This is a genomic window from Brevibacillus sp. MER 51 (genome assembly GCF_023714195.1).
Lineage (GTDB): Bacteria > Bacillota > Bacilli > Brevibacillales > Brevibacillaceae > Brevibacillus.
Genome location: NZ_JAMAUS010000001.1, coordinates 1 through 115343 on the forward strand (window position 1 = coordinate 1; position 115343 = coordinate 115343).

General features: G+C 47.6%; 94 protein-coding genes and 1 pseudogene (1 of these 95 running past the window's edge). 72 read left to right on the forward strand and 23 right to left on the reverse strand.

The genetic code is table 11. The features are described 5' to 3' along the window. Positions 1-170: 170 nt before the first annotated feature. Entirely contained in the window at positions 171-1625 is a 1455-nt protein-coding gene (locus M3630_RS00005) for a SulP family inorganic anion transporter (protein ID WP_251250765.1), read from the reverse strand. A 699-nt stretch (positions 1626-2324) separates the two neighbouring features. Here M3630_RS00005 and M3630_RS31075 point away from each other — a divergent pair. The 6 genes from M3630_RS31075 (at position 2325) to M3630_RS00035 (ending at position 9408) form a co-directional block, all read left to right on the forward strand. Beyond that, complete coding sequence (locus M3630_RS31075) at positions 2325-3656, forward strand: S1 family peptidase (RefSeq protein WP_251250766.1); 1332 nt, start codon at positions 2325-2327, stop codon at positions 3654-3656. Positions 3657-3710: 54 nt separating this feature from the next. After that, the gene (locus tag M3630_RS00015) at positions 3711-4277 is read left to right on the forward strand and encodes a DUF3221 domain-containing protein (RefSeq protein WP_251250767.1); all 567 of its coding nucleotides are present in this window, start codon (positions 3711-3713) and stop codon (positions 4275-4277) included. 494 nt (positions 4278-4771) lie between these two features. Next, positions 4772-6517 carry an ABC transporter ATP-binding protein gene (locus M3630_RS00020; protein WP_251250768.1) on the forward strand — a complete coding sequence of 582 codons (1746 nt, stop codon included), beginning with the start codon at positions 4772-4774 and terminating at the stop codon, positions 6515-6517. A gap of 24 nt (positions 6518-6541) precedes the next feature. Next, entirely contained in the window at positions 6542-7324 is a 783-nt protein-coding gene (locus M3630_RS00025; protein ID WP_251250769.1) for a Fe-S oxidoreductase, read from the forward strand. A gap of 123 nt (positions 7325-7447) precedes the next feature. Continuing rightward, positions 7448-8740, forward strand: a complete 1293-nt coding sequence (locus M3630_RS00030; protein WP_251250770.1) for an EAL domain-containing protein — start codon at positions 7448-7450, stop codon at positions 8738-8740. Further along, the gene (locus M3630_RS00035) at positions 8710-9408 is read left to right on the forward strand and encodes an ATP-binding protein (RefSeq protein ID WP_251250771.1); all 699 of its coding nucleotides are present in this window, start codon (positions 8710-8712) and stop codon (positions 9406-9408) included. Before M3630_RS00030 ends, M3630_RS00035 begins: the two co-directional genes overlap by 31 nt. Positions 9409-9435: 27 nt before the next feature. On the opposite strand, the gene M3630_RS00040 is transcribed toward M3630_RS00035, so the two are convergent. From M3630_RS00040 to M3630_RS00050, 3 genes are read right to left on the reverse strand one after another with little or no spacing between them, the layout of a single operon-like run. Beyond that, positions 9436-9573: a hypothetical protein gene (locus M3630_RS00040; RefSeq protein WP_173609375.1), complete on the reverse strand. Its 138-nt coding sequence runs from the start codon at positions 9571-9573 to the stop codon at positions 9436-9438. A 7-nt stretch (positions 9574-9580) separates the two neighbouring features. Then, complete coding sequence (locus M3630_RS00045; protein WP_251250772.1) at positions 9581-12439, reverse strand: DEAD/DEAH box helicase; 2859 nt, start codon at positions 12437-12439, stop codon at positions 9581-9583. Then, a complete protein-coding gene (locus tag M3630_RS00050) occupies positions 12436-14040 on the reverse strand; it encodes an SWIM zinc finger family protein (protein ID WP_251250773.1) in 1605 nt (534 codons plus the stop codon). Before M3630_RS00050 ends, M3630_RS00045 begins: the two co-directional genes overlap by 4 nt. A gap of 238 nt (positions 14041-14278) precedes the next feature. On the opposite strand from M3630_RS00050, the gene M3630_RS00055 reads away from it, so the two are divergent. The 7 genes from M3630_RS00055 (at position 14279) to M3630_RS00085 (ending at position 20219) form a co-directional block, all read left to right on the forward strand. Beyond that, positions 14279-15133, forward strand: a complete 855-nt coding sequence (locus tag M3630_RS00055; protein WP_251250774.1) for a DMT family transporter — start codon at positions 14279-14281, stop codon at positions 15131-15133. Positions 15134-15234: 101 nt separating this feature from the next. Next, entirely contained in the window at positions 15235-16119 is an 885-nt protein-coding gene (locus M3630_RS00060; RefSeq protein WP_232773224.1) for a YitT family protein, read from the forward strand. 152 nt (positions 16120-16271) lie between these two features. Then, complete coding sequence (locus M3630_RS00065; RefSeq protein WP_251250775.1) at positions 16272-17054, forward strand: IclR family transcriptional regulator; 783 nt, start codon at positions 16272-16274, stop codon at positions 17052-17054. 12 nt (positions 17055-17066) lie between these two features. Beyond that, positions 17067-17714, forward strand: coding sequence for a pyroglutamyl-peptidase I (gene pcp / locus M3630_RS00070; protein ID WP_173609369.1), 648 nt, complete (start codon positions 17067-17069; stop codon positions 17712-17714). Between the two features lie 16 nt (positions 17715-17730). Then, a complete protein-coding gene (gene pxpB, locus M3630_RS00075; RefSeq protein ID WP_251250776.1) occupies positions 17731-18447 on the forward strand; it encodes a 5-oxoprolinase subunit PxpB in 717 nt (238 codons plus the stop codon). Further along, positions 18444-19451: a 5-oxoprolinase subunit C family protein gene (locus M3630_RS00080; RefSeq protein ID WP_251250777.1), complete on the forward strand. Its 1008-nt coding sequence runs from the start codon at positions 18444-18446 to the stop codon at positions 19449-19451. The genes pxpB and M3630_RS00080 overlap by 4 nt, the downstream gene beginning before the upstream one ends. A gap of 3 nt (positions 19452-19454) precedes the next feature. Further along, positions 19455-20219 (forward strand): LamB/YcsF family protein, encoded by a 765-nt coding sequence (locus M3630_RS00085; RefSeq protein WP_251250778.1) that lies wholly within the window; start codon positions 19455-19457, stop codon positions 20217-20219. Positions 20220-20565: 346 nt separating this feature from the next. Here M3630_RS00085 and M3630_RS00090 read toward each other — a convergent pair whose 3' ends face one another. Together M3630_RS00090 and M3630_RS00095 are read right to left on the reverse strand one after the other, a co-directional pair. After that, on the reverse strand, positions 20566-21222 hold the full coding sequence (locus M3630_RS00090; RefSeq protein ID WP_251250779.1) for a TetR/AcrR family transcriptional regulator: 657 nt from the start codon (positions 21220-21222) through the stop codon (positions 20566-20568). A 234-nt stretch (positions 21223-21456) separates the two neighbouring features. Next, positions 21457-21606 carry a hypothetical protein gene (locus tag M3630_RS00095; protein WP_251250780.1) on the reverse strand — a complete coding sequence of 50 codons (150 nt, stop codon included), beginning with the start codon at positions 21604-21606 and terminating at the stop codon, positions 21457-21459. A gap of 113 nt (positions 21607-21719) precedes the next feature. Between M3630_RS00095 and M3630_RS00100 the strand changes: the two genes are divergently transcribed. The 3 genes from M3630_RS00100 (at position 21720) to cdaS (ending at position 23895) form a co-directional block, all read left to right on the forward strand. Then, on the forward strand, positions 21720-22883 hold the full coding sequence (locus tag M3630_RS00100; RefSeq protein ID WP_251250781.1) for an SMP-30/gluconolactonase/LRE family protein: 1164 nt from the start codon (positions 21720-21722) through the stop codon (positions 22881-22883). A 24-nt stretch (positions 22884-22907) separates the two neighbouring features. Further along, positions 22908-23108, forward strand: coding sequence for an SDR family NAD(P)-dependent oxidoreductase (locus tag M3630_RS00105; RefSeq protein ID WP_251250782.1), 201 nt, complete (start codon positions 22908-22910; stop codon positions 23106-23108). A gap of 172 nt (positions 23109-23280) precedes the next feature. Then, positions 23281-23895, forward strand: coding sequence for a sporulation-specific diadenylate cyclase CdaS (gene cdaS, locus M3630_RS00110; RefSeq protein WP_173609362.1), 615 nt, complete (start codon positions 23281-23283; stop codon positions 23893-23895). Between the two features lie 100 nt (positions 23896-23995). On the opposite strand, the gene M3630_RS00115 is transcribed toward cdaS, so the two are convergent. Further along, positions 23996-25222 carry an aminopeptidase gene (locus M3630_RS00115; protein ID WP_251250783.1) on the reverse strand — a complete coding sequence of 409 codons (1227 nt, stop codon included), beginning with the start codon at positions 25220-25222 and terminating at the stop codon, positions 23996-23998. Between the two features lie 247 nt (positions 25223-25469). On the opposite strand from M3630_RS00115, the gene pepF reads away from it, so the two are divergent. Beyond that, the gene (gene pepF / locus M3630_RS00120) at positions 25470-27269 is read left to right on the forward strand and encodes an oligoendopeptidase F (protein ID WP_173609360.1); all 1800 of its coding nucleotides are present in this window, start codon (positions 25470-25472) and stop codon (positions 27267-27269) included. A gap of 81 nt (positions 27270-27350) precedes the next feature. Continuing rightward, complete coding sequence (locus M3630_RS00125) at positions 27351-27680, forward strand: MGMT family protein (RefSeq protein WP_173609359.1); 330 nt, start codon at positions 27351-27353, stop codon at positions 27678-27680. Here the strand turns inward: M3630_RS00125 and M3630_RS00130 are convergent. Continuing rightward, positions 27677-28036 carry a Lin0512 family protein gene (locus tag M3630_RS00130; RefSeq protein WP_048032795.1) on the reverse strand — a complete coding sequence of 120 codons (360 nt, stop codon included), beginning with the start codon at positions 28034-28036 and terminating at the stop codon, positions 27677-27679. The genes M3630_RS00125 and M3630_RS00130 overlap by 4 nt on opposite strands. Before the next feature lie 167 nt (positions 28037-28203). Between M3630_RS00130 and M3630_RS00135 the strand changes: the two genes are divergently transcribed. Next, a complete protein-coding gene (locus M3630_RS00135; protein WP_221867045.1) occupies positions 28204-30168 on the forward strand; it encodes an ATP-dependent DNA helicase in 1965 nt (654 codons plus the stop codon). Positions 30169-30210: 42 nt separating this feature from the next. On the opposite strand, the gene M3630_RS00140 is transcribed toward M3630_RS00135, so the two are convergent. Next, entirely contained in the window at positions 30211-31827 is a 1617-nt protein-coding gene (locus tag M3630_RS00140; protein WP_251250784.1) for a multicopper oxidase family protein, read from the reverse strand. Positions 31828-32435: 608 nt separating this feature from the next. Between M3630_RS00140 and M3630_RS00145 the strand changes: the two are divergent. From M3630_RS00145 to M3630_RS00155, 3 genes and pseudogenes are all read left to right on the forward strand, one after another. After that, positions 32436-32537, forward strand: a pseudogene (locus tag M3630_RS00145) (DUF1697 domain-containing protein); the annotation flags it as partial. Positions 32538-33193: 656 nt separating this feature from the next. Beyond that, on the forward strand, positions 33194-35263 hold the full coding sequence (locus M3630_RS00150) for an acyltransferase family protein (protein WP_251250785.1): 2070 nt from the start codon (positions 33194-33196) through the stop codon (positions 35261-35263). A 173-nt stretch (positions 35264-35436) separates the two neighbouring features. Continuing rightward, positions 35437-36324 carry a DMT family transporter gene (locus tag M3630_RS00155; RefSeq protein ID WP_173609354.1) on the forward strand — a complete coding sequence of 296 codons (888 nt, stop codon included), beginning with the start codon at positions 35437-35439 and terminating at the stop codon, positions 36322-36324. A gap of 70 nt (positions 36325-36394) precedes the next feature. Here the strand turns inward: M3630_RS00155 and M3630_RS00160 are convergent, their stop codons facing one another. From M3630_RS00160 to M3630_RS00170, 3 genes are read right to left on the reverse strand one after another with little or no spacing between them, the layout of a single operon-like run. After that, a complete protein-coding gene (locus M3630_RS00160; protein ID WP_251250786.1) occupies positions 36395-36922 on the reverse strand; it encodes a GNAT family N-acetyltransferase in 528 nt (175 codons plus the stop codon). A 47-nt stretch (positions 36923-36969) separates the two neighbouring features. Then, entirely contained in the window at positions 36970-37908 is a 939-nt protein-coding gene (locus M3630_RS00165) for an alpha/beta hydrolase (protein WP_237900893.1), read from the reverse strand. A gap of 56 nt (positions 37909-37964) precedes the next feature. Continuing rightward, on the reverse strand, positions 37965-39275 hold the full coding sequence (locus M3630_RS00170) for a helix-turn-helix domain-containing protein (protein ID WP_251250787.1): 1311 nt from the start codon (positions 39273-39275) through the stop codon (positions 37965-37967). Between the two features lie 397 nt (positions 39276-39672). On the opposite strand from M3630_RS00170, the gene M3630_RS00175 reads away from it, so the two are divergent. The 20 genes from M3630_RS00175 (at position 39673) to M3630_RS00270 (ending at position 65678) form a co-directional block, all read left to right on the forward strand. Next, positions 39673-40605, forward strand: a complete 933-nt coding sequence (locus M3630_RS00175) for an ABC transporter permease (RefSeq protein WP_251250788.1) — start codon at positions 39673-39675, stop codon at positions 40603-40605. A gap of 3 nt (positions 40606-40608) precedes the next feature. Next, positions 40609-41553: an ABC transporter permease gene (locus M3630_RS00180; RefSeq protein ID WP_173609349.1), complete on the forward strand. Its 945-nt coding sequence runs from the start codon at positions 40609-40611 to the stop codon at positions 41551-41553. A gap of 28 nt (positions 41554-41581) precedes the next feature. Beyond that, positions 41582-42601: an ABC transporter ATP-binding protein gene (locus tag M3630_RS00185; RefSeq protein WP_173609348.1), complete on the forward strand. Its 1020-nt coding sequence runs from the start codon at positions 41582-41584 to the stop codon at positions 42599-42601. Next, positions 42602-43549: an ABC transporter ATP-binding protein gene (locus tag M3630_RS00190; RefSeq protein ID WP_173609347.1), complete on the forward strand. Its 948-nt coding sequence runs from the start codon at positions 42602-42604 to the stop codon at positions 43547-43549. A gap of 36 nt (positions 43550-43585) precedes the next feature. Beyond that, positions 43586-45214 carry a peptide ABC transporter substrate-binding protein gene (locus M3630_RS00195; RefSeq protein ID WP_173609346.1) on the forward strand — a complete coding sequence of 543 codons (1629 nt, stop codon included), beginning with the start codon at positions 43586-43588 and terminating at the stop codon, positions 45212-45214. Positions 45215-45294: 80 nt separating this feature from the next. Then, a complete protein-coding gene (locus tag M3630_RS00200; protein ID WP_251250789.1) occupies positions 45295-47097 on the forward strand; it encodes a S9 family peptidase in 1803 nt (600 codons plus the stop codon). Between the two features lie 5 nt (positions 47098-47102). After that, positions 47103-49118: a S9 family peptidase gene (locus M3630_RS00205; RefSeq protein WP_251250790.1), complete on the forward strand. Its 2016-nt coding sequence runs from the start codon at positions 47103-47105 to the stop codon at positions 49116-49118. A gap of 31 nt (positions 49119-49149) precedes the next feature. Next, entirely contained in the window at positions 49150-50529 is a 1380-nt protein-coding gene (locus M3630_RS00210) for a M20/M25/M40 family metallo-hydrolase (protein ID WP_251250791.1), read from the forward strand. A gap of 175 nt (positions 50530-50704) precedes the next feature. Further along, positions 50705-51676 carry a peptide-methionine (S)-S-oxide reductase MsrA gene (msrA, locus tag M3630_RS00215; RefSeq protein ID WP_237900900.1) on the forward strand — a complete coding sequence of 324 codons (972 nt, stop codon included), beginning with the start codon at positions 50705-50707 and terminating at the stop codon, positions 51674-51676. 96 nt (positions 51677-51772) lie between these two features. Continuing rightward, positions 51773-53350, forward strand: coding sequence for a glutathione ABC transporter substrate-binding protein (locus tag M3630_RS00220; protein ID WP_251250792.1), 1578 nt, complete (start codon positions 51773-51775; stop codon positions 53348-53350). 95 nt (positions 53351-53445) lie between these two features. Beyond that, positions 53446-54348 (forward strand): M15 family metallopeptidase, encoded by a 903-nt coding sequence (locus tag M3630_RS00225; RefSeq protein ID WP_251250793.1) that lies wholly within the window; start codon positions 53446-53448, stop codon positions 54346-54348. A gap of 79 nt (positions 54349-54427) precedes the next feature. Continuing rightward, positions 54428-55075, forward strand: coding sequence for a TetR/AcrR family transcriptional regulator (locus M3630_RS00230; protein ID WP_007726477.1), 648 nt, complete (start codon positions 54428-54430; stop codon positions 55073-55075). 240 nt (positions 55076-55315) lie between these two features. Then, positions 55316-55831 (forward strand): acetyl-CoA carboxylase biotin carboxyl carrier protein, encoded by a 516-nt coding sequence (accB, locus tag M3630_RS00235; RefSeq protein WP_251250794.1) that lies wholly within the window; start codon positions 55316-55318, stop codon positions 55829-55831. 31 nt (positions 55832-55862) lie between these two features. Next, positions 55863-57986, forward strand: coding sequence for a methylmalonyl-CoA mutase family protein (locus tag M3630_RS00240; RefSeq protein ID WP_251250795.1), 2124 nt, complete (start codon positions 55863-55865; stop codon positions 57984-57986). Continuing rightward, positions 57986-60157 carry a methylmalonyl-CoA mutase gene (gene scpA, locus M3630_RS00245; protein ID WP_251250796.1) on the forward strand — a complete coding sequence of 724 codons (2172 nt, stop codon included), beginning with the start codon at positions 57986-57988 and terminating at the stop codon, positions 60155-60157. Before M3630_RS00240 ends, scpA begins: the two co-directional genes overlap by 1 nt. Beyond that, positions 60154-61206, forward strand: a complete 1053-nt coding sequence (meaB, locus tag M3630_RS00250; RefSeq protein WP_251250797.1) for a methylmalonyl Co-A mutase-associated GTPase MeaB — start codon at positions 60154-60156, stop codon at positions 61204-61206. Before scpA ends, meaB begins: the two co-directional genes overlap by 4 nt. 4 nt (positions 61207-61210) lie before the next feature. Continuing rightward, positions 61211-62776, forward strand: coding sequence for an acyl-CoA carboxylase subunit beta (locus tag M3630_RS00255; RefSeq protein ID WP_173609335.1), 1566 nt, complete (start codon positions 61211-61213; stop codon positions 62774-62776). 148 nt (positions 62777-62924) lie between these two features. Beyond that, entirely contained in the window at positions 62925-63377 is a 453-nt protein-coding gene (locus tag M3630_RS00260; protein WP_251250798.1) for an acetyl-CoA carboxylase biotin carboxyl carrier protein, read from the forward strand. 14 nt (positions 63378-63391) lie between these two features. Next, on the forward strand, positions 63392-64738 hold the full coding sequence (accC, locus tag M3630_RS00265; RefSeq protein ID WP_251250799.1) for an acetyl-CoA carboxylase biotin carboxylase subunit: 1347 nt from the start codon (positions 63392-63394) through the stop codon (positions 64736-64738). A gap of 160 nt (positions 64739-64898) precedes the next feature. Further along, on the forward strand, positions 64899-65678 hold the full coding sequence (locus tag M3630_RS00270) for a TrmB family transcriptional regulator (RefSeq protein WP_251250800.1): 780 nt from the start codon (positions 64899-64901) through the stop codon (positions 65676-65678). 240 nt (positions 65679-65918) lie between these two features. Here M3630_RS00270 and M3630_RS00275 read toward each other — a convergent pair whose 3' ends face one another. Further along, entirely contained in the window at positions 65919-66734 is an 816-nt protein-coding gene (locus M3630_RS00275) for an alpha/beta fold hydrolase (protein WP_251250801.1), read from the reverse strand. Positions 66735-66848: 114 nt separating this feature from the next. Between M3630_RS00275 and M3630_RS00280 the strand changes: the two genes are divergently transcribed. From M3630_RS00280 to M3630_RS00295, 4 genes are all read left to right on the forward strand, one after another. Then, the gene (locus tag M3630_RS00280) at positions 66849-67793 is read left to right on the forward strand and encodes a helix-turn-helix transcriptional regulator (protein WP_251250802.1); all 945 of its coding nucleotides are present in this window, start codon (positions 66849-66851) and stop codon (positions 67791-67793) included. A 73-nt stretch (positions 67794-67866) separates the two neighbouring features. Next, positions 67867-68565, forward strand: a complete 699-nt coding sequence (locus M3630_RS00285; RefSeq protein ID WP_251250803.1) for a DUF4274 domain-containing protein — start codon at positions 67867-67869, stop codon at positions 68563-68565. A 17-nt stretch (positions 68566-68582) separates the two neighbouring features. After that, positions 68583-68957: a hypothetical protein gene (locus tag M3630_RS00290; protein ID WP_173609327.1), complete on the forward strand. Its 375-nt coding sequence runs from the start codon at positions 68583-68585 to the stop codon at positions 68955-68957. 22 nt (positions 68958-68979) lie between these two features. Continuing rightward, on the forward strand, positions 68980-70176 hold the full coding sequence (locus M3630_RS00295) for an MFS transporter (protein ID WP_251250804.1): 1197 nt from the start codon (positions 68980-68982) through the stop codon (positions 70174-70176). Between the two features lie 13 nt (positions 70177-70189). On the opposite strand, the gene M3630_RS00300 is transcribed toward M3630_RS00295, so the two are convergent. Beyond that, positions 70190-70789: a TetR/AcrR family transcriptional regulator gene (locus M3630_RS00300; RefSeq protein ID WP_251250805.1), complete on the reverse strand. Its 600-nt coding sequence runs from the start codon at positions 70787-70789 to the stop codon at positions 70190-70192. Between the two features lie 180 nt (positions 70790-70969). Between M3630_RS00300 and cyoE the strand changes: the two genes are divergently transcribed. The 5 genes from cyoE to M3630_RS00325 all read left to right on the forward strand — a co-directional run bounded on the left by cyoE (position 70970) and on the right by M3630_RS00325 (position 77983). Next, positions 70970-71887 carry a heme o synthase gene (cyoE, locus tag M3630_RS00305; protein WP_173609324.1) on the forward strand — a complete coding sequence of 306 codons (918 nt, stop codon included), beginning with the start codon at positions 70970-70972 and terminating at the stop codon, positions 71885-71887. A gap of 180 nt (positions 71888-72067) precedes the next feature. Then, on the forward strand, positions 72068-72319 hold the full coding sequence (locus tag M3630_RS00310; RefSeq protein WP_353057201.1) for a heterocycloanthracin/sonorensin family bacteriocin: 252 nt from the start codon (positions 72068-72070) through the stop codon (positions 72317-72319). Between the two features lie 151 nt (positions 72320-72470). Next, positions 72471-74420, forward strand: a complete 1950-nt coding sequence (locus tag M3630_RS00315) for a putative thiazole-containing bacteriocin maturation protein (protein WP_251250807.1) — start codon at positions 72471-72473, stop codon at positions 74418-74420. Next, complete coding sequence (locus M3630_RS00320) at positions 74410-76350, forward strand: TOMM precursor leader peptide-binding protein (RefSeq protein ID WP_251250808.1); 1941 nt, start codon at positions 74410-74412, stop codon at positions 76348-76350. The genes M3630_RS00315 and M3630_RS00320 overlap by 11 nt, the downstream gene beginning before the upstream one ends. Positions 76351-76372: 22 nt before the next feature. Continuing rightward, positions 76373-77983 (forward strand): SagB family peptide dehydrogenase, encoded by a 1611-nt coding sequence (locus M3630_RS00325; protein ID WP_251250809.1) that lies wholly within the window; start codon positions 76373-76375, stop codon positions 77981-77983. 40 nt (positions 77984-78023) lie between these two features. Here M3630_RS00325 and M3630_RS00330 read toward each other — a convergent pair whose 3' ends face one another. Continuing rightward, entirely contained in the window at positions 78024-79769 is a 1746-nt protein-coding gene (locus M3630_RS00330; protein ID WP_285860065.1) for a cysteine desulfurase-like protein, read from the reverse strand. A 279-nt stretch (positions 79770-80048) separates the two neighbouring features. Here M3630_RS00330 and M3630_RS00340 point away from each other — a divergent pair, with 279 nt between their 5' ends. Beyond that, positions 80049-80558 carry a GNAT family N-acetyltransferase gene (locus tag M3630_RS00340; protein ID WP_251250810.1) on the forward strand — a complete coding sequence of 170 codons (510 nt, stop codon included), beginning with the start codon at positions 80049-80051 and terminating at the stop codon, positions 80556-80558. A gap of 78 nt (positions 80559-80636) precedes the next feature. Here the strand turns inward: M3630_RS00340 and M3630_RS00345 are convergent, their stop codons facing one another. After that, positions 80637-81464 carry a hypothetical protein gene (locus tag M3630_RS00345; protein WP_251250811.1) on the reverse strand — a complete coding sequence of 276 codons (828 nt, stop codon included), beginning with the start codon at positions 81462-81464 and terminating at the stop codon, positions 80637-80639. Positions 81465-81718: 254 nt separating this feature from the next. Here M3630_RS00345 and M3630_RS00350 point away from each other — a divergent pair, with 254 nt between their 5' ends. From M3630_RS00350 to ybaK, 14 genes are all read left to right on the forward strand, one after another. Next, on the forward strand, positions 81719-82330 hold the full coding sequence (locus M3630_RS00350) for a DedA family protein (protein ID WP_173609316.1): 612 nt from the start codon (positions 81719-81721) through the stop codon (positions 82328-82330). A 184-nt stretch (positions 82331-82514) separates the two neighbouring features. Beyond that, positions 82515-83999 (forward strand): amidohydrolase family protein, encoded by a 1485-nt coding sequence (locus M3630_RS00355; protein WP_251250812.1) that lies wholly within the window; start codon positions 82515-82517, stop codon positions 83997-83999. Positions 84000-84168: 169 nt separating this feature from the next. Then, positions 84169-85011 carry an ABC transporter ATP-binding protein gene (locus M3630_RS00360; protein ID WP_173609314.1) on the forward strand — a complete coding sequence of 281 codons (843 nt, stop codon included), beginning with the start codon at positions 84169-84171 and terminating at the stop codon, positions 85009-85011. Then, positions 84944-85699 (forward strand): ABC transporter permease, encoded by a 756-nt coding sequence (locus tag M3630_RS00365; protein WP_173609313.1) that lies wholly within the window; start codon positions 84944-84946, stop codon positions 85697-85699. Before M3630_RS00360 ends, M3630_RS00365 begins: the two co-directional genes overlap by 68 nt. A 28-nt stretch (positions 85700-85727) precedes the next feature. Beyond that, the gene (locus M3630_RS00370; protein ID WP_251250813.1) at positions 85728-86723 is read left to right on the forward strand and encodes an aliphatic sulfonate ABC transporter substrate-binding protein; all 996 of its coding nucleotides are present in this window, start codon (positions 85728-85730) and stop codon (positions 86721-86723) included. Positions 86724-86803: 80 nt separating this feature from the next. Further along, entirely contained in the window at positions 86804-87664 is an 861-nt protein-coding gene (gene kynA / locus M3630_RS00375) for a tryptophan 2,3-dioxygenase (protein ID WP_251250814.1), read from the forward strand. 201 nt (positions 87665-87865) lie between these two features. Continuing rightward, a complete protein-coding gene (locus M3630_RS00380) occupies positions 87866-88966 on the forward strand; it encodes an ATP-binding protein (protein ID WP_251250815.1) in 1101 nt (366 codons plus the stop codon). Then, the gene (locus M3630_RS00385; protein ID WP_251250816.1) at positions 88927-91329 is read left to right on the forward strand and encodes a DUF5682 family protein; all 2403 of its coding nucleotides are present in this window, start codon (positions 88927-88929) and stop codon (positions 91327-91329) included. The genes M3630_RS00380 and M3630_RS00385 overlap by 40 nt, the downstream gene beginning before the upstream one ends. After that, the gene (locus M3630_RS00390; protein WP_173609308.1) at positions 91314-92453 is read left to right on the forward strand and encodes a VWA domain-containing protein; all 1140 of its coding nucleotides are present in this window, start codon (positions 91314-91316) and stop codon (positions 92451-92453) included. Before M3630_RS00385 ends, M3630_RS00390 begins: the two co-directional genes overlap by 16 nt. 25 nt (positions 92454-92478) lie before the next feature. Next, positions 92479-95946, forward strand: coding sequence for a DUF4132 domain-containing protein (locus M3630_RS00395; protein ID WP_251250817.1), 3468 nt, complete (start codon positions 92479-92481; stop codon positions 95944-95946). A gap of 2 nt (positions 95947-95948) precedes the next feature. Further along, positions 95949-97607 carry a hypothetical protein gene (locus M3630_RS00400; protein ID WP_251250818.1) on the forward strand — a complete coding sequence of 553 codons (1659 nt, stop codon included), beginning with the start codon at positions 95949-95951 and terminating at the stop codon, positions 97605-97607. A 25-nt stretch (positions 97608-97632) separates the two neighbouring features. Further along, positions 97633-97923 (forward strand): hypothetical protein, encoded by a 291-nt coding sequence (locus tag M3630_RS00405; protein ID WP_173609305.1) that lies wholly within the window; start codon positions 97633-97635, stop codon positions 97921-97923. A gap of 176 nt (positions 97924-98099) precedes the next feature. Further along, positions 98100-99677: a glutathione ABC transporter substrate-binding protein gene (locus M3630_RS00410; RefSeq protein ID WP_221867018.1), complete on the forward strand. Its 1578-nt coding sequence runs from the start codon at positions 98100-98102 to the stop codon at positions 99675-99677. 115 nt (positions 99678-99792) lie between these two features. Then, entirely contained in the window at positions 99793-100272 is a 480-nt protein-coding gene (gene ybaK / locus M3630_RS00415) for a Cys-tRNA(Pro) deacylase (protein WP_232772816.1), read from the forward strand. 40 nt (positions 100273-100312) lie between these two features. On the opposite strand, the gene M3630_RS00420 is transcribed toward ybaK, so the two are convergent. Then, a complete protein-coding gene (locus tag M3630_RS00420; protein ID WP_251250819.1) occupies positions 100313-101137 on the reverse strand; it encodes a hypothetical protein in 825 nt (274 codons plus the stop codon). A gap of 252 nt (positions 101138-101389) precedes the next feature. Here M3630_RS00420 and M3630_RS00425 point away from each other — a divergent pair, with 252 nt between their 5' ends. Both M3630_RS00425 and M3630_RS00430 read left to right on the forward strand, forming a co-directional pair. Next, on the forward strand, positions 101390-102400 hold the full coding sequence (locus tag M3630_RS00425; protein WP_251250820.1) for a helix-turn-helix transcriptional regulator: 1011 nt from the start codon (positions 101390-101392) through the stop codon (positions 102398-102400). Between the two features lie 204 nt (positions 102401-102604). Then, entirely contained in the window at positions 102605-103396 is a 792-nt protein-coding gene (locus tag M3630_RS00430; protein ID WP_251250821.1) for an SDR family NAD(P)-dependent oxidoreductase, read from the forward strand. 54 nt (positions 103397-103450) lie between these two features. Here the strand turns inward: M3630_RS00430 and M3630_RS00435 are convergent, their stop codons facing one another. Together M3630_RS00435 and gltC are read right to left on the reverse strand one after the other, a co-directional pair. Beyond that, positions 103451-103885 carry a VOC family protein gene (locus M3630_RS00435; protein WP_251251308.1) on the reverse strand — a complete coding sequence of 145 codons (435 nt, stop codon included), beginning with the start codon at positions 103883-103885 and terminating at the stop codon, positions 103451-103453. Positions 103886-103960: 75 nt separating this feature from the next. Beyond that, the gene (gltC, locus tag M3630_RS00440) at positions 103961-104863 is read right to left on the reverse strand and encodes a glutamate biosynthesis transcriptional regulator GltC (protein WP_106779805.1); all 903 of its coding nucleotides are present in this window, start codon (positions 104861-104863) and stop codon (positions 103961-103963) included. Positions 104864-104987: 124 nt separating this feature from the next. On the opposite strand from gltC, the gene gltB reads away from it, so the two are divergent. Further along, positions 104988-109601 carry a glutamate synthase large subunit gene (gltB, locus tag M3630_RS00445; protein WP_251250822.1) on the forward strand — a complete coding sequence of 1538 codons (4614 nt, stop codon included), beginning with the start codon at positions 104988-104990 and terminating at the stop codon, positions 109599-109601. Positions 109602-109722: 121 nt separating this feature from the next. Then, complete coding sequence (locus M3630_RS00450) at positions 109723-110199, forward strand: YfbM family protein (protein WP_251250823.1); 477 nt, start codon at positions 109723-109725, stop codon at positions 110197-110199. Between the two features lie 60 nt (positions 110200-110259). On the opposite strand, the gene M3630_RS00455 is transcribed toward M3630_RS00450, so the two are convergent. Continuing rightward, positions 110260-110538 carry a glycine zipper domain-containing protein gene (locus tag M3630_RS00455; protein WP_483298453.1) on the reverse strand — a complete coding sequence of 93 codons (279 nt, stop codon included), beginning with the start codon at positions 110536-110538 and terminating at the stop codon, positions 110260-110262. Between the two features lie 115 nt (positions 110539-110653). Here M3630_RS00455 and M3630_RS00460 point away from each other — a divergent pair, with 115 nt between their 5' ends. Further along, a complete protein-coding gene (locus M3630_RS00460) occupies positions 110654-111076 on the forward strand; it encodes a VOC family protein (RefSeq protein ID WP_221867013.1) in 423 nt (140 codons plus the stop codon). Between the two features lie 75 nt (positions 111077-111151). On the opposite strand, the gene M3630_RS00465 is transcribed toward M3630_RS00460, so the two are convergent. The 3 genes from M3630_RS00465 to M3630_RS00475 all read right to left on the reverse strand — a co-directional run bounded on the left by M3630_RS00465 (position 111152) and on the right by M3630_RS00475 (position 115109). Further along, complete coding sequence (locus tag M3630_RS00465) at positions 111152-112480, reverse strand: GntP family permease (protein WP_251250825.1); 1329 nt, start codon at positions 112478-112480, stop codon at positions 111152-111154. A gap of 25 nt (positions 112481-112505) precedes the next feature. Next, entirely contained in the window at positions 112506-114047 is a 1542-nt protein-coding gene (gene gntK / locus M3630_RS00470; RefSeq protein WP_251250826.1) for a gluconokinase, read from the reverse strand. Between the two features lie 195 nt (positions 114048-114242). After that, a complete protein-coding gene (locus tag M3630_RS00475) occupies positions 114243-115109 on the reverse strand; it encodes a MurR/RpiR family transcriptional regulator (RefSeq protein ID WP_088907452.1) in 867 nt (288 codons plus the stop codon). 172 nt (positions 115110-115281) lie between these two features. Between M3630_RS00475 and gnd the strand changes: the two genes are divergently transcribed. Continuing rightward, positions 115282-115343, forward strand: partial view of a phosphogluconate dehydrogenase (NAD(+)-dependent, decarboxylating) gene (gene gnd, locus M3630_RS00480; protein ID WP_251250827.1) — the start only. It continues 835 nt past the right edge of the window; only the first 62 of its 897 coding nucleotides appear in the window; it begins with the start codon at positions 115282-115284; its stop codon lies beyond the right edge, outside the window.

Genomic DNA, 115343 nt, shown 5'->3' on the forward strand with positions numbered 1-115343 from the left:
TTACCACTTGCCATTTTACTTCTTCTGGGTAATGCACTCTTGTGCCCATTAAAGAAGCACCTCCTTAGAATCATATTTGGAATACGATTCAGGAGGTGCTTTTTCCTTGTCTCAATTTACTGGGTCACTTCACTTGTATCCGTTAGGGGATTTCCATTTAAAACGGCAGGTTAATGTCCGGCAGGAGTACGAATACCCACACGATCAATCAACCGCTTGCTTTCATCATTAAGTCCGGTGATAAAGACGAATTTGTCCAACTGTCTGTATTTCTCTACGACTTTCGAGATAGCCGTAACAGCTGACAAATCCCAGACATGGGAACGAGAAAAGTCAATAATAATCTGCTGGGGATCATCCTGAAAGGAAAATTGGTCGACGAAGTGTGTCATGGTACCAAAGAACAGATGACCCGAGACGGCGTACACTTTTTCGCCCGTATCGCTCTCGTAGGAGGTGGCATGCAAGCGGGCCATCCTCCAGCCAAAAATGACGGCACTTAGGATCACACCAGAAATGACACCTTTTGCCAGATCGTGTGTAGCGACGACGATGATCACCGTAGTAATCATGACAACAGCATCCCCAACAGGAATTTTCCGCAAGTCCCGTATGGACTGCCAATTAAACGTCCCAATCGATACCATGACCATGACACCGACGAGGGCAGCCATCGGGATTTGTTTGACGACGTCTCCAAGGACCAGGATCAGGAACAACAGAAAAATCCCTGCAACCAAAGTGGACAGACGGCCACGCCCACCTGATTTTACATTGATAACGGACTGTCCGATCATGGCACAACCAGCCATTCCGCCAAAGAATCCGGTGATGATGTTGGCGATCCCTTGGCCTTTCACTTCCGTATTTTTGTTACTGCGCGTATCTGTCATCTCATCAAGTATGGAAGCAGTCATCAATGATTCAAGAATCCCGACCAATGCAAGCGGAAAGGAGTAGGGGAGTACGATCATGAATGTTTCCCAGTTCAACGGGACACTAGGAATGTGGAAGATTGGCAATTGACGTGTGATGTCACCCATGTCGCCAACGGTCCGTACATCAAGACCTGCCCAGATGGACATGACAGTCATGACGATGATCGCTACGAGAGCAGAAGGGACTGCTTTAGTGAGACGCGGCAACAAATAAATGATCGCGAGCGTTCCAGCCAGCATGACGTACATTACCCACGACGCCCCAATGAAATGGGGAAGCTGAGCCATAAAGATGAGAATAGCCAACGCATTGACAAAACCAATCACAACGGTATGAGGGACAAAGGTCATCAGCCTGCCGATTTTACAGGCGCCCAGTATCACTTGCAAAATACCGGTCAGAACAGTCGCCGCAAATAAATACTCGATGCCATGCTCCTTGACCAGAGTAATCATTAATAACGCCATAGCACCTGTAGCTGCGGAAATCATGCCCGGTCTTCCTCCGACAAACGCAATGATGACTGCGATGCAAAAGGAAGCATACAATCCAACCATTGGATCGACACCGGCAATAATAGAAAAAGCGATGGCTTCCGGGATCAGGGCAAGTGCAACCGTAATACCTGCCAGCACGTCCGCACGTACGTTAGAAAACCATTCCATTTTTAGTTGTTGAAGGTTCAAATATGTTCCTCATTTCTGTATCGTATAGTGACTTTCCCCTTTCAGAAAAGTCGGGGCCGTTTTTCACAGTTTTTCATTATAGTAAAAAGGCGTCATCTTCGCCATTCTTTTTTAAAAGGAAACGGTAAAAAGGCAAAAAGATATACGACTTTCCGACCAAAAGTGCAGGGGGGACCTGAGACACGAGAAACGGATTAGTTGAATCCGATCAATTCTGTCCAGGAGGTCAATGCTATCGTTTAATCAGGGGAGTGGCTATGGATTGGATGCAGCAAGTGGATTCATGCGTTATATGGAAGAAGAATTAGTAATGAAGACTCCTTAACCATTCCAACTTTACTGTAAAAAACATTCAACGCAGTGGAATGGTTAAGCATGGATATGATTCATCAAATATACGGAGAGGACAGTCTGTCTTAATGACGGGCTGTTTTGTTTTAGAGGCGAACGAAAATAGATCAATAGAAATGGTCAATGTGCCTATCTCTCGGTAGTCAAAGATGGGGCGACGAAACAAATATTACACATATGCTAATAAAACAGGCTTATGTGCCAGAAGGTTATGGGGCGCTTCCAATAAAAGAGACAGAAATCGTTATACCATTTGAATAAAAGCTCCATTCAAAAAAATATAACCAGTTTGACATGCATCCAAATACTGCATAATATGTAAAATGATATTAGAAAGGAGAGAAAGACGTGAACAGAATTAGAACTATTATCACTGCAACTGCTTTAGGTACTTCTTTGTTGTTAACAAACATAAGTCCAATCAATGCAAATGAAAATGAAACTGCAGTAGAAATTAATGACAGCAACAGATTCCGAAAGGAAATGGGTCTTGATGAATTATCAAAAAAGGACTTAGAGAATGACGAATATAAACTCTCTAAGTTCGGAGCTTATTTAACTATGGAAGAAGAACAAGACCTTGATGAAAGAATAAATCAGCAAAAAGAAAGTATTCCATCAATAAAGGCATTTATTGAAAAAAATCTGAAAGAGGAGTTTGCTGGGATATATATTGATCAAGAATCAGGCGGAGTAGTTAATATTGGATTTAAAGCCAATGCTAAAACTACAGTAGAAAAACATCTCGATGAATTGCGAGAGTTATACGAAGAAGACAAGTTAAACATTTACTTTACGGAATACTCAGAGGATGAGCTAAACAAGATAGCTGATAATGTCTTTCAAAATAGATCAAACCTTATGGAAAAAGGGTTAGATATAGTTTCGGTTAATGTTGACTTGCCAACTCAAAAAATTAACATTGGAGTAAAAGAAAAATCATCAGCAAAAAGGGCAGCTCAGCTTCTTTTGGCAGAAGTAGATGAGGAGAATGTATTAGCTGAAATGGGCTTGAATGTTGGTATTTTCAATATAAAGGAAGAAGAAGCTCGCAAAGCTCAGGCTCAGCCAAGCGACAAATTTAGACCAATTCAAGCTGGTTTAAGAATAAAAAATACTACAGAAGACCGAAATTGCACTTCTGCGTTTTCAGTGCAAAAGGATAACGATTTTTATGTTTTAACTGCTGGACACTGCACAGAAAATGTTGGGGATAGATTTGAGCAAGGAGGAGCAAGGATTGGTAAAACCGCAGATTTTAATTTCGGTGGGAGTGTAGATGCAGCACTCATCGAACTAACAAACGGTTCTGACGATGCTACTTACTATGTTTTTGGAAATTATAAATCAGAATACAATACGATTACAGAGGTTCAAAGAACAAGGGATGAAACCATTGGAGATACAGTTTGCATTTCAGGAAGTCAAATGAAAAGAGTGAAGTGTGGAACGTTGAAATCAACTAATTGGAGGGGGAGTATAGAAAGCCCAAATGGAGACAAGCAATACTTTACTAATATGAGACAAGCTAGTTATTCAGAAGTACCAGGGGATAGCGGAGGGCCTATATTTTACGGTGGAACAGCAATAGGAGTTCATAGCGCAGATACTGGAGTTTACACACATATTAGCGAAATAGAGGATTATTTTAACATTGATTCAATTTTTACTGGTAACTAGTTGAAATAAAGTTCCCCATGAGGGAAGGTTTTTTCATGGGGAATAAGAAAGGAAATGAGCACATTGAAAAAGGCTATGATACTAATTATTGCCGCATTACTTATAACTGGATGTGCAACAAATCACAAGAATGTTGAAAAGCAAGCATTAACAGGATACGTAACTGAAAAAGATTTTGAAAAAAAAGGTCTCTTAGTTATAGAAAATGATGAAACCAAGACGAGCGATGAGAATTTCTATGCAGCAGAGTGGTATTTCCCAAAAGAAGAAGCCGTATTCCTCGATAGCAAGGGGAATAGTATCTCGTTTGATGAAATCGAAGTTGGTCACACAGTTTCTACATGGTCAACGACACCATCAGCACAGTCTTATCCCAGTGGCGCAGAACTCAGTAAACTTGTAATTAATGAAGAAAGCAAAAATCCTATTAATCAAATGGATGAAAAAAGTGCGATTCAGCACGCAATCAATTACTTAAAGAGCACACATAATGATGGAATCATTATTAAAAGTGCAAGTGGACAGAAAGATCATTGGCTGATAAAGGCAACCGACTATGATCATAAAACAGATACTATTCTACAAATCAATGCTCAAACAGGAGAAGTAAAAGAGCTTTAAAATTTGTACCTTCTGCACCAAAAAAGGAGGTGATAAGTTTCTCATAAAAGTGTAGAGGTTAAATAAGCATGCACGATGCACTTTTTCAATACAAACAACCAAGCTGTACATACTTTAATAAGCACACCAAATGTACCTAGTATAAGCAACTGTAAAGAAAGGGTTCAAAACATCATGAATTGTATAAAAGATGTTGATCTATTGCACCCAATCTTAGCATCAAAGTAGGAGGGCTTGGAACAGCTTCGCGCCGTCTCCCAAAGGGGCGGATGGGGTGCCCGCTTATCAAGATTTACGCTGAGTAATATTCAGGTTCGAGCCTCTGATTCCTTGATGGATAAGGAGATTCGAACCGTTTTTTTTGCCAATGTGCTCCGCGAAGAAAAAAATTCCAATAAAACATCGATATAAAAGTCAAATCCATATATAATGAAAATGATTTTCAAAATCAAACAATTGATTGATGTTGTTCTTGAGAGAGGAGTGCTGCTTCAATGCTTCGCAGATTTTTTTCTTACTATCGGCCTTATCGTGGATTATTCATCCTCGACTTCACGTGTGCAGTTTTTGTTGCTTTGTTGGAGTTGGGATTTCCGCTTGCAGTGAACATGGTTGTCGATCAATTACTTCCAAGCAAGGATTGGAACATGATCGTATGGGCGTGCATTGGCCTTTTGGCTTTGTATGGTCTCAACGCTGGGATGAACTATGTCGTCACGTACTGGGGACATATGCTTGGGATTAACATCGAGACGGATATGCGTAAGAAGCTGTACGACCATATTCAAAAGCTCTCTTTCCGCTTTTTCGATAATACCAAGACGGGGCATCTGCTATCTCGCCTAACGAATGACTTGATGGAGATCGGGGAGGTCGCTCACCACGGTCCGGAAGATTTGTTTATCGCCGTGATGACGCTGATTGGTGCTTTTCTTTTGATGTTCAATATTAATGAAGAAATGGCGCTGCTTACGTTTTTGGTGATTCCGCTCTTGATATTCTTCGTTGTTCACTTCAACCGCAAGATGACGGGCGCGTTCCATCGTCTGTACGGCGACATGGCGGATTTCAACGCACGTGTTGAGGATAACGTAGGCGGAATGCGTGTGGTACAGGCTTTTGCCAATGAGAAATTTGAAAACAAAAGATTTGCAGAGAACAACCAGCGTTTCCGTATCACCAAGCTGTTGTCCTACAAAATCATGGCCCAAAATATTTCCGTCAGTTACGTGCTGATGCGCTTAGTCAATTTGTTCGTCTTGATTTGCGGCAGCTGGTTTGTTATTCAAGGTGAATTGACCTACGGTGAATTTGTCGCTTTCTTGCTATTAACGAATGTATTTTTCCGTCCGTTGGAGAAAATTAATGCGATTATCGAGAGCTATCCAAAAGGGATTGCCGGTTTTAAGCGCTACATCGAAATCATGGACACTGCACCGGATATTGCGGATGCTCCGGATGCTATCCATGTAGAGTCGTTGAAGGGCGATATCTCGTACAAGAATGTTTCGTTTAGCTACGACCAAGAGTCTTCTGTTTTGCAAAACATTGATTTGAACATCCGGGCGGGCGAGACCATTGCATTTGTAGGCCCTTCTGGAGCAGGAAAAACCACGCTGTGCAGCCTCTTGCCGAGATTTTATGAGATCGACGGAGGCAGCATCACCATCGATGGAATGGACATCCGCGAAATCACGTTAGCGTCATTGCGCAGCCAAATCGGGATCGTTCAGCAAGATGTGTTCCTCTTTTCAGGGACGATTCGCGAAAATATCGTGTACGGAAAACTAAATGCTTCAGAGGAGGAGATCTGGGAGGCAGCGCGTCTGGCTAAACTAGAAGAGTTTATCCGTTCTCAGCCTGCTGGTCTGGAGACGATCATTGGTGAACGCGGAGTCAAATTGTCCGGTGGTCAAAAACAAAGACTGGCGATTGCTCGCATGTTCTTGAAAAACCCGCCGATCCTGATTTTGGATGAAGCTACCTCTGCACTCGATACCGAAACGGAGGCGGCGATCCAGCAGTCCTTGCAGGAACTGTCCAAAGGACGTACGACATTGGTGATCGCGCACAGATTGGCTACCATTAAAAATGCAGATCGCATTATCGTTGTAACGGAACAAGGCATTACGGAGCAAGGAAGTCATGATCAGCTCTTGGCTCGTGAAGGCATCTATAGCAGACTGTATAAGGCGCAGTTCGGCACATACCTTGATCAGTCAAACAGCGTTTTTTCTTGATAAGGAATAGAGAGGGAGATCGTGATGCTAGAATGGGATGACGATTTTATTGCACAACGGTTTGATATTGCTTCAAAACCGAGACCCAATGCCTTATTTTCGATGAAGGCAAGAGATTTGGTAGACCTGAATCATATGAATGAGCTTGTACAAATCTATGCTCCGCTTATCAAGGCACATGAGCTGACTGCTGCTGGTACTTACATCAGCAGTTGGCTCACGAGCCCTTCACTCGGTCTTTTGTACATGATCTCTGTCTGGAACCGTGCACTTACGATGACGCTGGATAATATGACGATTGAATTGTTTTACGAGGATGACTATCCGCAATTCGTCTTTGTGATCCCGGCATATGAGATCGTAGAAGCGCCTAACAGCGAAGCAGATCGCGCAATCTGGCTCGAGGAATGCTATCGTGCGTATTTCCGAGACTTCCTGCATCCGTTGCTTACGACTCTTGCAAAGGTAACAGGAAACCCCGAAGCGATGCTTTGGGGACAGTTCCCAACCAAGTTCAATTACTATACAGATGTTTTTGTGGCGTTGGTAGAACAGGATAGCATCAAGCAACAAGTAAAGGCTGATTACGATGTTCTCTGTAATCAGCTGGAAGGCGAGAGCTTTGGATTGCAAAAAAATCCGTTTCGCGTGAAAGTGCGCTGGATCGAGGATATGCGTGACCCCAAAGCGAAAGTGCGGATCAAGAATCAATGCTGTTTGTACTATAAGACGGGGGAGCAAAAGTATTGCTATACCTGTCCGCGGATAAAAGAAGAAGAGCGCGCTCTGATGAGAATTCATACGTAGCGGCCCCTCCCTTTGCGGAGGGTTTTTTCTATACATCGTCGACGTATGGACATGGGCTAGCCTCTTCCTATAAAGTAGAGTCAAGGATAAAGTTAGAAAAATCAGAATGATTTCCAGGAAGGCGTGGTTCGTATACAGAAAATGAACCAAAAGGAACTGGATCGCTACGTTCGTGATTTTCAGCAAGCAGTTGTCGATCAGCAACTGAGCTTGTATTATCAACCACTCTACGACCTGAGAACAGGCAAAATAATCGGAGCAGAAGCTCTGGTAAGATGGAACCATCATCAAAAAGGGCTGCTGCCCCCGGAATGGATATTGTTGTTAGCAGAAAAGAGCGGGTTGATTCTATTGGTAGAGGAATGGGTAATCAGAACGGCTTGCCAGCAGAACAAAGCTTGGCAGGACGCTGGACTACCACCGCTTGTGACATGTGTGAATCTATCATCCTCTACCTTGGAATCGAACCAGGTGGGTAGCAGGATTCAAGCGATCTTAGATGAAACAAACCTGCAGCCTCACTATTTGGAGCTGGAATTTACCGAGGATTCGACCAGAGATGGGGAGCGTACCATTGAGATTTTAGCAGAACTAAAAAGAATCGGTGTGAAAATTAGCCTGGATGATTTTGGGAAGGGCTATAGCAGCATTCAACATCTATCCCGCTTTGCCATGAACAAACTAAAAATCGATCAATCCTGTGTGAGGGAATGTATGAGCGATGTCACACAGGCAACCGTTATTAAAACTGTCATGGCGATGGCACGAAGTCTAGGCGTGCAAGTAACGGCAGAAGGTGTAGAGACGCAAGAGCAACTGGATTTTCTTTGGCAGCTTGGTTGTGATTCTGCTCAAGGATTTTTGTTTAGTGAGCCCATGCCTGCCGAAGACCTGGCTCGTGTGTTGAAGCGTGAGGAAAGGTTTAGGAACAGTGCTTTTCTATTACTCAATGGTGGGCAGCACCGAGCTCTTGATCCATACGAAGTGGACCATAGTGAGCGAGGAGACGTTCTTCGCAAGCAACAACCTGTGACCGAATCACCCTATCGATTGATCGCAGAAAACTTGTCGGATATTATCGTGATCATCAACAGTCAGGGGATGATCACGTATATTTCGCCAGCCGTTCAATCTGTCATGGCAATTGCTCCTGATGAAGTCGTGAATCGACACCTGCTAGCTGTACTACCGCTGGAAACGGGCAGGCTTGTTATGCAAACGATTCGTCAGATCTCGATGGAGAAGCAGCCTCGTCTCATTACATTTAGTTGCCCGGACCGGAATGGCAAAAAGATCACGCTGGAGGCAAAAGGCACCCCGGTTATTCGTGAAGGTCATGAGACGAACTTTAAGTCATCTTTATTATTCGAAATCACACGAAGCACGTGCAAACAGAAGAGTTTTTACAAAAGATAGACAAGCTATCTGTCATTGGGCAAATGGCTGCCGGGGTTGCGCACGAAATACGAAACCCGGTAACTTCCATCAAAGGCTTCGTCCAATTGCTCCGTCGAGACCAATGGAAACGGGAATACTTTGATATTATGCAGGCTGAATTTCACCAATTAGAGAGTGTCCTGCGAGAATACGTCTTTTTATCAAGAGAGTGCACAGAACCGTACGAATCACAAAATCTAACGGATTTGCTGCGGCAGGTTACACGATTCATGCAAGCAAAGCTAGAGCGTCATCATCTGATGCTGGATGTCAAGGAAGTGGAAGGGACCACGATTTGGTGCGATCAGAATCAAATTCAACAGCTTTTCATGAATCTTCTGTCGAACTCCGTTGAGTCGATGCAGGATGGTGGGACGATTCGCATCGTGGCAAGGCATAAAAAAAGTGAGCAAGTGATGATTAAAATTATTGATCAAGGCTGCGGTATGGCGGAAGAACGGTTGAAACGATTAGGGGAGCCTTTTTATAGCACAAAAGAAAAGGGGACCGGGCTAGGACTTATGATTTGTTATAAAATCATGCAAGCACACGACGGGTACATCCATTTTTCAAGTACCCCGAATAAAGGAACGACAGTGGAGATTTCCTTCCCACTAGGAAAATCAAACCCAAGGCTCGATCCATAACGTGATCAGGCCTTGGGTTTTTCTCACTTAGTCTTTCTTTGTTTGGTTATCGGAAAATTGTTGTTGAACGGCTTCCAAAAAACGCAGCCATGCCTCGGGCAGCTTAGGCTCTTCTGTAGGGCGGCGCATAGTGGAATTGCTATCGTTTTGATTCGCTCGCTCCATTCTCCATCTATCCTTTCGTGTCTAGCCAATCATGCCGCAGGGTGAACAAATCCCGCAGTTCTTCCGTGGATAGCTCCGTGATCCAGCTTTCGCCCGTCCCGACAATTTGCTGGCTCAACGATAGCTTTCTCTCCATCATCTCATCAATACGTTCCTCAATTGTCCCGAGCGAGATGAATTTGTAGACGTGAACATTGCGCTGTTGTCCTATGCGATGAGCACGGTCAGTGGCCTGATTTTCTACCGCAGGATTCCACCAGCGATCTACGTGAATGACATGGTTGGCTTCCGTCAAGTTCAAGCCAGTTCCACCCGCACGCAAGGAAAGAATGAAGATGGCCCCGCGTTCCTCGTCCGGAAGTGTCGAGTCTTGAAAACGAGCGATCATCTCATCGCGTTTTTCTTTCTTTGTGGCTCCATTTAGGAAGTAGACAGGGCCATAGCCTTCTCGCGTCAGCACTCGTTGAAGCAAATTGCCCATTTCGATGTATTGGGTAAAAATCAGACAACGCTCTTTCTTTTGGCGAATATCCTCTACCAATTCCAACAGTCTTTCCAATTTGTGCGAGCGACTGGCTTCATCTGTTGTTGCGATTTCATTCAAAATGAGGGCAGGATGGTCACACAATTGTTTGAGACGTGTCAGTGTCGTCAGAATCAGACCGCGCCGTTCCATAGGTGAAGCTTTTTCCATACGATCAAACATATCTTGAATCGCGGTCTCATAAAGTGCGCCTTGCTCGGTAGTCAGCGGTACATATTCCTTGCTCTCATTCTTGTCTGGCAAGTCGAGCTGAATGTTCGGATCGGTTTTCACCCGACGGAGCAGGAAAGGCTGAATGAGTCGTTGCACTTGATTGATGAGCTGCTGGTCTTGGTCTCGTTCGATGGGATGGACAAAACGCTGGGTAAATTCCCCGAGACTTCCCAGGTAGCCAGGATTCAAGAAGTCGAAAATGGACCAGAGCTCACTCAGGCGATTTTCGATCGGAGTGCCTGTGAGAGCGATCCGGTGCCATGCTTTCAAATCGCGCACAGCGGATGCTTGCTTTGTATAGGCGTTTTTAATATTTTGCGCCTCGTCGAGACATATCGTATCCCATGTAACCATTCCTAGCTCCTGCTCATCCAAATGGGACAGAGCGTAGGAGGTAATGACCAGATCCGCTCCCTTGATCGCTGGCAAAAACGCCTCCTTCTTTTGACGATCATTGCCATAGTGAATCATTACGTGAAGAGAAGGGGCGAAACGCTTCAGCTCTTTTTGCCAGTTTCCTATGACGGAGGTCGGGCAAATTAAGAGAGAAGGAGTACTGGCTGGGCCATGTTGTTTGACATGAAGCAAATACGTAATAAATTGAACCGTTTTCCCCAATCCCATGTCATCGGCCAGACAAGCTCCCAGCCCAAAGCGGCGTAAAAAGAACAGCCACGAACTGCCCTCTAGCTGATAATTGCGCAACGTCCCGTGAAAAGTAGATGGCTGCTCCATAATCGGGATGCGCTTCGTTTCTTGCAATTGATTCAACAGCTCTCGCAAATGCTGGTTTAGCTGAACTTCAACCGTTAGGGAAGTATCGAAATCGTACTCATCCTCGGGTAGCTCCTCAACATCTACAGTGGGGGCGAGGTGCATTCTCATGACATCGCGAAGGGACATGCCGTTTTTCGCTTGGTTTTTCTTGAGCGCTTCTTGCAGCTGCAAGAATAGATCGGGAGTCAATTGCACCCAATGCCCGCGAATTTTCAACAGGCGCTGCTTTTGTTTAATGAGTTCCTCAAATTCCTCTTCGCTGAGCTCTACAGGTCCCAAGGCGAGCTTCCATTCAAAATCCATGAGCTGGGAGACACCCAGGAACGACTGTCTGCTAGCCCCGACAGAGGTTGTAATCTTGGCTTTTAGCTTCGGTTTTACCCGACGCACTTGTTCCCACCATGCTGGCAAAAAGACGTGAATGCCAGCTTGCACCAACTGCAAACTGCTCGACGTCAAAAAGATCCATGCTTGCTCGTTCGTCAGTCGGGTGAGAAAACGGCTTTGATTTTCCCGGGTGTCTTTTTGCCACGGGAGAATTTCTTTGCATTTGGCCAGGTCTGTGACAAAACGATTCCAATGTTCACGCCAGTCAGCAGGGATGCGAGCGGTGGCTACTCCCTCAGCCGTCAACTGGTGTGGCTCAATGAGGAATAACTGATCGGGCTCTTCACGATTTTGCAAATACACTTGGAGTTGCCAGTCATTGGGGTGCTCCTCGGCCTCAACGATTTGCAAGCATGTGCGAAACGGTGTCGTATCTGGCAGCCAGCCTATCGATTGCAACCATTCCTGTTCCTGCAGGTGTGGAGAAAGCTCGGCGCCCATGACGTACAGAGCCGGATATTGCGTCAATAGCTGCTCCCACATTCGTCCAATCTCGCCAGTACCTTGCAAGGATTCCTCCACGATGAACGAAAGCCACCTGTGTCCGTACTCTGGAAAATCGACGGGAGTGTGCAGGGCTCTCCAGCCGATTTGACCTTTTTTCCAAGAAGAAAAATCAGGGGCAATGGCGCCTTGTGCGAGTGTATCGCGGATCATTCCCGCAACATGCGTAAATTGTTCAAATGGCGTGCTGACTGAATAGGTCCGATGCAAAAGCCACTGAGGGAAGACAAAAAAGGAGAGGGCCTTGGCAGGGCTGAGCAATACGCCATGCTCGTTTTTATCCAGGAAGGTTCCGTAATAGGATGCCTCATCCCACGCAAAAAGTGTTCCTGCCAATTCTTCTGGATCGACCACTGTTCCTTGCGTGTCTTTGCCAGTAATCAAGAATTGTCCGTCTGCCAAAAGCTCTCCGTCTAGAACCAATGTAGTGACGGTCTTCATAAGTTGAAATTTCCTCTCCTTAGCTCTTCTTGAAAAGCACGTAACCGATTATGTTTGGCAGATAATTGTTCCACGTATCGTTCCCAGCGCGCATCTTGGTTTGCTCTGTTGTAAATCGTCCTTACCTTTTTCATGAGCTTGATGGCTTCTTTGTAGGCCGTTCGGTTCCGTTCCGCAATCAGTCTGTTCACCTCACGCAAATAAAAAGGGAAGAGCAGTGTCGGCTCGGCTTCCTCGATTTCTTTTACCTGCATGATCGAGATATCTGCCATGGGGACTTGAAACGACATTTGCAAATCAATCCATTGCTGAAACTGTCGTTCTTCATATAAATAAGCGGCATATTCGTGATAGCTGCTCGGCAAGAACTGCTTCAGCTTGGCGCCACACTCGGCTGATCGGCCCACTTGGTCCATTGCTTCCTGCCAAATGGCGATAACGAGTCGGTATTGTTGTGTCTCGGCTTGACCGATTAAGGTCGTCAACGAGGCAGTCCAATCGAGAAATCGCTGCCATTCTCCATTGCGAGCGAATGATTTCATATAGGACAAGTAGAAGGAGAGGTTCAAGCGGCTCATTCTTTTCCAGATTTGTAGAGCAGCTTCGTCCTCCTTTTCCATCACATGAAAGTGGGCACGGAGCAGCAGACCTTTTTCCTTTTCGGCGGCAGAACTGTTTTCATCGTTGATCAGCTGATCCAATACATGGATCTCCTCTTGCATCCACTCTGGCTTTTTCAATAGCATCCACCATAACATTTGATAGGCGAATACCCAGTAGAGGGAAGTAGCTTCGTTTTCTTTCAATTCCTTTGTCAGTTGAAGAGTATCTTCGATGGCATCCTGATGGTCAACCAAAAGAGCAGGGATGTCTGCAAAGTACAATGTCCCTTCTAATTGATCCAATAACCGCTCGGCGGTCTGAACCAAATCGAGAAACCAGTATGATTGGCGGTACGTTTTGACGTATTGTGTAAGCTTCATGAGATGAAACAGATTGGCATGAATGACAAAGAGTTGCGCCCGATCCTTCGGCCATGAGGCAGCAACACTCAGCACATTTTGATAGCTCGATAATAACTCAGAGGAAGCCCGATACGATTCCATAGCCGCAAACAAGTTGCGTGTCCAGCTCTCAAAAAATGCCCACCATTCTTTGACGGAGCTGTTCGCGTTAAGCGGAGAGGAAACAGACGCTGTATCCTGTTGAGCAGGAGCGGTATGGCTGTATTTATAAGTAGGAATCAGCAGATGAGGAGAAAAAGTAGCTCGTCTTGGTTGTTGGGAGCGGGTCAAAAATGTACGAGGATTCTCGAACACACTGTACATCTGAAAAAATGTAGCAGCAATATGCTTGCAAATGCGCGAATAAGGGCAGGTGCAAGTACTGTTTTGAACCGTTTCCATATCGAGGCGAACATGATACACCTCGGAGCCTTGAACATCACTCGTCAAATATTGGCCTTGTTCTACGCGTGTATTGAAGACGACGCCATCTGAAAAGTACGTATAGCCCCGTTCAATGATGTGTCCTTCGACGGCAATTAGGATTTGCTCGCCTAGCTGTATCGCTTGTTCCCGAGTCAACTCTCTTTGCAACATGTAGTAAGATCCTCCGAACGAAGTGTCATCCCTCCATTATAACCCAAAATACGGAGAATGGAAAAAGATGCGTGTGTTTGAGAGCATCAATAAATGGTTTTGGGCGATAAGCAGAAACAATACTTAATTTTTGCAAAGACTGGGTGTATACTGTACACGTCGAATGAAAAACAATTAAACGCAATGTGTTTTATTGTCTTTAGTTGTATTTGTACAACAACAGAGAGAAGGGGCATACATGCTATCGATTTCGATTCTGCTCGTACTATCGTCTGGCCTTGCGCACGCAGTCTGGAACCTTTTCACGAAAAAAAGTGAGAACAAAATGGCTTTTCTATGGTTGATTACATTGCCAACAACCGTGATCCTCTTGCCTGTTCTCATTTGGGAATTGATACACGTACAACTGACATGGACTTTGGGTCTTTTTCTGTTTCTGTCCTTTTTCTTTCAAGGATGCTATACCTTATTGATTTCAAAGGCGTATACATACGGGGATATCTCACAGGTTTACCCCATCATGAGGGGGACGGGGACGCTTCTCATTCCGTTTTTTAGCGCGATTTTCTTTCAAGAGTATTTATCTGTACCGGGATGGCTGGGGGTCATTTGCATCGTGATCGGAGTCTTTGCCATCAGCGGGATGATTGGCACAGATCGTCAGGTACAACCAGTGAATCCGCTGGCCCTGCGATACGCTGTTGCTGTTGGACTATGCATTACAGGGTATACGTTGACCGACAAGAAAATCGTCCAACAATTATCTCCCTTCGCTTTATTGGAAATAACGAACTTTGCCTGCCTGATTGTCGCTGGGGTCTTCGTTTGGAAGAAGGGACTCATTCGCCGTGAGTGGCAAAAAAACTGGCGAACGATTGTGCTGGGTGCTGTCCTGTCTCCAGGTTCGTATCTGCTGTTTTTGTTTGCCATGACATTGGCACCACTGGCAGCTATTGCGCCTATTCGTGAGGTAAGTACAGTTTTTGGTACGCTGCTTGGGGTCTTCTTGTTAAAGGAGCGACAACGCGTATGGCGTTTATCCATGTCTTTGATGATCACGATAGGCATTATTTCCATTGCCCTTTGGGGGTAAAGGATGATAAAGAGTCGGGCTGGGAGGAATTCTGGCTGGCTATTTTTTTTGCTACCAGGGAAAGATGAAGGGGTAAGAAAAAACGGCTAAGGATGATCAAAATGGATGCAAAAACGGTTGCACCGATCACTCATAAACGAACGAAAAAAAGAAGGATCGCACTGAGAGCTCTTGGAATCATCATTGGAGCTCTGTTGGTGGCAGTCGGACTGGAAATTTTTCTGGTTCCCAACAACATCATTGACGGTGGTGTAACCGGTGTTTCCATTATGGCATCAAAGCTGACAGGAGGATCACTCGGAATATTTTTATTCCTTTTTAACCTGCCCTTTTTACTTATTGGCTACAAGCAAATTGGCAAGACATTCGCCATCTCTACGCTGTTCGGTGTCGTCGTGATGTCCCTGGGGACGAGCTACCTTCATCATGTTCCCGGCTTGACGGACGATTTGCTTCTCTCTGCTGTTTTTGGGGGGATCATTATCGGAATCGGTGTGGGACTTGTCATTCGCGCGGGCGGTTCCTTGGATGGAACGGAAATTGTTGCGATCCTGATGACGAGGAAAAGTCCGTTTTCAGTCGGCGAAATGGTCATGTTTTTTAACATTTTTATTCTAGGCAGTGCCGGCTTCATATTTGGATGGGATCGGGCCATGTACTCGTTAATTGCTTATTACATCGCTTATAAAATGATCGATATTACGATGGTCGGACTCGAACAATCCAGATCAGTATGGATCATCAGTGATTATCCAGTCGAAATTGGCGATGCGTTAACAGCGAGACTGGGGAGGGGAATTACCTATTTGAATGGAGAAGGTGGCTACTCCGGGGACGTCAAAAAAGTCATTTTCTGTGTCATCACCCGATTGGAAGAAGCGAAGCTGAAATCCATCGTGGAGGAAATCGATTCCTCTGCATTTTTGGCAATCGGTCATATTCACGATGTTTCTGGTGGACGGTTTAAGAAAAAGAATATTCATTAGCCAACGAGTATGGCCCCCTTTTCCAGTTAAGTGAACGGCGAGAAGGGGGTTAAAAATGTATTGACCGTAATGACAGAATTATTCTACGATTATCTTATACCAAAATACAAAATATCATTCCGTATTTTGGGACGATAAAGTGGTGATGAAAAATGGAAAAAACAGCAAACCGCAGTGTGTTGAAAACGCTGGAGTTTTTAGAGTATTTCATCGATAACAGCGAATTGAGTCTGGCGGAACTCGTGGAATTGTCTCAAATGCCGAAAAGCACGGTATTTCGGATCATCCAGACCCTTGAAATGCGCGGTTTCGTCGCCAAAACAACGAGCCATCAACCGCCCAAGTACCAATTGGGCTTGAAGCTACTCGAATTTGGAAACATCGTGGCACAGCGATTGGAGATCAGAAAACTCGCGCTTCCGTACATGCTGCAATTACGTGATAGCGTCGAGGAAGCAGTCAATTTGATTATTCGGGATCAAGATGAAGGAGTTTACATTGAAAAAGTGGATACACGTGGGTACGTGCGGGTTTATACCCAGGTAGGGCGAAGGGCGCCTCTGTATGCCGGAGCGTGCCCGCGTATTTTGTTATCGTTCATGCCAAATGAGGAAATTACCGCTTTCTTGAAGCGGGTTGAATGGAAAAAGATCGCTCCAGGTACCAATACGGATGAACACCTGTTGTGGAAATGGATACAAGATGCGCGTGAGAGGGGTTATACCGTGAGCTACGGTGAACTAGAGCCTGATTCAGCGGCCTTGGCAGTCCCCATTCGTGATTATACGGGACAAGTTATTGCTGGATTGAGCTTAGCTGGCGCTTCTTCGCGTTTTACGGAGGAGCGATTGGGATATTTGGTCCAGGAGACGAAAGCGGCGGCGAAAAGCATCATGGGTCAACTGGGATATACGGAATCGATCACAGATAAATAGGAGGAGTACGACATGAAGACGGTTTTGGTAACGGGATTTGATCCTTTTGGGGGGGAGTCCGTCAATCCAGCATGGGAGTCGGTAAAAGAGCTAGGAAAGATCGAGTCTGCACATTATCAAGTGGAAATACGTCAAATCCCTACTGTCTTTGATAAGTCGATCGAGCAGCTTTATGCAGCGATTGAGGAAACGAAGCCGGACATCGTGCTTTGCATTGGACAAGCAGGCGGACGTGTCGATATTGCTGTCGAGCGCGTTGCGATTAATGTGAACGATGCTCGTATTCCAGACAATGAAGGAAATCAGCCCATCGATACGCCGATTCGGGAAAATGGACCTGTTGCGTACTGGTCTACGTTGCCTATCAAGGCCATCGTCCATGAATTACGAAAACAAGGGGTACCCGCATCCGTTTCACAAACAGCCGGAACGTACGTGTGCAATCATCTTTTTTATGGTTTGATGCATTATCTAGCCGAATATCACGCATCAACGCGAGGGGGATTCATTCATATTCCTTATCTGCCTGAGCAGGCTGCAAGGCTGGCCGAACAGCCAAGCATGGCGCTGGAAACGATTGTGAAAGGGTTGCAAATCGCAATCGAGGCAACGATTTCGCATGAGCAGGATATGGTTGTGGGTGGCGGACAAATCAGCTGATCAAGAGGGGAAACGAATGAAGAACTACGAATTCTCTCCACTTGGCGATTCAGGTGTGATTGTCAAGCTTGGGGAAGTGATTGATCAAAGGACGCATGAGATTGTCGTGATGTTCACGGATTTTCTTCTGGAGAATCCTTTTCCGGGAATGCTGGAGATTGTCCCCGGTTTTACCACCATCACGGTTTATTATGATCCAATTATTCTCGCACAGCAGTTTCCACATGACCTGATGCCTTATGAGAGCGTCCTCGCTATCCTTGACAGAATGTTCCAGGGGCTCACTGTCACAGGCAAGGCTGAGCCTAGGCTTGTTGAGATTCCGGTTTGCTATGGCGGAAGCTTTGGGCCGGATTTGGACAACGTTGCTCAGCAGAACAGTCTCACGCGAGAGGAAGTCATTGCGATCCATTCATCTGCCGAATATTTGGTTTACATGATCGGATTTGCCCCCGGTTTTCCGTATCTTGGGGGAATGGACGAGCGTTTGGCGACCCCACGCCACTCTTCACCTCGTCTCTCGATTCCAAAAGGCAGTGTAGGGATTGGCGGTGCGCAAACAGGTATTTACTCAATCGAGACGCCGGGAGGATGGCAAATAATCGGCAGAACACCACTCAGTTTATTCCAACCAACCGAGAGTCAGCCGAGTCTTTTGCGTGCCGGAGACAAAGTACGTTTTCGTCCGATCTCCGAACAGGAGTATGAGGCTGGGAAGAAGGTGTTTCGATGAGCATAGAGGTTGTATCGCCAGGGCTTTGTACAACCGTGCAGGACTGGGGCAGGTACGGCTATCAGCGGCACGGTGTCAATGTAGGTGGTGCGATGGATGCACTTGCCGTACAGATGGCCAATATGCTGGTAGGCAATCATCGAGATGAGGCAGTTCTGGAGTTAACGATGAAGGGACCGACACTCTTGTTCCAAAAGGACATGCTGATTGCGATCTGTGGTGGCGATCTCAGTCCAACTATCAACAAAAAAACAGTCAAGTCCAATCGAGCAGTCTGGGTAAGAAGCGGAAGCATTTTGCAGTTCAGCCATGCGAAAAAAGGCTGTCGTGCTTATCTCGCTGTTGCTGGTGGTTGGGATGTGCCAATCGTAATGGGGAGCCGCAGCACGAATCTGCGAGCGGGATTTGGGGGATTGGCAGGCAGAATGCTGCAAGCAGGTGATAGACTCGAGCACAACCCGCAAAGCTCATTCAGTTTGTATCTAGCAAAGCAATTGGAACAAAAAGCAGGAGACGAAGCTTTTTCCGATACGGATTGGTTTATTCCTGCCAGTCATTTTGCACAATGTCAGGAAAGTATCGTTCGGGTCATTCGTGGGGATCAGTTCGACGATTTCACAGCAGAGAGCCGTCAGCGCTTTTTCGATCAGGCTTTTCAGGTATCTCCTCAATCAGATCGGATGGGGTATCGTGTGACGGGATCGACTCTTGCCCTTACGTCTCCACTAGAGTTGATATCTGCTGCTGTCACGATGGGAACGATTCAGGTTCCTCCAGACGGTCAGCCGATCATTCTCATGGCAGACAGACAAACAATCGGCGGATATCCCAAGATCGGGTATGTGGCGACTGTGGATTTGCCGATCATCGCTCAGTTGCGACCGGGAGAAACGATGCGTTTTCAAGAAATTTCTCTACAGGATGCGCAGCGGGCATTGTACGAACGAGAGCGGACCATGAATGAGATCCAATTGGGAATCAAACTGACTGTAGGGTGGAGGTAATACATGAAGAGCGTAGATTTAAACTGTGATATGGGAGAAAGCTTTGGCGCTTACCGGATTGGGAATGACGAAGCGATTCTTCGCTATGTCAGCTCGGCAAATGTCGCTTGTGGTTTCCATGCAGGAGACCCTGGAACGATGAGAAAAACAGTGCAAATGGCTTTGGAGGCAGGTGTGGCAATTGGTGCCCATCCCGGATTCGCTGATTTGGTCGGCTTCGGTCGCCGCAACATGGAGATTTCCCCCGAAGAGGCGTATGATCTAGTCGTGTACCAAATCGGAGCCCTGCAAGGCTTTGTGCGGGCTGAAGGGGGCGTCATGCATCATGTGAAGCCACATGGTGCCTTGTACAATATGGCAGCCACAAGACCCGCTCTGGCCGAGTCTATTGCGTTGGCCATCTACAAAGTAAATCCGGAACTGGTGTTGTATGGCTTGGCGGGAAGCGAATTGACGCGTGCTGGCGAAAAAATCGGACTAGCTACAGCGCACGAAGTGTTTGCCGACCGCACGTATCAGCAGGATGGCACGCTGACACCGCGCAATCAGCCGAATGCGATGATTACGGACCAACAGCAATCCCTCCAGCAAGTCATTCGTATGGTGAGGGACGGGCTCGTCCTAACCCAGCAGGGCGTGGACATCCCGATTCAGGCCGATACCATTTGTATTCATGGCGACGGTGCCCACGCGTTGGAATTCGCGCAGAGTATTCGAGAAGCTTTGTCAGGAGCTGGCATTACAATTTCAGCATGTTTTGCTCGATAGATATCTATCGGGCTCTTTCTGCTTCCGTACGGTACTTTGCTTACAATTCGCTTCATTGTGAGATGACACACATAACAGCAAACCTTTTGGCTGTAGGAAGAGCAAATGAAGCTGTTCGCAAAGTTACGGAACAATGGAAAAGGCGTATTGGATTTGTCACTCATGATCTGATCGAGCTGTGAGAAATCAAATGTTCCATGAAAATAAAGTTGTAGACTGTAAAATAAAGTGTCGTACCGCAAATAGTGGTAAAGTGAAGGGTTGAAGTAGAGATTAGCATTGAAGGTATCCATGCAGTGTGAAAAAAGACAAGCTCTTCCCCTAACCGGGAAGAGCTTGCCGTCTTTTAAGCTTTATTAGGCAATAACGAGCTGACAATTAAAGACAACGTTTGCCTGTATACCGTATGCGCAGATTGTGCATCTCCTAAGTGTCCTCCCATGTAAAGATGAATGACGCCATGGAGCGAAGCCCAGAATACGCGGATAACTAATTCAGTGTCATACTGACAAGGGATGAGACCTTGGTGTTGCGCATTACTGATCACCGTCAATAATTGCCGCATGGCGGTTACCGTACCATTTAGGCTTTCCTCGTCCGGTTTGAAATCCGCGAATGCGCCTCCGAACATCAGTTTATAATAACTGGAGTAACGCTGCCCGAATTGCCAAAAGGCTTCGCCTAAATTCTGCAAATGCTGCGCTGGATCAGCAGCTTGCGGCGTCCTCTCGAATTCGTTAGCGAGAAGCTTACAACCATCCAGATACAACTGCTGAGCCAAGCCCTCTTTATTGACAAACAAGTTATAAATGATTTTTGTCGAGCAACCCATTTTCTGCGATACTTTACGGACCGTAACGGCTTCCGGTCCCTCTTCTTGCAAGATCGTTGCCGCAGCGTCAACAACGAGCTTGCGGAGATTTTCAAGATTTTGCAAGCGGGCTTCTTGGTAGGTTTTCAACACTCGTGAGTTTGCATTGGAGGAGATATCTTGATCGCTCATACTCATCACCTTCGGATACAAGTTATCATCAGGAAACAAAGTTTCTGACGCTTTTGCAAGGAATTTTATACAGTTGTTAAGAGATTGTCAATGAGAAGGTAGATGTTCAAGGATATTCAAAGATCATATTGACTTTCAAGAAAAGGCTGGATACAATGAACTCGTTCTGAAACATCGTTACCGAATTGCGTAACTGTTACCACATTCCTTGAGAATCGGGATAATTAATTCTGTTCATTTGGTAACGTTGTTTCTGTGATGCAACAAAGTATTCGAAAGGGGAGTAGCGATATGACGATTCAAGGTAAATAGGCGCTCATCACGGTAGCTTCTTCCGGTATTGGAGAGCAATTGGCGAGACAACTGGCCAAACAAGGCAGCCATTGTATTCCCCCTCCCCCAATTGGAGAAGCATTCGCGCTCTTGGCTGAAGGAAAGCAATATTTTGTCGTAGTCCAAATCTAAAATCTCGCTTTTATGAAAAAGGAGACACATTAATGCCTAATACTCAAATTCGATCCGTTAAATCTACTGAAGGCGTGAATCGTTATAAATGCTCACTACGTTCTAGGATAAACAGATGGGGGCTTTCTCTGCTCTCGGTGCTCGTTCTAGGAATACTCGTTTTCTTGCTTGTACCTTCACCGATCAGTCCGGCCAAATGGTCAGCACCGACGGCCCCCTCTTTTGAGGAAGCAGGTCCGTGGAAACAAAACAATAAACTCAGCTCGGCTCAGCTTGTGACTGATGCCCCTCAATTCCCTGAATTCATTACATTCGATAAAGAAGGTCAGCTATATACAGGAGATTCAGATGGGAAGATTTACAAGGTTCCTTTCGATGCAGAGGGAAATCCGCAAAAAGCCCAAATGTTTGCAGACACCAAAGGAACTCCTAATGGGCTTAAATTCGATGCCAAAGGCGATTTGATCGTTACTGATGTCAAGAGGGGACTGCTGTCTATTAATCCATCCGGGAGCATAAAGGTATTGGCTGATCAAGTGGACGGTCAGCCGATCTATCTAGCCAACGAGCTTGATATTGCCAAGGACGGCTCCATTTATTTTTCTGATACTTCGAATTATGGTAGTGTGACCTTCAAAGAAATTGCTGAGAACAAGCCGCATGGACGTTTGTTGAAGTATGATCCAAAGACCAAGCAAACGACCGTCCTGTTAGAAGGCCTTTATTTTGCAAACGGAGTTGCCTTGTCTGCGGATGAAGATTTTGTGCTTGTGGCGGAATCGTATCATTATCAATTGACCAGATACTGGCTTAAAGGACCGAAGAAGGGCACATCTGATATTTTCGTAGACAATCTCGCAGGTTTTCCAGACAACATTACGCGTGATGATCAAGGTCATTTCTGGGTGGGTATCTTCACGACTCGCATTTCTTTTGTAGATCAGATGCATAGCAACCCTTGGTTAGCCAGTACCATGGCCAAATTGCCGGAGTCGCTGCTTAGCGGAGCAAGCGCACCGGCGAAGCATGGGCTTGCTATGGAGCTCAGCCCGCAGGGAGAGCTTATCGGTAGCTGGCATGATCCGGAAGGCAAATTGTATGGCGTAACTACGGCTGTAAGCCATAACGGATATTTATATATAGGAACGGCACCGGGAGGCAGCAAGGGTGTTCATCGCGTACTTTTAACCAAGTAATGTTGGAATTTCGGAGGGTGAAAAATGAATCTGGATGATTTGGAGCTATCTTGGAATGAGAAGGATAGTCTGATTTGCACAGTGGTCTTGGTGACAGGCGCTAGCAGTGGCATCGGGGCATTGATCGTCAGGAAATTGGCAAAGCGCGGCGCCCATGTGACGGTCGTGGCACGTCGACGGGATCGGAACGAAGCGGGAAAAATGGAGCAGTTCCGTGTAACTTAAAATCATTCGAGTCTTGTGCGATGGAAAGAGACTCATTCCATTCCGCTATCTCGGTTTCGCTACATAAGCTGCAGTGGAATTATTATCTAGGAAATAGAATGATTTCCTGTAGGGAGGGGAACAATCAATCAAAGAACGAAGTGTGAAGAGAAATGGAAATTGAGGGGTTCATATGCTGGAAGTTAACTGTGATACATCATCGCTGAAGGCGGAATTGCTGCAAGAGCTGAGGGGAATATCCGTTACGTTGGATGAGAGCATACATGCGCTAAAAAATGAAAACGAATGTGTACTCGGGACGTTTGATCAAATACGGACGAAGTTTAGCCGACTCGAAACAGTAGCGGCCTCCTTTTATTTACAATGCTATCTCTCACCCTATACGGAAAAATATCTGGATTTATCCAAGGCCGTGCAGCACTTGGCCAAAAGGCGCCAAGGAGCATTGATTGTCGTTGAACGTGAGGACCCGCTAGATCTGCTGCTGCAAGCAGGCATACCAATTGGGGCCACGATGAGTCATTCCTTGCTGGAGTCGATTTTTTATCCTGGCAGCCCTTTGCATGATGGGGCCGTCCTGATTCGGGAAAATCATATCGTTTCCGCGGCCAATGTCCTGCCATTATCTCAGGTTGTGGTAGGGGAAAAAAAGCTGGGAACCAGACATCGTGCTGCGTTGGGCTTGAGTGAAAAAAGCGATGCACTGATCGTCGTTGTTTCCGAGGAAACGGGGAAAGCGTCCTTTGCCATGCAGGGACACATGTATCCGATTATCTCTCCTTCATGAAAGCGCTCCGCGAAAAGCCGTTGAATCCGAGAAAAAAAGAGGCTGGATTTGTCATGGTGATGATGAAATCCAGCCTCTCGCTATGTCATTCTCAGGAGAATCAAGCCCAATTTCCGTTGCGGAAGAGTGGTTCACGCTTGCCGTCAGCTGTTTCTCCATCAATGTTCATTTCGGCGGAGCCGATCATGAAATCGACGTGAGTGAGGCTGATATTGATACCGCGGCTAGCCAGTTCTTCATTACTCATGTCAGCGCCACCTTCGATATTCACACTATACGCGTTCCCGATCGCCAAGTGGTTGGACGCATTTTCATCAAAGAGCGTGTTATAGAAAATGATATTTGATTGCGAGATAGGGGACAGATGAGGAACCAGCGCCACTTCGCCCAAATAATGCGAGCCTTCATCTGTTTCAATTAATTGTTTCAGGGACTCTTCTCCCTTTTCAGCGGTTGCCGAGACAATTCTGCCTTTTTCAAACGTCAGCGTAAAGTTCTCGATCAAATTCCCATGATAGCTCAAGGGCTTGGTGCTGCGAACGGTTCCGTTGACGCCTTCTTTTAATGGCGCGGTGAATACTTCTTCTGTCGGCATATTGGCCATGAAGGAGACACCGTCTTTATTTACGCTCCCGCCGCCAATCCAGATGTGATTTTTAGGCAGCTCAATCGTCAAATTGGTGCCGGGAGCTTCGTAATGAAGATAGCGGTATTGTTTGGCGTTGAGCTGATCCACCTTGCTGTTCAATGTCGCATGATGGTCATGCCAAGCTTGGACAGGGTCATCCATATCTGCGCGAGTGGCGCGGAAGATTGCCTCCCACAGGGCTGGCTCCTGTTCCTCTTGTGGCAAATGCGGGAAGACCATTGCCGCCCATGCAGGTGATGGAACTGCTAGCACGCACCAGCTCACTTTATCAGACATGGTATAGCTGCGGAACTTATGGAGGGCTTGACCAGCCGTTTTGTTGGCAGTAGAAATGCGTTCAAGATTTACACCCTTCAGCAAATCGGGATTCGCTGCAGAGATGTAGAGAAATGCCGCGCCATTTTCTGCCATTTCCTCCAATCCCTGTACCTTCCATTGCGGGTATTCACGAAACGCTTCGTCAGGAGCCAAATCATATTTCATCCGTGTGAGTTCATCGTCGGTCCAATCAATATGTACATGCTTGGCACCCGCTTCGTACGCTTTTTTTGCTACTTTTCTTACAAAAGGAGCAGTAGATAGCGGAGCTGTTACTACTAACGTTTGCATAGGCTGCACGTTGACGCCGACTTTTACAGCGAGATCAGCGTAACGGTCAAACAAGGTTTCAAAAGACATCGTTCATTTCCTCCTTTTTAGAACAAAAGGCTTACTTGCATTCTATCTATTTTACCTTCCCCAGCGAAATCACCTGCTTATGATTTGAAAGAATTTCCTAGGAAAGCGCAGAAAAAGACAGATTACCGCCTAATTCGAGCAAGTTATCCACTTGTTTATTTTGGTTAATTGTAGGAAAATTCAAATGAAAAGGCAAATTTATTACATAAAAAATTTTTTATTGGCAGAATTAAAGGAGGCAGTCAGAGTGAAGACAAGACAGACACGTGATCAAGTCGCTGTCGAGTATACGTGGAACCTGAACGATCTGTTTGAGAGCCAGGAAGCGTGGGAGCAAGAATTAGCAGAAATTATACAGCATCTGCCTGTCGTCACAGCATTCAAAGGTCAGCTGCATAAGAGTGGAGAGACGTTGTTGGCATGTTTGGAGGCAAACGAAGCGATCAATGTTCGGGCGAATATCGCAGCGACATATGCCAGACTGCGGTCTTCTGAAGACGGGACGAATCCACAAAACCAAGCGAACTCTGCACGGGTAGGGGATGTCGTATCTCAGCTTAACGCTGCGCTTTCTTTTATCCCTTCCGAAATTTTGGCGTTGCCAGAAGGAAAAATCGAGAGCTTCTTGGAGGAAGAACCAGGACTCGAAATATTCCGCAAAAGCTTGAAAGATTTGCTGGAAACAAAGCCGTACCGACTGTCGGCTGAGACTGAGGAAGCGTTTGCGGCGATGGGCGAGGTTTTCGGTGCACCATACAACATTTACTTGCGTGGAAAGTTGTCGGACATGTCATTTGCACCCGTCCTTGATGGCGAGGGAAAAGAGCGTCCCGTATCTTTCGCGCTGTTTGAGACAGATTATGAGATGTCTTCCGATACGGTGCTCCGCCGTGCTTCGTACGAATCCTTTTCGAAGACGCTCGCTTCTTACCAAAACTCCTTCGCTGCGGTATACGCGTCAGAGGTGAAAAGACAAACCGTCATGTCTCGCCTGCGCGGTTATGAAACCGTAACGGACATGCTGCTTAAACCACAGCAAGTTACACTGGATATGTACCACAACATTCTGGATATCATCGGGAATGAACTCGCTCCGCACATGCGACGCTATGCGAAGCTGAAAGCAAAAGAGCTTGGCCTCGAAAAACTTGCCTTTTGTGATTTGAAGACGCCGCTTGACTCAGAATTCAGCCCGCCGATTACGATTGAAGAAGCTGGGAAAAAGATTCTGGCATCCTTGCAAGTAATGGGGCCAGAGTACACGGCGATTATGGAAAAAGCACTGAATGAACGCTGGATCGACTACGTAGACAACGTGGGCAAATCGACAGGTGCGTTCTGCTCAACGACATACAGCAAGCACTCTTACATTCTCATAACGTGGTCGGGAAATATGCGCAGTGCTTTCACGCTGGCTCATGAGTTGGGGCATTGCGGACATTTTATGCTGGCGACAAGAGAGCAAAGCTTTACGAACTCTCGTCCTTCGCTGTACTTTATCGAAGCGCCTTCTACACTCAATGAGCTCTTGCTCGCGCAGCATATCGTGGAGCAATCCGACGATCCTCGTCTGAAGCGTTGGGTCATTTTGCAATTGATGAATACGTATTACCACAACTTTGTCACGCATCTTCTCGAAGCGAGAATGCAACGAAAAGTGTACGAAGGAGCGCAAAAAGACGTACCTTTGACTGCCAAACAGCTCTCCGAATGGAAAGGGCAAGTGCTCGCAGACTTCTGGGGTGATGCAGTTGATCTGGACGATGCAGCGAGCCTTACATGGATGCGGCAACCGCACTATTACATGGGGCTGTATCCGTACACGTACGCAGCTGGTTTGACTGCTTCTACCGCAATGGCGGCGAGCATCAAGCAAGAGGGACAGCCTGCCGTTGACCGTTGGATCGAGGTCCTCAAAGCCGGGGGGACACTAACGCCGCTGGAACTGATGAAAAAAGCTGGCGTGGATATGTCAGATCCGCAGCCAATCCGCGAGGCTGTCGCTTACGTCGGAAGTCTGGTTGACGAGCTGGAAAGACTGTTTTAACCTGAAATAAGAAGAAAAGGCTTGTGATCTTCGAGGAGTCACAAGCCTTTTGGTTTGATCAAGCAAGAAGGAGTAGTCATCATGACCGAATTTACGCAGCGCGCACTAAAAATTATTGCCGGGATTCCAACGGGCCATGTCATGACGTACGGGCAAATTGCTGCGTTGGCCGGAAGTCCGAGAGCTGCCAGACAAATCGTTCGCATCCTTCATTCCTTGTCCAAAAAGCACAAGCTTCCTTGGCATCGGGTCATCAACGCCCAAGGAAAGATCGGATTGCAAGATTTGGATTCGTTCACGCTACAAAAAATGGCCTTGGAAAGCGAAGGGGTAGTCGTGTCAGCAGCAGGAGAAATAGCGTTGGAGCGTTATCAGTTTCACCCACAGGTAGTGGATGAGCCGGTATTCTAGTATCCGACCTCTACCGAAGCGATGACGATATAGGCTAGGTCGTTCTTGTCCTCTTTTTCAGCGATCACGACCCCACTGCTCGTCAACATGCCGCCATCGACGATTTCGAAGGAAACTTCCCCGTAAGGCAGTGCTTTACGAACCGTTTCCAGGTCGAGCTTGTCCTTGTCAGCAGGAACGGCTAGTCTCACATTTACTTTCATGTTATGGATATCGTTTCCTGGCAGGACAGAGCGCAGTCCAGGCATCGAATTATGATGGATGGCATTTTGAACAGCACGGACTGCGGCTTTGGTGACGTTTTGTCCATGCATGTCGATACCCATTCCTATTTCAATAAACATTACTTTTTCCATTGGCTTGTTCACTCCTATTTCATTCTACTTTTCTACCATCCTTATCTTACCACGAAAAGGAATGGTTTTTTCTCTTATCTGTATTGTGTTTATCGTCAAGACATGTCATCATAACATGTTAGCATCTATGCTTGACGATTCTTTTCATTATTGGAGGCAGGTCACAATTGGAACGTTATCCTTTTGCCTACGATCCGTCCCAGCCGTTCATCTCGCAGGTGAGTGATTGGGTAGCGGACGTTTTTTATGAAGTATTGCCTGAGGCTGGATTCGAGGTGCGTGATGAGCAAATCTACATGGCCTTTCAGCTTGAACGGGCTTTTATAGAAAAGCAAACGATTTTTGCAGAGGCGGGAGTAGGCACGGGAAAAACATTGGCTTACTTGCTGTACGCCATCTGCTATGCACGGTATACCAGAAAGCCCGCTATCATTGCCTGTGCGAATGAGTCTCTGATTGAGCAGCTCGTAAAACCGGAAGGCGATATTGCGAAACTGGCTCGCCATCTCAACCTGACGATTGACGCGAGACTCGGAAAATCTCCGGACCAATATGTCTGTTTGCGCAAGCTGGATGAGGCGAGATTCCAGCCTGAGACAGGTGAAGCTTTCCAGCATATTTATCAAGAGCTGCCTTCATTTGTTCATACACATGAAGCCTTGCAGTCCTTTTATCCGTACGGGGATCGCAGCACATATCCTGAACTGGATGATCAAGAATGGGCGCAGATGAACTGGGATACTTTTCAGGATTGCTTTGTGTGCGACAGACAGCACCGCTGTGGGCAGACCCTTTCCAGAAATCATTATCGTCAGTCAGCCGATTTGATCATTTGTTCCCATGACTTTTATATGGAGCATGTGTGGACTTATGAGATCCGCAAGCGCGGAGGTCAGCTACCGTTGCTGCCGCCGCATAGCTCGGTCATTTTTGATGAAGGTCATCTGTTGGAGCCTGCTGCCCAAAAAGCATTGACGTACAAGCTTAATCACTCCGTCTTCGAAGAAACGATTACGCGTGTGTTGAAGGGAGAGATCAGGGAAGAGCTCGCCATTGCCATTGAGGAAGCCATTGCCCAGAGCGAGGAGATGTTCTCGCGATTGAACGAAGAGAGCAAGGCTGTGATGGGCTCCAACCGAAAAGAAATCCATTTTCATCCGGAACTCATTGCAACCATCCACCGCTTTACGAGTCTCGTCAGTTGGATTGAAGAAGAGCTGGCGCTAGAGGGCGGTTTGTATACGTTGGACGAGTTCCAGCTGCGAATTGTCGAGGAGCATTTGGAAATGATGCAGTTGGCACTAGGTCTTTTCCAGGACCCGGATCACGTCATTTCCTGGATGAGTGAAGAGATTACCGGGCCAACCTTGGTCGTCATGCCAAAAAAGGTGCAGGAAGTACTGGAAGAGCGCGTATTCTCACAAAAGATGCCAATTGTCTTTTCGTCGGCGACTCTATCTGTTGACGGATCGTTCAAGTATGTGGCGGACAGCTTGGGCATTGATCAATACCTGTCTTTCTCTGTGGCTTCTCCATATGAGTACGACAAACAAATGGAAGTATATGTACCGACACTTTCCGTGACCGATTCATTTGCGGAAAAAATGAGACAGGCTACCCAATTACTGCAAAAATCAGCAGGTAGTGCGCTGTTGTTATTTTCCTCCATGGAGGAATTACAGCAATTCAAGGCTGCCATCAAAAACGAGCCTGCCTGTACGGATCTGCGATTCTTGTTTGAAGGAGATGCGGAAATCAGCCATCTGATCTCTCAGTTCCAAAACGACGAGAAAAGCAGCCTCTGTGCGGTGAGCCTGTGGGAAGGGCTAGACGTTCCGGGGCCTTCGCTGTCCAATGTGATCATTTGGTCACTGCCATTTCCGCCGAATGATCCGGTGTTTACAGCAAAACGAAAAAGTGCAGCGAATCCTTTCGACGAGGTAGATTTGCCTTACATGCTGCTGAGACTGCGTCAAGGCATCGGGCGTTTGATCCGTTCAAGAGAAGATAGCGGTCTGGTATCGATCTTGAGTCCGCAATTGAGCCAAGATGACAAGCTGAGACAGCAAGTGCAGGATGTATTTCCGAGTGGGGTAGAGTGGAAAACGTCTTTGGACGGTGTATTGGCGTAAAGAAAAAGCAGGAAGCCATGAAGGCTCCTGCTTTTTCTATGGTTATTCCGGCATATTGCCGACAGTAGGGTCGACGACGAAATCTGGCTTGAAGCCTTCATATTTTACTTCGGATACCATTCCTTGCGCAGCATGGCCCAGATCGTGGCAGTGGAACATCCAATCTCCTGGATTGTCAGCTTCGAAGGCGACTACATATGATTCACCCGGCAAAATGTTCAGCGTATCTTTGACCAGAGGGGAGCCTGTGATAGGCTGTCCGTTTTTGCTTAATACTTGGAAGAAATGTCCGTGCAAATGCATCGGGTGGATATCTTTTGGTGACTTGTTCACCAGCGTGACTTTGACCAGATTTCCTTTTTTGACGTTGAGAGGAGGGACATTCGGGAACGTTTTACCATTGATGGTAAAGGCCATTTTTCCATTTGCCGTTTCCGTGTTTAGATCCATTTGATACGTAATGTCATACTTCTGCTCCAGCGTAAAGCTGCTTTTTGCTGCTTCGCCGTATTTGGTGATGTCTATCGTCGGCATGTCGCCAGCTTCTGATTTGGCTGCTGTTGTTTCCGAGCCTTCGTAGACGATGGGCACGACAAGGGACTTGGCGCCTGGATTTGTGCTGCGCTCCTCTAGTAACCATTTGCCCGGATTGTTTGCGACAAATTCGAGATCATATCGTTCTCCTGGTCCGATATTGAGGAGCTGGCCTCCTACGAGGGGCGGATTATTGATAGGTTGCCCGTCCGTCGCTACGATTTTAAATTCATGACCTTGCAGGTTCAGCTTGTGGTTCAAGTATCCGGCATTGATCAGGCGGATTCTGACCTTCTCACCTTCTTTAACAGGTAGCGGCTGGATTGCTGGGCCTGTTTTTCCGTTCACGGAAAAAATCGTATACATCAACGGCATCATCTCTGCGTCACTCATGGGCATCTCCATATCGGCCATGTTGTGACCACCAGAGGAAGAGCTATCGGAAGAAGGGGAACTCGTGCCGTGGCTCATGCCACTTCCGTGCATTTCCGCCATGCTATCGTCCTGCATCCATTCATCCAGAACGAGGGTAAAATCTTTATCAGCTGGCTCTGGCGTAGCCGGTTCCACCACAAGTGAACCGTACAAGCCTTTGTCTACCTGCTTGGCGCTGTTTTGATGCGAGTGGTACCAGTATGTCCCGGCAACGTCCACCTTGAATTTGTAGGTGAAGCTTTCGTTTGGTCTTACGGCATTTTGGGTCACGCCAGGGATTCCATCCATGTTATTCGGGACGGGTAAGCCATGCCAGTGAATGGTGACCGGCTCGGGCAATTCGTTTTTCAATGTCACGCTGATGGTTTCCCCTTGTTTGACACGAAGCTGTGGACCTGGAACGGTTCCATTGTACGTCCATGAGGTTTTCATGGTCTTGTCATCGAGGTGGAGCATATTTTCTTTTGCCGTGAGGGTAAACGTATTGCCTGTAAGCACCTCCATAGACGAGTCGCTGGATGTGGACATCTGTTGTGGTTGAGCTTGTGCGGATGTTTCGGGTGGAGAATTCATGTTGTGTCCATTATGATCCATCGTGGTATTGTCAGTGGCAGTCGAGCATGCGGATAACAGCAAAACGCCACCTAGAACCAGGGGATAAGCCCATCGGCGTATTTTCCGTTTGTTCATGTGCACCTTTTCCTCCTTTGCGCTGTTAGAGAAAGCCTACCAAACGATTGTGTAGAAAACATGAAGGTAGGATGTATGACACTTCTGTTACGCATTTTGCAAAAATGGGAAAGTAAGCGTGAACAAATGCTATAATGGAGTATCGTACATACGAGTAATCAGTAGAATCGGACAGGGATGGTGTTCACTTTTGGGTAACGTAGATTTTGCGAGCTTGCCTTGGAACGTTTTTTGGGTTGGAGTCGCTTATTTTTTGGTCACAGGAGTCTTTTTCTGTATTGGGTTTATGCGATTGCTTTCCGAACGGGTGAAAAGTGGCATTGTATGCATGGTGATTGCGGTTGTCAGCGGTGGTTTTTTCTTAAATTATTTGTTTACTCATCATATTTAAATTGGAATAATCAAGCGAAGATCCTCGTCGGTACTGGTAATCGATGGGGATTTTATTTTTGTCTTGTATTTCCTGTTTCAATTGGCGAAAATGGTAGTGATAGGGGAACAACCGTGGTTGATGTCGCTTTCCTTCGGGGGATACCGATTCACAAGCAATGATTCCTCACAGATTGGAAGACGCTATACATACTCGCTTTTTGATTTGACCTTACATCATGCTGAAACTTATTGGCTCAAAGGTTTATCAACAAATGACAATCAGGAATGTCAATACAACTCGCAAAATTTACGAACGGATGCAGGCTGTTGATCCGTAAAACTTTTGTGACAAGTAAACACGTTGCATTTTGCATCTGACAGTGGTGGTCTGCGATGATCTACAATCGTGAAGCTGATGGGGAAAGTATACCAGCAGCTTCTTTTTTGTTCCGCGTTTTGACCGGGAAAAAACATGGTCAGAATGTAAACAGTTTGTAACGAGTTATCCCCCGAAACCGTCATATAATCAGGTTACAAACAACTATTCAGCAAGAGACTCACGTAAGACAAGGACCGGGTAATTTCCTTGTGAGACGATCCACTATAAGGAAGGTGTGATGCATATATAAGGGAGTAACCAAACCAAAAACAACGAGATAGTGAGTAGTTCATCACATCCTGAATACGGGCAACGATGATGGGAGAATTCATTTTCCATAAAGATAATGAACGAGATCAACCCCCGTTTTCGCACGATTCTAAAAAACAGGGGTTTTTGCATTCATAGAGCACGCAATTCCCGATGTGTAATGACTGCCCCCAACAACAAAGGACAATAACAGAACGGAAGGTAAAAGGGGAGAATGCAAAATGTTTTGCATGGCGAGCACGAAGAATCACCATAAAAATATGAAAAGGACGATGGGTACGAAAAGAATCAATAATCAGAACGAATTAATCACTCGCCAACATGCAACGACAGGAGGCCACCAGCATGCCTGAACCGATCAAAGGCTCCAGCAGTCGATACATGGCTGGGATCGACGGGCTTCGTGCGCTGGCGGTACTCGCAGTCATTATTTATCACTTGAATTACGACTGGGCACCCGGGGGATTGCTGGGTGTCGGGATTTTCTTCGTTTTATCGGGATATTTAATTACAGATTTATTAATTGCAGAATGGAATCGTAATGGCAGACTAGACATGAAAGACTTTTGGTTGCGCCGTGCCAGAAGATTGCTGCCAGCGCTTTTCCTCATGCTGTTTGTGGTGATGGCAGGCGTAGCCATCTTTTCGCCAGACCAGTTGAAAACCATCCGCGGAGATGTAGGGGCAGCCGTTCTGTACGTAAGTAACTGGTGGCTGGTCTTTCATGATGTATCTTATTTTGAAAAATTCGGTCCTCCTTCACCATTAGGCCATCTGTGGTCATTGGCAGTAGAAGAACAGTTTTATGTCATTTGGCCGCTGGTACTCGCTCTCGGACTCCGCTTCCTGAAGCGCAGGGGGCCAATCATGATTATTACTTTGGTGCTGGCTGCAATATCCGCCATTTCCATGGCCGTTTTGTATGAGCCAGGTCTTGATCCGAGTCGTGTATATTACGGAACGGACACACGGGTATTCGGATTATTGATCGGTGCCGCACTCGCCATGATGTGGCCGAGCCGCTTGCTAACGACGAACATTTCACAAAAAGCGCGAATTACGCTCGATCTAAGCGGTCTCTTGAGCTTAGGGATTCTTTTGTACAGCATTTGGAACACGAATCAATATGATGATTATTTATACGAGGGCGGGCTCGTCCTTCTGTCTGTCGTCAGTGCCGTGCTGGTCGCCGTACTCGCACATCCGGCAAGCAGCTTGGCGAAATGGATGGGCTGCAAGCCACTGCGTTGGATCGGCGTTCGATCTTACGGGATTTATTTGTGGCATTACCCTGTGATCGTTTGGACGAATCCGTTTTTAGCGGAAAGAGAGTGGATGGCGGTACCTGGAGCGGTTTTGCAGCTCCTCGCAAGCATTTTGCTGGCATCGTTGTCATTTAAATATCTCGAGGAGCCTATTCGTTACGGTGCATTAGGCAGAATCTGGCATCGCTCCAATAATGCGGGTCAGAAAACCAAACGGTTAAACCGTGTATTGGCAACCGGTTGCGCGATTGCTCTTTGTGTCACGTATTATGGGATTGCTTCGCTCACGTCAGATGCGACCGCTGGAAATGTGACACAGCCAACTCAAACTGTCACCGAGACAAAGGTCCCCGACAAGCCTCATGGTCCTGAGGTGCCAATCGTAGAGAAGAAGCCGGAAACGGTTCAAAAACCGGCAATTCCCCCGACAAAACCGAAAAACGAGCAGAAGCCAAATAACAACGGACAAAAGCAGAAGCCTGTGGAGAAGCAGAAAGATTCGAATGCTTCCAAACAGCCTGACCAAAAACAGGAACCGATCAAAGCGATAGGCTCTGGTAAAGGGATCACTGTGATTGGTGACTCTGTCATGCTCGATGTGGCTCCTTACCTGGAGAAACTACTGCCAGGGATCGTCGTGGATGCCAAAATCGGAAGGCAAATGGCGCAAGCTCCTGACGTAATTGCGCAGCTCAAGGCAAAAGGCCAATTGGGAAATCGCGTCGTGATTGAATTAGGCTCGAACGGCGCATTTAGTAAAGGGCAGCTCGACAAGCTGCTGCAATCACTGGATGGCGCAGAGCAGATCATTCTCGTCAATGCTCGCGTACCTAAACCATGGGAAAGCGTCGTGAATAAGATGCTGGCGGAAACGGCTGCAGCCCAACCACATGTCGTTCTTGTGGATTGGTATGCGGTAAGTGAAGGGCAAAGCTCTTACTTTTACAAAGACGGTGTTCACCCGAATAAGGAAGGCTCACAAAAATACGCGGCACTCGTGGCGAGTGCAATCGCGCCGACGGAGCCGGAGAAGAAGCCGGAAGTGAAAGAGGAAGAGAAAGCGAAAGAGTCGGCAGTCGAAGAGGCAGGGCAGATGGAAGGGGCTCTGGAAGCAACTGAGGAGACCCCTATGGAAGAAATGGTACAATGAAGCAAGGGAAGACCAGTGAACTAACTCGTTCGCTGGTCTTTTGTATGTGACAGTGCCTACAACCAAACATAATTTCCATCAAACAATAGCAGATCAGCTCATGGACTTTTTTCGCACTCTCCTGTACGATAGCTAACGGAAGAATAATGCATCGGGTGAAAGAAGGAACAATCATGATTCGGTCGTACTTGCTGTTGCTTTTTTGTGTAACGCTGTGGGGAAGTAATTTTGTTTTCGGAAGCATGCTGGTCAAAGAGTTTCCTCCGCTGTTTTTGGCAGATGTACGCTTGCTTTTCACATCTATGTTTCTGATCATTTACGCGTGGCTGACCAAAAAATTCGTAAAAATCACCGCTCGTGAGCTGGGACTTCTTGTATTGCTTGGCTTGATCGGGACGCTGGCAAATCAAACGGCGTATTTCAACGGGCTATTGACGACAGACGCGACAACGGCAGCGTTGATTCTTTCCTTGTCGCCGATCGTCACTGCAGTGCTTGCCTCTTTGTTTTTGAAGGAGCAGTTTACCCTGCGTATGAAGGTTGGCTCCGGCTTAGCTCTCCTGGGAACATTCTTCGTAGTCGGTGTTGGAGCAGGATTATCCATTTCCAAGGGAGTCTTACTCATTGTGATTGCCATGGTCACATTCTCCTCTTCCATGATCATCATTCGCAAACTGACCCAAACCATCCAGCCGTTTATTGCCACCGTGTACTCGACGACGGTTGGGACTTTGTTTTTGACTCCTGCGGCGCTGTTGACGATCGAGCCAGGGGCGCAGATCAGCCACGAAGCATGGGCATGGGCGATGCTCATTTTGACTGCGATCCTCATGCAAGGAATATGTGGAATCGTCTGGAATCAGCAATTAAAAGTGGTAGGGACGGGCAAAGCAGCTATTTTTCTTAACTTGCAGCCTTTTGTAGCGATGCTGGTCGGGTTTTTACTGCTTGGTTCGCAGGTGACGTCGATTCAAGTGGGGGGCTCCTTGTTGATCGTCGTGGGTGTGATTGTTGCCAGTGTTCAAAAGAAACAATCTGTTCAGCCATCGAAATCGGTATAGGCTTACTTGCTCATAAGAAAAGGACCTGATGGGAAGGTCCTTTTTTGCATGGAAGGAAAACGAATGGACGCTATACGAATTTGTACATCAGGACATCATCTGCGTATTCATTCTCAGCCAGCTTGAATTCTTTTACTTTTCGTCCTTCTTCCACAAAGCCAAGGCTTTTGTATAAAGCAATCGCTCTCAGATTGTTGGAGAACACCCCTAAGCTCACTTTTTCAATGAGCGGATGTTTCTTTGCCCAAGCTAACAACTCCATCAATAAAACCTTGCCGATGCCCTTATTTCTGTGAGCTTTCTGGATCATCATCGTGATCGAACCTGTATGAGACAAACGTTTGCGAGCCGGAGATACGAGCACGACCATGCCAGCCAATTCACCGTTTATTTCCGCTACCAACATGGTTTCCCTGTCATTGTCAATAATGTTTTGGATCCACTCAAGCTGCTGTTCCATGGTTTTGTTGAACTCTTCGGAAACAGAAATAAAAAATTCCCCTTCACCAACCACATCACGCTGCAAAGATAAAATGGCCGCTGCATCCTCGATATGAGCGAAGCGAATGGTCACTTTGTCGTCTGTATGTCTAGTCAATGATTTCACCCCGTTCGCAGGCTTACGCTTTGTTTAACCAATACAACTTACATTTTGAAAGCTTTCCGTAATTGCGCCGACATCTCATCCAACGATTCTTGCGCTTGCTTGATCGTAGTATGGAATCCGATAAAGGAATGGATCAAGCCTTGTTCATTCCGATAGACGACCTCGACACCGCTATCGCGTAGCTTGTCTGCATACGTTTTTCCGCCATCTCGCAAAGGATCGTATTCGGCTGTAATCACCATGGCCGGGGGCAGACCAGTGAGATCGGCTCCGTTGATCGGATCAAGATATGGATTTTGGAGATCGGCAGGCGGCAGATAATGAGAGAGGAACCAATTCAGCAATTCCACATCCATCAAATAGCCACTCGCATTTTCCTGCATGGATGGATAGGGAGCGGTGTCCACTATTCCTACGGCTGGATAGATTAATAATTGAAATACGATAGGAGGACCCTGCCGTTCTTTAGCCATGAGACTTACGACTGTGGCAAAATTACCTCCGGCGCTATCTCCCCCTACCGCTATCCGCGACGGATCAATGCCAAACTGATCGGCATGGTCTGAAATAAATAGGAGAGAATCATAGGCATCTTCCAACCCTGCCGGAAAAGGATGTTCAGGCGCGAGCCGATAATCGATAGAAATGACGACGCATTTTGCGTTATTTGCGAAGTTGCGACATACCGAGTCTACCGTTTCGAGATTGCCGATCACAAATCCGCCTCCATGATAGTACACGAGGGCAGGAAAGGGGGCGTGACCTTCTGGTGTGTATATGCGGATCGGAATGGAACGACCTTCCAAGGGAAGCGATAGATTCTCGACCTTTTTTACCTGTTCACGTTCCACGCTTGAATCTCGATTTTGATCAGTCGCCATTCGCATAATCTGTGGGGTCAATTGGTTAAAATCGACATCATGACGTGAGCGGTTGAAGACGTCTAAAATTTGTTGAATCTGTGGATGAACGGGCATATGACAACCTCCTTTTTGGTCGTTGGATATTTTCCGCCTTTCTCATGGAGAAACAATTAAATGGTTTGTGGGGAGGGGAGTATCCGATAAATTTTCCGTGGGCGCCCCCGGTTCGTTGGCGTCTCTTCCCCAATGAGCTCGATAATGTTGTGCTCTGCCAAGTCACTCAAGATTCTTCGCGCATTGCGAGGGGTCATCCCCATCCATTCCGCGATCATCGAAGCGCTGATATATTTTTGCCCAAGCGCTTTTTGGACGGAAATGATTTTGTTAAACGTCGTAATACTGACACCGGCTTTTTTCAGATTTTCGCTGATTTCTTTGTCCTGTGTCCAATATTCGTAGCTGATGCTGTTCGGCTGACGCAGCGGTCCTTCAATCGAACCGTCATGGTCAACGAGGATCACGGCATCCTTATGGTTTTTGGCCTGACCGAGTGCAAGCTGAGCATTGCGCTCTGCAGACAATGCTGTGACACCAAAGCCGATTCCCATATTTGCGTGCGAATGGGTGAGCAGCTTGATTTTTTCCAAAAGGATCGTGGGGTGAAAATCCGGATTGTCTTCATACGATCCGCGGGTGGAAAAAATAATGAACTTGGAATTGCCGACCGCGACGAAGCTACCGGAAATCGACTCTGTGTAATCGAGGACGAGCTCTTGGAGCTTCAAGTCGAGGCGGCGCAGCTCGTACGCGTTGGCAGGTTCATTTACGAGCTTTTCCATGTCGGATACCTCAATCAATTGAACAGCAATTTGGGAGCGCTTGAAGTGGAGCGTTTCTCCCTCTTGCAGAATTCGCTTGAAAATCTCTCGGAATATGAAGCGTGTGAAGCCCATTCGATACACTCTGATTCCTAGTCGCTTTAATTCTTCGGTGACAAAAAGCGTTCCCGTGACACAAGCGTCTACCTTGCCTTCCTGGATAAGGCGGGTGTGATAGGCTACCAATTCAGATCTCTTTCTGAATTCTTTATATGGCTTTAGGTATGGATTCTCACAGTGCAGGCCCAATTCCTCTAAGGTCTCACGAAAATGAGCTTCCGAAATGGTATCGAAGCTCACGCGATCCAAAGACAAACCATCGCGGTAGACCAATTCGAGCAAGACTTTGGTCAGGACACTTGAATTGACTTGGGGATAAAAGGCTTTTTTCTTGCCAATATGCGCTTTTGCCATCGAGTAGGGAGCGACTCCAGAGAAGAACCAGATGTCTGTTTCCATATCATTTTCGGCTACATAGGCTGGTACTTGTTCCACTCCTTGATAAATAAAGGAGGTGAGCAGGATCTGATCGGAAAACTCGCGTCCGACAGCTACCATTGCATCTACTGAATCTTTTGGACCGACTATGCCAACTTTTATCATCAAAATGTCCTCCAAAAAAGTTAAACTACGGGATAAACAATTCGTCAGGAAGGAGATCCATCCTTTTTTCGGCATTCTAGTATGCCAGTCTTTCTTATGTAGATTAAATATAACCCATCATATGGGCATGCGAGATGTAGCGAACACGAAATTTTAAATAGGGATGTTTTAGGGAAAATTTCCGTATTAATTGTTTTATATTTGACAACTTTCAGCAAATACCTTTATAAATCGATGTAAAAAATAAAAAAATCAGAATTGACATTAAATAATCACGGCACTATATTGTTGAATTAAGGAATGTTTTAGGTCAATTTCCGTTAAAGGTTTTTCAAAAGGAGGGTGCGTTTAATTTTCTTAATCTTTTTGCAAGTCTGGACTAGGGGGCTCTTATAAGATGTCACGTTATTTACTTAAAAGAATTCTGATGATGGTACTCACCTTGTGGATTATTGTAACGTTGACCTTTAGCCTGATGCATATGATCCCTGGTGATCCATTCGCGTCGGAGTCAGATCAGTTGCCCGAGCAAATTTTGATGAATCTGCGTGCCAAATACAATTTGGATGAACCGCTGCCGATGCAGTATTTGCTTTATCTAAAAAGTTTGGTCATGCTCGATTTAGGACCTTCTATTAAGTCGGAGACACGCGGTGTCAATGATATGATCAAAGATGGCTTCGGAGCATCTGCAATGATCGGTTTGCAGGCGATAGCGGTTGCCCTTTTTTTCGGACTTTTATTCGGAACAATTGCGGCATTAAACCGAAATACCTGGATTGATTATGCGGCAATGGTCATGGCGGTATTAGGAATTGCTGTACCCAGCTTTATCATGGCGCCATTGCTCATTAATTACTTGGCAATCAAATGGCCGTTATTCCCAGTAGCGACGCTTACCAGTTGGAAACATTCGGTTCTGCCTTCACTCGCACTTGCTTTTGGTCCTTTAGCGATCATTACACGCTATATGCGGACGAGCATGATCGATGTGATGAACCAGAATTACATACGGACCGCTGAGGCAAAAGGAATTCCGTCTTTTCTGATAGTGGTCAAGCATGGAATCCGCAACGCGATTTTGCCGATCGTCACGTTTATGGGACCTCTCATCGCGGGGCTGTTAACCGGAACGTTCGTCGTCGAAAAGATCTTTGCAGTACCAGGGATCGGCAAATACTTCGTCGATGGCATTTTCAATCGAGATTATCCCGTTATTCTGGGAACAACAGTATTCTACAGTGCCATCTTGGTGCTCATTATCTTCTTGATTGATCTGGCCTATATGTTCATCGATCCACGAATCAAACTATCGAGCAGGGGGAGGTAGCCAATGGCGGTAGATCAATCAGTAAATGAGTTGTTTCGACCTAGAGCTCAAAAAGCAGATGGACAGATCGCCCAGATGCGACCGAGCCTGACTCATTTTCAACAAGTAACGAGAAAGCTCGTCAGAAACAAGCTGGCCATGGTGGGTTTGACTCTGATTGTTTTATTGATTGCCATGGCGATTATTGGACCACATCTCGTTCCGTACAGTTATTCCGACCAGAGCCTTTTAAATGCAAATCAGGAAATTTCGAGCGAGCATTGGTTCGGAACAGATGAGCTGGGGCGCGACATGTTTTCACGTACATGGTACGGAGCGCAGATTTCACTGATTATCGGAATATCGGCAGCATTAATTGACTTGATCATCGGAGTGACGGTCGGCGGTATTGCCGGATACATGGCTGGTCGAGGCAAAAAGGGAGACCGGATCGATACCATCATCATGCGGTTGATCGAGGTCTTGTACGGATTGCCATACCTGCTCGTGGTGATCATGCTGATGGTTGTCATGGAGCCTGGCATTGTTACCATCATCATCGCATTGTCCGCAACCGGTTGGGTAGGAATGGCTCGTCTTGTTCGGGGACAAATCCTGCAATTGAAAAACCAGGAGTTCATCATGGCTGCGCAAGTGCTGGGTGCCAAATTCCCGCGCATTCTGTTACGCCACCTGATTCCGAATACCATCGGAGTCATCATCGTGAACTTGACGTTTACCATTCCGTCGGCGATATTTGCAGAATCTTTCCTCAGCTTTTTAGGATTGGGTGTGCAGGCGCCAATCGCAAGCTGGGGGACGATGACTAACGATGCACTCGGCGTCATTTTGACAGGGGATTGGTGGAGACTTTTCTTCCCGGCCTTGATGATTTCATTGACGATGTTTGCCTTCAACGTTTTCGGTGATGGCTTGCAGGATGCATTGGACCCAAGAATTCGCGAGTAACCTCGCCACGAAGATAGGAGGATCAGACATGGCGGATCATTTGCTGCAAGTAGAAAACCTCCGCGTACATTTCAAAACGTACGGTGGAGAGGTACAGGCTGTACGGGGAGTTACCTTTCATGTTGATCGTGGCGAGACGCTTGCGGTAGTAGGAGAGAGCGGTTGTGGAAAGAGTGTAACCGCCCAAGCGATCATGGGCTTGATCCCGAACCCGCCGGGAAGAATCGTGGATGGTCAGATTCGTTTTGACGGAAAAGTCATCACGGGGATGAGTAAGAAGGAATTGCTATCGGTTCGTGGAGCTGAGATCGGGATGGTCTTTCAGGACCCGATGACGGCACTGAATCCGACGATGAAGGTCGGCGCCCAAATCGTCGAGGGATTTGTTCGTACCCAGCAGGTCAGCAAAGAAGAGGCGCGTAAAAAAGCGATGGAGATGCTTCGGTTGGTCGGTATCCCCGATCCGGAAAAACGAGTGGATCAATACCCGCATGAGTTTTCCGGGGGAATGCGGCAACGTGTCGTCATCGCCATTGCTCTCGCCAATGATCCAAAGCTCGTCATTGCAGATGAACCGACGACAGCATTGGATGTAACGATTCAAGCACAAATCCTGGACTTGCTCCGGGAATTGCAGGAAAAGCAGCAGCTCTCCATCGTGATGATTACACATGACCTGGGTGTCGTTGCCGAAATCGCGCATCGGGCCGTGGTTATGTACGCAGGAATTGTGGTGGAAACGGGCAAGGTAGAGGATATTTTCGCAAATCCGAAGCATCCGTACACATGGGGCTTAATGCGCTCTCTGCCGCGGATCGATGGTGTGGAAAAGGAACGCCTGGTACCGATTGAGGGAACGCCGCCAGATTTATTCCACCCGCCAAAAGGTTGTCCGTTCGCTCCGCGTTGTCAGTTTGCGATGGAAATATGCGAGCAGCAAATGCCGGATGCTTCCACATTCACCGAGGGTCACGAAGCTGCATGCTGGCTACATGATCCACGCGCACCGAAGCTGGAAGAACTGGTGGCAGCAGGGAGGCAGACGTAGATGAGCCAAGCGTTGGTTGAAGTCAAAAATCTAAAAAAGCATTTTGAGATCGGCAATGGGATTACGCTAAAAGCAGTCGACGGCGTGACCTTCACCATTCATCGCGGTGAGACGCTCGGACTTGTTGGAGAGAGCGGCTGCGGGAAGTCGACGTTGGGCAGAACGATGATTCGCCTCTATGAAAATACAGATGGAGAAGTTTTGTTCAAAGGCAAAAATGCACATCGCTTAAAAGGAAAAGAGGCAGAGCAATTCCACCGCGACGTCCAAATGATTTTTCAAGACCCGCAAGCAAGTCTGAATCCGCGCATGACCGTCATGGACATTATTGCGGAGGGCCTGGATATTCACGGCTTGTCCCGTGGTGCAAGAGCGGATCGCGTCAAAGAATTGCTTGAGCTAGTTGGTCTTTCTAAGGAACATGCGAACCGATTTCCCCATGAATTCAGCGGAGGCCAAAGACAGCGGATCGGGATTGCCCGGGCACTTGCGGTCGAGCCCGAATTTATCATCGCGGATGAACCGATTTCGGCGCTTGATGTGTCGATTCAAGCGCAGGTCGTGAATCTATTGGAAGACTTGCAGCAGGACAGGGGACTGACTTACTTGTTTATCGCCCACGATCTGTCCATGGTGAAACACATTTCCACTCGAATCGGTGTGATGTACCTCGGCAAAATGGTAGAAATGGCAAACAGCTTCGAGTTGTACGCAAAGCCACTTCATCCATATACACAAGCGTTGCTGTCCTCGATTCCGATTCCTGATCCGACAATCAAGCGGGAGCGCATCATTTTGCAGGGCGATTTGCCGAGTCCTGCCAATGCTCCGAGCGGTTGTGTTTTCCGAACAAGATGCCCTAAGGCCATGGAGCAATGCGCGGCACAGGTTCCTGAATGGCAGGAAGCCGCACCGAACCATTGGGTTGCTTGTCATCTCTATCAGTAGTTCGATTTTCTATCTTAATATATAGGGGGAAACAACGTGAAGAAATTAGCTGCCTTTGCCCTGTCGCTCTCGCTCGTCATCCCGGCTTTAGCTGGTTGCGGCGGTAGTGGCGAGTCAGCATCGACTGGAGGTACCACTACCCCAGGCGCTGCTGCCAAACAAGAAGTCGTGTTCAATGCCAAGTCTGAGCCGCCAGACTTGAACCCGCTCACCTCGACGGATACCACGTCCTTCTGGATCATGGATCACTTGGGGGAAGGCTTGTACACCAAGGATAAGGACGGCAATCCGATCCTGGGACAAGCCAAGGAAGTGAAGCTGTCCGATGACAAGCTGAAGTACACGTTCATTTTGCGCGATGATGTGAAATGGACAAACGGCGAGCCAGTGACAGCCGAGGATTTTGCTTTCACGTATATGAAGCATCTTGATCCAGCCACTGCTTCGACTACGGCTTACCTGCTCTATTACATTAAAGGAGCAGAAGCATACAACAAGGGCACAGGAAAAGCCGAGGATGTAGGTATCAAGGCCGTGGATGCAAAAACGCTCGAAATCGAGCTGGTCGCACCTACATCGTACTTTGACAAAATGCTGGCTACCCGTTACTGGCACCCAATCAACAAGAAGCAGGCAGAAGCCAATCCAAAATGGGCAGCAAATGCGGATACCTACATCTCCAACGGTGCTTACAAGCTCGTATCCTGGAAACATGACTCCGAGCTCGTTATTGAAAAGAACGAGCATTATTGGAACAAAGCGGACGTAAAAATGGAAAAGATCACCTGGAAAATGGTGAATGACGCCACGACTGCTTATCAGATGTACAAGAGCGGTGAGCTCGACTTCAACAAAGAGATGCCATCTGACATCCTCGCGCAAGAAAAATCGAGCCCAGACTTTAAATCCGTTCCTTACTACGGTACGTACATGTACATGTTTAACGTAACGAAAGAACCATTTACGAATAAAAAAGTTCGCAAAGCATTCGCCATGTCACTCGACCGTAAAGCACTGTCCGAAATGGTGAGCCAAGGTGGAGAGACACCAGCTTACTCCATGGTTCCGCGTGGAGCGATGCAACCAAACGGAAAAGACTTCCGCGAAGAGGGTGGAGACTACTTCAAAGAAGATTACGAAGCAGCGAAGAAGTTGCTGGCGGAAGGTATGCAAGAAGAAGGCTGGTCCACATTGCCAGAAGTAACACTCATGTACAACACCGATGAAAGCCACAAGAAAATAGCACAAGCGATCCAAGAAATGCTCAAGAAAAACTTGGGCGTAGAAGTGAAAATGACAAACCAAGAGTGGAAAGTGTATCTGGACACAACGAAACAAAAGAACTATCAAATGGGCCGTATGGGCTGGGTAGGTCAAATCAACGACCCTGCGTTTAACCTGGACTACTATTTGGGTGAAAGCCCGAACAACCGTACTGGTTGGGTGAACAAAGAGTATGATCAGTTGAATATGGCGGCAAAAGTTGAGCAAGACCCGAACAAGCGTATGGAACTGCTTCATCAGGCAGAAGCCGTTTTGATGGATGAAATGCCGTTTATTCCAGTCTACCACTACCAGCAAAACTATTTGGTGAAACCGAATCTGGAAGGTCTCACTTTCCCAGTCAACGCGTTCCCAAGCGCTCGCTGGGCAACGAAAAAATAGAAAAAAAGAGGAGCTTCTCCTCTTTTTTCTCTTTACATACGCCAACGTGCATCTAGTAAAAGAGGAAAGGATGATTTCTCGTGATTTTGGACTATCTGCAAGTGAAATCCGCGTATCAATTGAAGGTGGTACCGCAGCGTAGAGAGATTACCTTTTTAACGAAGTTGACAGGTATTGCGCAGTTGTGGCGCTGGAATGAAGTGTCCAATTGCTCGGAGCAAGTGACCTTTTTGCCTGATCGTGTGGTAGAGGTTGACCATTCCCCATGCGGAACGAAAACAATCGTCGGTATGGACAACAAGGGAGACGAGCGGCAGCAGTTCTTTTTGCTGACCGACAATGGTGCAGTTGTAAAGCCGCTTACGGACGCTCCCGATTACTTTCACTATTTGGGAGGCTGGTCACCGTGTGGGCAAAAAATCGCGTGGTCCAGCAATCGTCGCAATCCGCGCAGCTTTGATATTTTTATACAGGATGTCGAGAGTGGTGCGTATGAGGAAGTCTTTCGCTATGATGGGCGCACAGATCCAATCGGCTGGCTGCCAGACGGGACAGGACTCATTTTCAGCGTGCAGGAGACCAACATTGACAATTGCTTGTATTTGTTGAATCTGCAAACAAAGGAAGCACAAAAGCTCGCCATTTGCAGCAAACATGCGCGCTACCATTCCTTGGTACTGTCTAATGAAGGCAAAACGGGATATCTCGTAACCAACCGTGATGAAAACACGAAAGCATTGTGCCGCTTCTCCCTGCATTCAGGAGAGCTGGACAAACTCGTGCACGACCCGAAATGGGACATTGAGGAGGCCCAATTATCTCCCGACGAGAAACTTCTTGCCTTCACGATCAATGAAGGAGGCTACTCCGTTCTTGCTCTCTATTCCTTGACAGAGCAAAGCTGGGAGCGGGTAGAGGAAGCACCACGAGGAGTGATCTCTTCCTTGGCGTGGGTGAGTGATGATCAGCTCGCCTATACACTGAAAAGCCCTACACTTCCGGGCGACATCTGGACGTACACCATTTCGGAGAAAACCAGCAGACGTGTGACAAACATTGGTCAATCTGATGCTCTGGAAGATAAACTCATCGAGCCGGAATTGTGCACCTTTTACTCATTCGATGGCTTGGAAGTGCCGTATTTCCTCTATGCCAAAGATACATCTGAACATGCAGAGAAAAAACCAGTCGTCGTCTATGTCCATGGAGGGCCAGAGAGCCAAATTCGCCCGGAGTATCATCCCGTTTTTCAATTTTTGGCGAACGAAGGCTTTACAGTGGTAGCACCGAATGTTCGCGGTAGCATGGGCTATGGTCGGGAATATGTTCAGCTCGATGATCGTCGCAAGCGGATGGATTCTGTAGCAGATTTGGCTTGGCTGGTCAAAGATTTAGGCAACCGCCCAAGCGTAGACCCGAATGCGATCGGAATCATGGGTCGCAGTTACGGAGGCTTCATGACACTGGCTGCGCTTACGCATTACCCTGACCTGTGGGCTGCGGGTGTTGATATTGTGGGGATTTCCCACTTCAAAACCTTTTTGGAGAACACCGGGGAATGGAGAAGGAGATTGCGTGAGGTGGAGTACGGGTTCCTCGGCGAAGACGATGACTTTTTTGAAGAAATTGCTCCGTTGAATCACTCCCATAAGATCACGGCTCCGCTTCTCGTATTCCATGGACGCAATGATACGCGCGTTCCTGTCAGCGAAGCGGAACAGCTCGTAGCAGACATGAGAGGCAGGGGACAAGAAGTCGATTTGCACATTTTTGAGGATGAAGGCCACTTTACCGAAAAGCTGGACAATCACATCACGTTGAATCAAAAGATTTCCCAGTTCTTTTTGGAGCAACTTGCATCCACCCATAAAATCGAGGAGTGATTAGGATGACGCAAGCAAAAAGAGGTATAACGGCTGAAGATTTGTATCAAATGCGGTACGCGAGCGATCCGCAGCTATCACCAGACGGAAAAACGCTTGCCTATGTGGAAAATCAAATCGATGAGTCCCACTCATACCAAAATCACTTGTTCTTACGCAAATTGGATGCGAATGAACCACAGCCTCTGACGTCTGGCTCCCGCGACACCTTTCCGCGCTGGTCGCCGGATGGTTCAAAGATTAGCTTTGTCTCGAATCGATCTGGAAAACCACAGATTTGGCTGATCGATGCAACCGGAGGAGAAGCAAGGCAGCTCACACATTGCAAAAACGGCGTCAGCAATCCGATTTGGTCACCTGACGGCAAATACATTGTTTTTTCGTCACTCTTGGATGAGGGTGAAACATTCGCAGACCTCGAGGGAACAGAGGGAAAAGAAAGGGCCAAAGCCATTCATGTCGGAAGATTGAAGTACAAATCCGATGATCTCGGGTTTATTTACGAGAAAAACAAGCAACTGGCCATTGTTCATGTCGAAACAGGCGAGGTTACACCACTCAGCGATGGCCCATACAATCATACGATTGGCTCCTGGTCGCCGGACGGAAAATGGCTTGCCATTACGGCAAACCGAGCAGAAGACCCTGATTTTCAGCATAGTGTTGACGTTTTTCTCATCCCTTTTGAAGGGGGAGAATGGAAAAAGCTGACCAACAGCAAAGGTATTTTTGCCTATCCAACCTGGTCACACGACGGTAAGAAGTTAGCGTATATCGGAAGTGAATTGGACACGCATTTGTACGCAGCACAGAAGCGCATCTGGGTATATGATTTTGAAAAGGGCGATTATACTTGCATCACAGCGGATTGGGATGTACAGGTTGGCGATTCCACCATCGGAGACATGCGCTCGCCTGGTCACCCAAATCCAGGCGCTGTATGGACAGCGGACGGAAACGGCATGTATTTTATCGCAAGCGAACGAGGAAATTCCGGCATTTATCACGTAACATTGGACGGACAGGTCACGAATGTCGTGACGGGCAACCGGAATATTTACGGCTTTTCGCTGCATGAAAACGAACAAACGGTGATTGCTGCTATCAGTGACCCGTTTACGCCGGGCGACTTGTATCAAATAAGTTTGAAGGACGGAGAAGAAAAACGTTTAACAGCGCTGAACGAAGAGCTATTTGCAGGCATTGAGCTTGCTGTTCCAGAAGAAATGGAGTTTGTCGCAAAGGATGGCTGGAGGCTGCACGGTTGGATGCTCAAGCCTGTCGGTTTTGAAGAAGGAAAAAAATACCCGATGGTTCTGCAAATTCATGGCGGGCCTCACTCCATGTACGGAAATACGTTTTTCCACGAGTTCCAGTTGCTGGCTGCAAAAGGCTACGCCGTACTCTATACGAATCCGAGGGGGAGCTTTGGCTACGGAGAGCGTTTTGTTCAGGCGTGCTGCGGAGACTATGGAGGAAACGATTACCGCGATTTGATGACGGCGGTGCAATTTGCATGCGATCATTTCGATTTTGTCGATGAGGATCGGTTAGGTGTCGCAGGCGGCAGCTACGGTGGCTTCATGACGAACTGGATCGTCGGTAAAACCAATCGATTCAAAGCGGGCGTAACCGATCGGAGTATTTGCAACTGGGTTAGCTTTTACGGGGTCAGTGATATCGGTTACTTTTTCACTGCCGAAGAGATTCAGGCAAATCCATTCACGAATCCGGAAAAAATGTGGCAGCATTCACCGATTCGCTTGGTAGAGAACGTCGAGACGCCTCTATTGATCATGCATGGCGAACATGACTATCGTTGCCCGATCGAACAGGCCGAGCAGTTTTATGTAACATTGAAACATCAAGGCAAGGCTCCGGTGTCGTTTGTCCGTTTCCCGGGTGCCAGTCATGAGCTTTCCCGCAGTGGTGATCCCGAGCAACGTGTATTGAGACTGCAATATACGACGGATTGGTTTGACAGCTATCTGGTCGCACACCAGAAAGAGAAAGTCGAATAAGCAAGTAAATGTCAATAGGAGGTGCCCGATCGTGAACAAAGAACAAGTCTTAGATATCGTACAAGAAAAGTTGCCGCATGCAATCGAGAACTTGAAGCAATATTTGCGTTTTCCTACTGTATCCGCGCAGCATCAGGCCATCCCCGAGACAGTTGAATACGTGGTCAAGATGATTCATGAGCTTGGCGGAGAGACAAAGGTACTCGACAATCTTGGCGGCAATCCAGTCGTGTATGGGTTTTTTGCAGCAGGCAGTGAAGGAGACGATAGCAAAACGATCCTCTTTTACGATCACTACGATGTTCAACCACCTGAACCGTTTCATGAGTGGAACACGGAACCGTTCGATCCTACGATCATCGATGGAAAGCTTTATGCGCGTGGTGCTGCCGACAATAAAGGTGATCTCGTTGCCCGTCTGACGGCGATTCAGATTTTGCAGCAGCAAGCGGGTGGTCTGCCTTGCAACATCAAGTTTCTGATCGAAGGAGAAGAAGAGATTGGCAGCCCGAATCTGGAGCCATATCTTCGAGCGTACAAGGAGCTTTTCCAGGCGGATGCCTGCATTTGGGAATTCGGTGGAAAAGACGAGAATGAGCGAATCAGCATGGTTGCCGGGATCAAAGGCATGGCGTACCTGGAACTGACATGCGTTGGAGCAGATATCGACATGCACTCCTCTGTCGGTGCGTATGTAGACAATGCAGCATGGCGCCTCGTACAGGCATTGGCGACGATGAAAAATCAGCAAAACGAGATTTTGGTCGAAGGCTTTTTCGATGGGATCGAGGAACCGACAGCAGATGAAAAGAAAGTCGTTTCTGAATTGCCGTTCAGTGAAGAGGCGACAGCAGCGCTATACGGTTTGAAACGCCCACTGATTACCGCGGCAAACAACGTGGACCCACGAGAAGCTATGGTGTTCCACCCGACCATGACCATTTGCGGTCTGGAGAGCGGCTATACAGGAGAGGGCTCGAAGACAGTGCTGCCGAAAAGCGCGAAGGCCAAGCTGGATTGCCGCCTTGTCCCAGGACAAGATCCACAGCACATCATGAATTGCATCGAAAATCATTTGGAGAAGCATGGGTTTACGGATATTACCGTTACCATGATCAACGGGCAAAGAGCGTATCGCTCCGATTTCCACCATCCATTTGTTGCTCATGTACTGGATACGGCCCGCTTCATTTACGATCATGAGCCAGTGCTTTCGCCAAATGCGGCAGGCACAGGTCCGATGTATATTTTCGGGGAACAGCTAAAGCTTCCGGTTGTCAGTACAGGGGTAGGCTGGGTTGGCTGCAAAGTTCATGCGCCGAATGAATCTATTCGTTTGAAAGACTTCCAGGAAGGTATTGCCCATATGGTTGTCATGCTCTCTGGATTTGCCAAAGCGTTGTCAGAGTAGCAACATCCAAAGGGAATGATCATACAATCCGATAGCGAAAAGGGGACCTCTCGTGTAAAAAGGTCTCCTTTTCGATTTGGAACCCCCTCATAGCACTTCCAGAGTGGACTTTGCTTTTGCAAACCATGTACAATCGTAAATGATAATGTACATACATCTACAGGAGGCGAAATGCGTGAACAGCGATACACATCCATTCGAAATCGCAACCTTTGCAGGCGGATGCTTCTGGTGCATGGTCAGTCCGTTTGACAAGATGCCAGGCATTCAAAAAGTCGTCTCCGGCTATACAGGCGGTCATGTCGAAAACCCTACCTATGAACAGGTATGCTCTGATACGACGGGACACTATGAAGCCGTCCAAATCACCTATGATCCGTCGCTCATCTCCTATGAGGAATTGCTGCAAATGTTTTGGAGGCAAATCGACCCGACTGACGCTGGTGGTCAATTCGGCGATCGAGGTCAATCGTATGCGCCAGCGATTTTCTATCATAATGAAGAGCAAGAAAGGCTTGCGCAAAAATCCAAGCAAGAGCTGGATGCGAGCGGTCGTTTCCCGAAGCCCATTGCAACGCTGATTTTGCCAGCCAAGCCATTCTATCCGGCGGAGGAATATCATCAGGACTACTATAAGAAAAATCCGGTCCGCTACCAATACTACCGTGCGGCATCAGGCAGAGCGAAATTCACCAAGGAAGCATGGCGCGACCGATCGAAGCAAGAAGAGTTGAAAAAAATCTTGACTCCGCTTCAGTACGAAGTGACGCAAAATAACGGGACAGAACGTCCTTTTACGAATGAATTCTGGGATCACAAGGAAGAGGGCATCTACGTAGACATCGTCTCCAACGAGCCTTTGTTCAGTTCCTTGGACAAATTCGATTCTGGCTGCGGATGGCCATCCTTTACCAAGCCCTTGCAAGAGGAAAACGTAACCGAGCATGTGGATTTGACCCATAATATGATTCGTACAGAGGTTCGCAGCAAAGAGGCAGATTCTCATCTCGGCCACGTTTTCGAGGACGGTCCTGGGGAAAATGGTTTGCGCTACTGCATCAATTCAGCTGCATTGCGCTTCATTCCGAAGGATCGTTTGGAGGAAGAAGGCTTCGGGGAGTATAAGCGATTATTTGAAAAAGAATAGAGTGTGGACCGCTACTCTCTGGGAAACATGGGAGAAGGGCGGTCTTTTTGCTAAACATACAACTAGGTAGACATAAGAGCATGCAGGGAGGGTCCAATGAACACACAGACATTCTTACACAGAAGAATTGGACTGTTACTCGCAGCAATCATGGTTATGGCAGGCTGTTCTTTCGGTCAGGAGTCGCCTCACAACAATCAAATCGTACCGACACCCCAAAATGTTGTCGAGGGTGGGACGTTAATCATTGCACGAATGTCAGATGCGGCAAATCTCGATCCTCATTTTATTTTGACAATCAATGAGGCGAGTGTCGTCCAAGGAAAAGTGTATGAAGGGCTCGTCAAACGAGATCGGAACATGAACATTCAGCCACAGCTGGCAACGGCATGGGAACAAATCGACGATCTTACTTGGGAGTTTACTCTCCGACAAGGCGTTGTTTTTCACGATGGGACTCCCTTTCATGCAGAGGCAGTCAAGAAAACATTTGATCGCGTATTAGACCCGGCGGTGGCTTCTCCCCGAGCAGCCATGTTCGATAAAATAAAGCAGGTAAGAGTCATCAATCCGTACAAAGTGCAATTTATTCTTCACAAGCCATTTGCGCCATTGCTTTCTATTTTGGCCAGTCACGAGGGGAGCATCATTAGCCCTACGGCAATCGATAAATACGGGCGGGAATTATCGCAGCACCCGGTTGGTACTGGCCCTTATCGGTTCCAATCATGGGAGCATGGCAGTCAAATTACGTTGAGCAAAAACCAGTCCTACTGGGGCGAGGCAGCCACGCTTGATCATGTCATTTTCAAGGTTGTTCCCGATGATGCGGCTCGCATTGCGATGGTCGAGAATGGAGAAGCACATGTGGCAGAGTCGATCCCTGTCATGGAGCTGGATCGAATTCAAGCATCCAACCAGATGCGTGTCTACCGCAGTGATGCGCTTGGGACGGAGTTTATCGGGTTTAATGTATCACGGCCACCACTGAATGATCTCCGTGTGAGGAAAGCCATCAGTATGGCAATCGAGACGGGAGCGATCATTAAAGGGGTGTATAACAATGTGGGAACAAAGGCGAATTCACCGATTGGACCGCATGTGTTCGGTTACAGTCCAACTGTGAAAAGCTACCCGTACGACATCAACCAAGCGCGTCGGTTGCTCGCAGAGGCGGGCTATCCAAATGGTTTTCCCATTCAAATGATTACCTACAACAGACGGGATCGAATGTTGGTTGCCCAAGTGATACGGTCGCAGTTAAAAGGAATCGGCATCGGCGCGGAGCTAAAAGTCGTCAGCTACGATGAATTTGTCCGAACGATCGAGCAAACGAAGGATCATGAGATTTTTGTCAGTGGCTGGGCAAATGCAACCGGAGATGCCGATTATAATCAGTACAATTTGTTCCATACATCAGGCGGTGGGGCAGGCAACAGCTTTCAATACAGCAATCCCGGGCTGGATCGTCTCATCGAGGCTGGTCGTAGCGAAACAGATCCTGGAAAAAGACTCGCTATCTACGCAAAAGCACAAGAAGTGGAGCTGCAAGATGCTTTGGTTGTTCCGATTCGCAATTTGGAGAATTTGGCTGTGATTAGCAACCATATTCAGGGCTTCTCCATCAGTCCGGCAGGTTACCTAAATCTCGATCAGGTCGTGATTTCTCAATAAAACATGTAACGAAAAGCCGGTCAATTATGTCATAATAGGTACGTACTTTTTTACCTACATAATTGGATCAGCTCCCAAACGAAAGGAACGTTACAATGAGAAGTTTTCGACACCGACTTTTGCATCCGCTTGTACTCGTAACGGCATTGACATTTGTATTGTCTGGATGCAGCAGTAGTGCTGCTCCACAAGAACCACAGACACCACCATCCGTGGAGACGCCAACTCCTCCAAAGAAAGAAGAAGCGAAGCCAAACGAGGAGACAACGCCTCTACCTGCTGAAACACCAAAGCAAGAACAACCGGAGCAACCCCAGAAGGCGAAGCCAACGGAGACGAAACCGGCAGAAAAGCCACCAGCGGGTCAGCCGCCTGAGCTATCGTTCCCGGACATCGAGGTTGTTGGTGAGCCTGAGAGTGTTGCTGTGCTGGTGAACAAACAACGCAAGCTTCCGGAAAATTATCAGCCAAATGATTTAGTGTTTCCAAACGTTCCTTACCTACTCCCTGAAAAGAGCGAGAAACGCAAAATGCGCAAAGAAGCAGCGGGTGCGCTTGAGCAGTTATTTGCGGCAGCCCAGGCTGACGGTGTCCAATTGGCTGGCGTATCAGCCTATCGCTCCCACGCCTACCAGAAAGCGCTGTTTAATCGCTATGTAAAAAAAGACGGCGTAGAGAAGGCACGGACTTACAGTGCCGTTCCTGGGACGAGTGAGCATGAGACAGGACTCGCGATTGACGTCTCTGGGAAGGATGGAAAATGTGCTGCAACGAGCTGCTTTGCCGGAACCAAGGAAGCGAAGTGGCTGGATGAAAACGTCGAGAAGTTTGGATTTATCATTCGCTACCCAGAGGGAAAAGACGCGATTACGGGCTATATTTATGAGCCATGGCATTTGCGGTATGTAGGTACCGAGATCGCGCAAGAAATCGGAGAAAAAGGGATTACGCTTGAAGAGTATTCAGGTGCGGTGCCTGTTTCCACACCAACGAATTAAAGATACAACGCCGATCGCTCACCGAAGAGATCGGCGTTTTTGCTAGGTAGTTATGCTATAATGTTCACGGGTGAAGATAATGGTCGAAAAATCAATCAGAGAACGTATTATTGAAACATCCATGCGCTTGTTTGAAGCAAATGGCTACCACAAAGTGACTGTGGATCAAATTGTGAAAGAAAGCGGCACGTCAAAGGGAGGATTTTATCACAATTTCAAATCAAAAGATGAACTCCTCTACATCATTCATGATCAATTTATTACGTATGTGCTGGAGAAAGCAGAGGAAGCTTACGAGAAGTGGGATACCCCGACAGAAAGACTTCAAGCCATCGTAAAATCCTTCGTCATGATGATTGATCTGTATCGCTCTCAGGTTACGATTTTTTATCAGGAAAGCTTGTTTTTAGCTCCGGAGTACTACACGGATATTGAAACGAAACGGGATCGTTATAAAAAAATTATGTTCACCGTCATTTCGGACGGGATCGAATCGGGTGAGTTCCGTCCCGAGCTGCCTGTGCCGATTGTGTCCATGGCTATTTTTGGCATGGTGAACTGGATTTACAAATGGTATCAAAAGTCAGGGACGTACTCGATCGAGCAAATCGCGGATATTTATGCAGATATGGTTCTTCATTCCGTTTTGAAATCAGAATCGATGGAAAACCCGGCCTTTCAACGTTTTTTCCTGCAATCACAAGAAAATCCCTTCAAGCCATTGTAGGGATGCTAACAAGGATCATGCGGCTACACTCAAGCTTTTCGATAGGAGACAGGGGCATAGTCGCTTGATGGTCCCTTATAAAATCCTTCGGTCAGACCAACTAGTTGGTCTGTACTAGTATTCTGACATTTGTTATAATATCAAAAAGACCAACTGGTCGGTCTTGCGCAATCATCACGGACCAACTAGTCGGTTCGTGAAATTATGCCAGTCAGATTCGGAAATAGGGGAGGAATAGTCGTGCTTACCATTTACGAATTACGAGAACTTGTGAAGCTATTGGAGCAGACGGACATAGAATCTTTTGAGGTAAATGACGAGGATTCTTCTTTGCGTATCAAACGAAGAAATGGGAACCAAGTCACAGCTGTACATCAGCCCCCCGTACAAACGAAAAGCGCGCCAATCGTGACGGCGGCACCCGCTGTTCTTTTGCCTGAAAAAGAAACGATTGAGCGCCCGGTCGCAACAGTACATGTGGAAGCTCCCCAGAAATCGGCGGAAGTGACGGAAAACTTGCATAAAATCACTTCACCTATGGTCGGAACCTTCTATGCAGCACCAGCCGTTGACGCAGCACCATACGTATCCGTAAATGATCGGGTAGAGCCAACTACCATTGTCTGTATTGTCGAGGCCATGAAGCTGTTTAACGAGATTGAAGCAGAAGTAAAGGGAGAGATTGTCCAAGTCTTGGTGGAAAACGGTCAGTTGGTCGAGCACGGACAGCCGTTATTCCTGGTGAAGCAGGCGTAATGGAGCAGCTTTTAAGGGGAGGACTGGAAGAGTGAGCAAACATACATGGTTCAAGGAATTCTCTGTTCCCACTTACGAGCAATGGCGGGAAGCAGCAGAGAAATCGCTAAAGGGTGCATCTTTTGATGCCAAGCTACTGACGCATTCGTACGAGGGAATTGTTCGCCAGCCAATCTATCGGTACGAAGATGTCAAAACATTGCCGCATCTGGAAGCGCTACCAGGAGAGGCGCCTTTTCATAGAGGGAATCAGCGGCCTGGCGGGCAAAAGGAACAGAAATGGGAAGTCTGTCAGGAAATCAACGCAACGAGTGCCAAGGCATTTAATCAGGCAGCCGTAGAAGACTTGGCGCGCGGACAAACGATGCTGCATCTGATAGTGGATCATGCGACATTGGCTGGACTTGACCCTGACGAAGCATTGCCGGATACAATTGGTCACAAAGGCGTATCTGTTTTTTGCCGAGAGGATATCGAGCAGGCATTTGAAGGGGTGAAGCTTTCAGAGATCCCTCTTTACGTGAACACGGGGGCGCTTGGCTTGCCTATACTTTCACTCCTTTTGGCACATGTTGAAGCAACAGGCCAACAAGTCACCGAGCTTCGCGGATGTATCGGGCAAGATCCTGTAGCGGTTTTGCTAACAGAGGGCAAGCTCCCTTGTTCCTTGCAGACAGCTTATAACGCTATGGCAAGCATGACAAAATGGGCAAAAGATCATGCGCCCGCGCTGAAAACGATCCTGGTTCAAAGTAATCCTTATCAGGACGGCGGCGGAAATGCAGTAACCGAACTGGCTTTTTCACTGGCCACAGGCGTCGACTATTTGCAAGCGATGCTTGAACGGGGGCTTTCCATAGAGGATATCGCAGCACGGATGCAGTTCTCATTCTCGATTGGTTCTGATGTCTTCATGGAAATCGCGAAGCTGCGCGCGGCAAGAATGCTCTGGTCAAACATCGTGGCGGCCTACGGCGGATCAACGGAAGCCCAAAAGATGACGATTCACGCCAGAACCTCGGCCTGGACGAAGACAATCTACGATCCGTATGTCAATATGCTTCGCTCCACGACAGAAGCGTTTTCAGCCGTCATTGGCGGAGCAGACAGTCTGCATGTATCCGCATTTGACGAAGCGATCCGCCCCGCCAATGAGTTTTCGAGAAGAATCGCCAGAAATACGCAAATCATTTTGCAAGAAGAAGCACATTTGGCAAAAGTGATCGACCCTGCGGGAGGTTCTTGGTACGTAGAATGGCTCACAGATGCATTGGCGAAAAAAGCATGGGAGCTGTTCCAGCAGGTAGAAGCGCAGGGTGGCATGCTGAGCGCCTTAGAAGCAGGCTTCCCACAAGGCTTGATCGCCCAGATCGCGGATCAAAAAGCAGTGAGCATCGATACGCGTAAAAAACGTTTGGTTGGAACCAACATGTATGCCAATACGGCTGAGCAGCCACTCAAGCCCGAGAGTCTTCCGAGCATTTACGAAGAGCGAGCAGAGAAAGCACGATCCCTTCGGCAGAAACAGGACACGACTCTTCTTTCAGAAGAGCTAGATGCGTTGTCAAAACATACCGATGAGCTCGTGGCACAAGCAGTAAAAGCAGTGCTTCATGGAGCGACTGTGGGCGATATCGCCAAAGCCATGAAACGTGAAGATTCAGTGGAGACAACCATTCAGCCACTCCGTATTCACCGGGCATCCGAACGCTTTGAAGCCTTGCGGATGCAAGCGGATGATTTCTTGAAAACAACAGGCAAAAGACCGACCGTGTTCTTGGCGACGATGGGTCCTGTGGCAAAGCATAAGGCCCGGGCAGACTTTGCAGCAGAATTTTTTGCGGTTGGCGGCTTTGACGTTTTGCGCAAGCAAGCATTCTCTACCACTGAAGAGGCGGCTGAAGCTGCGGTGGCATCCGGTGCGATGATCTTGGTCATTTGTTCGGATGATGCGAGTTATCCGGAGCAGGTTCCACCGTTGGCTCATGCAATCAAGCAACGTGTACCTCAGATGACGGTTCTTTTGGCAGGCTTGCCTGATGCGGAGCAGTTGGCTACTTATAAGGCGGCCGGTGTAGATGATTGCATCCACATGCGTTCCAATTGCTACGAGATGCTGCGAGAATTTCAGGAGCGGATAGGAGTGAGCTCATAATGAAGCGACCTGATTTTTCAAAAATGGCTTATCAGTCCAAACGAGATGTGTCTGATTTGTTTCCCCAACTGGGTACAAACTCACAAGGAATGGAGCAAATGTGGCACACGCTTGAGCAGATCCCTGTAAAACCTCTGTACACAATGGAAGATGTGGAGGGCATGGATCACCTTGGCTACATGCCTGGTTTGCCACCATATACGCGCGGTCCGTATCCGACGATGTACGTGACTCAGCCATGGACGGTTCGCCAATACGCCGGCTTTTCTACGGCGGAAGAGAGTAACGCTTTTTATCGACGGAATTTGGCTGCGGGACAAAAAGGGCTTTCGATTGCCTTCGACCTTGCTACACATCGCGGCTATGACTCCGATCATCCCCGGGTAGTTGGTGATGTCGGAAAAGCAGGTGTGGCAGTTGATTCCATTCTCGATATGAAAATCTTGTTCGACGGCATCCCCCTCGATAAAATGTCCGTCTCCATGACGATGAACGGCGCGGTTTTGCCCATTATGGCGTTTTATATTGTGGCAGCTGAAGAGCAAGGGGTATCGCAGGCGGAGCTTACCGGAACGATCCAAAATGACATTTTGAAGGAATACATGGTTCGGAATACTTATATTTATCCGCCAGAAGCGTCGATGAAGATCATTTCCGATATTTTTGCCTACACCTCCAGGCACATGCCCAAATTCAACAGCATCAGTATTTCAGGCTACCACCTGCAAGAAGCGGGTGCGACCGCGGATATTGAATTGGCTTACACACTGGCAGATGGCTTGGAATACGTTCGCACGGGACTTGCAGCAGGCATTGACATCGATGCGTTTGCGCCGCGGCTGTCGTTTTTCTGGGCGATTGGCATGAACTACTTCATGGAAGTGGCGAAAATGCGTGCAGGCCGCCTGATTTGGGCCAATCTGATCAAACAGTTCCATCCGAAAAACGAAAAATCGATGGCACTGCGGACACACTCACAAACGTCCGGATGGAGTTTGACGGAGCAGGACCCGTATAACAACGTAGTGCGGACGTGCATCGAGGCCATGGCAGCGGCTCTGGGGCATACCCAATCTCTGCACACGAACGCTTTGGATGAAGCGATTGCGTTGCCGACAGACTTTTCTGCCCGGATCGCGCGAAATACGCAGTTGTTTTTGCAGGACGAAACAGAGATAACCAAGGTCGTCGATCCGTGGGCAGGCTCCTATTACGTCGAGTCCTTGACAGCCCAGCTCGTGGAAAAAGCGTGGGCGCACATCGAAGAAATCGAAGCACTTGGTGGTATGGCGAAAGCAATTGAGACGGGATTGCCGAAAATGAAGATCGAGGAAGCGGCTGCACGCCGTCAGGCACATATCGATTCGGCGAAGGAAGCCATAATTGGCGTGAACAAATACCGTCTGGACAAAGAAGATCCGCTGGAAATTCTCGAAGTCGACAATACAGCGGTTCGAGAAGCGCAAATCAGACGTTTGCAGGAGCTGCGCAGTAACCGTGACGAGGCGAGAGTGCAAGCAACACTACAGGCCATCACGGAATGCGCGAAAACGGGCGAAGGCAATCTGTTGGAGCTGGCCATTGAAGCGGCGCGAGCAAGAGCTTCTTTGGGCGAAATATCGGATGCCTATGAAAAGGTCGTCGGGAGACACAAGGCGGTCATTCGCTCCATCAGCGGCGTCTACAGTTCCGAATACGCTGATGCCGAAGAGGTAGCGGCTGTGCGCAAGATGGCAGATGAATTCGAGCAATGGGAAGGCAGACGTCCCCGCATTATGATCGCGAAAATGGGTCAGGACGGACATGACAGGGGCGCGAAAGTGATTGCCACCGCTTTTGCCGATTTGGGCTTTGACGTCGATATCGGTCCGTTGTTCCAGACACCTGAGGAAACAGCGAAGCAGGCGATAGAAAATGACGTACACGTGATCGGCTTCAGCTCGCTTGCGGCAGGACATAAAACATTGCTGCCACAACTGGTGGAGGAGCTCAAAAAGCTGGGACGCGAAGATATTGTCGTCGTTATAGGCGGTGTGATACCAGCACAAGATTACGCCTTTTTGCGAGAGCATGGTGCCGCAGCTATCTTCGGACCGGGAACAGTCATTCCTGTTGCAGCTCAGCATGTTCTGCAAGAGGTAGTGTATCGCTTGGAGGCTGCAGGGCAATGACCGGGGGAAAGGCTGACAAGAATTTCTTGAACGTTTCCTCCAAGGCACGCCTCCCACGCTTATCCGTGGACCAATACGTCACGGGCGTACGAGAGAATAACCGATCGGTTTTGGCACAGGCAATTACACTGGCTGAGAGCAATGCTCCTGCTCATATGGATATGGCCCAAGAGGTGATCAAGCAGCTGCTTCCTCATACAGGTCGCTCCATACGCATAGGTATATCCGGTGTACCAGGGGCGGGCAAGAGCACGTTCATTGAAGCATTTGGCAGTATGCTCTGCGAAAAAGGTCATCGTGTCGCTGTTTTGGCCGTTGATCCGAGTAGTACGGTTACACGCGGGAGCATTCTCGGCGACAAGACGCGGATGGAGCTCTTGTCACGCAATCCACAGGCGTTCATCCGACCGTCTGCCACGGGCGGCACGCTGGGAGGAGTCAATCGGAAGACGCGGGAAACGATGCTGATCTGTGAGGCAGCAGGCTATGATGTGATTTTGGTCGAAACGGTCGGGGTCGGACAAAGCGAGACGACAGTCAGGTCTATGGTCGATTTCTTTTTACTCCTGATGCTGACAGGGGCGGGCGATGAACTGCAAGGGATCAAAAAAGGCATTATGGAAATTGCGGATGCGCTGCTGATCAATAAAGCCGATGGGGAAAACCGCACGCGTGCCTTGATCGCCAAAGGGGAATACAATCGTGTTCTGCATTACTTGCAGCCGGCAACCACTGGCTGGGAGACGAAGGCATACATGTGTTCTTCGCTGACAGGGGAAGGCATTGAAGATATTTGGAAGGTCATCGGTCAATTTCGTGAAACCACTATCCAATCAGGTGGCTTCGAAGCAAGACGCAAAGCGCAGCTACTCGATTGGATGCACAGTATGGCTCAGGACTACTTGCGCGCGACCTTTTTCGGCAACCAGCAAGTAGCCGAGCTGCTTCCCTCCATTGAAGGAGCCGTTGCGAGTGGCGAGATTTCACCGACGAGCGCCGTACAGCAATTAGTGGCGATCTATGAGAATGCGATCATGAAAAAGGAATAGAGAGATGGTGGCCCATATGAGCAGCAATATGTACGAAAAAATTGATGAATTGATGGAACGCAAATATAAAATCCAGCTTGGCGGCGGAGATGCTCGCATCGATGCCCAGCATAACCGCGGCAAGTTGACCGCACGTGAGCGAATCGAGCTTCTGCTTGACCCAGACACCTTTATGGAGCTGAACCCGTTTGTTGAGCATCGCGCTACGCATTTTGGTCTCGACCAGATGGAGGCACCAGGCGAGGGCGTCGTGACGGGCTACGGAAAAATCAACGGTCGCCCTGTCTATTTGTTCGCGCAGGATTTCACGGTGTTTGGCGGTGCTCTGGGAGAGATGCACGCCATGAAAATCGCCAAGGTAATGGACTTGGCAGCGAAAAACGGCGCTCCCTTTATCGGTCTGAACGACTCCGGCGGCGCACGCATTCAAGAAGGGGTAAGCTCACTGGATGGCTACGGCACGATTTTTTACCGCAATGCCATTTACTCCGGCGTGATTCCGCAAATCTCTGTCATCCTCGGTCCGTGTGCGGGAGGAGCCGTTTACTCGCCAGCGATTACGGATTTTGTGTTCATGGTAGAGAAGACGAGTCAAATGTTCATTACAGGACCAAAAGTGATCGAAACCGTTACAGGTGAAAAAATATCCGCAGAGGACCTAGGCGGAGCCAAAGTCCATTCGACGGTGAGCGGCAATGCCCATTTTACGGCAGAAACCGAACAGGAAGTACTGGAAGGAGTGCGCAGGTTGCTCAGCTTCCTTCCGCAAAACAATCGTGATCGCGCGCCTGTGATAAAAGCAGAGGAGAATAATGGTTGGCAGGAGGAGCTTTTGGAGCTGGTACCTGCTGAAAGCACGAAAGTATACGATGTGCGCAAGGTCATCGAAAAAATCGTGGATCACGGTGATTTCATGGAAGTACAGCCAAACTTTGCCCGCAATATCGTGATCGGTCTGGCGCGTATCGATGGACACAGTGTCGGCATTATCGCGAACCAGCCGAAGGTCATGGCAGGTGGGCTGGACATTCATTCATCGGATAAGCTGGCACGGTTCATCCGTTTCTGCGACTGCTTCAACATTCCACTGCTGACCTTTGAAGATGTCTCTGGCTTTTTCCCGGGAATCAATCAGGAGCATGGAGGGATTATTCGTCACGGGGCGAAAATCTTGTATGCATACTCAGAAGCAACGGTTCCCAAAATCACCGTGATTCTGCGCAAAGCTTACGGAGGCGCTTATGTGGCGCTCAACTCCAAATCGATTGGGGCAGATGTCGTGTATGCATGGCCGAATGCAGAGATTGCCGTCATGGGTCCCGAGGGGGCAGCCAACGTCATTTTTGCAAAGGAAATCGAACAAAGTGAGGACCCGGCTGCGACTCGCGCAGAGAAAATAGCCCTCTACCGTGAAAAGTTCGCCAATCCATATGTCGCGGCAAGTCTCGGGATGGTGGACGACGTCATCGATCCGCGCGAAACCCGCCAAAAGGTCGCGCAAGCTCTGGAAATGCTAAGAAACAAGCAGGAAGACCGTCCGTACAAAAAGCACGGCAATATCCCATTGTAAAAAAACTATTTTCGAGGTCTTTTCATGGATGAGCGACCGCGTTTTAGCGGAAAGTTTTTATCCGCTCCAGAAAGCTTAAGCAAAGTCGCTTTGACATGGTGTACTTAAGCTTTCTTACATGAAAAAAGAAAGGAGCTCTGATCGTGCTATGAAGCTGCATGAACTGCGTGAATTCATCAAGCTGGTGAATCAGTCTTCCATTGAGGAGTTGGAATGGGAGAAAGGGAAGACCCGCATCGTGATCAAGAAAAGCGCACCAGTCGAAGTCGTGGCTGTCAATACACCTGTACAGGTGGGCGAAGTGGAGCATGGCTATCAGGAGGCAGCCGCCACTGCTGAGTCTGTCAATGTTGTTACTGAGGCACATGAGGAAGAAGTGACACAACAAGTCATGTCACCGGGAGTAGGACTGTTCTATGCGGAAGTGACAGTAGGGCAGACCGTTCAAGCAGGCGAAAAGGTTGGACGCTGCACGGCCGATGCTCTTCAGCTATCTGCGGATATTACGACCCCCGTTAGCGGAATCATCACGGAAATTCTCGTCATGGATGGTCAGTTTGTCGATTATGGAAAAGCTTTGCTTGTTGTCAAAACTCAGTAGGAAGGAGAGGGCCTATGTTTACGAAAGTATTAATTGCCAATCGCGGCGAAATCGCTGTCCGCATTATCCGCGCTTGTCAGGAATTAGGGATACGTACAGTCGCTGTCTTTTCTGAGGCGGACCGGGAAGCATTCCACGTAGAATTGGCGGATGAAGCGTATTGCATCGGACCTACGGCGTCCAAGGACAGCTATTTGAACATGGCACGGATTATGACGGTTGCTCTACACACGAAGGCAGACGCTATCCATCCGGGCTATGGCTTCTTGGCGGAAAACGCTTCGTTTGCCCAGCTTTGCCAAGATTGCTCCATTACCTTTATCGGTCCAGATCCGGAAGCAATCACCAAAATGGGTGACAAAGCCGTAGCAAAAGCAACGATGAGTCAAGCAAATGTTCCATTAGTTCCCGGCACCGACGGCTTGATTGAAGACATCGATGAGGCATTGCAGGTGGCGGAGAAAATCGGCTATCCTGTCATCGTAAAAGCAACGGCTGGAGGCGGCGGAAGAGGCATGCGTGTCGCTTTTGACGCCGAAGAGTTGTCCAAGGCGATTCGGCAAGCCCAGAAAGAAGCGGAGACGGCATTCGGCAACGCTGGCGTGTACTTGGAAAAATATGTAGAAGAGCCGCGGCATGTAGAGATTCAAATCATGGGTGATAAGCATGGCAACGTGGTGTACTTGGGAGAGCGGGATTGCTCCATCCAACGTCGTCACCAAAAGCTGGTAGAAGAAGCGCCATCTCCTGCGCTGGACCAAGCTCTCCGCGAGCAAATGGGGCAAGCTGCGGTGGCGGCAGCCAAAGCGGTTTCGTACCACGGAGCAGGTACCGTTGAATTTTTGCTCGACAAGCATGGTCAATTTTACTTCATGGAAATGAATACACGCATTCAGGTAGAGCATCCCGTGACAGAGATGATCACAGGGATCGACTTGATCAAAGAACAAATATCTGTCGCAGCAGGCAATCCGTTATCCTTCTCACAAGAAGACGTGAAAATCAACGGATGGGCCATCGAGTGCAGAATCAACGCGGAGAATCCTGCGAAGAACTTTATGCCATCACCAGGGAAGGTCATCAATTACTTGCCGCCTGGCGGTTACGGTGTACGCGTGGACAGTGCCGTTTATCCTGGCTACGAAATCTCCCCCTTCTATGACTCAATGGTGGCCAAGCTGATCGTTTGGGGAACAGACCGCAACGAAGCATTGGCTCGTATGAAGCGGGCACTAGGTGAGTTTGTCATCGAAGGCGTGCATACGACGGTTCCCTTCCATGAGAAGCTGCTGGAGCATCCTGACTTTGTCGCAGGGAATTTCGCTACGAATTTTCTGGAAAAAAATACGCTGGATTTGTAACGAACATGAAAGAACTGTAACAGAAATCGCTCTCTGTAACAGTTCTTTTTTCATTTACCCGATTGAGTTGCAGAGCGTGCTGGATTCATAGGAGTGTTGACTTTGTCTCGGGATAATAGTAGTATTCGTTTATACCACTAAGTAGAAAGGAGGTAACAGCTTGATTGATGAGCTCCGGAAAATCGGATTGTCAGACCTGGAAGCCAGATGTTATTTGGTGCTTCACGAGGAACCCAAAATATCTGGATATGAAGTGGCCAAGAAAGTTTCCGTCTCTCGGACGAACGTATACGCTGCCCTTCGAGCATTGACGGAAAAGGGCATGTGCCGCATGATCGAATCGGAGCCTGTTCTTTATGATGCGGTACCAATCGAGCAAATGATTCGTTTGTTACAATCGGAATTTGATCAAACAACCCGTGTCCTTCAAGAACAGTTAAAATCTACCCCCAGAACGTCTCCTTCCTTTTATAATTGGCAAGGTGACAAAGCGATTGAAACAGCCATCAAACGTATCGTCTCAAATGCAAACAAAAGCATTGTTGTCGATATTTGGTCTGAAGATGTTCATTGGGTAGAAGAACCGCTGGTGGAAGCAGAAAAACAAGGGGTTGCTGTCACGTTAATATCCATTGGCGAATGCCATGCAAAGCTAAAAAATATTGTCGTGCATAAAAGGAGTGCGGAATGGAATCAAGTGCAATCCAGGAAGTTCTCTATTCTTTGCGATGCACATTCGGCATTGCTGGGCAGCTTTGGGCGCGGGATCAAGCCCACTATACTGGAGACCGACCACCCGTCTCTCATTGAGTTGCTGCAAAATGCTTTCTACCATGACATCATCATGGGTCAGATCGAGAAGGATTTCGGCCAAGTGCTGGAAGAGAAATATGGGAGTGACTATGTAAGCATTATCACCCCTTACAGGGAATACTTATAACGAGTATTTCCTCTTTTTTTGACTGATTTATAGTCGTATTTATAAATGCTTCTAATAATCGTTAGCATGCAGTGCCATTCTAGGGGTGGTGACCTTTATTCTCATCGTATGTTTACAAAAAAAGAAGTCAGTGGCTTCATGTTAGAAGGCGACTCTCGTTATCAACCAAAGGGAATGAAACACAAAAAGCAGCCAATCCTTAAAGGGTTGGCTGTTGATTATGGAGGAGCCTCTATTCTATTATTTCAGCTCATCAAGAAAGCTACTTACTGCCTGAAAGTATCCGTCAGGGTCTGTTGAATGAATATCATGCCCGCACTCAGCAAAACTTGCAAGCCTTGTGTTTGGCCTTTGGGTAACCATGCGCTCGGCTTGACTTTCATCCAGTACAAAGCTTTTTTTGCCATGGATCAGCAAGATCGGGCAAGAAGACGCCAGCCATTCGTTCCACCATTCCCCGTTAATGTGTCGTTGAGAGATAGGCATGCCTTTTAAATCAGAACGGAATCCCCAGCCTTGTTCATCCTCAAATACGCTTTCCGAAAAATAATCCAACGCCCGAACTCCGACTTCTTCGAGGGATTTCCTAAGCTCGTGTAAAGAAGGGGAGCGATGTGGGAGTTTTTCTGCAAAGGATAAGTCGGCCTTAATTTCTACGCCGATATCTTCCACAATGACTGCGTTCACAAGCTCAGGATAACGGGCAGCAAATTGATAAGCGTTGACCCCTCCTAAAGAATGCCCGACGATCGTAACAGGAGCTCCATCCAAAACGGTCTGAACAAAGGCGAGCATGTCGTTGAGATAGCCTTCACGTGAATAATCCGTATCTGGGGCATGCTCGCTCCAACCGTGACCTCGTTGATCCAATCCAATCACGCGCCAATCTGTGAATCTGGAAGCAAACTGGGTAAATGTACGTGCATCATTCATATGACCATGCAGCAGGAGCAAAACTCTTTGACTGTCCCCGCCAAAATCGAGGTAAGATAGTTTTACATTGCCTGATTGGAAAAATTTCCTTGTTATCGTCCTTTTTTCTTGTGGCTGAAGCATATAGTAATTCCTCCTTATTTATTATAAGCGTCATGTCCAACTCGACTTCTCCTACACAATAACAGATAATAGTGACAGGAATTGTCATAATAAAAACATTTGGAGAGTTATGCCATGCCAAAATCAAAAAGACTGCTGGAAATGATGATGACTGTCAACCGGAAGCGCAAGTTTACTGTGAGTGAGCTTGCTAACGAATTTGGCGTTTCAGGGCGAACCATACTCCGGGACTTGCAAGAGCTGAGTGAGTTAGGCGTGCCTTTGTACTCTGAGGTGGGACCGCATGGCGGATATCATGTTTTGAAGGAAAGGATTTTGCCGCCTATTGCATTCTCAGAGGAGGAAGCGGTCGCAATCTTTTTCGCGATCCATGCACTTCGACACCATACCTCTCTGCCATTTGAGACAGAATCCTCCTCGGCGCTGAATAAATTTTATCAGTTCATGCCGCCGGATATTCGCGATCGCATAGATCAGATGAAACGACGTGTTGATTTCGTAACACCGAAGCGGCAAGCAAGCTCCCCACATTTATCGGCGTTACTGGATGCCGCCATCCAACAAAAAGTACTCCTTATCACTTATGAAACACGCGGACAACAATCCAAGCGGGAGATGCAGCCGATTGGAATTTATACAAAAAACGGTTTATGGTACTGCCCGGCATATTGTTATCAACATCAAGATATTCGTGTGTTTCGTTGTGACCGTATCCATTCGGCCGAACAATCGGCATCGAAGCCGTTGGATCTTCGAGACATTCACCTGGAAAATCGGCGGATCAAAACAGTGGAGGATCAGGACACGGTCCACTTATTTGCGGAGCTGACGATTGAAGGTGTGCAGGCTTGTGAGGCTGAACTTTGGCTTGCATCCATGCTGCATGTGCGGCAGGATGGAAGTGGTTGGTTGGAAGGAAATGTAGCGCGAAGTGACATCTTATTTTTTTCAAAGTTCTTGATTGGGTTGGGGAAAGAAGTGACTGTACAGCATTCACCAGAAATAGTGGACGGCATAAAAACGCATTTGGCAGAACTGATGAACATTTATTCGCAATGAGGAGGTAGCCAAGGGGATACATAGCAATACCGGAAAGGGAGTTGTCTAATAGAAGCAGAGGAGAAGAAGTCGGATGGAATGGGCATACGTCAGCAAGACAAAGGATCTTGAGATCGTGCGAGCAGCAGTAGATCAATTAGATATTAACGAACGGGATCAACGCGGGCGAACACCGCTGATGCTTTTTATCACAAACCGAATGCCGCCAGAAGCAATTCAGATGCTATTGGATAAAGGCGCAGAGCTGGAAGTGGAAGATAAGCTGGGCGATACCGCGTTGAAAAAAGCCGTCAAATTCAAGCAGGTCGATGCCGTAAAACGACTGCTGCAACAGGGAGCCGAGCTTGACTCTAAGCATGGCATTTTGGCTACTGCTTGGAATGTGGCTAGGAACGACAAAGCGATTGCAGACCTGCTGCTCGAAACGAAAGGCGCAGTACGTCTAATACTGTCTTCTGAGGAAGAGGAAACGGTGGACGATATTTTATATGAGGAATCTGAGCACAAGCGGTGCAAGAAGATAAGTCTGCTTGATTCATCTGTTCTCCTTCATGCTGTAGTGAATGGCTACAACTGGGATGACGGACCGGAGGCGATGATTGCGGCTTTTGAGAATCCTGCCTGTGCAACGATCACTCTTTTGGATATGTATGAATGGATGGATGCCGACTATTGGCTGGAATTGGACGAGGAGGAAATCGCGGAATCGGAGGAACGAAAACGCTGGAGAATGCTCGCCATCCAATTAAAAGAGAAACTTGCAGATAAATAAGATAGGGGTTGATCATCATGTGTCGATATGGGATGTATGGTCCGTATAAACAAATATACGCCTGTTTCCCTTGCCGAAAAGTGTTCAAGCAAACCTCCAAGTATGAGATGACGGAGGAAGAATGGAACAAGATCAAGCATAGCTGTCCGCAATGTGGTGAGGGAATGAAGGAGATGGGGCATGATTTCAAGGCTCCGAAGCAAACGGATGTGAAGCAGTGGAAAAAGGTTGAAATCCTCTATCAGCATGGGTTTACCTATCATTCTTGTGGCTGTGGTGGTCCAGGCTACCGGCCAGCCCAATTACATGAAGTGAACGAATTTCTTGAAAGGAACAAGCGATTCAAAACAGAGGGAGAGAAATTGCTGAACAGACTCACTGTAAGAATGTAAAACGAGCAGGGGGCGGGGGATCGTGGCAACATTCTTTTTGATCATGATTTACTTGTCGTTTGTCAGCTTGGGCCTTCCCGATTCATTACTGGGGGCAGCTTGGCCGGTCATGCAAGCAGAATATGGGGCGGCATTTGGTATGGCTGGTGTGATTAACATTGTGATTGCGTCTGGAACGATCGTATCTAGCTTGATGAGCGGTGCATTATTAAAACGATTGGGAACAGGACGGATCACGCTGATCAGTTGTTTGATGACGGCAGCAGCCTTGCTCGGATTTTCTTTTGCCCCTTCGATTTTATGGTTGATGGTATTGGCATTGCCGCTGGGACTCGGTGCCGGCTCTGTGGATGCTGCCTTGAATCATTATGTCGCCACGCATTATCAAGCGCATCATATGAGCTGGCTGCATTGCTTCTGGGGTGTGGGTGCTACACTTGGCCCTATTATCATGTCTGGATTTATGCGCGATTATGGTTTATGGCGGAATGGATACTTGACTGTTTCGCTCATACAATTTGCGTTAGTCGTGCTTCTAGCGTTTACGCTTCCTTTGTGGAAACGGACGGAAAACATACAGAATCATGCTGCCAAAGAGCCACATGTTCAGCAGTCTCATGGGCTGAGCGAGCAACCTTTACGGATAAAAGGCGTCAAGCTGACTTTGCTAACCTTTCTGTTCTACTGTGGGGCTGAAGCATCTGTGGGATTATGGGGGAGTAGCTTTTTGGTAAATGTAAAAGAGCTACCTGCGGCTGCGGCAGCGGTGTGGGTAGCCATGTATTACGGTGGCATTACTGTGGGGCGATTTATCACGGGCTTTGTTACCTTCAAAGTGAGCAACCGCGTCCTGATTCGCAGTGGACTTCTCATATCATTCGCTGGGGCAGCGCTGTTGATGTTGCCATTACCAATCTTCTGTTCGCTAATCGGTTTTCTGTTGCTCGGGTTAGGCTTCGCTCCGATTTATCCCTGTATGCTGCACGATACCCCAGAACGCTTTGGGAAAGAGCAAACGCAAAAGCTGATGGGCTATCAGATGGCAGTTGCGTACACGGGGGCCACGTTTCTACCTCCGTTGCTAGGTTGGCTTGCTGCACAGACGACCGTTTCTATTTTACCGTTTTTTATAGCCTTCTACATTGCGTTCATGCTATATGGTTCTGAGAGAGTCAATCGAATCATGAAACAACGGACTGTCCAGTCAGAAACAATCTAGCATGAGGCACTCGCTATTTTGTCGATAGCATGTTTTGCAAAGCTTTTCCGTATAAAGACAGGGGCATCTGGTCGCTGTTCATGTAATAAAAGATAGCCATGCCATTTTCTAAAGCAAGAATCGTCCATGCCATTTCATCCGCGGATAGAGTAGAGTCACTTTCTTTTGGCATCAATGTCTGAATGGCTTGGGAAAGATGCTGTACCGACTCGATGATCATGTTCGACCATCGCTTTCGAACAGACTCTTCGCGCATGGCATAAAGCAAAAATTCCAGGTTCAGCATGTTCCATGTACGATTTTGTTGCTGAACGGACATAAAATAGGCGTCCATGGCTTCTATAAAATGCGATAATGATGGCTGGTGATGAATTACGTGATGGATATTCGACACATGTAATTGCATCTGACCTTCCAAAATAGCGAGAAAGAGATCTTCTTTGGACTGAAAATGAGCATAAACAGCTCCTTTGGTAAAGCCAGCATGGTCTGCGATTTTATCAACGGAAGCCCCGTGGAAGCCTAACTGAGCAAAGGTCTCGATAGCTGCGTCAATGAGCAATTGCCGTGTTTCCTGTTTACGCTCTGCTTGGGTTAATCTGCGTCTGTTCATTCGTCCGCCTCCTTCTCTTGACAAGCATACCATATAGAATTAACATTCCATATAGTATTTAAATCCTTATTGGTATGTAAGATGCAAATGGCAGTTTTGTAGGATTTAACCGTCTACTATGTCATGCTATTTTGGAGTACGATAGAGATAGATCATCTAGTAAGAGGGGACAGTGTACGAATGCAGAGGGAAGAAAACGTTGCAACGCGGAATCGGCCTATGTCCAATATTTTGGCGCAAACGGTTAAGACGGGAATTATCAAATCGAATCTGATTCCGATGTTTGCCGGATTAACATTGGCTTTATATACGTATCACTTCAGTCTAATTGACAAGCTGCCAGAAATCTTATTCGCTACAATCGGCTCTATTTTAATCATGGGCGCAGCGGGTGCATTTAATAACGTATATGATCGCGATATCGATTCTGTCATGGAGCGGACGAAGAACAGACCTACGGTAACAGGCGATATATCAACGAAGACCGTTTTATGGCTAGCATCCCTGATGACGATTTTTGGCTTGGTGGCTCTCGTCTTGGCATCACCGTTGGCTGCTATCATGGGTTTTCTCGGACTGTTTTTTTATGTCGTGCCTTATACGATGTGGACCAAAAGAAGAACGGTTTACAACACGGAGGTAGGGAGTATTTCTGGCGCAATGCCCCCGCTCATCGGTTGGGCTGCCATTCACCCGGATATTACGCATCCTGCTATCCTTGGTCTCTTTATCATCATGGTCATTTGGCAAATGCCTCACTTCTATGCGATCGCGATTCGCAAGCATGATGAATACAAGGCGGCTGGGGTTCCAATGTTGCCCGTGGTCAAAGGTGCAAGACGTACCTACATTCAAACCAATGTTTATTTGGTTATCTTAATTGCTAGTAGTTTTTTATTTTGGTCATTAAGCGTTGGTCTTACGTTTATGGCCCTGCTCCTGAATATTTTATGGCTGGTTCTGAGTGTTTTTGGATACCGGAAAATGGATTCACAAAAATGGTCGAAAACGATGTTTATTTATTCGCTGATTCATATGACGGTGCTGTTCTCGACGGTGATTATTTATTCACTGATGGGCATTATCTTCAAACTGTAAATCAGTGATCATCCAAGCTGCCTTCACTTAGAGGGCGGCTTCTTTTTTTGTCTGGGAATCTTGTGGCATAGCTGGATCTTCTCAAGTTAAACCAAAAATGGGCGCATGATCATGGAACGAATACCTAATGTCACTTCATAAATCTAGAGTAGCTCCATGAAGTGGCGGAGGTGAAGATGAATGGATGATTTCAAAAAAGAGCTAAAAAAACTAAAGGCTTCCGAAATAAAATCGGATCACGTACAGCGTTGGGACAAACAAAAAATGAATGAAGCGACGCTTGTTCGTAGCCGATGTGGATGTGGTAGATGCGGTTGTGGCCGCTGCGGGCGTTGTAGTTGTAGTTGCAGTTGTTCCTGCTTCTGCTCCTGTAGCTGTTCATGCTTCTGCACATGCACCTGCACTTGCTTCTTCCCATGCTTTATCGTATAACGATAAACCGAATGAAGCGCCCTGCCAGGATGACGTTCTTGGCAGGGGTTTTGTTTTTCCAGCTGGCATGTGAGACAACGTGTTCTACATAAAATGACGATGACACATCATGTCGCAAAAGGGCTGATCTCGCATAAAAAGGGGGAGGAGAATGGTTAGGCTGAATCCTTCAATGCGCATAAAAGTGAAGCGGGATACGGTTTATCTGCCTGATTCAGATGGGAGTGTATACTTTCGGAACAACATCGGAACATTTCGAATGAAGGGGGATATGATTGATCGATGGGTTGACCAGCTCATGCCGATGTTTAATGGGGAGTACACGCTGGCCCAATTGACTGACGATTTGCCGGAAGAATACCAGCAACAAATATACCAAGTGGCAGACACGCTTTTACAAAATGGATTTCTTCAAGACATCAGTCGAGAGAAGCCACATGAACTATCGCCTGAAATCATGTCGGCCTATGCAGAACAGATTGAATTTTTGGACCAGTTTGGCGGATCGGGTGGATATCTATTTCAAAAATATCGAACGGAAAAGGTACTAATCATTGGGGCAGGTTCCTTTCTCCTTTCTGTTGCCCACGCCTTGCTAGAATCAGGCTGCGTTCAATTCCATTACGTCATCACGAACGAAGCTCCTACGAATCGCGGGCGATTAGACGCCATCATCGAGCATGCTCGCAGGAAAGACGCGCAAGTCAAGCTGGAGGAGCTGAAACCAGCGTCGTGGGGCATTGCAGAGTGGTCAAAGGCTATTGAGCCTTTCGCTGCTGTTTTGTACACCTCAGCACAAGTAAGCAAGGATGAAATGAGCGTCATTCATTCCGCATGCAGAGAGAGGCAGAAAGTATTTGTTCCTGCCGTTTGTCTGATGCAAAAAGGAATAGCTGGACCGCTGATTCATCCCGAATCAGCCGCTTGCCTAGAATCGGCTTGGCGTCGTTTGCACCGACAGACTTTATGTGCGGATCCCGATCAACATCCATTTTCAATGACGGCAGCTGCGATGCTGGCGAATATTGCAGTGTTCGAATGGTTTAAACATGTGACTGGTGTCAATGAAGCGCAGAATGAAAACAAGGTGTATGTTCTGAATTTGGAGACATTGGAAGGAAGCTGGCGATCATTCCTGCCCCATCCGATGGTGAATAAAGAGATGTGCCTGGAGATATTGGATAGAAAGGAGCTTGAATCTCGACTAGCCGATAAGACAGAACCAAAGGAAGGACTACAGTCTGTGTTTCAGTCGTGGACCTCATCGGATACAGGAATTTTTCACAGCTGGGAAGAGGGTGAGCTCATCCAGTTACCGCTCACACAGTGTATGGTTACAGCTGTCGATCCTGTCTCAGAAGGCCCGGCGGAGCTGATGTCGCCAGTCGTCTGCCCTGGTTATACCCATGAAGAGGCACGTAGAGAAGCGGGGCTTCTTGGGGTAGAAAAGTACGTTGGAAGATTGGTGAACCACCTTGCAACCACAGACGCTGCTTTCCGAGCTGTAGGAAATGGCAATATCGGAGTCGGCGCAGGGGAAACGCCAGCAGAAGGACTTAATCGTGCACTTCGACATTGCTTGACGATCATGTATGCATCAGAAATGAAAGGGAGACAACCGACAGGACGACCAGTACGCGTTGATACGATTGCTGATGAACCATGCCAATTTTATGTCCGGTCATTTACTACGTTGGGTGAAAAACCAATAATTGCTAAGGGGTATGAGGTGTGCGGATTTCCGGTGTATTGGGTGGGAACGCTCGCGGGTTGGTACGGAAGTATTGGCTTGCAGGAGCGAGATGCATTGCGATCAGCGCTGATGTTTGCCTTGCAACAGATTCAGACTCCATCCAATCAAGTCTCTAAGTATGTCCTGACAGCGCAATCTGTTGGATTAACGGGTGAAGCCATCGAGCTTGCACTCAACAGCGTTCAGGAAGAATCGGAAAGAGCAGTATGGATACAAGCTCTCGAGGTGCTGGCCCTTCATCACCTTACTCCGCTAGTCATGAATGCCGCGATAGAGCCTTTCCTGGAAGAAGACCTTGGCGGTGTATTCGCACTGCAGCTTTCGAGGGAGGTGCCCAATGACATCTGATATTTTGCTTATCGGAGACGGAGTACTGGCAGAGCTGGTTTCGGAACGTTTGAGGAAGGACTATCGTGTGTGGCACAGTGAAAACATGGAGTCGGCGACAAGTCGAGCTGATTTGGCTCTCCTGTTACACGATACGTACCATCCTGCCTTGCATTTGCAGGCAGAAAAACATTTTCGGCAAACAAATATCCCATGGCTACGCGGCTTTGTTTCATTCGGGGAGGCCATCGTAGGCCCGTTGGTTCGTCCAGGTCAAACAGGCTGCTCCCAGTGTGCAGATATGCGGCGACTGATGGCGGGACGCGATCGCAAAGAGATGTGGAAGGTACAGCACATACTGAGTGAAAAAGGTGGCATACCCCGTGACCCGTGGGCATCCCGTTCAGGATTGTTACAGGTGGCATACCATGTAAGTGCAGAAGTTGACCGTATAGGAAACGGCAGGCAAGCCCAGTTTTCAGAGCATATCCAGTTCATTGATTTGCAAACATTGACAAGCACGCGTCACTTCTTTTTGCCGAATCCGTTATGTCCGGTATGCAGTCAGTTACCTGAGGATTCCGAAGAGCAGGCGAGGATACGTTTGAAGCCTATCGTAAAACAAAGCCCGGACAGCTATCGGACCAAACCCATTGCCGAGTTGAAACAAGCACTTTCCACCGAATATTTGGATTCCCGTACTGGGTTTTTGAATGGGAAAATGCGTGATCTTGTCTCTGTGTTCGCAGATGTTAGTGTCAATCTGCCGTTATTTTCGCATGACGAGGGTACGGCAGGAAGATCTGTTTCATACGCGGATAGTGAGATAACGGCGATTCTGGAAGGAATGGAAAGATATTGCGGGCTGATGCCTCGTGGTAAGAGGACGATGGTACGCGACTGCTACGCAAACCTTGCACCGAATGCCCTTGACCCGACGACGGCGGGAACCCATTCAGAAGAGCAGTATGCCCTGCCTGATTTTCCGTTTCAGCCGTTTGATCCCAAGCGGGAAATGAACTGGGTATGGGGGTATTCTTTTAAAGAAGAGCGACCCATTCTTGTACCAGAACTCATGGCCTACTATAGTATGGGATTCGGGGAGGGAGTTGTATTTGAGACCTCCAATGGCTGTGCATTAGGTGGCAGTTTGGAGGAGGCGATTTTTTACGGCATCCTCGAAGTGGTGGAGCGAGATGCTTTTTTGTTGACCTGGTATGCCAAATTGCCATTGCCGCGACTCGATCCCGCTACGGTCAATGATCGGGAATTGCTTCTGTTGATCGATCGGATGCAGACCGTTACCAATTACGATTTGTACTTGTTCGATGCGACCATGGAAAATGGAATTCCTGCTGTATGGACGATTGCGAAAAACCGTGGAGTGGAAGGCCTGCACCTTATTTGTGCAGCAGGAGCGCATCCAGACCCTATCCGCGCGGTAAAAAGCTCCATTTTCGAAACGGCTGCCATGCTCATGACCTTGACAGACAAGTACGAAGCAAACCGAGACAAATACTTGTGTATGCTCCATGATTCGTCCTTGGTGAAAAAGATGGACGATCATGCGATGCTTTACAGCTTGCCGGAAGCAGCGGAGCGCTTATCCTTTCTTATAGATGATTCACGTCCGATGGTGTCATTCGCTGAACGCTTTCCTAGAAGAAACCAAAATCGTGATCTAACAGACGATTTGCGGGAGTTGCTCGGTGTGTTCCAAAAGGTAGATCTCGATGTCATTGTGGTGGATCAAACGACACCAGAGGTAGGGCGCCACGGCTTATCTTGCGTGCGTGTATTGATTCCTGGCATGCTTCCGATGACTTTTGGCCATCATCTCACGCGAGTAACGGGATTGAAAAGAGTATTGGAGGTCCCTGTGAAACTGGGTTACGCGAAACAACCACTGCGTGTAGACGAGTTGAATCCTTTTCCGCATCCGTTTCCATAACATGCATCTGGGAGTGAGCCGGATGAGCCTCGAAAATTTCTTGTACCGCCTTCATTTTGATACAGAAAACGCCAGGTCAAGTGATAGTGAAGTGGATTGGGGGGATGCGCCACTTACATACAAAGTGTACAGGGGGCTACCTGTCATTCCATTGCCAGAAGATATTCCTTTTTCACTTGTAGATCAAACGGTTTCACAAGAAATGTCTCTTCCTCAATTGGGCGCTTGGTTATGGTATAGCTACGGACTGATTCAAATCAGCCAATCGTTGGTAACCACGCCTTCGGCAGATGCAGAATCTGAGTCGTTTTGGCCGCTTGTAACGAATCGAAGACCTGTTCCATCTGGGGGAGGGCTCTATCCGAGTGAGCTGTACGTGTATGTGAAGCTATCGAGTATTCCTCCAGGTCTATACCACTACGATGTGGCTCATCACAGACTCGTACAATTGCGCGAAGGGAATTTTGATCACGTCCTTAGCCGAGCGCTTGGTGGCAGTTGTCCGGTACATGCATGCTTTGGAGTTGCTTTCGTATCCATCTATTTTTGGAAGAACTTTTTTAAGTACGATGAGTTTTCTTATCGATTGCAGGGCCTCGATGCTGGTGTACTGCTTGGGCAATTGCAGGAAATGGCAAGCCAGCTCGGCGTGACGACTGCGGTACACTACCAGTTCCTGGATAGAGCGTTGAATACACTGCTAGGATTGTCTGCCGATCAAGAGAGTGTCTACGCCGTAGTCCCCTTATCGCTTCAAACAGAAGGGGGGAGGTATTCGCACTCACCGGCACAATGGACAGAACGAGAAGAGGAAGAGACAGCAAGCGAGCTAATCAGAGAACTGCCTGAGCAAAAGCATGTGCACGTGATGCGATCAAAAAGAATGAGGCAATATCCTGCACTTCTGCAAATGAATGAAGCTGCCATGCAGGCATCTACCTATGCATTTAGACGATATTCGGATCAGTTGGAAAGCAAGTGGCCTCGTCATTTTGATGAGCGAATCCTTCTCCCGCGTTTGCAGAAACCAAGCTATGATCTGGCGCAATATTGTCGGGAGCGTTTTTCAGCGGAAATGGATTTTGTCAGGAGGAAAACAGACCTGAATCAGGCAGCGTGTATCATGGAAATGACGATGAGTGCTCTATCGTATGGCAATGATTTGGGAAATAATCAGGAAGCAGCGTGTAGAAGGCTTTCTCTCTATGTAAGCATTCATCAGGTAGAGGGGATGCAAGATGGGGCATATGCATACGAACCACGGGAGCACGCGCTTTATCCGATTGTATATGGAGATTTACGAGCACGCCTTCAAGACGGGATGACCCTGGACAACGTAAATTTGTATCAAGTGCCGCTCTGCTTTCATGTGGCGGGGAAACGTGATCATCTGATCAATGAGTTGGGTTATCGAGGGTATCGCATTCAGCAGATGGAGGCGGGAATCGTCGTGCATCACTTGCTTTTGGCAGCGTTCACGTGTGGAATGGGTGGTCATCCGCTACTCGGATTTGACGTGGAGAATTGCGATGATCTTTACAAGCTAGAGACCGAAGAGAAAACCTGCTTGATTCAAATTCCGGTCGGGCACTATCGCCCCCGCGCCAGATTTCAGACCGGGCTTCATGGATAAAAACGCGGAAGACCCGAGTCTCGTTGACCCGGGTCTTGTATTATGCTCGTATAATGGCTTTGATACCTTGAATGAAACGGTCCATTTCCTCGTGAGTATTGTACGGTGCCAGCCCCGCTCGTATCCAGCCGCCACTTTCATTGATTCCCAAACAATTGGCGAGTGTTGTCGCATAAAAGTCCCCATCCGCAACGAATATGCTATGCTCCTCACACAATCGCTCACATACTTCTTGCGGAGAAAACCCTTCGATCCGAAAAGCGATCGTCGGTGTTTTCGGTACATCTTCACCTGCTTGATAAATGGTGACATCCTTCATTGCACCTAGTTCTTTTCGCAGCTTTTCTGCCAGCTGATTTTCATAAGCTTCGATTACCTCGTAACCTGAGCGGATTTTTTCTGGGAAGTTATCACCGAGACCAAGTGATGCAACAAATTCGATAGCGGGTCTGATTCCTGCGATTCCTTCATGATTTTGTGTTCCGGTCTCCAGTTTATCTGGATAAGAAGAAGGAGCGGGAACCAATTTGTAAACATCGAGTGCTTCAAAAATTTCTTTGCGGATGACAGCGATTCCGACATGTGGACCAAAAAATTTGTAAGCGGAACAGAGCAGGATATCGGCTCCAATCTCGTCACGATGGATGGAGAAGTGAGGGGCCGCATGCACGGCGTCGACAGCAACAACGACTCCTTTTGCGCGTGCTTTTTGCGAAATGGCAGCGAGATCATGGATCGTTCCGACAGCATTGGAAGCAAGCCCGACTGCCAAAAGTCTGGTTCTGGAAGTAAGGAGGGTATCGAGTTCATCTAGTTGTAACGTAAGTGTCTCTTTGTTCACCTTCAACCACCGAACGATCATTCCGCGATCAGCGGCAACGGTCAGCCACGGGTCTACATTGGCGCGGTGATCCATCTCGGAGACGATGATCTCATCCCCTTCTTTCCAATGCCGACCTAATGCGCGAGCAATCGCAAAGGTCAGGGTGGTCATATTCGCACCGAAGGCAACCTCTAGCGGCCTTACGTGGAAGAGATCGGCTACGGCTTGCTTGGCATCTGCCAGAATGGCTTCTGTCTCCTTGCTCGTTGGAAAGGAGCCATGTAAATTCGCTCCACCGTTCGCCATATAGTGATAGATCGCGTCCATGGAGGATTTTACGACTTGCGAGCCGCCTGGACCATCCAGATAAACAACTGGCTTGCCTTTGTACGTTCGTTGTAGTGCGGGGAATTGCTCTCGGACTTTTTCAATGGGGAAATGTCCTGATGTAACTTCTAATCGCCAATCATTCGAGCGCATAAAACTTCCAGGAGGGTATTCAAAGGTGCATTCTGATTGCAGAGTGAAACCGAGCTTTCGGCAAATGGCATTCGAGGCAGGATTGTCCACGGAGGGGAAGGCATGAATAAACTTGTGTCTCTGTTCTTGGTTGATGCGTGCGATGAGTGAGGCTAAAGCCGCTGAGGCTATCCCTTTTCCTTGATAAGGGGGCAGGACGCTCCAGCCTACTTCGTATACGTTTTCTCCTTGCCAGACGCGGTCCCAATAGCCGATGCTTCCGACAGGGGTGTGATCTGGAAGCAGAACGATGCTGAACATCTTGCTGGTAAGCTGTCCGTCTTTATTGACGTATCGTTCGTGCCGAGCAAGGAGCTGTTCCTCCGTCTCCGGGCCTCCAAGATGCTCCATCATGGCTGGCGCATTCAAAAGACGCAGCAAGGAAAGATCGTGATCCGCCCAGGGCTGAATGCGGACAAGCGCAGTGTTTAGCGTTGTAGACATTTTTTCACTCCTTATCGACTGGATGTCCGTTGTGTCTATCATCATTCGTTATCTCTCATTATTCGAAAAAAATTCCAATTAATCAATATTCTATTCGTTCTCAGAAAGAGTGTTGGAAAATTATGCTATAATTGTGGTACCCGAGTGATTCTTATTATCGGAGTATGGAAAGAGAAGCAGAGGTGTAGGAATAGACCCTTTCTGAAAAGACATATGTCGAGTAAATCCAACGTAAATATTTTCACCGATAATAAAGGAAAGAGGAAGGGGTACCTGTCCATGAATGAAAAAAGCATTCATACACAACGGCTCAAATTGATTCCATTTACACATAGAATAGCGACGAATATTTTGCATGAAAATTACGAAGAGTTATTGGCTATGGGGCTTACATTAGGCGAAGGCTGGCCTGATGCGGATGCGATGGAAACCATACCCAAAATCATCAAGGCACTCGAACGCACAGGGGAACCAACTGGATTTGAATCGTGGATGATCATTACAAAAGATGGCAGGAAGATCATCGGTGATGTAGGATTCAAAGGAGTCCCGAATCCCGAAGGAGAAGTGGACATCGGCTATGGAATTGTTGAAGCCGAGCGAAAAAAAGGCTACGCGCACGAGGCGGCTGAAGGCTTGACGGATTGGGCGCTGTTGCAGCCAGATGTGAAAATGATTACGGCAAGGTGCTTGCTAGCTAACATAGATTCCGCAAAATTATTAGTCAAGCTGGGCTTTTCAGAAATTAAGAGGGACGAAGCAATGATTTACTGGTGTAGGCAGAAATAATAGTACTCCTGAATAGAATCAGAGTTTCACACGAAAAAAAGGACGCACACATGGCAGTCCTTTTTTTCGTGGAGAACATCAGTTGCTGGAATTTTCTATGGGAACGTTGTAGATATGTTTCGTACCATCTTTATACGTTACTTCGAGTATACCTGATTGAAGGGACGGGCCTTTTGCTTTTACTTTTTTCTTCGTGGAGAACTCTCCTGACTTCGAGTCGATTCGCAACGTAATGACCGTATTGAAGACTTGAATGGTTACGCGCTTGATTTCTTTATTCGAGACTTTCCCTGTCACTTCGATTTGGTAATACGATTTAGGGAGCTCACTTGATTCAGCATGGAGCTCAATCTCATCTGGATGGAGAGCCAGCTCTGGAAGAAATTTCGTCTGCATCTTTACGATTTCCTCTTTGCGTTCCTTATCTTCAGGTCCTATGAGGATGTGTACGTAAGAGTTTAACTGAAAATAGTCTGGCGTTAGATCACTCGGCAGTTCGTCTGTTCGGAAATATTCATCTTGCTCGAATGTTCTCCCGGGCTTTAAGGTTTTTTCCTTGATGTCCGGGGTACAGGCAGGTTCGTCTTCAGGGTAGGGAAGCTCCCAAGAGTCTCCAGAGGCAAACGCTTCTAGTTGATTTGTTACACCATAGCAATGACCAGTCGTGTAGGTAATTGGCTTCCGCGAAATATTCGTGACAATCGTATTTACGTGGTACATTGGTGAGTCGTATTTAGGATTGTCGATTTCGGTAACGGTTACTTGAAACCGAAGTCCTTCTTTCTTAAATGGTTTGTCAATGAAAAACATGCCGGTTGCTTTTGGTACAGCCGCGTTTACATTCACGGCGCCAGCAGTCATAACCAACAAAAAGCATACGAGTGAATAGACAATCTTGCGAAACACACAGTTCACCTCCTCACGATTCGTTTTTGAAAAATGTGCATGGAGGCACCTTCTTAATATTCCATATATTACCTCCCTTTGCAATGTTTTTTGCTCGGGAATATTTTAAATGAAAATTTTCAAAGGAAAGGTAACCCAAGACTTCCTTCTTTCGTATTGAAATAAAGGAAAAGATTATCGCTTTTCATTGAACTATGCAACGCGTGTCTCTATACTGGAGAGATAAGCATTGGTAAATAATTGTGAGGGATAGCATGCAGAACTGGATGACCCAAATTATTGAACAATATAGTTACTTCGGTATCTTGCTCATGATGGCACTGGAAAACATATTTCCGCCCATACCTTCTGAGGTGATCTTGACGTTCGGTGGATTTATGACGACGCAATCATCCTTAACGGTTTTTGGCGTAATCTTGTCAGCTACAATCGGTTCTGTGATCGGGGCAATCATACTCTATGGAATCGGTTATTACCTGGATGTCAAGAAAATAGAGAAGATCGTAGAGAGATGGGGACATATTCTGCGCATTAAACCGGCAGATATCCATAAAGCAAATGAATGGTTCGACCGATACGGGTACTGGACGATCTTTTTTTGCCGCATGGTTCCATTGATCAGAAGCCTGATTTCCATTCCTGCTGGTATGACCAAAATGAACTTCCCTCTGTTTTTGTTGTTTACAACACTTGGTACGTTTATTTGGAACATCGTCCTTGTGGTGGCAGGTCACTTATTGGGGGAATCATGGGAAGACATTCTGTACTATTTCGATCTCTACTCCAATGTCGTTTATGTTGTACTCGCATTCGCGGGGATAGCGTTCCTCATTGTTTTCCTCCGCAAACGAAAAGTGGATGCCTAGAACCTTCCAACCATCTTTCCTTCAAGGGAAGGTGGTTTTTCCATTTGGAACCAAGAGGTAAACATATTGTAAAAAGTCGTAATTTTCTTGCAAATACAAAGCGCCTTAATTGCGCTAAGGTGAGAGAAGGGGGAGCAGGTGACATGGGCACCGCCCTTATTCTTGAGGCTGGAGGAGATGCAACTTGATCGATTTGTTACTCGTAAACGGCGTAGTCATTACCATGGACAAAGACCGTCGGGTATTACAGGACGGGGCAGTCGCCATTGATAAAGGAAGAATTGTAGAGGTGGGCGACACTCCACATCTACTAGACAAGTATCCCGCGCAAAAGGTAATCGACTGCGCGCATCATTGTATACTCCCAGGCTTCGTTGACGCACATGGTCATGGCGGACATTCGTTGTTCAAAACGATTGCGACGGACAATATCAACGACTGGATGCCAATCATGACCAACACGTATAAGCACTACGTGACAGACGATTTTTGGTACTACGAGGGCAAGTTGTCGGCACTGGAGAGGCTTAAAGCTGGGATTACGACAGGTGTTAGCGTACTCGGCTCGATGCCGCGCTCGGATGATCCGATTTTTGCCTTGAATCACGCCAAAGCGTACAACGAGGTGGGTGTTCGCGTAATCGTAGCGACAGGTCCATGCAACCCACCGTGGCCGCATCCTTTCAGCCGCTGGGTCGATGGACAAAAAGTAACGAAGGAAGTCACCTATGAGCAGGTTCTCGCTGGAGCAGAAGCAGTGATCGAAGCCCTGAATCATACGAACAACGATAAAACGAGAGCATACATAACTCCCTTTGTCATCGTGACCTCTGTCAATCCGTCTTATCCGACACCAGCTGACCAATTGTTTGGCTTAACCGATTTCGACCGGTACCAAGCGCGGAAAATCAGGGAGATTGCGAAAAAGTACGACACGCGCATCCATTCCGATGCTTTTGGAGGCATGATTCACCTCGCGATTCAAGACAAAGAGTACGCGCTCTTAGGTCCAGACGTACACTTGCAGCATTGTCGGGGAATTTCTTTTGACGAGGCGAAAATTTTGGCCGAAACAGGAACGAATGTGAGTGCTTCTCCTGGTTTTGGTCAAATCAATGCACGTACCCCGATTACGGAATTGCTGGAGATGGGAGCGACTGTTGCGATCACGACAGACGGCACCTCGCCGATGACTCCTTTTGACATGTTCCAGGCCATGCGCAGAATGCAATTGTTGCAACAAGCGGCGTTGCGCGATTATTACTACCTCCCGCCGGGCAAGCTGCTGGAAATGGTCACGATTGACGCGGCGCGCTGTGTGGGCTGGGACGATGAGCTGGGGTCGCTGGAAGCTGGTAAAAAAGCGGACGTCATTACAGTAAATATGCATCAGGCCCACTTGAATCCCGAAAACATGCATGTCCATCGTGTTGTCTATCAGGCAGTCGGTGGAGATGTGAACCATGTCATTGTCGACGGTGAACTGATTATGGACGAACGACGAGTGTTGACTGTGGATGAAAAGCAAATTCTCAAGGAAGCGAATGAAGAGGCGAATCGCACAATCGAGCGGGCAGGCCTGGAAGTCTACATGCAGCCAAGCAAGTATTTCTGGGGGCATGCGCGAGCTTATTTGGATGAGAGAAGATTTGACCCGACGAAATTGTAGTTTGGAGAATGTTAATGCTGCACCTAAAGTGTTGCCCTTGCATTGAATAGGAGAAGGTGCCCGCCGCCTTCCCTTTTTTTATTGGATTATAGTTGACAAAAACGATAGGATTAATCATTATTTATTCATAATCCCCATCGACTAAGTTGGAATAAAAAGAGGTGCAGTCATGTATCTGACAATTGATAATGTTACGAAACATTTTGTGGATGAACAGAAACAAAAAGTAAAGGTGCTCGATGATATCAATCTGGAAGTGGAAAAGGGCAGCTTCGTTTCCATTGTCGGCCCCTCTGGCTGTGGAAAATCGACGCTGCTCTACTTGATAGCGGGATTGGATCAACCGGACAGCGGTGACATACACGTTGCTGGCAACAAAGTGAATAAGCCCGGCCCCGACAGAGTCGTCGTTTTTCAAGAAGCAGGGTTATTTCCATGGCTGACCGTTTTGGAAAATGTTACATACGGACTCAAGTTAAAGAAAATGTCTGCAGCGAAAGCCAACGAAAAGGCGCTGGAAGTGCTCAAAATGGTCCATTTGAGCAAGTATGTTCATTCCTATCCCCATCAGCTCTCAGGCGGGATGAAGCAACGTGTAGCCATAGCTCGGGCACTTGTCATGGAACCCGACATTTTACTGATGGATGAACCTTTCTCGGCGCTGGATGAACAGACGCGAATGGTTCTTCATAAGGAGTTGCTTGAGATTTGGCGGACGACCAAGGTCACGATTTTTTTCGTTACCCATAATATCCGGGAGGCCGTTTTGCTTGCGGAGAGGATCGTCGTTTTTGCCACACGTCCCGGAAAAATCAAGGAGATCATTGCGGTTCCTGCTATGCGCGATGGAGTCATGCCGGACAGTGTGACAGTCAACACGGAGCAGAAGGTGCTGTCGATCCTGCAAGAAGAGATAGAAAAGGTGCTGAAGGAGGAAATGGGCAATGACTACAGCTTTAAGACGGGTCATCTTCATCGCTATGATAGCGGCGATATGGGAAGTCACATCTAAATTATCCGGGTTGCCATCGTTCATGTTTCCCAGCTTGACCCAGATTTTTGAAACACTCGTAAATGGCTTGATAAGCGGGCAAATTACCGCCGCGATTGGAAAAAGCATGGGACGAATCCTGTTGGGCTTTCTCATTGCCATTATCGTCGGACTAATATTGGGTTACTTCATTTGGAGATACAAACTCGTAGAAGATACGCTTGGCTTTGTCGTGACGGCGCTTCAATCTATCCCGAGCATTGTCTGGTTCCCGCTTGCGATTATCTGGTTTGGCTTAAATGACTTCTCCATTCTGTTCATCGTGACGATTGGGGCGACCTGGACGATGACGGTCAACGCGACCAGTGGTTTCAAAAATGTCCCGCCGCTATATCAGCGGGTAGCCAAAACTTACGGTTCGACTGGCTTTCACTTTGTACGAACAGTCATTCTTCCTGCATCCGTACCACAGATCATCTCAGGGCTTCGAATCGCTTGGGCATTTTCCTGGCGGGCACTCATGGCTGGTGAGCTGCTCGGGGGTGGCGGTGGTCTCGGTCAACTGCTCGAGATGGGACGTTCCCTTGGACAAATGGATTTGGTGATATCTGTCATGATCATTATTGCGATCATCGGTACCGTCGTCGATAATGTTGTCTTTTCACGGATCGAACGCAACGTTCAGATGAAGTGGGGAGTCCATTCATAAAAGAAAAAAAGCGAAGGAGTGTCGTCACATGCTTAAAAAAGTGATCAGTACCGTTGTCGCATCCCTATTATTGATGGGGATTGCGAGCGGGTGCTCTACGGGCGGAGCAGAATCCTCTGAAAAGGAAGTAAAGATCGGATATTTCCCGAATCTTACCCATAGCGCAACGATCATTGCACTGGAGAAAGGCTATTTCAAGGAAGCTTTCGGTGCGGATGTAAAAATTCAAACCAAAACGGTCGCCAATGGCGGATTATTTATGGAAGCAATGGCAACAAAAGCAATTGATGTAGGGACAGTGGGACCTGGACCGTTGTTGAACTTTTATGTCAAGCATCCCGGTTATCGTTTGATTTCAGGAGCGGTCAATGGCGGAGCTGTGCTCGTCATGAATGGTTCAACCAATATTACCGAACTAAAAGATGTAAAAGGCAAAAAAATCGCGATTCCGGTAATCGGCAGCACACAGGATGTCATGCTCAGAAAAGCACTGAATGAGGTTGGCCTCAAACCGACGACGAATGGTGGAGATGTGGAACTGTATGCGGCGGCTCCGGCAGATACGGCAGCATTATTCGTACAAAAATCCGTTGACGGTGCAGCAACCCAGGAGCCGTGGGGATATGTACTGGAAAATAAGGCGGGAGGAAAATTGCTTTTGGACTGGGATCAATTCGCTTGGGGGAAAGAATCAACGAATACAGTAGTAGCAGCCAGCGATGAATTTTTGAAACGAGAAGGATTGGCAACCGCTTACCTGCAAGCTCATAAAAAGGCAGTCAAATTCATTCAAGAAAATCCCGAAGAAAGTCAAGACCTGATCATCAAGCATCTGAAAAATCTGACTGGCAAAGAGTTGAGCAAAAAAGAAGTGCAGGCAGCCTTTTCCCGTTTGGAAGTAACAACAGCGGTTAATGAAAAAGTTATTCAGGAAATGGCAGATATCAGCCAGGAAGCGGGCTATATTCCGAGTAATAAAATCGATGGTCTGATTGATTTGAAATATTTGGAAGCAGCGAAATAAAATCGGGTGAGAAGGAGGGTGATTCAGCAGGAGGTTCGAGGGGTGGAAAGGAATTAGATGGGAAAGGAGGTCATACCACGATGAGACCACATGAAGAAGGAAGTAATCAACCAAACGACAGCTCATTGGAGACGCAGATTCATACTGATTTTCAAAAAGAAATGACCTACGGCGATTACTTACAGCTCGATCAAATCTTGTCGAGTCAACAGCGTCAATCCACCCATCATGATGAAATGCTGTTTATTATCATTCATCAGGTGAGTGAGCTTTGGATGAAACAAATTTTGCACGAACTGTCAGCAGCAAACGAATGCATCTGCAATCACGATCTGGAGCCAGCTTTCAAAATGTTCGCGCGAGTCTCGCGTATCCAGCAGCAATTGATTAAATCGTGGGATGTCCTTTCTACATTGACGCCAGCCGATTACCTCCAGTTCCGTGACACGCTGGGTCATTCGTCCGGTTTTCAATCTTACCAAAACAGACTCATCGAATTTACATTAGGATACAAGAACCAGCATGTCCTGGCGGTGTATGCGCATCAACCAGAGCTTCACGCCAAAATGAGTGCGGCCTTGCAGCAGCCAAGCATTTACGATGCGGCGATCAGGGAGATGGCTGTTCGGGGCTTGCCGATTGATCCGGAATGTTTGAATCGCGATTGGTCACAGCCATATCAACCAAATCAGAGTGTCGAGCAAGCCTGGCTGACTGTGTATCGAAATGTGAACCAATATTGGGATCTGTACGAGTTGGCAGAGAAGCTGGTGGACATCGCCAGCCAGCAACAACAATGGCGTTTTAACCATATGACGACAGTTGAACGCATCATAGGCCAAAAGCCGGGAACCGGAGGGTCATCGGGCGTCATGTACTTACGCAGAGCGCTCGATCACCGTTTTTTCCCGGAGCTATGGAGCTTGCGGACGTTGTTGTAAAAAAACTCTTCAAAAAAAGCGAGAAAAGCGTCTTGGGGACCCAAGGCGCTTTTTTCGATTGTAGTACTCCTTTCACATTTTTTCACATATCTTACCTAATATTGGGTACAAATACCCTTCTTTTCCTGACAAACATATGTTTTCATTTTTAATAGTGTACCTATTTTTTCAAGAACAACCAGAAATGGAGTGGGCATTTGGATGGAAACAATGAAGCCACCTATGGAAGTGTTATATGACAAACAGCTGAATGCGCTGCGATCCCATGATACAGGGGCAAAACCTCCCAATTGGCTGATGTCGCCCAGAGCTGTGCGCGACTTTATTTTAGGAACGGATGAACCTCTCTCTTATGAGGGTGAAAGTATACCGATTACGAAAAAGTTTTATGGAGACGATGTGCTTATTGAGCGCGCGATCGTCACGTTGGCAGGCAATCGCGGTTTGATGCTAGTCGGTGAGCCTGGAACGGCAAAAACGATGCTGTCTGAGCTGCTGTCTGCGGCCATCTCCGGTACAAGCACGAATACGATCCAAGGCACCGCGGGAACGACGGAGGATATGATCAAATACTCCTGGAACTACGCGATGCTGCTGGACAAAGGTCCTTCTCTGCAAGCGTTGGTTCCCTCCCCGCTGTACACCGGAATGAGTAAAGGAATCATTACCCGTTTTGAAGAGATTACCCGTTGTCCTTTTGAGGTTCAAGACGTGTTGATTAGTATTTTGAGTGACAAGGTGATGAACATTCCCGAGCTGTCAGACGGCATCCTGTTTGCGAAGCCCGGTTTTAATATCATTGCAACAGCGAACCTGCGGGACAAAGGCGTCAATGAAATGAGCAGCGCGCTCAAACGCCGTTTTAACTTTGAGACAATCGCGCCGATTAATCATGTGAAAATGGAAGCCCAAATTATCGAATCCCAAGCAAAAGTGATTCTGGAACAAAGTGGCGTAAACATCGAAATCGATCGCGATGTGGTTGAGATATTGGCGACGACCTTCATGGAGCTGCGCATGGGCGAGACGAAGGAAGGATTCAAAATCGACTCCCCTCAATCCGTGATGAGTACAGCTGAAGCCGTATCCGTCTATGTCCAGAGTGCAATGACATCCCATTACTATGATGGCAGGCCAATTTCCATGGATCGACTGGTACAGAATATGCTGGGAGCCGTCGTCAAGGAAAACCAAAAGGACGCAAATATCCTGAAAACCTACTTTACCAAAGTGGTCAAAGAACGGGCAAAGGAAGAGGGTCTATGGGGAACTTATTACAACGAGAAGAAATGGATCAAATAAAGGATCAGGACCGCTTCATAAAATCATTTGTCGAAGAAGAGGTTTACAATCTCAGCAAACAGGTCGTCTATTTCCCGGTTCGTCATCATAGTCCTGCCTGCTCATTTCATTTGAAAAAAACGATCGAAGAGTATCAACCGGAAATCATTCTGATTGAAGGCCCGGACCATAGCAATCATATTATTCCGATTTTGACGGATGAACGGACGAAGCCTCCTGTGAGCATTTATTATGCGTACGCCTCGGGGGAGCAAAAATACGTCTGTTACTTTCCGTTTCTTCTGTATTCGCCGGAGTATGTGGCCTTGGTCGAAGCAAAACGCCGGCAGATTCCTGCTGCTTTCATTGATCTCAGCTACGGAAGCCGCCTCGAAAGCCTGGAAGACGGCCATGATTTGAAAAAGAAGAATGAAAAGCTGTCCTATCACGATGAGCGCATGCTGGCAGGCTCGGAGTTTATTCAGCGATTGTGCCAGACGATGAAATGCAGGAACTTCGATGAGCTGTGGGAAAAGTTTTTTGAGATTGACGGGATTCGCAAAAAGACGCAGGATTTCGTCAAGGATGTCTTTGCCTACTGCTACTTGTCGCGAAAATGCTATGATGACGCTACTTTGGAAGCGGAAGGCGATTTGATTCGCGAGGCGCATATGCGTCAAAAAATTGCAGAGGCAAAGCAAAAGCACGCGAGAATTCTCGTGATTACCGGGGGCTTTCATACATACGGACTCATCGAGGAGCGCAAGACTTCCTACAAGATACAAAAGGTCCAGGAAGAGAAAATATATCCAATGGTGTACACGTACCAGGAAGCAGATCAGTTGAATGGATACGCAAGCGGGATGCCGTACGTCCATTATTACGAGAGTGTGTGGAAGGCCCTGGAGAAGAAGGAGCGTGCTCCCTTCTCGAAAAGCGCCTTGATATACCTCCCGCAATTGCTCAAAAAACTGCGCGACAAAGGAGAAACGACGTCTACTGCGGATGCGATCGAAGCGTATAGCCTCATGAACGGCTTGGCAGTTATGCGGGAAAAGGCTGAGGGCGGTGCCTATGAGTTGATCGATTCCGTTCTCTCTGCTTTTACAAAAGGCGAACGGTCGATTGCGACTTCCCAGCCGATCGAGACATTGCGAGAGCTGTTGACCGGAGATGGAATCGGTGAAGTGGCCCCAAACTCACTGGATGTGCCTATCGTTCGAGATTGCAAAGACAGATGCAAATCGCTAAAGCTCGCGATCACGACAACAGGGCGCAATCAGAAGGTGCTGGAGCTGTATGCCAAGAAGTCGCATCGCGAAGCCAGCCAGTTTTTTCACTGCATGCAGTTCTTGGGCACAGAATTTTGCGCCAAAGAAGCTGGACCCGACTGGATGAACAACCGAAATGTCAATCTCGTCCGAGAAACATGGCGCTACAGCTATTCCTCGTTCGTCGAAGCCCGTCTGATCGAGAGCTCGGTCTACGGTGGGACAGTGAAGGAAGCAGCTGCCCATAAGCTAGCCGATATGGTAAAAGAACTGCCGCAGCACCAGAGCCATGAACTGGCAAAATGGCTTTTGATGGCGGTTGTCATGGGATTGGAAGAGCTGTCAGAACGACTCTTTAAATCTGTACAAGAGTCCGTTAAGCAAGATGGACATTTTCTCTCTCTTTGCAAAACGTTGAAAACACTCACGATTCTTTTGGAGCAAAAACGGTTATTCGGTTTGATCGAGTCAGAACGGCTGGAGAAGCTGGTGGAAGAAGTATATTACCAGGCTGTGACCAAAATCGTCGAGCAGGGAAACCCGAACCCCAACGAACTGGATGAGTTGGCCGATCAGCTCAAATTCCTCTACATGCTGAGTGAGAAAAGACAGGCGGATGATTCTATAGAGATTTTCAGTGATCAACTGCTGGAATTGCTGCGTAACGACAAGCTCCCTGCGAAACTGGAGGGGGTAGTGGTTGCGATCTTGTGCAATCTCGAAGTGGTCGAACGCGCAGAAATCTCCAGACGTGCGCGTGCCTATATGTTCGGCTCGCCTGAGCAAATGCTTCATACTGCCGCGTATTTACATGGCGTTTTTATCGTGGCTCGTGACTACCTCTTTTATCAAGAGGAAATCTTGCGCGATCTGCATCAAATGATTACATCCTTGGCCTACGACGACTTTTTGCAGGTGGTGCCTGAACTGCGATTGGCGTTTACATATTTTAGCCCAATGGAAATTAGTATGCTCTCGGAAAAAGTGGCAGCTCTCTTCCAAACGACGGTGGAACAAGTCACGAATCCAGTCATCGATGAGCGTACTTTGCGTGATGCCCGCATGCTCGATCAAGCGATCAAGGAGGAGTTTGCCAAATGGAACCTGATTTGAGCCGCGAAGCCTTGAATCGCTGGCGGTTATTATTGGGCTCTCATGCCGAGGAATCTTTGGAAGGCAGCGGGGTCTATCAATCATCCGAGTTTTCCTATCAGGAACTGGACTCGATTCTTGAATTTTTATACAACCGTGAATACGGAGAAGAGCAAGGCTATCGAAAAGAAGGCGGCCGAGGAGATTCGGCATTGACGGTTCCCGTCTGGCTGAATAAAATCCGCAAGCTGTTTCCCAAAAAGACGGTGGAAATCCTCGAGCGGCAAGCTCTGGACCGCTATAACATGACAGAGCTCTTGACAGACAAAAAAGTGTTGGAAAGCATGGAACCCAACATGACCCTCTTGAAAAACATCCTCCAATTCAAAGGCAGGATGAAAGGAGAGGTCGTAAAAAGTGCAAAGGAAATTGTACGCAAGGTCGTAGACGATCTGCGGCGTCAGCTTGAGAATGAAGTGCAGACCAGTATCGTCGGCAAACGCAATCGCCACAAACGCGGTTATACAAAGTCGATGAAAAATCTGGATGTGCATAAAACGATTCGGAAAAATTTGAAGAACTACGATCACAAAAAAAGCCGTTTTATCATTGATGACCTGTATTTCCACAGCAATATTCAGCATCACAACAAATGGAACATCGTCATTGTCGTGGACGAGAGCGGAAGTATGATGGACTCTGTGATTTACAGCTCCGTTATGGCAAGTATTTTTTACAAGCTTGCTGCCTTGAAAACGCATTTGGTTATTTTTGATACGAAGGTCGTTGATTTGAGCGATAGACTGGATGATCCGGTCGATGTGCTGATGAGTGTGCAACTTGGTGGGGGGACTCATATTGCCCAGGCGCTCAAATACGGAAGATCACTACTCGAAAATCCATCCAAGACGATATTTATCCTCGTCAGCGATTTGGAGGAAGGCTATCCGATCAAGGAAATGTATCGCCAAAGCAAGGAAATTATTGATGCGGGCTGCAAGTTCTTAGTGCTGACGGCTTTGGATTTCAATGGCAACGCTACGTACAACCAGCATGCTGCACGGGTTTTGAGTGATATGGGAGCAAATGTTGCTGCGATCACGCCTGATGAGCTCGCGCAATGGATAGGTAAGGTTATCAAATAGAGATAGAAAGAAGGAGGAGTAAGGAATGGTTTTACGAAAGACAGATCTGAATCCGGTTACGAAGAAATTTGTGGAGGAGTTTATCGGTGCAAGTGATCGAAACAAGCATTTGTACGATCAAATCAATGATTACATTGCAGGCGACACAGACGAATGCCCGGCAATCGAAGAGGACCCGAGGTTTTACAGCTATACGGTTCGATCCGAATTTGACAAGCTGAAAAAACGCGGCGAGGAGTTGGCTTTCTATCGAGCAGCTGTACTGATTTACAAGGCAAGCAACCGTTTTTACGATAAGAAAAATGTGATGGATGAGTGCTTCCTGGATCAGATCGAACTTCAGGGTATGAAGGACATCAGTGATGCTGATATCCGGGCAAAAGATCAGAAAGCATTGGAAGCCATGAGAAAAACGATCGAGCATTTCGGACATGCGTTGTTTGCCGAATTTATGTTAAAAGCCGCGGAGGATTATCGCGTAAGCATCAGCCGTGATTACTCCTCGACATTTGATAGGGCCGAATTTTTGCTATTCATTTCGTATGCGTACTCGATTTCTCCGAGCTTATTGGAGGAAGCAAAAGAAAAGCTAATGCCGAGCTACTATTACCTAGTTACGGGTGATACGCGTGAATATATAAAAGAACTGCATACCATTGCCAAAGAAATCGTGACCATGCAGTTTTCGGGCAACAATTTGCTGACCAACGAGTCGTTGTACCCTTCGTACGTCAAAGAGAAAAAGGCGGCGCTGCGAGAAAAGTGTTATGTGGGAGAGCAGGTCAAGGAAGGCTCCCTATTGAACCAGAAACATTTGAAGCGTTATATGGAGCTGGTCATCAGCTTGCTGTATTTCCGCATTCACGTAAAAGGCGGGACCAGTGCATTCCTGAAGAAGGAAGAGGAGATCGATCGAGAGCTGCACGCCACCTTGCAAATCCTTTTTGACATGTTCCCGCTTGATATCTTGGCCGAAGATAAGAGATTGTCTGACCTCGTACACATGGATGAGCCTTACGATCTACTGCTGGGACTTCGCGAGCATTTGCTATCCCCTCCGACCAATTGGGAGCAAGTGAAGCAGCTGGTGCAGGAAGACGTAACGAAATCAAGACGAGCACTGGAGCTTGCTTCGATCCCGATGGTCAAAGGATTTTTATACAAAACGCTGGCGGCAGAAGGCGTGGATCTCTCCGATTTCCAGCCATCTCTGGAAGGGATTATTCTAGACTCGTTGCGTCGTGCAAAGGGCTCGACAAAGCTGGCGAACTATCTGGATGACAAAGCAGTACTCGAGGATGTGCTCGAGCATGTGCATCTGGAGGACGTACAACTTGTAAGACAGCAAATGATCCTGCTGAGCTTCTTGCCTGTGGATCATCCGTTTATTGCGCGTCTGATTCCGTTCATGTGCCAATACAAAGACAAGTCCAACCGCAGAGTAGGCCATATGTGCTTCGCTCATGCCTTCCAGGAGCCATTGACCGGTATCATCGATCATTACCGGAAGGACGAAGCTGTAGATATCCAGACGCTGTTCTATCAGATTTTGTCGATCAAGGAGAATCATTATTATTACACAGACGTCAAAGAAGAGGTCTATCGTTCGTTGGTCGTAGCGAATCCGGAAATGAGTCTGGCTCAATTTGACAAGCTGGATACGGAGCTTCGCGTGTTTGTGATGCAAACCCTATTAGCGGCAAAGGAGACGCTGTCAGAGGAATTGCGCAACCAAGCGATTCTGCTCGGGTTGGGTGACAGCTCGAAGAAAGTGAGCGGCCTTGCTGGTGCGGCGTTTCTTCAGGCCAAAGACAAAGAGCTTTATTTGCACGTTTATCAAACCGAGAAAAAAGCAAAAGTTAAAGAAATGGCGCTGGATGCGATTCGCTCCCTGGACAATAACAAGGAGATTTTCCAAGAGCTACTGACAAATGAAAAGAGCAGCAAATTTAAAACGCTGCTGCAAACATTTATCGACGCCGAGGAACAAGGGCCAGATGCGAGCTTGACTCATTTAGGCAACCTGACCGACAAGCGCAAGCTCACACGGATTAAATGGATGCCTCTGGAGCGCATGCCAGTCCTTCGCGACCAAGACGGCAACGAGCTAGGTCAGGAAGTAATGGAGTACATGCTCACCGCCTCAATCGATTTCCCGACAGCGCCAAACCAGTTGGTACTTGACTTGAAACCGTCTCTGCAAGCGGCATCTGTTGCTGACTTTACCACGGAAGTTTTGCGCAGTTGGGTCGATAATGGAGCAGTAGCCAAAGAAAAATGGGTCATGCCGCTTTGCGTTGCTTTTGGAGATCGTCGTATAGTCGATACGCTTGGTCAGTTGATTAAGGAGTGGACAGATCACTCTCGGGGAGCTTTGGCTGCGGATGGCGTACGTGCTCTGTCGTTTTCGAATGATTTGATTGCGCTGCGTCTAATCGACCAGATTAAACGTACGATCAAAAACAGGCAAGTCAAATCAGCCGCAGAAGAGGCACTGTCTATGGCGGCTGCGAATCAGAACATTTCCCCGATGGAACTGGAAGACCGATTGGTCACGACGCTTGGCTTCGATGCGTCTGGCAAGCAAGTCTTTGACTACGGCGACCGCACCTTCACGGTCAAAGTCAGCAACGAGCTGGAGCTGGAAGTTACGAACGACAGCACAGGAAAAGCGGTCAAAAATCTGCCTGCACCGTCTGCGAAAGACGATCAGGAGAAGGCAGAACAAGCGCGATTGACTTTTGCCCAATTGAAAAAAGACCTGAAAAATATGGTGAAAGTGCAATCTCTTCGTCTGGAGGAGTCCCTGTCCAAATCACGTTATTGGTCAACGGAATCGTGGAAACGTCTATTTGTGGAGAACGTGTTGATGCAAAAATTCGCAATCGGGCTCATCTGGGGTGTATACGAGGATGGAAAACTCGTAGATACGTTCCGCTATATGGACGATGGGACATTTAACACCGTGGACGAGGATGAGTATGAGTTGGCAGATGAGCAGCTTATTGGCTTGATTCACCCACTGGAGCTGGACGAAGAGACGTTGAACGGCTGGCGTACTCAGCTGGAAGATTACGAAATTACGCAACCGTTCGAGCAATTGAGCCGTGAAGCGTTCCTGCCAACGGAAGAAGAAATAAAAGCCAATGAATTGCTCCGCCTGCCTGTTGAATCGTATTCACCTACTGCTTTTGCGAAAATGATGGAGAAATTCGGCTGGGTTAAAGGAACCCCGCTCGATGCCGGTTATTATTACGAGTTTTACAAGCTGTATGACGGTATGGTGGCTGAGCTGAAAATCAGCGGGGCGAGCATTTCGTATTGGGAAGGAATGGAGGATGTGAAGCTGGAAACGTTGGCTTTCTTTCCAAACAAAGATGCCGAGTACAAGCATTTTTACTTCAAACCAGTGGATCGACTGAAGCTCACTGATATTCCAACACGCATTTTCAGCGAAACCGTCTATGATGTCATGCGGGCAGCAGGAAAATAACGATGGCGGATTTCACATCAGAATTTCATCGGTTTATCGCGCTGTGCAACGAAGAGTATCTGATCAAATACGCGAACAAAGGCATTTACAATCGTTCCATCAAGGAAATGGAAAAAGGAATGTCCGTTTCCTACGAGTTCGGGGACGATTACGTCGAGTGTGCGCTGTCAGATGACAGCGTATGCCGACTTCATGCAGATATTGATCGCTTTTCCTGCTCATGTCCATCAGACAAGATTTGCAAGCATGTTATCATCGCCATCGTCTACTATGCCAAAAACCACTTGCAAGCAGGAGCAGAGACCGGGGAAGAGCTGGAGACCTACAAGCCTGACTTTAGCTGGCTCTTGCAATTGCAGCCGTCTCACATTAGCAAGGCTTTTACCCCAGCACAGCTGGAAGAAGTGCTGTTTCGCCTCGACTATTTCGAGGAGATGGAGGTCGTTGAAACATCCTTCTTAACCATGACATTGCGCACCCAAGATATTTCCGTATCTTTTGACAGTGAATCGGAGATCGGGAAGAGCATGTGCACCTGCAAGGCGAAAGGCAATTGCTTGCACAAGCTGGAGGTCATTTTACGCTATCGGGCCATGCATCAGCTACAGGATCGGGAGCAGTTACAAGCATCTGTAACCGATGTCAGCTACGAAACCGATGTCGTAGCGGAAGCCAAAGCGCTAATCGCAGAGATTCTTGGCATCGGCTTGGCGAAGCTATCCCAAACGATTTGTACACGGCTGGAGCTGCTTGCTATTGCTGCGCATAACGGCAATCTTCCCCGCGTGGAAAAAGACATACGCGGCATTCATGGGGAGCTGAACTTATTTTTTCAGCGTCATGTCAAGTTTTCGACGGAAGCGCTGCTCGACCGACTTTCCCGGGTGTATCTCAGTTTGCTTGCCATAGAGAAGACCGATCACATCGAAGCGAAAAAGCAGCTGCTCGGCAGCTTCAAAAGCAAGTACCATATGGTTCCACAGTTAAGTCTGTATGCATTGGGAGCAAATCCATGGGAGACACGGTCAGGGTACAAGGGGATTACGTATTACTTTTATTCGCTTTCTGATCAACGCATTTACACGTATACAGAAGCGCGCCCCGTATATTATGAGGGCATATCCTTTTCCTTTAAGGACAGCTATAAAGGCAAGGTACCATGGGGCGGGTTGATTTCCATGGAGGAGCTCTCTCATTCACAGGTCATCCTGACACAGGCAAAGACGAATCGGGAGCAGCGCTTGTCTTCCAGTGAAGAGACGCGGCTAACCATCGTTCCCAGGGACAACATCGAAGAGCTGGATCTCGGCAAGGTGCTCGTTTGCGACTGGTCAAGTGACTGGAAGGACGCGGCAGGCGATATGTTTGAAACCGCTTTGGACTCGGTTTTTCTATTGAAAGCGAACAAGTTCAATCAAGTCGATTTTGATCAGAAGTCGCAGCAGTTGATTTTGACGATCGAAGACGAGCAAGGTTATTCCCTCCCATTGAGCATCTTCTATCAGGGGGATTTCGCCCGCAATATACGTCATCTGGAACAAAACAAACGGCTGCTGGAGTTGCGCGATGTGTATTTGCTTGTGCAAAAAATAGGGGATGGGCTTTATCCCATCAGCATCATGCAGGGAAAATCGCTGACGAGCTTCAAGTTGGACCTATAAACGGTGAGGGAGTGGACATAAAATCATGGAGGAGTTATATTCCTTTACCGAAAAGCTAACTGATTGGCAGGAACGCTTGTTACTCAAAGGAATCCATAAACTTGATAAGCAAGATTTGCAGGAATTGAAAAAACTGCAAGAGCTCGCAACCGAATACGATATGAGCTTTCTGGGCTCATTGATAGAAGACCTGCATGTGGAGGGCAATCGCTATTTGCAGGAAGTAAAAGCAGATGCCGAGTTGCTAACGCAGCAGTATTTGTATGTGGTGCAGTACATCAATATGATGAAAAAGCCTTTGACTCGATCATCGTAATAGAGTCAGTGAAGAAAGAGAGATTCTTGAGGAGTCTCTCTTTTTTGTTTATTTATCAAGTTGTAAAGAAACTGAAAATAAAGGTAAACAAAGTGAAAATGCAATGACTGAATATTGTCTAAAATAAAACATGTTTGAATGCTAAAACATTTGCAACAAGAATTGGGGGAACACAGATGAAAAAGAAAAGCTTTTATCACACGCTGATTGCCATGACAATTGCGGTATCTGCGGCATTGGCTGGGTGTTCGTCGGGGCAGGATGCGTCGACTAGCGCCGGACAAGCAGGGGGTACTGCGGAAGCTGGAAAAACAGGGGGAACCCTCGTCATCGCTCGTCTGTCCGATGCGAACAACCTCGATCCACATTTCCTGTCCCAAATCCCTTCTGCAGCAATCGTTCATCACAAAGTATATGAAGGGCTTGTCCGCATGGATAAAGAAAGCAAATACGTCCCATCCCTGGCAAGTGAATGGAAGCAGCTCGATGACTTGACGTGGGAGTTCAAGCTTCGTCAAGGTGTGACGTTCCATGATGGGGCACCTTTCAATGCGGAAGCGGTAAAAGCAACGATCGCTCGTGTTCAAGACCCTGCCGTTGGCTCCAGTCGGATTAACATGTTTGAAGCAATCAAAGAAGTGAAAGTAGTAGATGAGTACACGGTACAATTTCTACTGAATTACCCGTACTCACCACTCTTGTCTGTTTTGGCGAGTGCAGAGGGAAGCATTATCAGCCCGAAAGCCATTGAACAATATGGAAAAGATTTGAGCAAGCATCCAACCGGTACAGGCCCGTACAAATTCGAAAAATGGACGCCGGGTCAAGAAGTGGTTCTGGTGAGAAACGATAGCTACTATGGCGGTACACCGAATTTGGATAAAGTCGTTTTCAAAACCGTACCGGAAGACACAACTCGCCTTGCCATGGTTGAGACAGGAGAAGTTCAAGTGGCAGAAAACCTGCCTGTGACGGACATCGATCGCGTACAAAATTCTCCATCCATGCAATTGGGTCGATACCCTGGGTTCTCTGTCGACCACATCGGATTGAATACAAAGAAAAAGCCGTTTGATGATGTGCGTGTCCGCCAAGCCATTGCCCACGCCATCGACAAGAAAACCATTATTGAAGGCGTTTACAACAGTGTGGGAACACCAGCTCACTCCTCGATTACACCAGCGATGGTTGGGTACAGCCCGAATGTAAAAGACATTCCGTATGACGTCGAGAAAGCAAAGCAATTGCTCGCAGAGGCTGGTTATCCAAATGGCTTCAAAGCAAAAATCGCGTTGAATGATAACAAAGCACGAATTAGCGTAGCCGAGGTTTTGCAGCAACAACTGAAGCCAATCGGTATTGATCTGCAACTGGATGTGATGGAATTCGGGGCGTATATCGAAGCAGCATCCAAAGGGGAGACAGACCTGTTCATGAGTGGATGGGGAAATGCTACAGGCGATGCCGACTACAATCAATCGAACCTGTATCATTCGAAAGCACATGGCGCACCAGGTAACCATTCCTTCTACAACAATCCGGAAGTAGACAAGCTGATTGACGAAGGACGCAGAGAAACAGACGCAGAAAAACGAAAGCAACTCTATGAAAAGGCACAACAAATCGAAATGACTGAAGCACCGCTCATTCCGTTCCGATTCTCCGAGAACCTGGCGGCGATTCAAAAGAATGTACAGGGTGTATGGATTAGCCCTGCAGGCCATATCGAGATTGACGAAGTAACGATTCAATAACACGAGGCGCCGCTGACATGCTTGTGTCAGTGGCGTTTTTGGGTTGAAAAGTAGAACGCCATCCCCTAAGATAGATTATATTTTGTTGACCAGCGTGGAGTGGAGGTGGAATGGCGTGAAGCAAGGAAAAACGAATGCGATGCGGATATTGGATAAAGAAAAAATCGCATACACCATGCTGACATATGCAACGGATGATGGGAAAATCGACGGAATCGCTGTCGCCCAAAAGATCGGTCGCGAAGAGAACGTTGTCTATAAAACTTTGATTTCGCAAGGGACGAGCAAATCATATTATGTGTTTGTCATTCCCGTTGAAGCCGAGCTTGACCTCAAAAAAGCGGCGAAAGCAGTCGGCGAGAAGAAGATCGAGATGATTCCCGTGAAGGAGATCACAAAGGTATCCGGCTATATTCGTGGTGGATGTTCGCCAGTCGGGATGAAGAAATTGTTTCCGACGGTGATCGATCAACGAGCACAATCGTTAGAGACGATCATCGTCAGTGGTGGAAACATTGGCGTCCAGATCGAGATGGCAGTAGAGGGCTTGTTACAAGCAACGAAAGGCTCCTTGGCAGATGTATCTGCAATTTAAAGCAAAAAGGCCACGGCATTAGCTGGGGCCTTTTTGCTGTTTATGGAAAAAGTCCCGTCCAAACTTGGATAGGAGTGTCGCATGAGCAGCAGTTCAATTCACCAGCAAGATAAGGAAGGTGGGCAAGCAGCGTTTTATCCTCAATTGCAAGCGCACATTGGTATAATCCCTGAAGTCCGCTGTCGTTTGTCGTGTCCGGTCTTTTAGTGATGATTGAAAGTCGTTTCGCTTTATCATGAAAAACGGGGTCTTCTTCGTAACCATACAAGACTCCCTCTTCCTCATCTGGCCATATATAGATAGACTGATCGCACGTTGGACACACCGTTACATATTCGTCTCCCGCCGAAAAGGTGAGAAGCATGTTGGCAATGTCTTTGTCCCCACGAAACGCAGCGTCCGCAGCTAGTATGTAGCGCTTCTCTGCATCATGCTCTCCCATCCGTGCTAGGTGAAGAATCGATTCTGTCTTCTCTGTTAAAGAGAGAATGGCCTGTCGGTATTCCCGATAGATATCTCTGATGGTATCTTGATCCAATAATGGTATCTGATCTCGTAAAAACTCCGATGGTATTTCCAGATGAGGCGCATTTTCGCTACTGGCTTCGAACATGCCGCAGGTTATGAAGATGTCCAACAAAATATCGGGGCTCTCTGTTTTTCGTGCGATCTCAACTAAATAGGGGACCGCAGCATATGTACATGGATAAATCGTATTTTGATGATACAGAAGCTCCCAATACAACTCTTCTTTTTCCTCGGAAAAATAGTCGTGCTGAATATGCTGGATGAGCGCAGGGATGCGATCGGAAAGACCATAAGGACCATGTAGCTTCCCCCATACAGGACTTGCTAAATCTAGCATAAAGAATATCACCTCTCTTGCTGAAATGTGCAACTATTCCCATATCATAGTAAAACTTTCCTCAATCCGCTAGACCCTGCATCCAGAGATGGGGGAGGGGTATGTTCGTCGGTTTCTTCCGCGATATAATAGGAAACTTATTAAGCTTTTCCAGATGCTTGGCAAGCCAAAAATAACGCATACGATCACCTTCATGTATACTTAAGCATAAGCGGAACGAATCGGTAAGCAACTAAAGGAGATCCATACGTAATGAAATCAGACCGAATAAAATTCCCGGCGGGATTTTGGGCGGGATTACAACGACTAGGGATTGCCCCCGACGAGCTCGTTCGCAAAGCGCGCCTGCCGCTCACCATTCTTACAGAACCAGCTGTAGTCACCACTGCCCAATATTTCAGAATCTGGCAAGCGTACTCTGATCTAGTTGGTGACATTGCTACTGCAATCGTCACACTTTCAACCAACTTTGAAACGGCACAATACCCACCCACTGTTTTAGCGACCTACCATGCTCGTGACTATCGCGACGCGCTTAATCGAATGGTACGGTACAAACAACTGTGCCCTCCGGAAAGGTTGCGTATAACAGAGGAGGGAGAGCACTGTACAATCGAATTGAAGTGGATGCATAGTGAGCAACCCGGACCACCAGTCTTGGTTGGAACCACGCTCGCCTTTCTTTTAGAACTTGGACGACGGGGCACGGGCAAGCGATTAACCGCACAGTCCGTGGAATTTTCTCATTTGATGGGGGATGTCACTGCTCTTGAAGCTTACTTCGGTTGTCCGATACGGATTGGCACCACCGATAACCGATTAACACTCCATCGCCGGGACCTAGACCGCCTCTTTCTTTCGTATAACAAAGAATTGCTGGAGATATTGACACCTGTATTGGACCGATCATTGGATGAACAGTACAGTCATTCCGTTGCAGAGATGGTCAAGTGGATTTTGAAGCGAGGTCTAACCGGAGGTCGCCTTGATATTCGAGCTGTAGCGAGCGAGTTGGGCATGAGTGATCGTACTTTGCAGCGCAGACTTACGGATGAATGCACAACGTTCAAGCAACTGTTAACAAAGGCACGGCATGAACAGGCACGAGAATACTTGGCTGACCCCAAGCTCGATATAAAAGAAGTGGCTTTTTTACTTGGATATGAGGATCAGAACTCATTTTACCGGGCCTTTCGCCTTTGGGAAGGCGATACACCTTCAAATTGGCGTTCCAAAACTCTCAGGTCAATCCCGTCGTCATAGAATCCGTGACCTAACCCGTTCCTCCCAGGGCTAGCATTTTTACGGTTTCTCATATTTGGCGGGTTCAGCAAGAATTTTGGCGCAGTACGCTAGTTACCCAACGATCCAGAAAAAGTACGATAATCTCTATCCGGAGCACAAGGATGTTCCAAGATGAACTTCTAGTCAAGCTTGCCGTAGATGACAACAAAGGAGACAAGTGTTATGGATATGGGATTAAGGAACAAAACTGCTTTAGTTACTGGATCGACGAAGGGTATTGGGAAAGCAATTGCCATTGAGCTTGCCAGAGAAGGCGTCAATGTCCTCGTAAATGGAAGGAATGATCAAGAGGTAGAACGCATCGTAAATGAATTGAAGTCGGAATTCCCGGATACTTCTCCTCAGAATGCTACGGCCGATCTTGTGGATAGGCAGCAAAGAGAAGCTTTATTTGAGAAATATCCCCATGTAGATATTCTCGTTAACAATATGGGTATTTATGAGATTATGTCCTATGAAGACGTTGACGATGAAGTATGGGAAAAATACTTCCGAACAAATGTCCTTGCCGCGAATGGATTATCTAAATTTTACTTGCCTAACATGTTGAAGAACAATTATGGACGAATCATCTTTATCGCAAGTGAAGAAGCGATCATGCCTTCAGGGCAAATGCCTCAGTATTGCATGACGAAATCGATGCTATTATCACTGTCAAAAAGCCTATCGAAACGAACGGTAGGAACAGAAGTCACCTCCAATACAATCATGCCAGGTCCAACGCTTTCCGAAAATGTCTATCAAATCATTGATCGTTTGTTTTCTGATGATATGGCATTTTCGGAAAAAGAGAAGCGATTTATGGCAGCTAACCTCCCTCAATCCGAGTTACAGCGGTTTATCAAGCCTTTTGAAATAGGCAGGCTGGTAGCATTTGTATCCAGCCCTTATGCAACCGCATTTAAAGGTTCACCAATTCGTATGGACGGGGGCATGGTGCCAACTATTTTTTAAAATTCGGAGATCGATACAAAAAGTCCTGATGCATTTGTTCATCAGGACTTTTTCTTACTCTGGTTGAAAAGAAGCGAGAATCTCCAGGTAGTGTGCATTGTACATGATCCCGAGGACATTCCCAAATGGATCAAGGACAGAAGCCGTAATGAATCCGTCACCTCGCTGGACCAGAGGTTCGTACTCTCTTGCTCCCATGGATAACAACTTTTCCAGTACGGATTCGATATCGTTGACGTGCCAGTACATCACAGCTCCACCCGGATCAGGTACCGCTTTAGCAGGTGCGAAACGGCGATCAATGAGGCCTAGCTCGTGCTTGTAGTCGCCAATGCGAAACTCGGCATAGGCGAGCTGTCCATCTGGTCCAGAGCGTTCGAAATATGGCGCATAGCCCAGTAGTTCCGTGTACCACTTTTTTGCCGCCTGCACATCATCCGCCCAATAACTGATCGTAGCAAAGCCCCGCAAGGTTTGGGTGTGACTCATCATCGAAGTTCCTCCTTAAAATGGATGGTACTTCCGATTATAAGGACCGACTACTGACAACAGTCTGTCAGTAGTTTAACTATACTTACTCAGCACATCAAAAAACTCTTTCAGAAAATGATAAAAAAGTTTTTCGGAAGGGGGAAGCTCCCGGTTGTTGGGAATGATAATGCCCACTGTTCGCGTCACCAATGGCTCACTTATCGGGATTTTCACTGTCTCACGAGGAACGTTATCCGTTAAGGTAAGCTCTGGCAACAAAGTGACGCCCAAGCCCGCTGCCACCAACCCTTTAATGGCATCGATGTCTTCCCCTTCAAACGCAACTTTAGGTGAAAAGCCCATTTGCGAGCAAGCATTGACTGCGATATTGCGGAGGATGAAACCGGGTGGAAACAACACAAAGGTATCTTCCTGCAATTGACTGAGACGCAAGCTTGGCTGTTTGGACAGCGGGTGCTTCGCGGGAAGGAGCGCCACGATATTTTCAGCGAAGAAGATGTAGCTGCGCACATTTTTTTCCTGAGTGGGAACAGGTCCAAGAAAAGCCAGGTCAATTTCTCCGTTGATGACCGAGTTGATCAATCCCTGATAAGAACCTTGCTTCAATTGAAAGCCGATGTCCGGATACCGCGCGCGAAAACCGGAGATGACCGTCGGAAGGGGATTGGCGGCAAGGCTGCTCGTAAAACCAACACGAATCGTGCCCCGTGACGGGTCAAGGAACTCCTCGATCTTTTCCTTCGCTTTCTCGATTTCGTTCATGGCCATTTCGACGTGCTGCAAAAAGATTTTTCCAACTGCTGTCAGCTTGATATTGCGACCTTCGCGGAGGAACAAGGAAACACCAAGCTCCTCCTCCAGATTGGCGATTTGCCGACTGAGGGCAGATTGGGCGACGTGCAAATGATGTGAGGCTTCGGTGAAATGCTCTCGTTTGGCAACCTCGATGAAGTATTGAATCTGTCGTAGCTCCATGAATACTCCCACCTTACCCATTTATCTCGATTTGAGATAGGTTTTGCATAAATTATATATTGTTTGTATCGTTTCACTCAATCTAAAATGTACATACCAGAGAGAGCAAGGAGAGTGGAGATACATGACGACACAAGGAATGCCTGCTAAGCAAGGTCTGTACGATCCGATTTTCGAACATGACGCTTGCGGAATTGGTTTTATTGCAAATTTGAAATCGAAATCGACGCATGATATGGTCCGAAAAGGTCTGAAAATTCTGTGCCAACTGGAACACCGCGGCGGTCAAGGCAGTGATCCGGAAACGGGAGACGGTGCAGGGATTTTAACGCAAATACCACACGCCTTTTTCAAAAAGACCTGTAAAGAGCTGAATATCACGCTACCGGCGCCAAGCAAATACGGTGTAGGTATGCTGTTTCTTCCGATGAATGAAGCGAAACGCCAAATGTATGAAGGTCAGCTAGAGGCGATTGTTGCGGCAGAGGGACAAAAGCTGCTTGGCTGGAGAACCGTTCCTGTCGATTCTACGAAAATTGGCAAGACGGCTGTAGCGAGTCAGCCTTATGTCCGCCAAGTATTTATCGGAGCCAGCTCGAATATACAGGACCAAATGGCATTTGAACGGAAGCTGTACGTCATTCGCAAGCAGGTGGAACAGGCAACAGGTGCTGATTTTTACGCCGCTTCCATGTCATCGCGCACGATTGTCTATAAAGGATTGCTCACACCAGGACAACTGGATGCTTTTTATCTCGATTTGCAAGATGATTCATACACTTCTGCCTTTTCCGTCGTTCACTCGCGTTTCAGCACGAACACATTCCCTACATGGGAGAGGGCACACCCGAATCGTTATTTGATTCACAACGGGGAAATCAACACCTTGCAAGGAAACATGAACTGGATGATGGCTCGTGAAAAAATGTTCCAGTCCGAGGCGTTTGGTGCTGATTTGGCAAAAGTGGTGCCAGTCATTGATATGGCGGGCAGTGATTCGGCGATTTTGGATAACTGCGTGGAGTTTTTCTCGTTGGCAGGCCGTTCCTTGCCGCATGTCGCAATGATGATGATTCCTGAACCGTGGGATCAGGATGAGCGGATCGACGAAAATAAGAAAGCTTTTTACGAGTACCATAGCTGCCTCATGGAGCCGTGGGATGGTCCAACAGCTATTTCATTTACCGATGGCAGACACATCGGCGCGATTCTCGACCGAAATGGCTTGCGACCAGCGAGATACTATGTGACGTCCGATGATACCATCATTTTCTCATCGGAGGTTGGAGTTCTCGAAGTACCAGATGAAACAATTGTTCAGAAAGGACGGCTGAGTCCTGGACGGATGCTGCTCGTCGACCTCGAAGAAGGCAGAATCGTAGCTGACGAGGAAATCAAGCAAAAAATCGCAAGCGAACAGCCATATCGGGAGTGGGTGAAAAACAACCTGTATGCGATCGAGGATTTGCCGGCAGCAGGTCGCATGGAGGAGCTGCAAGGAGATAGCTTGCTTGCGTATCAAAAAGCATTTGGCTATACACAGGAGGAAGTCGACAAGGTACTTGCCCCGATGGTGGCAGAACAAAAAGATCCCATTGGTTCGATGGGCGTAGACACACCACTTGCGGTACTGTCTGATCGCCCACAGCTTTTGTACCACTATTTCAAACAATCATTCGCCCAAGTCACGAATCCGCCGATCGATGCACTACGAGAGGCTTGCGTAACATCGACCCATACTGTGCTTGGCGCGGAAGGAAATCTGCTTGCACCGGATGCGAGGAATTGCCGCAGAATTCGTTTGTCCAATCCGTTGATCTCCAACCAAGAACTGGCGAAGCTTCATGCGAATCCATACCAAGAGTTCAAGGCAAAAACATTGTCGATACTCTTCCCGGCGCAAGGGGGCGAACAGGAGCTAGAGCAGGCACTTGATCAATTGTTCGCTGCGGCAGATGAAGCGATTGCTGCCGGTCACACCTTGCTGATTTTATCTGATCGCGGAATGAATCAAGATTTGGCTGCGATCCCTGCCTTGCTGGCTGGAAGTGGACTTCACCATCATCTCGTCCGCACAGGGACACGTACCAAAGCGAGCATCATCATAGAATCCGGTGAACCGCGTGATGTACACCAGTTTGCCATGCTGATTGGTTACGGTGTCGATGCGATCAATCCGTACGTCGCTATCTCAACGGTAAACCATCTGGCTGTATCGGCTAAGCTGAAGGATATCACAAGCGACGAAGCAGTCGAAGTGTACCTGCAAACAGCCGTAGAAGGTGTCGTAAAAGTCATGTCCAAGATGGGCATTTCGACCATTCAGAGCTACCGTGGCGCACAAATTTTTGAAGCGGTGGGCATTCATTCTTCCGTCATCGATCGCTATTTTAGCCGTACCCCTTCTCAGATTTCAGGGATTGGACTGGATGTGATTGCGCAAGAGACATTGATTCGTCATGCGAAAGCATTTTTGCCAGAGCATTCCGAGGAAGCATTGGAGGCAGGCAGCGATTTTCAGTTCCGCCGTGATGGTGAGTTCCACCTGTTCAACCCGAAGACGGTTCATGCCTTGCAAAAAGCTTGTCGGGAAGGCAGCTATGAGCAGTACAAAATTTATGCGGAGCAAGCCACAGCCCAGCAATTCGTAGCCCTGCGCCATTTGCTCGATTTCAAGTCCAATCGACAACCGATCCCGCTGAGCGAGGTAGAATCTGTTGACTCCATTGTTCATCGTTTTAAAACGGGGGCGATGTCATACGGTTCTCTCAGCAAGGAAGCGCATGAGACCTTAGCAATCGCCATGAACCGCTTGGGTGCGAAAAGCAACAGCGGGGAAGGCGGCGAGGATTCGGCACGCTACATCATGGATGAAAACGGAGATTTGCGTCGCAGTGCCATCAAGCAGGTCGCATCCGGACGCTTTGGCGTATCCAGTCATTACTTGGTCAATGCCTCTGAGATCCAGATCAAGATGGCACAAGGAGCAAAGCCGGGCGAGGGCGGTCAATTGCCAGGAAGCAAGGTCTACCCGTGGATTGCCGAAGTACGCGGATCGACGCCAGGAGTTGGGCTCATTTCACCGCCGCCTCATCATGATATTTACTCGATTGAGGATTTGGCACAGCTGATTTTTGACTTGAAAAATGCGAATCCACGAGCACGAATCAGCGTGAAGCTCGTATCCAAGGCGGGAGTCGGAACGATTGCGGCTGGTGTGGCGAAAGGTCTTGCAGATGTCATTGTGGTTAGTGGACACGATGGAGGCACAGGCGCATCCCCAAAATCAAGCATCAAGCACGCAGGATTGCCATGGGAACTCGGTCTTGCTGAGACACATCAGACGCTGTTGTTGAACCAGTTGCGCGACCGTGTGGTTCTGGAAACCGATGGCAAACTGATGACGGGACGCGATGTCGTCATTGCAGCTTTACTCGGTGCGGAGGAATTTGGCTTCGCTACGGCACCACTTGTTTCGATAGGGTGTGTCATGGCTCGCGTATGCCACCTCGATACATGCCCAGTGGGTGTGGCGACACAAAATCCCGAATTGCGCAAACGGTTTAAAGGCGACCCGCAGCACGCCGTGAATTTCATGCGTCACGTTGCTCGTGAAGTTCGAGAGATCATGGCGGAGCTGGGCTACCACTCTATCGAGTCGATGGTCGGTCAGAGCCATGTCCTGAAGATGAGTGATTCGGCAAAAGAACATTGGAAAGCCAAGCACATTGATTTGTCGGCGCTCTTGTTCCAACCGGATGTCTCCGAGGATGTGGGCCGCTATCATCAGCGCAACCAAGATCACAAGCTCGAAGAAACGCTGGATCGTCAAAAGCTGCTCAAGCTGTGCAAGCCAGCATTGAATAAACAGCAGCAGGTAGAGGCAAAGCTCGCCATCACCAATACGAATCGTGTGGTTGGTACGATCTTGGGCAGCGAGGTAACCAAACGTTTTGGCGAGCATGGTCTGCCGGAGGATACCATCCGCCTGCATTTTACTGGGTCGGCAGGTCAAAGCTTCGGGGCGTTTGTTCCACGTGGGATTACGCTGCATCTTGAGGGAGATGCAAACGACTACGTAGGAAAAGGGTTGTCGGGCGGCAAAATAACGGTCGCACCATCAAAAAACAGTAAATTCGCTCCCGAGCACAACATGATTATCGGTAACGTTGCGTTCTATGGAGCGACCTCTGGAGAAGCGTATATCAACGGCATGGCTGGTGAGCGTTTCTGCGTTCGCAACAGCGGAGTGACGGCAGTCGTTGAGGGAGTAGGCGACCATGGCTGCGAGTACATGACTGGAGGGCGCGTCGTCGTTCTCGGCCCTGTCGGCAAAAACTTTGCAGCAGGCATGTCAGGTGGAACTGCCTACGTGCTGGCTGAGGATAAAGAGATGTTTGCTGCGATGTGCAATCAGGAAATGGTACTCATGGAGACACTGGAAGATCAACGGGAAATCGCTCGAGTCAAACGCTTGCTGGAAAACCACGTCAGCCACACAGGCAGCCGTCATGCACAAGCTTTGCTCAATGAGTGGGAACGTACCGTCCAACAGTTTGTCAAAGTCATTCCAAAAGATTACAAGCAAATTGTTACCACAATGGAGGAGTTGGAGAAATCCGGCATGAAGCGTCAAGAGGCGATATTGGCAGCTTTTGAAATGAGCCAGAAGAAAGGCGATGCCAAAGCACCGAAAAAGAAAGCCCGCGAGCAATCCTTTGTTTCAGTGGGGAAATAAGGAGTTGGCCGATGACTTATTATGTGAGTCGTCGGCTTTTTCTTTTGGTAACCAATGCGACGTGGTAGGGGATTGGGAAGTTTGCTATGATGATGAGTAAAAAGGTAGAGGAGGGATCGCAATGGGCATGTGTGGCAATTACATGATAGCAAATGACGAGATGATCGATTCATGGATTGCAGGGACGATCGATTTATATGAGGTAGAGCTGAAAGAAGAGGATATGCTGGATATAGATAAAACCTGGCAAGCCATTCCCTATACTTTGTGCGGAGAATTAATGGATGGAGAGCCTCCCTTTTGCTATGTGGTACCTCTATTAACGGACCAAACAGGTGAATTCGGGGAGTTTGGCGCATTCTATTTACATAGGGAACAGGTAAAAGCAGCGTATGAGGCCATTGCCAATATGTCCGAGTCAGCTCTAAAAGAGAAGTACCATTTTCCTACTTTGGTGGAAAACGATGTGTACCCACTTCACGAGGGAGATGAAGCAGAAGGATTTTTTGCGTACATGTATCATCATTTTCAATCCATTCAAGCATTTTTCAAGCGAGCAGTAGAGCAAGAAAAAGGCCTTATTTTCTACATCAGCTAGTGGAACGAGGTGCAGGTTTACCCCTGCACCCCATCTTGTCAAACATAGAAGAAGCTTGTTTTATTCGGTTCGGTCTCTATTGGCATCATTATTTGTAGCACCAAACGTGTCATTGGCGTCAGCCGACACATTTTCCCCCATTTTGTTGCCAAGTGCACCCCCGGCAACGGCACCTGCAATGGTACCAAGAGGACCTAAAATAGAGCCTACAGCCGCACCTACAGCCGCACCGCCAACTGTTCCTACAGCTTCACCAGCTCCATTGCCTGTCATGTTCGCTCCGTCGTTGCCAACAGCATCGTTGTGATTGCGTTCGTTGTTCGTAGCCAAGATTGTCACTCCCTCGATTAGTGTTGGGAAGCTCTGCTATATCAAACGTGCAGCCCCAAGGCATAGTGTGTCCCAAACTTATCATTTCATTCCAAAAAAAACCTTCAAGGGTGGTACCCAGATCATGATTCAGTCCATCGTCCATATCGCGCTCGTGGTCAAAGATTATGATGAAGCCATTGAGTTTTATACCAAGAAGCTCCATTTTACCTTAGTGGAAGATACGTATCAGCCAGAACAGGAAAAGCGGTGGGTTGTCGTATCTCCGCCTGGTTCTGTTGGAACTACAATCTTGCTTGCAAAAGCATCAAAACCTGAGCAAGAGCCATTTATCGGGAATCAGGCTGGCGGGAGAGTTTTTCTCTTTTTAAACACAGACGATTTTTGGAGAGATTATCATGAGATGGTCGGAAGAGGAATCCAATTTGTGAGAGAGCCAAAAGAACAGCCGTATGGAATGGTGGCAGTCTTTCAGGATTTATACGGCAACCTGTGGGATTTACTGGAGCTGAATGAGGATCATCCGATTGCCAAACGAATGAAGTAGCAAGTTACCCAGCCAGACCAAAAACAGGTCTTACCTCCAACGATAAGGATGGAAAGACCTGTTTTTCATTTTGTGCTACACGATATAGGACAGTGCCATGATCAAAATGATTGCCACAACAGAAAGAATGGTCTCCATCACTGTCCATGTTTTAAGCGTGTCTTGCACAGACATATTGAAGTATTCTTTGATCAGCCAGAACCCGGAATCATTTACGTGAGACAGGATCAGGGAGCCAGAACCAGTTGCCAGTACCAAAAGCTCCGAGCTGGTTCCAGGGATTTGCAACGCGATAGGACCTACGATACCGGCTGCTGTCATCATGGAGACGGTCGCAGAGCCTGTTGCCACACGGATCAGGGCCGCGATCAACCAGCCCAGGAAAATAGGGGAGATCGCAGATGCCGTAGCGAGCTCGGCAATATAGTCACCAACACCGCTGTTCAGCAGTACTTTGTTGAATGCGCCACCTGCACCGATGACGAGCAAGATTGTCGCGGTTGGGGCCAAGCAATCATTTGTGAATTTTAGAATATCGTCTTTCGTAAATCCACGGTTGAACCCGAGCGTCCAGAAGGAAACAATCACGGCAATCAATAGAGACGTAATCGGGCTTCCAATAAAATCAGCCCATTGGCGAATCGTATGTTCTTTTGGCAGAGTTACATCCGCAACGGTTGCAGACAACATCAACAGCACAGGGAGCAAGACGGTGAAAACGGTAATCCCAAAGCCAGGCAAGTCACGCTCGGATTTTGGTTCTGCCAACTGAGAAGCTAGCTCTGGAGAGATGCTGGCCTTGACTCGTTTACTAATCCAGCTGCCGTAGATCGGTCCTGCAATGATCGCGGAAGGCAGTGCGACAATGATCGAGAGCAGAATCGTTTTACCGACATCCGCCTGGAACAGATCGACAGCGGCCATAGCAGCAGGGTGAGGCGGGACGATCCCGTGAACGATGGAAAGGCCGGCTACGAGCGGAATTCCGATTTTGACAAGGGAGACCCCTGTTTGTCTGGCAATCGTAAACACGAGAGGAATCAAGAGCACAAAACCAACCTGGAAAAATACCGGAATCCCTACAATAAATGCCACGAACATCATGGCCCAGTGCACGTTTTTCTCACCGAAGAGGTTGATGAGCGTACGGGCAATGCGTTCGGCACCGCCAGATTCAGCCATCATTTTGCCAAGCATGGTTCCCAAGGCCAGCACGATCGCGATAAAACCGAGAGTGCCACCCATCCCATCCTTGATGGAGTCCACAACTTTTACAAGCGGCATGCCGGATGCGATTCCCACAAATCCAGCGGCCAATAACAGTGCGATAAATGGGTTCAGTTTGAAACGAGTAATGAGAACGAGCAGGAAGACAATGGACAGCAGTGTAATGACGAGTGGCATGATGAACCCTCCCTAGTTGTTGTCTCTAGTTGTTTAACCGCTTTTGGAATTCGGCTATCAGCTTGTACTCTTCCAGCAGGTTGTAGTAAACACGCTCGTATATATAGAAAAGCTCCAAATAAGCACTGGATCGTTCCAAATCAGGCTCGTGGCGATGCGAAATATGAATCATCTTTTTCACATCTTGTAATTGATCCATCGCTCCCAATGCATGCATCGCCAGAAGAGCGGCACCAAAGCTCGAGCTTTCATGACTCTCCGGAATCAGCACTTCATATCCGAACATGTCGGACATAATCTGCCGCCATTCTCGCGAGCGGGCGAATCCACCCGATGCCCGGATTTCCTTGGCTCCACCTGCCAGATCGCGCAGGGCGATACCGATGCTGTAGACGCTAAACAAGATTCCTTCGAGAACAGCTCGGATAAAATGCTCGCGCTTATGATGCAGGCCGATACCGAAAAAGGAGCCTCTTGCTTGTGCGTTCCAGTACGGAGCCCGTTCGCCCGACAAGAAGGGGAGAAAGAGCAACCCGTCTGCACCAGCTCGAACATGCTCAGCAGCTTGAATCATGACATCATAGGGATCAACGCCGAGCTGTTTGGCTTTTTCCACTTCGGGCCAACTGAATTCGTCACGGAACCAGCGAAGCATGATCCCGCCGTTATTTGAGGGTCCGCCAATCACCCAGTGGTTTTCCGTCAGCACGTAGCAGAAAGTCCGTCCTTTTGGGTCCGTGATCGGCTCTGGAACAACAGTTCTTACTGCGCCACTCGTGCCAATCGTGATGGCTACTTGACCGGGGTCAATGGCTCCGATGCCGAGGTTTGCCAAAACTCCATCGCTCGCACCGACAACGAAAGGCGTATCTGGATCGATCCCAATCTCTTCCGCATAACGAATCTTCATTCCTCGCAGGATATGAGTAGTCGGTACAGGCTCACTGAGATGTTGCTTGGAAATGCCTGCGACTAGCAGCGCCTCCTCATCCCAGTCGAGCTTTCTCAGATTAAACAGCCCCGTAGCAGAAGCAATGGAGTAATCGACGATATACTCACCAAAAAGCCGATAAATAACATACTCCTTGATCGAAAGAAACTTGGCTGCCCGGCGAAACGTATCTGGCAAGTTCTCCCGAAGCCACATGATTTTGGGCAGTGGAGACATGGGATGGATGGGCGTGCCTGTCGCTAAGTAAATCTGATGACCGACACCGTCTGCTTTTAGTCGGTCTGCTTGTGCCACACTCCGATTGTCCGCCCAAATAATGCTGTTCGTCAGGGGATTGCCACTCGGGTCGACTGCGATCAGACTGTGCATGGCAGTTGAGAAGCCAATACCACCGATCTCGCTTTTGGCGATGCCTGCATGTTCCAGTGCTTGCTTCAATGCTTGAATGACAGCAGCAAAAATCGTCTCCGGCTCTTGCTCAGCCCAAGACGGCTGGGGAACGAGCAGCTGATAATCGATATTGCCCGTACCGCGGATGGCGCCGGAAGGAGTGAAAACAATTGCTTTGGTACTGGTTGTCCCGATATCAAGCCCGATAAAGTAGGATTGCGTCATAGAAGTCACCCCTAATTGAATACGCTTTCAACGTGTTGTCGTGGAGATAACGCGATTATATCGAAATTTTTTTCATTTGTTAAGCATTAAGAAAAAAATTATTTCGCAATTAAACATTTCACACGATGCTTGTATGATTTGCATTTTTCACCTACAAGTTGCAAGAGGAGGCAAGCAAAAGAAAAAACGCCTGATTTACAGGCGTTTGAGTGAGATGGCTTCGCGGATGTGCTGGATATTGGCGATCGTATCATCCTGCCGCCGTAAGGATACGGCTACATAGAGCAGATCAATTAAACTGAGCTGAGCAAGCCTGGACGACAGGGCTTCTGTACGAAATACCGTTTCGCGTGAAGTCGTGTACAAGCACATGTCTGCCAGACGCACAAGAGGGGATTTCCCATAGCTTGTGATGCCGATTGTTTTTGCTCCGGCTTCCTTGGCAACCTGCAGGGCTGCCAAAATATCTTTGTTGGACCCAGAGTGGGAGATGCCTACGACAACAGCACCCTCGGTAAGCAGAGAGGCGGACATCACTTGATAGTGGGCATCAGAATGATAGAGACAAGGGATGCCTGTCCGCATAAATTTGTGATATGCGTCCTGTGCGATGACAGCTGAGCCTCCCGAGCCATAAAACTCGATCCGGCTAGCGTTTTCCAAACAGGAGACGATTTTCATTAATTCATCTTTATTGATAATCTGCTGCGTATCACGAATCGTCTCGATATTCGCTGTGAAAATTTTTTCAGCGATTGCACTGACGTCATCGTCGTCGAGATTGATTTCTTGGTGAATCGTTTGCTTCGGATTTGTGACTTCACTCGCCAAGGCGATCTTGAATGCTTGGTAACCGCGAAATCCAAGCCTGCGACACAGACGAAATACAGTAGCATCCGCACACTGGCATTGATCGGCTAGCTCCGTGATCGAGAAATGAATAATTTCACTGGCATGCTCCAAAATATAGTCGGCGATCTGTTGTTCTTTCCCGCTTAATTGTGTATAGATGGCGCGTAATTGCGTGAGAACACGCGGAGCATGCGGGGTGGAAGCGTTCATCAATAGGTACCTCCTAACGTTCCATTGTGAATCTGTACTGATAGTATAAGGAAAATCAGACTCCTTTTCATAGGTTCGAAAAAATTTTCTTCATTTTTGATGAAAGATGAAAATTTTTGTCTTATAATACGTGGTAACGGATATGATCCAAAAAAGGAGTGACGTACACGATATGAAACTAGCGATCCTCGGATTAGGAAAAATGGGGTACAATCTCACGCTGAATTTGCTTTC

Excerpts from the sequence above, each read along its gene's own strand:
- M3630_RS00185 (WP_173609348.1), top strand. The coding sequence starts at position 41,582 with ATGGCGGATCATTTGCTGCAAGTAGAAAACCTCCGCGTACATTTCAAA.
- pcp (WP_173609369.1), top strand. The coding sequence starts at position 17,067 with ATGAAGACGGTTTTGGTAACGGGATTTGATCCTTTTGGGGGGGAGTCC.
- meaB (WP_251250797.1), top strand. The coding sequence starts at position 60,154 with ATGACCGGGGGAAAGGCTGACAAGAATTTCTTGAACGTTTCCTCCAAG.
- M3630_RS00325 (WP_251250809.1), top strand. The coding sequence starts at position 76,373 with ATGAGCCTCGAAAATTTCTTGTACCGCCTTCATTTTGATACAGAAAAC.
- M3630_RS00130 (WP_048032795.1), bottom strand. The coding sequence starts at position 28,036 with ATGGAAAAAGTAATGTTTATTGAAATAGGAATGGGTATCGACATGCAT.
- M3630_RS00380 (WP_251250815.1), top strand. The coding sequence starts at position 87,866 with ATGGAAACAATGAAGCCACCTATGGAAGTGTTATATGACAAACAGCTG.
- M3630_RS00150 (WP_251250785.1), top strand. The coding sequence starts at position 33,194 with ATGCCTGAACCGATCAAAGGCTCCAGCAGTCGATACATGGCTGGGATC.
- M3630_RS00280 (WP_251250802.1), top strand. The coding sequence starts at position 66,849 with ATGCCAAAATCAAAAAGACTGCTGGAAATGATGATGACTGTCAACCGG.
- M3630_RS00015 (WP_251250767.1), top strand. The coding sequence starts at position 3,711 with ATGAGCACATTGAAAAAGGCTATGATACTAATTATTGCCGCATTACTT.
- M3630_RS00435 (WP_251251308.1), bottom strand. The coding sequence starts at position 103,885 with ATGAGTCACACCCAAACCTTGCGGGGCTTTGCTACGATCAGTTATTGG.
- cdaS (WP_173609362.1), top strand. The coding sequence starts at position 23,281 with ATGCTGGAAGTTAACTGTGATACATCATCGCTGAAGGCGGAATTGCTG.
- M3630_RS00370 (WP_251250813.1), top strand. The coding sequence starts at position 85,728 with ATGCTTAAAAAAGTGATCAGTACCGTTGTCGCATCCCTATTATTGATG.
- M3630_RS00090 (WP_251250779.1), bottom strand. The coding sequence starts at position 21,222 with ATGAGCGATCAAGATATCTCCTCCAATGCAAACTCACGAGTGTTGAAA.
- M3630_RS00115 (WP_251250783.1), bottom strand. The coding sequence starts at position 25,222 with ATGTCTTTTGAAACCTTGTTTGACCGTTACGCTGATCTCGCTGTAAAA.
- cyoE (WP_173609324.1), top strand. The coding sequence starts at position 70,970 with ATGCAGAGGGAAGAAAACGTTGCAACGCGGAATCGGCCTATGTCCAAT.
- M3630_RS00310 (WP_353057201.1), top strand. The coding sequence starts at position 72,068 with ATGGATGATTTCAAAAAAGAGCTAAAAAAACTAAAGGCTTCCGAAATA.
- M3630_RS00350 (WP_173609316.1), top strand. The coding sequence starts at position 81,719 with ATGCAGAACTGGATGACCCAAATTATTGAACAATATAGTTACTTCGGT.
- pxpB (WP_251250776.1), top strand. The coding sequence starts at position 17,731 with ATGAAGAACTACGAATTCTCTCCACTTGGCGATTCAGGTGTGATTGTC.
- M3630_RS00400 (WP_251250818.1), top strand. The coding sequence starts at position 95,949 with ATGGCGGATTTCACATCAGAATTTCATCGGTTTATCGCGCTGTGCAAC.
- M3630_RS00385 (WP_251250816.1), top strand. The coding sequence starts at position 88,927 with ATGGGGAACTTATTACAACGAGAAGAAATGGATCAAATAAAGGATCAG.
- M3630_RS00055 (WP_251250774.1), top strand. The coding sequence starts at position 14,279 with ATGCTATCGATTTCGATTCTGCTCGTACTATCGTCTGGCCTTGCGCAC.
- kynA (WP_251250814.1), top strand. The coding sequence starts at position 86,804 with ATGAGACCACATGAAGAAGGAAGTAATCAACCAAACGACAGCTCATTG.
- M3630_RS00410 (WP_221867018.1), top strand. The coding sequence starts at position 98,100 with ATGAAAAAGAAAAGCTTTTATCACACGCTGATTGCCATGACAATTGCG.
- M3630_RS00395 (WP_251250817.1), top strand. The coding sequence starts at position 92,479 with ATGGTTTTACGAAAGACAGATCTGAATCCGGTTACGAAGAAATTTGTG.
- M3630_RS00045 (WP_251250772.1), bottom strand. The coding sequence starts at position 12,439 with ATGAAGACCGTCACTACATTGGTTCTAGACGGAGAGCTTTTGGCAGAC.
- M3630_RS00125 (WP_173609359.1), top strand. The coding sequence starts at position 27,351 with ATGACCGAATTTACGCAGCGCGCACTAAAAATTATTGCCGGGATTCCA.
- M3630_RS00360 (WP_173609314.1), top strand. The coding sequence starts at position 84,169 with ATGTATCTGACAATTGATAATGTTACGAAACATTTTGTGGATGAACAG.
- M3630_RS00465 (WP_251250825.1), bottom strand. The coding sequence starts at position 112,480 with ATGCCACTCGTCATTACACTGCTGTCCATTGTCTTCCTGCTCGTTCTC.
- M3630_RS00425 (WP_251250820.1), top strand. The coding sequence starts at position 101,390 with ATGAAATCAGACCGAATAAAATTCCCGGCGGGATTTTGGGCGGGATTA.
- M3630_RS00165 (WP_237900893.1), bottom strand. The coding sequence starts at position 37,908 with ATGCCCGTTCATCCACAGATTCAACAAATTTTAGACGTCTTCAACCGC.
- M3630_RS00100 (WP_251250781.1), top strand. The coding sequence starts at position 21,720 with ATGCCTAATACTCAAATTCGATCCGTTAAATCTACTGAAGGCGTGAAT.
- M3630_RS00365 (WP_173609313.1), top strand. The coding sequence starts at position 84,944 with ATGACTACAGCTTTAAGACGGGTCATCTTCATCGCTATGATAGCGGCG.
- M3630_RS00340 (WP_251250810.1), top strand. The coding sequence starts at position 80,049 with ATGAATGAAAAAAGCATTCATACACAACGGCTCAAATTGATTCCATTT.
- M3630_RS00290 (WP_173609327.1), top strand. The coding sequence starts at position 68,583 with ATGTGTCGATATGGGATGTATGGTCCGTATAAACAAATATACGCCTGT.
- M3630_RS00255 (WP_173609335.1), top strand. The coding sequence starts at position 61,211 with ATGGTGGCCCATATGAGCAGCAATATGTACGAAAAAATTGATGAATTG.
- M3630_RS00390 (WP_173609308.1), top strand. The coding sequence starts at position 91,314 with ATGGAACCTGATTTGAGCCGCGAAGCCTTGAATCGCTGGCGGTTATTA.
- gltB (WP_251250822.1), top strand. The coding sequence starts at position 104,988 with ATGACGACACAAGGAATGCCTGCTAAGCAAGGTCTGTACGATCCGATT.
- M3630_RS00080 (WP_251250777.1), top strand. The coding sequence starts at position 18,444 with ATGAGCATAGAGGTTGTATCGCCAGGGCTTTGTACAACCGTGCAGGAC.
- M3630_RS00060 (WP_232773224.1), top strand. The coding sequence starts at position 15,235 with ATGGATGCAAAAACGGTTGCACCGATCACTCATAAACGAACGAAAAAA.
- M3630_RS00275 (WP_251250801.1), bottom strand. The coding sequence starts at position 66,734 with ATGCTTCAGCCACAAGAAAAAAGGACGATAACAAGGAAATTTTTCCAA.
- M3630_RS00330 (WP_285860065.1), bottom strand. The coding sequence starts at position 79,769 with ATGTCTACAACGCTAAACACTGCGCTTGTCCGCATTCAGCCCTGGGCG.
- M3630_RS00320 (WP_251250808.1), top strand. The coding sequence starts at position 74,410 with ATGACATCTGATATTTTGCTTATCGGAGACGGAGTACTGGCAGAGCTG.
- gltC (WP_106779805.1), bottom strand. The coding sequence starts at position 104,863 with ATGGAGCTACGACAGATTCAATACTTCATCGAGGTTGCCAAACGAGAG.
- M3630_RS00460 (WP_221867013.1), top strand. The coding sequence starts at position 110,654 with ATGATTCAGTCCATCGTCCATATCGCGCTCGTGGTCAAAGATTATGAT.
- M3630_RS00155 (WP_173609354.1), top strand. The coding sequence starts at position 35,437 with ATGATTCGGTCGTACTTGCTGTTGCTTTTTTGTGTAACGCTGTGGGGA.
- M3630_RS00260 (WP_251250798.1), top strand. The coding sequence starts at position 62,925 with ATGAAGCTGCATGAACTGCGTGAATTCATCAAGCTGGTGAATCAGTCT.
- M3630_RS00300 (WP_251250805.1), bottom strand. The coding sequence starts at position 70,789 with ATGAACAGACGCAGATTAACCCAAGCAGAGCGTAAACAGGAAACACGG.
- scpA (WP_251250796.1), top strand. The coding sequence starts at position 57,986 with ATGAAGCGACCTGATTTTTCAAAAATGGCTTATCAGTCCAAACGAGAT.
- M3630_RS00105 (WP_251250782.1), top strand. The coding sequence starts at position 22,908 with ATGAATCTGGATGATTTGGAGCTATCTTGGAATGAGAAGGATAGTCTG.
- M3630_RS00020 (WP_251250768.1), top strand. The coding sequence starts at position 4,772 with ATGCTTCGCAGATTTTTTTCTTACTATCGGCCTTATCGTGGATTATTC.
- M3630_RS00040 (WP_173609375.1), bottom strand. The coding sequence starts at position 9,573 with ATGGAGCGAGCGAATCAAAACGATAGCAATTCCACTATGCGCCGCCCT.
- M3630_RS00420 (WP_251250819.1), bottom strand. The coding sequence starts at position 101,137 with ATGCTAGATTTAGCAAGTCCTGTATGGGGGAAGCTACATGGTCCTTAT.
- M3630_RS00065 (WP_251250775.1), top strand. The coding sequence starts at position 16,272 with ATGGAAAAAACAGCAAACCGCAGTGTGTTGAAAACGCTGGAGTTTTTA.
- M3630_RS00180 (WP_173609349.1), top strand. The coding sequence starts at position 40,609 with ATGGCGGTAGATCAATCAGTAAATGAGTTGTTTCGACCTAGAGCTCAA.
- M3630_RS00140 (WP_251250784.1), bottom strand. The coding sequence starts at position 31,827 with ATGAACAAACGGAAAATACGCCGATGGGCTTATCCCCTGGTTCTAGGT.
- M3630_RS00450 (WP_251250823.1), top strand. The coding sequence starts at position 109,723 with ATGGGCATGTGTGGCAATTACATGATAGCAAATGACGAGATGATCGAT.
- M3630_RS00175 (WP_251250788.1), top strand. The coding sequence starts at position 39,673 with ATGTCACGTTATTTACTTAAAAGAATTCTGATGATGGTACTCACCTTG.
- M3630_RS00025 (WP_251250769.1), top strand. The coding sequence starts at position 6,542 with ATGCTAGAATGGGATGACGATTTTATTGCACAACGGTTTGATATTGCT.
- M3630_RS00205 (WP_251250790.1), top strand. The coding sequence starts at position 47,103 with ATGACGCAAGCAAAAAGAGGTATAACGGCTGAAGATTTGTATCAAATG.
- M3630_RS00220 (WP_251250792.1), top strand. The coding sequence starts at position 51,773 with ATGAACACACAGACATTCTTACACAGAAGAATTGGACTGTTACTCGCA.
- M3630_RS00430 (WP_251250821.1), top strand. The coding sequence starts at position 102,605 with ATGGATATGGGATTAAGGAACAAAACTGCTTTAGTTACTGGATCGACG.
- M3630_RS00475 (WP_088907452.1), bottom strand. The coding sequence starts at position 115,109 with ATGAACGCTTCCACCCCGCATGCTCCGCGTGTTCTCACGCAATTACGC.
- M3630_RS00050 (WP_251250773.1), bottom strand. The coding sequence starts at position 14,040 with ATGTTGCAAAGAGAGTTGACTCGGGAACAAGCGATACAGCTAGGCGAG.
- M3630_RS00405 (WP_173609305.1), top strand. The coding sequence starts at position 97,633 with ATGGAGGAGTTATATTCCTTTACCGAAAAGCTAACTGATTGGCAGGAA.
- M3630_RS00170 (WP_251250787.1), bottom strand. The coding sequence starts at position 39,275 with ATGATAAAAGTTGGCATAGTCGGTCCAAAAGATTCAGTAGATGCAATG.
- accC (WP_251250799.1), top strand. The coding sequence starts at position 63,392 with ATGTTTACGAAAGTATTAATTGCCAATCGCGGCGAAATCGCTGTCCGC.
- gntK (WP_251250826.1), bottom strand. The coding sequence starts at position 114,047 with ATGACGCAATCCTACTTTATCGGGCTTGATATCGGGACAACCAGTACC.
- M3630_RS00085 (WP_251250778.1), top strand. The coding sequence starts at position 19,455 with ATGAAGAGCGTAGATTTAAACTGTGATATGGGAGAAAGCTTTGGCGCT.
- M3630_RS00315 (WP_251250807.1), top strand. The coding sequence starts at position 72,471 with ATGGTTAGGCTGAATCCTTCAATGCGCATAAAAGTGAAGCGGGATACG.
- M3630_RS00190 (WP_173609347.1), top strand. The coding sequence starts at position 42,602 with ATGAGCCAAGCGTTGGTTGAAGTCAAAAATCTAAAAAAGCATTTTGAG.
- M3630_RS00285 (WP_251250803.1), top strand. The coding sequence starts at position 67,867 with ATGGAATGGGCATACGTCAGCAAGACAAAGGATCTTGAGATCGTGCGA.
- M3630_RS00225 (WP_251250793.1), top strand. The coding sequence starts at position 53,446 with ATGAGAAGTTTTCGACACCGACTTTTGCATCCGCTTGTACTCGTAACG.
- M3630_RS00230 (WP_007726477.1), top strand. The coding sequence starts at position 54,428 with ATGGTCGAAAAATCAATCAGAGAACGTATTATTGAAACATCCATGCGC.
- M3630_RS00095 (WP_251250780.1), bottom strand. The coding sequence starts at position 21,606 with ATGGCTGCCTTGTTTGGCCAGTTGTCTCGCCAATTGCTCTCCAATACC.